The organism is Streptomyces sp. NPDC047853 (genome assembly GCF_043204535.1).
Lineage (GTDB): Bacteria > Actinomycetota > Actinomycetes > Streptomycetales > Streptomycetaceae > Streptomyces.
In genome coordinates this window covers 213,537-314,881 of record NZ_JBIDCI010000010.1, presented here as the reverse complement: position 1 = coordinate 314,881, position 101,345 = coordinate 213,537, and the positions used below count along the sequence as shown (strand labels likewise).

Here is a 101,345-nt window from a genome sequence, read left to right as displayed (position 1 = left end):
GCGGGCGGGCGCCCCCCCCGGGGGGTTCCCCCCCCCGCCGGGGGGGGCCCCCCCCCCGCGGGGGGGGGCCCCCCCGGGGGGGCCCCCCCCCCCCGCCGGGGCGGGGGCCCCCCCCCCCCCGCCCCCCCCCGGGGGGGGCCCCGGGGGGGGGGGGGGGGGGGGGGGCCCCGCCCCCCCCCCCCCCGCCCGTCGGACGTTCCCGGGAACAGGTGTTCAGCGCAGGAAGGGGTCCACCGCGATCGCCAGGAACAGCACCGACACGTAGGTGATGGACCAGTGGAACAGCCGCATCTCCTTGAGCTTGCCGCCCGTCACCTCGGCCTTGGCGCGGTTCTGGAGCCCGTGGGCCTCCCACAGCCACATGCCGCCGGCCAGCAGGGCCACCGCCGTGTAGAACCAGCCGGTGTAGCCGAGCGGCGTCAGCAGCAGGGACACGCCGACCATGACCCAGCTGTAGAGGACGATCTGCCGGGCGACGACCTTGTTGGAGGCCACGACGGGGAGCATCGGCACGCCGACGCGCGCGTAGTCGTCCTTGACCTTCATGGACAGCGGCCAGTAGTGCGGGGGCGTCCAGAAGAACATCACGCCGAACAGGATGATCGGCGCCCAGGACATCGAGTTGGTCACGGCCGACCAGCCGATGAGCACCGGCAGGCAGCCGGCGATACCGCCCCAGACGATGTTCTGCGAGGTGCGGCGCTTGAGGATCATCGTGTAGACGACCACGTAGAAGAGGAGCGCGCCGAGCGAGAGCCAGGCCGACAGCCAGTTGACGGTGAGGCCGAACAACAGGGTGGAGACGACGGCCAGGGAGATGCCGAAGGCGAGGCACTCGCGCGGGCTGACCATGCCGGTCACCAGCGGACGCTGCGAGGTGCGGTCCATCAGCGCGTCGATGTCGCGGTCGATGTACATGTTCAGCGCGTTGGCGCCGCCCGCGGACAGGTAGCCGCCGACGCAGGTCAGCAACACCAGCCCCAGGTCCGGAACACCCTGCTCGGCCAGGAACATCACCGGAACGGTGGTGATCAGCAGAAGCTCGATGATCCGCGGCTTGGTCAGCGCCACGAACGCCTTGACACGGGCCCCGAACGGCCGGTGACTCGGGCTCTGGCTCGTCCCGATAACCCCCGCAGGACGGGATTCAACGGCCGTCACGCACACCCCTGACAGAGACATCCCAGCGAGCCCCGCCATGTGAAGCGGCGGTAAAGGCTCGCGCGTACCACGCCACTTTAGACGTTGCCCGTACCTCGGCCTTCGCGGGGGTGGGGTCGTGTTGGCCGGGGCGCTCCGACGTGCGTTCGGAGAGTCGATTGAGCGGTCAGATGAGCGGCTCCGTATTCACTTGCCGAATGCGGTTTCACCCAGTCGACAGGCGGATCGCGGAGAGTCCCGGCAGTCTGGTTTCCAGCGGAAAAACGCACGTACTTACGGGGGTAGGCTCGACAACGGCCGGCCGACTCACGGACGCGCCGGCAGCCGGTGCACCCGTGCACCGGCATCCGACATGTGGAGAGGAGCCCTGACCCAGGGTGAGCACCAAGCCGACCACCACAGACCTCGAGTGGACCGAACTGGACCAGCGGGCGGTCGACACCGCCCGCGTCCTGGCCGCCGATGCCGTACAGAAGGTTGGCAACGGCCATCCCGGTACGGCGATGAGCCTGGCGCCCGCCGCCTACACCCTCTTCCAGAAGGTGATGCGGCACGACCCGGCCGACGCGGACTGGGTCGGGCGCGACCGTTTCGTGCTGTCCGCCGGCCACTCGTCCCTGACCCTCTACACCCAGCTGTACCTGGCCGGCTTCGGCCTGGAGCTGGAGGACCTGCAGTCCTTCCGGACCTGGGGCTCCAAGACCCCCGGCCACCCGGAGTACGGCCACACCACGGGCGTGGAGACGACGACCGGCCCGCTCGGCCAGGGCGTCGCCAACGCGGTGGGCATGGCCATGGCCGCCCGCTACGAGCGCGGCCTGTTCGACCCGGAGGCCGCCGAGGGCACCTCCCCGTTCGACCACTTCGTCTACTGCATCGCCGGTGACGGCTGCCTCCAGGAGGGCATCTCCGCCGAGGCCTCCTCCCTCGCCGGCCACCAGAAGCTCGGCAACCTGGTCCTGCTGTGGGACGACAACCACATCTCGATCGAGGGCGACACCGAGACCGCCGTCTCCGAGGACACCTGCAAGCGGTACGAGGCGTACGGCTGGCACGTGCAGCGCGTCGCCCCGAAGCCGGACGGCGACCTGGACCCGAACGCGCTCTACGACGCGATCGAGGCCGCGAAGAAGGTCACCGACCGCCCCTCCTTCATCGCGATGCGCTCGATCATCGCCTGGCCCGCGCCGAACGCGCAGAACACCGAGGCCGCGCACGGCTCGGCGCTCGGCGACGACGAGGTCGCCGCGACCAAGCGCGTCCTGGGCTTCGACCCGGAGAAGACCTTCGAGGTCTCCGACGAGGTCATCGGCCACACCCGCAAGGCGCTGGAGAAGGGCCGGGCGGCCCGCGCGGTGTGGGAGAAGGCCTACCAGCAGTGGCGGGACAACAGCCCCGAGCGCGCCGCCGAGTACGACCGCGTCGCCAAGGGCGAGCTGCCCAAGGGCTGGGAGGAGAAGATCCCGGTCTTCGAGACCGGCAAGGGTGTGGCCACGCGTGCCGCCTCCGGCAAGATCCTCCAGGCGCTCGGCGCGGTCGTCCCCGAGCTGTGGGGCGGCTCGGCCGACCTGGCCGGCTCGAACAACACGACGATCGACAAGACGTCGTCCTTCCTCCCGGCGGGCAACCCGCTGCCCGAGGCGGACCCGTACGGCCGCACCATCCACTTCGGCATCCGCGAGCACGCGATGGCCGCGGAGATGAACGGCATCGCGCTGCACGGCAACACCCGTATCTACGGCGGCACCTTCCTGGTGTTCTCCGACTACATGCGCAACGCGGTGCGGCTGTCCGCGCTGATGCACCTGCCGGTGACGTACGTGTGGACGCACGACTCCATCGGCCTCGGTGAGGACGGTCCGACCCACCAGCCGGTCGAGCACCTCGCCTCGCTGCGCGCCATCCCGGGCCTCAACGTGGTCCGTCCGGCCGACGCCAACGAGACCGCCGTCGCCTGGCGCGAGATCCTGCGCCGCTGGACCAAGGAGTTCGGCAAGGGCCAGCCGCACGGTCTGGCGCTGACCCGCCAGGGCGTGCCGACGTACGAGGCGAACGAGGACGCGGCCAAGGGCGGCTACGTCCTGTTCGAGGCCGCAGGGTCCGACGGGCGGGACACCGACCCCGAGGTCGTCCTCATCGCCACCGGTTCCGAGGTGCACGTGGCCGTGGAGGCCCGCGAGGCGCTCCAGGCCGACGGCGTGCCGACGCGCGTGGTCTCCATGCCGTGCGTGGAGTGGTTCGAGCAGCAGGACCAGGGGTACCGGGACAGCGTCCTGCCTCCGTCCGTGAGGGCCCGCGTCGCGGTGGAGGCCGGCATCGGCCTCACCTGGCACAAGTACGTCGGGGACGCCGGCCGGATCGTCTCCCTGGAGCACTTCGGTGCTTCGGCCGACGGCAAGCTGCTCTTCAAGGAGTTCGGCTTCACCGCCGAGAACGTCGCCGCACAGGCGAGGGAATCGATCGCCGCGGCCCAGCGCTGACGCCCGTACACGACACGTAGGAGATGCAATTTCCATGACAGACGCACTCAAGCGCCTCTCCGATGAAGGCGTCGCGATCTGGCTGGACGACCTGTCGCGCAAGCGGATCACGTCCGGCAACCTCGCCGAGCTGATCGACCAGCAGCACGTCGTGGGCGTCACCACCAACCCTTCGATCTTCCAGAAGGCGATCTCGCAGGGCGACGGCTACGACCAGCAGCTCTCCGACCTGGCCTTCCGCAGGGTCACGGTCGAAGAGGCGATCCGCATGATCACCACGGCGGACGTCCGCGACGCCGCCGACATCCTGCGCCCCGTCTTCGACGCCACCGGCGGCAAGGACGGCCGGGTCTCCATCGAGGTCGACCCGCGCCTCGCGCACAACACCAAGGCGACGGTCGCCGAGGCCAAGCAGCTCGCCTGGCTGGTGGACCGCCCCAACACGCTCATCAAGATCCCGGCGACCGAGGCCGGCATCCCGGCGATCGCCGAGGTCATCGGCCTGGGCATCAGCGTCAACGTCACGCTGATCTTCTCGCTGGAGCGCTACCGCCTGGTCATGGACGCCTTCCTGACCGGCCTGGAGAAGGCCAAGGAGCGCGGCCTGGACCTCTCGCAGATCCACTCCGTGGCGTCCTTCTTCGTGTCCCGCGTGGACACCGAGATCGACAAGCGCCTCGACGCGCTCGGCACCGACGAGGCCAAGGCCGCCCGCGGCAAGGCCGCCGTCGCCAACGCCCGTCTCGCCTACCAGGCGTACGAGGAGGTCTTCTCGACGGACCGCTGGAGCGCCCTGGAGAAGGCCGGCGCCAACAAGCAGCGTCCGCTGTGGGCCTCGACCGGTGTGAAGGACAAGGCGTACAGCGACACCATGTACGTCACCGACCTGGTCGCGCCCAACACGGTGAACACCATGCCGGAGGCCACGCTGCTGGCCACCGAGGACCACGGCGAGATCACCGGGAACACCGTCGCCGGCACCTATGAGCAGGCCCGCGCCGACCTCGACGCCGTCGAGAAGCTCGGGATCGGCTACGACGAGGTGGTCCAGCTGCTGGAGAAGGAGGGCGTCGACAAGTTCGAGGACTCCTGGAACGACCTGCTGAAGTCGACCGAGGCCGAGCTCAAGCGCCTCGCTCCCTCGGAGGGCTAAAAATTGTCAAGCAGCAATCCGCTGCGTGACCCCGCAGACCGACGGCTCCCGCGCATCGCGGGGCCGTCGGGTCTGGTCATCTTCGGCGTCACCGGTGATCTGTCCCGCAAGAAGCTCATGCCCGCCGTGTACGACCTCGCCAACCGTGGTCTGCTGCCGCCGGGCTTCTCGCTCGTCGGTTTCGCCCGCCGCGACTGGGAGCACGAGGACTTCGCCCAGGTCGTGCACGACGCCGTCAAGGAGCACTCCCGTACGCCGTTCCGCGAGGAGGTCTGGCAGCAGCTCATCCAGGGGATGCGCTTCGTCCAGGGCACCTTCGACGACGACGACGCCTTCGAGCGGCTGCGCGCCACCATCGAGGACCTGGACAAGGCGCAGGGCACGGGAGGCAACTTCGCCTTCTACCTGTCGGTGCCGCCGAAGTCCTTCCCGGTCGTCATCCAGCAGCTGAAGAAGCACCAGCTGGCCGACCAGACGGACGGCTCCTGGCGCCGCGCGGTGATCGAGAAGCCTTTCGGCCACGACCTGAGGTCGGCCGAGGAGCTCAACGCGATCGTCCACGAGGTCTTCGGCTCCGACCAGGTCTTCCGCATCGACCACTACCTGGGCAAGGAGACCGTCCAGAACATCCTGGCGCTGCGCTTCGCCAACACGATGTTCGAGCCGATCTGGAACCGGTCGTACGTGGACCACGTGCAGATCACCATGGCCGAGGACATCGGCATCGGCGGCCGGGCCGGCTACTACGACGGCATCGGTGCCGCCCGCGACGTCATCCAGAACCACCTGCTCCAGCTGCTCGCGCTGACCGCGATGGAGGAGCCCGCCTCCTTCGACGCCGACGCGCTGGCCGCCGAGAAGACCAAGGTGCTCGGAGCGGTCCGCCTCCCCAGGGACCTGGGCCGGGACACGGTGCGCGGCCAGTACGCGGCCGGGTGGCAGGGCGGCGCGAAGGCCGTCGGCTACCTGGAGGAGGAGGGCATCGACGCGAAGTCGAAGACCGACACCTACGCCGCGATCAAGGTCGGCATCGACAACCGCCGCTGGGCGGGCGTCCCCTTCTACCTGCGCACCGGCAAGCGGCTGGGCCGCCGGGTCACCGAGATCGCGGTGGTCTTCCAGCGGGCCCCGCACTCCCCCTTCGACACCACGGCCACCGAGGAACTCGGGTCGAACGCGATCGTCATCCGCGTCCAGCCCGACGAGGGCGTCACCGTCCGCTTCGGCTCCAAGGTGCCGGGCACCTCGATGGAGATCCGGGACGTCTCCATGGACTTCGCGTACGGCGAGTCCTTCACGGAGTCCAGCCCCGAGGCGTACGAGCGCCTCATCCTCGACGTGCTGCTCGGCGACGCGAACCTCTTCCCGCGCACCGAGGAGGTCGAGCTGTCCTGGAAGATCCTCGACCCGATCGAGCAGTACTGGGACCAGCACGGCACCCCGGCGCAGTACCCGGCCGGCACCTGGGGCCCCGTCGAGGCGGACGAAATGCTCGAGCGAGACGGACGGAGCTGGCGCCGGCCATGAAGACAGACCTCACGGACACCACGGCCAGCAAGATCAACAAGGCGCTGGTGCTGGGGCGCCGGGCCATCGGCACGCCCGCCATCGGCATGGTGCTCACGCTGGTCATCGTCACCGACGAGGAGAACGCCTACGACGCGCTGAAGGCCGCGAGCGACGCCGCGCACGAGCACCCCTCGCGCACGCTGGTGGTCATCAAGCGGGTCTCGCGTTCACCCCGGGACCGCACGAAGTCCCGGCTGGACGCCGAGGTGCGGCTGGGCGCCGACGCGGGTACCGGCGAGACGATCGTGCTGCGCCTGTACGGCGACGTCGTCGACCACGCCCAGTCGGTGGTCCTGCCGCTGCTGCTGCCGGACGCGCCGGTCGTGGTGTGGTGGCCGGTGAACGCGCCGCTGGACCCGGCCGGGGACCCGCTGGGCGCGCTGGCCCAGCGCCGGGTCACCGACACCTACGCCTGCGAGGAGCCGGTACGGGAGCTGGCCGCCCGGGCCGACGCCTACACGCCGGGGGACACCGACCTGTCCTGGACCCGCATCACGCCGTGGCGCTCGATGCTGGCGGCGGCCCTGGACCAGGTCGACTGCAAGGTGCAGTCGGTCGAGGTGGAGGGCGAGGAGGACAACCCGAGCTGCGAACTGCTGGCGATGTGGCTGGCCGACCGGCTGGACGTCCCGGTCGAGCGCACCGCGTCCGCCGGGCCCGGTCTGACCGCGGTCCGCATGGACACCGACTGCGGTCCGGTCGTCCTGGACCGGGCCGACGGCTCGCTGGCCAACCTGTCCATCCAGGGTCAGCCGGCCCGTGCGGTGGCGCTCAAGCGCCGCGAGACGGCCGAGTTGATCGCGGAGGAGCTGCGGCGCCTCGACCCGGACGACACGTACGCCTCGGCGCTGCGTTTCGGGGTGGACCGGCTGAGCGCGCCGCGCAAAGGGGACTCGGGCGGTGACGGGGGCGGGGCCGTCGCGGTCGCCGCTCCCGTCGAAACGGTCGCGAAGGCCCGGGCGAAGGACGCGGCGCAGGAGAAGGCACCGGTGAAGAAGGCGGCGGCGAAGTGAGCACTCCCCAGCTGGTCGTGCACCGCGACAAGGAGCTGATGGCCGAGGCCGCGGCGGCGCGGCTGCTCACGAGGATCGTGGACGCGCAGGCCTCCCGGGGCAGCGCCTCCGTGGTCCTCACCGGCGGCCGCAACGGCAACGGCCTGCTGGCCGCGCTCGCGGGCTCCCCGGCCCGGGACGCCGTCGACTGGGGCCGCCTGGACCTGTGGTGGGGCGACGAGCGCTTCCTGCCGGAGGGCGACCCGGAGCGCAACATCACCCAGGCCCGGGAGGCCCTGCTGGACTCGGTGCCGCTGGACCCGGAGCGGGTGCACGCGATGCCGGCGTCCGACGGTCCGTACGGCTCGGACGTGGAGGCGGCGGCGGCCGCGTACGCGAGGGAGCTGGCCGAGGCATCGGTCCCCGAGAACCACGCGGCGGTCCCGTCCTTCGACGTCCTCCTCCTGGGCGTCGGCCCGGACACGCACGTGGCGTCGCTCTTCCCGGAGCACCCGGGCGTCCGGGAGACCGAGCGCACGGTGGTCGGCGTCCACGGCTCCCCCAAGCCGCCGCCCACCCGCGTCTCGCTGACCCTGCCGGCCATCCGCACGGCCCGTGAGGTGTGGCTGCTGGCGGCGGGCGAGGACAAGGCGAACGCGGTCGCGATGGCCCTCTCGGGGGCGGGCGAGATCCAGGCCCCGGCGGCCGGCGCGCGGGGCCGCTCCCGCACCCTGTGGCTGCTGGACACGGCGGCGGCCTCCCGGCTGCCGCGGTCGCTGTACCCGCCGGCGTCGGCGTAGCCGGCCCGGATACGGGACGGGGGCGGCGGGGCCACCGGCCCCGCCGCCCCCGTCCCGTCCCGCACCTCGCTCACTTCACCGACCCCGCCATGACCCCCTGCACGAAGTGCCGCTGGAAGGCGAAGAACACCACCACCGGCACCACCAGCGACAGGAACGCCCCCGGCGCCAGCACGTCGATGTTGCTGCCGAACTGCCGTATCTGCGACTGGAGTTCCACCGTCAGCGGCTGCGCCGAACTGTCCGCGAAGAGCAGCGCCACCAGCATGTCGTTCCACACCCACAGGAACTGGAAGATGGCGAGGCTGGCGATGGCCGGCTTCCCCACCGGCAGCACCAGCCGCGTGAAGATCCGCCACTCGTTGCCGCCGTCCATGCGGGCGGCCTCCAGCATCTCCTTGGGCATCTCGGCGAAGTAGTTCCGCAGCAGGAACACCGCGAACGGCAGCCCGTACGCCACGTGGAACAGCACCACGCCCGGGATGGTCCCGAAGAGCCCGAGCTGCCCGAAGAGCTTGGCGACCGGCAGCAGCCCGATCTGCACGGGTACCACCAGCAGCGCCACGACCCCCAGGAAGATCGCCTCACGCCCCGGGAAGTCCAGCCACGCGAAGGCGTACCCGGCGAGCGCCCCGACGACCACGACCAGCACGGTCGTCGGCACCGAGATCAGCACCGTGTTCCAGAAGGCCTGGGTGATGCCCGAGTTGCCGAGCAGGGCCGAGTAGTTGTCGAGGGACAGCTGCCCGGGACTCGCGAGCGCCGTCCACCAGCCGCCCTCCGCCGTGTCCTCGGCGGAGCGCAGCGAGGAGAGGAAGAGACCGGCGAGCGGAGTCATCCAGACCAGGCCGACGAGGACCAGGAAGGCCTGGACGATCCCGTTGCCCAGATACCGCCGCACGGCGTTCATCGCTGACTCCTCATCGCTGACTCCTCTTGAAGCGGCGGACGTTGAAGACCATGGCCGGGACGACGAGCAGCAGGAGCAGCACACCGAGCGCGCTGCCGAGGCCCTGGTTGTTGCCGCCGCCGAACGACACCAGCCACATCTGCGTCGCCAGTACCGTCGCGTCCTCCTGCACGGGCCCGGGCGCGATGATGTAGACGAGGTCGAAGACCTTCATCACGTTGATCACGAGGGTGATGAAGACGACCGTCAGCACCGGTGCCAGCAGCGGTACGGTGATCCGCCGGAAGATCTGCCACTCGTTCGCGCCGTCCATCCGCGCCGCCTCCAGCGCGTCGCGCGGCAGCGAGGACAGCCCGGCGCCGATCAGCACCATCGCGAAGCCGGTCCAGATCCACAGGTACGCCCCGATGATCGCGGGCGTGACCAGCGCAGGCCCGAGCCAGGAGACGCCCTCGTAGGGCGGGGCGAAGTTCGAGGCGGGGAGCCGCACGGCGTACGAGCCCGGCTCCAGCGAGTCGAAGCGGAAGGAGCCGTCGTCCCCGGTGGTCGCGGTCGCCACCGTACGGCCGTCGCGCACCGCCTCGACCGTCATCCCGGGCAGCCCGCTCTCGCGGCGGTCCACCCGGCCCTGCTCCCCTCCCCCGCCGGGCGTGAAGTCCAGGTACACGACGCCGCTCACCTCACCGGCCGGCGTCTCGCGCCCCGCCGCCCCGTATGCGGGCTGCGCGCCGGAGGGCAGGTCGTCGGGCAGCACCCCGACCAGCCCGAGCGCCACGGTGTCGCCGGGGGACACGCCCGCACTGGTCCGGTACGCGCCGTCCGCCGCCTTGACCAGGCCGCCGTCCTGCCCCTCGCGCGCCCGCGCCGTCGGGTAGGAGGACGTGCCGGCGAAGGCGTCGTGGACCCCGGTGACGGCGGCGTTGAGGACGCCCTTGTCCGGATCGTGGTCGTAGGCGAGCCGGAAGATGATGCCCGCGGCGAGGAAGGAGACCGCCATCGGCATGAAGAGCAGCAGCTTGAAGGCGGTGGCCCAGCGGACCTTCTCGACCAGCACGGCCAGGATCAGGCCGAGGCCGGTCAGCAGGGTGGGGGCGACGACGACCCAGAGGGCCGTGTTGCGGACGGCCTTGAGGGTGGCCGGGTCGCGGAACATCTCGGTGTAGTTGTCGCCGCCCACGAAGCGGCTGCCCGAGGCGTCGAAGAAGCTGCGCCCGACGGAGAACAGCACGGGGTAGACGACGAGCGCGCCCAGCAGGAGCAGCGCGGGGAGGACGAAGAGCAGGGCGACGGCCGCCCGGCGCCGTCGGGGGCGCCGTTGGGGCGCCGGACCGGGGGCGGTGGGCGGGCTCGCCTCTTTCACCAGGGTGGAGGTCATGTCCGGTCAGCCCTTGTAGGCCTTGGCCGCCGCGGCCTCCAGCTTCGCCGCGGTCGCCTTCGGGTCGGAGGGGTCACGCAGGAAGTCCTGGAGGAGCTTCCACTCGCCGGTGCCCTTGGTGCCGCCGAAGGCCGCCGGTGCCTGGTCGGACATGTCGAAGCGGACCGCGTCCCCGGCGCCCACGAGGGACTCGGCGGTGGCGCGGCTGACGTCGTCGCCGTACGAGGCGGGGTCGAGGTCCTTGTTCGGGGAGAGGAAGCCGCCCGCCTCGGCCCACACGGCCGCGGCCTCCGGTGTGGCGAGGTACTCCACGAGCGCCATGCCGGCCTTCGCGTTCTTGCCGTCCTTCAGGACGACGGCCGCGTCGCCGCCGCTGACCACCGGCGCCTTGCCGCCGCCGACCGCGGGGAACGGGAAGAAGTTCGCGTCCTTGCCGATCTTCCTGCCGAACTGGTCCTTGGCGACCCCCGCGACGAAGTCGCCCTCGTAGACCATGCCGGCCTCGGGCTTCGGGCCGAAGACCTTCTCCACGGAGCCGGGGAAGTCGGTGTTCAGGGCGCCCTTGCGGCCGCCCTGGATCAGTTGCTTGTCCTTGAAGAGCTTGCCGAGGGTGGTGAGCGCCTCGACCACGCTCGGGTCGGTCCACTTGAGTTCGTGGGCGGCGAGGGCGTCGTACTTCTCGGGTCCGGCCTGGGAGAGGTAGACGTTCTCGAACCAGTCGGTGAGCGTCCAGCCGTCCTGCCCGGCGACCGAGAAGGCGGCGAGCCCGGAGTCGGAGACGGTCCGCCCGGCCTCCAGCATCTCGTCGTACGTCGTCGGCGGCTCGACCCCGGCCTGGGTGAGGGCCTCGGGGCTGTACCAGACGGTCGACTTGTGGGCGGCCTTGAAGTAGAGGCCGTAGAGGCTGCCGTCGACGGTGCCGTAGGTCTTCCAGACGTCCGCGAAGTGGGTGTCCACGGACTTCCGGGCCGTCGGGGACAGCGGCTCCAGCCAGCCCTGGCCGGCGAACTGCTTGAGCACGCCGACCTGCGGGACCATCACGACGTCGGGGGCGTTGCCGCCCTCGATCTTGCTGCCGACGACGGTGGAGACGTTGTCGCCGGTGGAGACGAAGGAGGTCTTGGCGCCGGTCTTCTCGGTGAAGGCGTCCAGCACCTTCTGGAAGTTCTCCTGCTCGGTGCCGGACCAGACACCGGCGACGGTGACCGTCTGGCCGCCGAGCGCCTTGTCACCGCCGCCGGCCGTGACGGGGCCGGAGCCTCCGCAGGCGGTCACGGCCAGGGCGAGGGTGAGGGTCGTGCAGCCGGTGAGCAGGGTGGTACGTCGTCGCATCATCGTCGATGTCCCTTCGAGGGGTGGGCGAAGCACGGGTCAGAGGTCGGCGATCCACCAGGCGGCGGTGGCGCCGGGCAGTACGCCGGGCGGGCAGGGGCCGCCGCTGGAGAGCAGCGGGGCGCCGGGGACGGGCGCGGGCGTGGGGGCGGTGCCGAAGTTGACGGCACAGACCAGGCCGTCGCCGCGGACGAAGGCCAGGACGCCGGGCGGGGTGTCCAGCCAGCGCAGGGTGCCCTCGCCCAACTGGGGCAGCTCGGAGCGGAGTTGCAGCCCGTCGCGGTACAGGTGCCAGAAGGAGCGGGTGTCGGCGAGGGCGCGGTCGGTGGCGTACTCGGCGAAGTACTCCGGCTGGGGCAGCCAGGGCTTGGCGCCCCCGTCGCCGGCGGTGAAGCCGAACGGGGACGCCTGTCCCGACCAGGGCAGCGGCACCCGGCAGCCGTCGCGGATGCGGGCGCGGCTGCCGGTGCGGTGGAAGATCGGGTCGGTGAGCACGTCGTCGGGCAGGTCGACGACCTCGGGCAGTCCCAGTTCCTCGCCCTGATAGATGTACGCGGCGCCGGGCAGCGCCAGCATCAGCAGGGCCGCGGCGCGGGCGCGGGCGGCGCCGAGGCCGCTGCCGCCGGTGGCGGGTTCGCCGTAGCGGGTGACGGTGCGGACCTGGTCGTGGTTGTTGAGGACCCAGGTGACCGTGGAGCCGGTGCCGGCGATGTCCTGCATGGCCTCGGAGATGACCTTGCGGAAGGCGTCCGGGTCCCAGGGGGCGCCGAGGAGGTCGAAGAAGAAGGCCTGGTGGAGCTCGTCGGGGCGGACGTAGCGCGCGTGTTCGCGGGCGCTGGGGACCGACACCTCGCCGACCAGGAGGCGTTCGCGGCCGTCGCGGTCGGCGTACTCCTCGCAGACCGCGCGCCAGTGCCGCCACACCTCGTGCACCTCGGGCTGGTTCCAGGCGAGCGGGTTGACCGAGTCGCGGGTGCGGGCGTCGGCCTCCGGGTCCGGGGAGTCGGGCAGCTCCGGGTGTTTGAAGAGGCCGGCGGCGACGTCGATGCGGAAGCCGTCGACACCCCGGTCCAGCCAGAAGCGGAGTATCCGGTCGAACTCGGCGGCGACCCGCGGCTCGCGCCAGTTCCAGTCCGGCTGCTCGGGCGTGAACATGTGCAGGTACCACTGGCCGGGCCGGCCGTCGGCCTCGGTCACCCGGGTCCAGGCCGGTCCGCCGAACATGGCGTGCCAGTTGTTGGGCGGCTCGGCGCCGTCCGGGCCCCGGCCGTCGGCGAAGTGGAAGCGGGCGCGGGCCGGGCTGCCGGGCGGGGAGGCCAGCGCCTCGCGGAACCAGGGGTGCTCGCTGGAGCAGTGGTTGGGGACGATGTCCAGCAGCACCCGGATGCCGAGGCGTCGGGCCGCCGTGACCAGCGCGTCGAACTCGTCGAGGTCGCCGAAGAGCGGGTCGACGCCGCGGTAGTCGGCGACGTCGTAGCCGTGGTCGTGCTGCGGCGAGGGGTAGAAGGGGCTCAGCCAGATCCCGTCCACGCCGAGTTTGCGCAGGTAGGGCAGACCGGCCCGGACGCCGGCGAGGTCGCCGACGCCGTCGCCGGTGCTGTCGAGGAAGCTGCGGACGTAGACCTGGTAGATCACCGCGTCACGCCACCACTGGTGCCTGTTCACCCCGAGAACCCGTCTGTTGGGAGCAGCCGTTATGCATGCATGTTAGGTAGCGGTGTCGCGGGGATGTCAACGGAGAGAACAGGCACTCCGGAGCGAACGGGGTTTCATATCCGTACTTTTCGCCGCACTACAGGCACAGATGAGACGTCTGCGTTACCTAACATGTAACTAGATGACGGAGTCAGCGGTGTGAGAGTGCGGCCAGCTCGCGGGCCAGCCTCCGCACGGCGGCCTCGGGCGTCTGCCGCCCGGCCATCGCGTCGTGCACGACCGCCTGCACGGCCAGGCTGACCTGGTCGTAGCGCGGGCTCTTGGGGCGCGGTGCCGCGGCCAGCACGCTCTCGCGCAGGGTCGGCAGGTAGGGGAACGCGGCGACGAGTTCCGGGTCCTCGTAGAGGTCGGCCCGCACCGGTGGCAGCGCGCCGCGGGTGAGGACCTGGCGCTGCACGCGCTCGCTGGTGAGGTACGCGAGGAGGCGCGCGGCCGAGTCGGGATGCCGGGCATGGGTGCCGACGGCCAGGTTGGATCCGCCGAGGACGCTGGTGCCGGGGCCGTCCGGCCCGGGAAGGGGCACCGCGCCGACCTTCCCGGCGACCTTCGAGCCGGCGGCGGACGCGCCGACGTAGGCGTAGGGCCAGTTGCGCAGGAAGAGCAGTCGGCCGTCCTGGAAGGCCTGCTTGGACTCCTCCTCCTTGTAGGCCAGCGCGTCCCTCGGGATCCAGCCCTCGCGCACGCCGCGCGCCAGGAAACCGACGCCCTCGCGGGCCGCCGCCGAGTCCACGGTGACCCGTTCGCCTTCGTCGCCGAGGATGCTCCCGCCCGCCGAGTAGACGGCCTCGGCCGCGTTGACCGTGAGGCCCTCGTAGGGCAGGAACTGGCCCGCGTACCCGTCGAGTCCGTGCCTGGGGGCGATCGTCTCGGCGTACCGCTCCAGCTCGTCCCAGGTGCGCGGCGGCGGGAGGCCCTCGGCGGCCAGGACGTCCTTGCGGTACAGCAGGAGACCCGCGTTGGTGACGTACGGGACGGCGTACAGCCGCCCGTCGTAGGTCGCCGTGTCGACGACCGGCGGCAGCAGGGCGCCGAGCGGGAACCGCTCGCGCGGCAGCGGACGTATCCAGCCGGCGGCCGCGAACTCGGTGGTCCAGTTGACGTCGATGTTGAGGACGTCGAATCGGTGCCGGCCGCCGTCGCGCAGGTCGGTGGCCATCTGCGCGCGGGTCTCGTCCGCGGAGTCGGGCAGTTCGACGAGGGTGACCTTCTCGGCGGGATGCGCGCGGTTCCAGCCCGCCAGCAGCGGACCCAGGTACCCGGTGAGGTCACCGGCCGTGGCCAGGGTGAGCGGACCGCGCCCGCCCGTCACACCCCCGTCGGCGCGGGCGCCGGAGGCGGCGTATCCGGTCAGGATCACGACGAGGACGAGGAGGCCCCTACCGGCGGCGTGGATCCACCGCATAGGTTCCTCCCTGTACGACCTCGCTCACCGGCCGGTACGTGCGCACCCCGCGGGCCGGCACCGGGCGCCCTCGCCCGGACCAGAGGCCATGTATACCTGTTAGGTATGCGCGATACTAGGGCCTGGAGCACATCCGGGGACATGACCAGAGGCGGGAGGACGGCTGAGTGCGCCTGCACCTCCTGGCTCTCCTGGCCCGCGGTCCCGCCCACGGCTACGAGCTGAAGCAGGACCTTGAGCAACTGCTGGGCTCCGCGTACCCTCAGCCGAACGTCGGCCAGATCTACGTCACCCTCGGCCGCCTCGAGAAGACGGGACTGATCGAGGGCGAGGCCATCGAGCAGTCGAGCCGGCCCAACAAGAAGGTCTACCACCTCACCGACGCCGGGCGCGACGAGCTGCGGGCCTGGTACGAGGAGACGGCGGACGAGCCGCGGGTGCGGGACGACTTCTTCATGAAGCTCGCCCTCGCCCCGCAGACCGGGCTCGCCGACCAGGTCGCCCTCATCAACAGACAGCGGCGGCAGTACCTGAACACCATGCGGCAGCTGTCGAAGCTGGCCGCCGCCGAAGACCGCGACAACCGCGTCGCCCACCTCCTCATCGAGGGCGCGATGCTGCACCTGCAGGCCGACCTCGACTGGCTGGAGAGGTGCCAGGAAGAGCTGGAGGAGCTGGAGTGAGCGCTGGGGCCGACTCCGCGGCGGGCACGGGCCCGGCTCCGGTGCTGCGCGCCGAGGGCCTGGTCAGGACGCACCACGGCGAGGGCGCCCCGGCGCATGCCGTGCGCGGCGTCGACCTGTGTGTGCGGCGGGGCGAGTTCGTGGCGATCACCGGCCCGTCCGGCGCCGGGAAGTCGACGCTGCTGCACCTGCTCGGCGGGCTCCAGCGGCCGGACGCCGGCAGTCTCTGGCTGGACGGCGCGTGCACGGACGCGTACAGCGAGGCGCGCTGGGCCGTCGAGCGCAGGAAGCGCATCGGCATCGTCTTCCAGTTCTTCAACCTGGTCTCCGACCTGTCCGTCGCCGACAACGTCGAGCTGCCCGCCCTGCTCGCCGGACTCTCGCCGAAACGGGCGCGCGCCGAGCGTGCGGAGCTGCTGGCCGAGCTGGGCCTGACGGGCAAGGAGCGCAGCATGCCCGGGGAGCTGTCCGGCGGTGAGCAGCAGCGGGTGGCGCTCGCCCGGGCCCTGGTCAACCATCCACCGCTGCTGCTGGCCGACGAGCCCGCGGGCAGCCTGGACAGCAAGGGCACCCGCGAGGTGATGCGGCTGCTCACCCGCTTCCACCAGCGCGGCCAGACGATCCTGCTGGTCACCCACGACGCCCGGCTCGCGAGCGCCGCCGACCGGGTGATCAGCTTCTTCGACGGGCGCATAGCCGACGACGCCGCACTGGACGCCGGCACCCCGCCGCGCCGCCGGCCCGGCACCTCCGCCGTGCTGGAACTCGGGGACCGACCCCGATGACCGGCATACGGACGTACGACCACCGCGCGCACCGCGCCCCGGAGCGCTGAGGCCGGTGCGAGCCACCCTGCGCTGGGCCCACTCCGATCTGCGCACCCATCGGGGCGAGGCGCTCTTCCTCATCCTGGCCACCGCGGGCGTGGTCGCCTCGCTGCTGCTGGCCACCGCCCTGTTCGGGTACGCGACCAACCCCTGGCAGCGCGTCTTCACCCAGTCCCGCGGGGCCCACGTCTGGCTGCACACCGACGCCTCGGCCGACCCGGCCGAGCTGGCCGGTCTGGACGGCGTGGGCTCCGTCGCCGGTCCCTACCCCACCGCCCCCGCCACCGTCTCCGTACGCGGCACCCGCGCCTCTGTGGAGCTGCGCGGCACCGCCGGGGAGCCCTCCGTGGGGCGCCCGCTGCTCACCGCCGGGCACTGGCTCGACCCGGCGGATCCCGACGGGGTAGTCCTGGAGAGCCGGCTCGCCCGCGCCCTGCTGGCCCAGCCCGGTGACACCCTCGCCCTGCCGGGCACGGCACGGACCCTGACGGTGCTCGGCATCGCGGACAGCCCCGAACGCCGCTACCGCCCGGGCGAGCGGCCGGGCCTGGTATGGGCGCCGCCGGCCGCGGTGAGCGGTCCGGGCGGTCAGGTGACCGGCCTGCGGCTGACCGATCCCGCCGACACGGACTACGTCGTGCAGCGCGCGGTGACCGTGCTCGGCGCCGGCGCCATCGGCCAGGTCTCCACCTGGCAGCAGGCCCGCGCCGAGGCGCAGGGCGACAACCGGCTGCTCGGCCAGGTCCTCGGCCTGTTCGGACTGGGGGCGCTGCTCGCCGCCGGGCTGGCGGTGCACGGGGCGATCGGCACCCGGATCCGCGGTCATCTGCGGGACATCTCCGTGCTGAAGGCGATCGGCTTCACACCGGGGCAGGTCGTCCGGGTCTTCCTGCTCCAGCACCTCGCCTACGCGCTGCTCGGCGCGGTGGCCGGCGCCGCGCTCACCCAGGCCCTCGGCAACCGTGTGCCCGGGCGGCTCGGGGACGCGGTCGGTGTCTGGCAGGGGCTGCCCGGCCACACCGTCGCGCTGTTCGCCGTACCGGCGGGCGCGGTGCTGTTCATCGCCGCCACCACCGGCCTCGCGGCCTGGCGGGCGGGGCGGGTGCCACCGGTACCGGTGCCTCGTCCGGCGGCCGCGCGAGGCGGAGGGCTGTCCGCCGCGGGCCGGCGGGCGCTGGGGCTTCGGGTGCCGGGGCTTCGGGGGCCGGGGCTTCAAGGGCTCCGGGGGCCGGGGCTTCGGGAGCGGGGGCCCCGGGAGCGAGGGCTTCGGGGGCACGGTTCGGGCGTCGCGGAGCTTGGCGGAGCGGCCGACGGAGCGCGCGGTGAGGAGCGTGCCGCAGGGCGGTCCGGCGGGCGGGAGCTGGAGATCCGTGTGCCACCCGCGCTCGTCCTGGGCTGGCACAAGGCGTTCACGCGCCGTCCGCGCTCACTCGCCACGGTCGCCCGGCTCACGCTGCCGCTGCTGCTGATCGTGGTGGCGATGAGCGCCTGGACCACCATCGACCGCTTCCAGAGCCGGCCCGAGCAGATCGGTCTGCCCGCCGCCCTCAGCGTGCGTGCCGACGCCGGTCCCGGTGACCGGGGCACCCGCGCCCTGCTGGAGCGCGACCCCCAGGTCGCCGCCGCCTACCCGGGCGTGGAGGTGGCCGCGCTGGTGCCGGGGCAGACCGCGACCATCGCGCTGCGCGGTCTCGGCACCCAGGAGGACCCGTACCCCTACGCCCTGGCCGAGGGGCGCCGCGCGCACGGGGCGGACGAGGCGGTGGCCGGGCAGGGTCTGCTCGACCTGCTGGACGTACGGGTCGGCGACTGGGTCCGGATGACCGTCGGCGACCGGCCGCAGATCCTGCACATCGTGGGCCGCAGCATCGAGACGGAGAACGCGGGCCGGGTCATCTCCACGTCCCTGGACACCCTGCGGGAGAACGATCCGCGGTTGAGTCCGACCCTCTACCAGCTGCGTCTGCACGCCGGCGCCGACCCGGACGAGGTCGCCGGGCGGCTCGCCGGGGCCGGGCAGGGCCGGCTCGACGTGCATCCTGTGGCGAACCCGGCCGACGGGCTCTCCCCCTTGCGCGGGGTCGTCCTCGGGCTGATCGCCGTGCTCGCCCTGATCGGGCTGGTCGAGCTGCTCACCGCGATCGGAGGCACCGTCCGCGAGAGCGAACGGGACCTGCTCGCGCTCAAGGCGATCGGCCTGTCGCCCCGCCAGATCACCGGCATCACCGTCACGGCCACCGCCTGCACCGCCCTGGCGGCGGTGCTGCTCGCCCTCGCGCTGGGGCTGCCGCTCGCGCACTGGCTGATCGACGCGCAGGGCGCCTCCAGCGGGATCGGCGCGGGCATCGCCCGGGCGCCCTCCCCCGGTCTCCTCGCGCTGCTGGGTACGGGCGCGGTGCTCGGGGCCGCCGCCCTGGCCTCGCTGCCGGCGTCCCGGGCGGCCCGGCGGCGCCTCGCCGACACGCTGGGCGCGGTGGCCTGACGGAACCGCCGGGCCACCGCGGTCCGGCTCATCCCCGTCCGCGCAGCTCCCGGTAGGCGGCGACCAGCGCCGTGGTGGAGGCGTCCAGACCGGGGACCTCGGCGCCTTCCGTCAGGGCGGGCTCGACGCGCTTGGCCAGCACCTTGCCCAGCTCGACGCCCCACTGGTCGAAGGAGTCGATGCCCCAGACCGCCCCCTGGACGAACACCTTGTGCTCGTAGAGGGCGACGAGCTGGCCGAGGACCGAGGGGGTCAGCTCCCGGGCGAGGATCGTGGTCGTCGGGTGGTCGCCCCGGAAGGTCTTGTGCGGGACCAGTTCCTCCGGCACGCCCTCGGCCCGCACCTCGTCCGGCGTCTTGCCGAAGGCGAGTGCCTGGGTCTGCGCGAAGAAGTTGGCCATCAGCAGGTCGTGCTGGTCCTTCAGCTCGTCGCTCAGTTCGGCCACCGGCTCGGCGAACCCGATGAAGTCCGCCGGGATCAGCTTGGTGCCCTGGTGGATCAACTGGTAGTAGGCGTGCTGCCCGTTGGTGCCCGGCGTGCCCCACACGACCGGTCCGGTCTCCCACTCCACCTCGCGCCCGTCCCGGCCGACGTACTTGCCGTTGGACTCCATGTCCAGCTGCTGGAGGTAGGCCGTGAACTTCGACAGGTAGTGCGAGTACGGCAGGACCGCGTGCGACTGGGCGCCCATGAAGTTGCCGTACCAGATGCCCAACAGGCCCATCAGCAACGGCACGTTGGACTCGGCCGGAGCGGTGCGGAAGTGCTCGTCGACGAGGTGGAAACCGTCGAGCATCTCCCGGAAGCGGTCCGGGCCGATGGCGATCATCAGGGAGAGCCCGATCGCCGAGTCGTACGAGTAGCGGCCGCCGACCCAGTCCCAGAACTCGAACATGTTGGCCGTGTCGATGCCGAACGCGGCGACCTTCTCCGCGTTCGTCGACAGTGCGACGAAGTGCCGGGCGACCGCCTTCTCGTCGCCCAGCTCCTTCAGCAGCCAGGCCCGGGCGGAGGTCGCGTTGGTGACCGTCTCGATGGTGGTGAAGGTCTTGGAGGCGATGACGAACAGCGTCTCGGCCGGGTCCAGGTCCCGCGTCGCCTCGTGCAGGTCGGCGCCGTCGACGTTGGAGACGAACCGGACCGTCAACGCGCGGTCGGTGAAGGCGCGCAGGACCTCGTAGGCCATGGCGGGGCCCAGGTCGGAGCCACCGATGCCGACGTTGACGATGTTCCGGATGCGCTTGCCGGTGTGGCCCGTCCACGCGCCGGAGCGGACCCGCTCGGCGAAGTCCGCCATCTTGTCCAGGACGGCGTGCACCTTCGGTACGACGTTCTCACCGTCGACCTCGATCACCGCCTCCCGCGGGGCCCGCAGCGCGGTGTGCAGCACCGCCCGGTCCTCGGTGGTGTTGATCCGCTCGCCACGGAACATGGCGTCCCGCAGGCCGAAGACGTCGGTCGCCGCGGCCAGTTCCCGCAGCAGCCGCAGGGTCTCGTCGGTCACGAGGTGCTTGGAGTGGTCGACGTACAGGTCGCCCACCCGGAGCGTGTGGTCGGTGCCCCGCCCGGGGTCGGCGGCGAACAACTCGCGCAGCCGGACCTCGCCGAGTTCGTCGCGGTGCTTGGCCAGCGCGTTCCATTCAGGCCTCTGGTTGAGCCTGGTACGGCCGTCTGCGTTCATGTTCGGACTTCAGCCTTCTTCCCTGGGTGTCCCAGCTGTCCCGCTGTTCCAACCTAATGGATCAACGGTGAAGAAGACTGAACCGGACCGAAGTGACCGCGGGAGAAAGGCGCGAAGTCGTCGGGCTAGATCTCGCCGCGGAGTTTGGCGAGCGCCTCGGCGAGAATCGCCTCCCCGTCCGCGTCGCTGCGCCGCTCGCGCACATAGGCGAGGTGGGTCTTGTAGGGCTCGGTGCGGGGCGGGTCCGGGGGGTTGTCCCGGTCCTGTCCGGCGGGGAATCCGCAGCGCGGGCAGTCCCAGGTGTCGGGGACCTGCGCGTCGCTCGCGAAGCTCGGCTGCGTCTCGTGTCCGTTGGAGCACCAGAAGGAGATGCGCAGACGCGGCGCGGACTCGCCGCGCTCGGCCTCGCCCATCGGCCCCGCCCCGACCCGGCTTCCCCGGATCGCGTTGCCACTTGCCACGGTCGTAACTCCCTGCGTGATGGTGCCGCGAAGCGAGTCGGCGTTTCGCCTCGCTGCGAGCGCCTCAGTCTACGTAAGGCCCAACGCGCGTCCAGTGATTCGAGTGACAAGCCCAAGCGCACACAGACGCAAGCCCCATGATAGGCGGCGCCGTGAAGCGCGTACCGAACATGGGGCTTTACGTGCGGAAGTGCGTGATGGGTCAGCTGTTCGCCTTCATCAGCAGGCCGAGCACCATGATGCACGCGAACCACAGGAGACCGACCACCACGGTGATCCGGTCGAGGTTGCGCTCGGCGACCGAGGAGCCGCCGACGGACGACTGCATGCCGCCACCGAACATGTCGGAGAGGCCGCCGCCCTTTCCCTTGTGCATCAGCACCAGCAGCATCAGCAGCAGGCTGAAGACGATCAGGGCGATCGAGAACCCCATAACCACGGCTGGACCAACTTCCTCGGCTTCGGATGAACGACGGGGGCACGATGACGCAGGCCACCATGCCCCCGCAAGGGTACGACGTATCGCCGCTACCGCCTACTCACCGGTCGATCCGCCGGGCCACCGGCCGACCGACCGGGCGGTCTACTGGTCGCGGAAGCGGACGATCCTGACGAACTCGTCCGAGTCCAGCGAGGCACCGCCGACCAGGGCGCCGTCGATGTCGGCCTGCGCCATGATCTCGGCGACGTTGCCGCCCTTGACGGAGCCGCCGTACTGGATGCGGACCTTGTCGGCCAGCTCCTGCGAGTACAGCTCGGCGACCTTGCCGCGGACGGCCGCGCAGACCTCCTGGGCGTCCTCGGCGCCGCAGACCTTGCCGGTGCCGATGGCCCACACCGGCTCGTAGGCGATCACGATCGTCTCGGCCTGCTCGGCGGTGAGGTCCTTCAGGCCGCCCTCGACCTGGGCGAGGGTGTGGGCGACGTGGTTGCCCGCCTCGCGGACGTCCAGCTCCTCGCCGACGCACAGGATCGGGGTAAGGCCGTGCTTGTAGGCGGCCTTGACCTTGGCGTTGACCAGCTCGTCGGTCTCGGCGTGGTACTGCCGGCGCTCGGAGTGGCCGATCGCGACGTAGGTGCAGCGGAGCTTGGCCAGCATCGGGCCGGAGATCTCGCCGGTGTAGGCGCCGCCGTCGTGGGCGGAGACGTCCTGGGCGCCGTACTTGATCTTCAGCTTGTCGTGCTCGACCAGGGTCTGCACCGAGCGCAGGTCGGTGAAGGGGACGAGGACGGCGACCTCGACGGCGTCGTAGTCCTTGTCCGCGAGGGCGAAGGCGAGCTTCTGGACGTGGGCGATGGCCTCGAGGTGGTTGAGGTTCATCTTCCAGTTGCCCGCCATCAGCGGCGTGCGGGTGCTCATTGAGGTCAGTCCTCCAGTGCGGCGAGGCCGGGGAGCGTCTTGCCCTCGAGGTATTCGAGGGAGGCGCCGCCGCCGGTCGAGATGTGGCCGAATGCGTTCTCGTCGAAGCCGAGCGTACGGACGGCCGCGGCGGAGTCGCCGCCGCCGACCACGGTGAAGCCCGGGGCGTCGACGAGGGCCTGGGCGACCGCTTTGGTGCCCTCGGCGTAGTCGGGGTGCTCGAAGACGCCCATGGGGCCGTTCCAGAAGACGGTGGCGGCGTCGGCGAGCTTCGAGGCGTACAGCTTGCGGGTCTCGGGACCGATGTCCAGACCCTCCTGGTCGGCCGGGATGGCGTCCGCGGCGACGGTGGCGGGGTGCGCCGGGGCCTTCGTCTTCAGGTCCGGGAACTCGGTCGCGACCAGGACGTCGACGGGGAGGACCAGCTCGACGCCGTTCTTCTCGGCGCGCTCGATGTACTCCTTGACGACCGGGACCTGGTCCTCCTGAAGGAGGGAGATGCCGACCTCGTGGCCCTGGGCCTTGAGGAAGGTGTACGCCATGCCGCCGCCGATGAGGAGCCGGTCGGCCTTGCCGAGCAGCTGGTCGATGACGGCGAGCTTGTCGGAGACCTTCGCGCCGCCGAGGGCGACCACGTACGGCCGCCGCACGTCGTCGGTGAGCTTCTTCAGGACGCCGACCTCGGTGGCGATGAGGTACCCGGCGTAGTGCGGCAGCCGCTTCGGCAGGTCGAAGACGGAGGCGTGCCCCCGGTGCACCGCGCCGAAGCCGTCGCCGACGTACACGTCCGCGAGGCCGGCCAGCCGGTCGGCGAAGGCGGCGCGCTCGGCGTCGTCCTTGCTGGTCTCACCGGCGTTGAAGCGCAGGTTCTCGATGACGGCCACCTGGCCGTCGGAGAGGCCGGACACCGTGGACTCGGCGGACTCGCCGACCGTGTCCTCGGCGAAGGCGACGTCGGCGCCGAGGATCTCACCGAGGCGGGCGGCGGCCGGGGCGAGGGAGAAGACCGGGTCCGGGGCGCCCTTGGGGCGGCCCAGGTGCGAGGCGACGATCACGCGCGCGCCCGCGTCGGCCAGGGCCTTGACGGTGGGCACCACGGCGCGGATGCGGCCGTCGTCGGTGATCGTGGTGCCGTCCAGCGGCACGTTCAGGTCGGCGCGGACGAAGACGCGCTTGCCCGCGACGCCTCCGGAGAGCAGTTCGTCGATCGTCTTCAAGAGTGCTCCTGGGTTCTCGGATCGCTCGTGATCCTACGAGGGCGGGTCGCTGCGGACGCGACGCAGGGCCCGGACAGCGCATCCTTGCGCTGCCCGAGCCCTGCCGTCACATCGAGGTGCCTGCTGAGTCCGGCTGGATCAGAGCTGGTTGCCGACGAAGACCGTGAGGTCGACGAGGCGGTTGGAGTAGCCCCACTCGTTGTCGTACCAGCCGATGACCTTCACGTTCTTGCCGTCCTGGACCATGGTCAGGGACGAGTCGAAGGTGCAGGACGCCGGGGCGTTGACGATGTCCGAGGAGACGATCGGGTCCTCGGTGTACTCCAGGATGCCCTTGAGCTCGCCCTCGGCGGCCTTCTGGAAGGCGGCGTTGACCTCTTCCTTGGTGACCTCGCGGCCGAGCTCCAGGACGAGGTCGGTGACCGAGCCGGTCGGGACCGGGACGCGCATGGCGATGCCGTCCAGCTTGCCCTTGAGCTGCGGGAGGACCAGCGCGGTGGCCTTGGCGGCACCCGTGGTGGTCGGGATGATGTTCTCCGCGGCGGCACGGGCGCGGCGCAGGTCCTTGTGCGGGAAGTCCAGGATCCGCTGGTCGTTCGTGTACGCGTGCACCGTCGTCATCAGGCCCTTGACGATGCCGAAGTTCTCGTCGAGGACCTTGGCCATCGGCGCCACACAGTTGGTGGTGCAGGAGGCGTTGGAGATGACGTGGTGGTTCGCCGGGTCGTACTTGTCCTGGTTGACGCCCATCACGATGGTGACGTCCTCGTCCTTGGCCGGGGCCGAGATGAGGACCTTCTTCGCGCCGCCCGCGATGTGCTTCTCGGCGTCGGCCTTCTTCGTGAAGATGCCGGTCGACTCGATGACGATGTCGACACCCAGGTCACCCCACGGGATGTCCGCGGGGTTGCGCTCGGCGAGGACCTTCACGGTCTTGTCACCGACGGTGATGGTGTCCTCGGTGTGCGAGACCTCGTACGGGAGGCGCCCGAGAATCGTGTCGTACTTGAGCAGGTGGGCGGTGGTCGCGGTGTCACCCAGGTCGTTGACAGCCACGATCTCGATGTCTGCACCCTGCTCCAGCAGCGCGCGGAAGTAGTTACGACCGATGCGGCCAAAGCCGTTGATGCCTACGCGGATCGTCACGAACCGATCTCCTCGTTGGTACGCCGGCCCGATGTGCCGGCGAGCTGTATTTGGGATGTCCCCGACCACCACCGACCCTACCTCTCCGGGGCCTCGGGGGTGACATCGAGACGCCCCATACCCGGCAGGGCGGTCCGTACCCGCCAGTAGGGGTACGGACCGCCCTGGGGCGTGGGGACCGATCACCCGATTTCGCTACACCGTGTCAGTCCCCAGCGAACCGGGATTCACTCGTCCAGGGCACGCAGCGCCTGGCGGAGCAGGGCCGCCCGGGCGGCCGGCTCCGTGAGGTGCTCCAGGCCGAAGCCCAGCAGCACGGTGTCGTCCGTGGTGACCGCGCCGTACGTCTGGAACAGGGTCCCGGTGCGGGCCCAGTCCTTCAGGACGGCGGGGCTGCCGGCGGGCGGCCCGGCCACCCGCCAGGCGCCGAGGGAGGTCTCGAAGCCCTCGGTCCCGGCCGTGGAGCCGACGACGAGGGAGGCCTCGTCGGCGAGGACGCCGCGGCCGCCGCTGCCGGGGTCGGTGACGTAGGCGATCGACAGCTCGACGGACTTCCCGGCGTAGGCGCTCAGGTCGAACTCGACCTGCCGCCAGCCACCGGACGATCCGGTGAGGCTGTTCCACTGCCCGGTGGTGCCGGCCGCGGTGCAGCCGTCGTCGGACAGCGTCAGGTAGTGCTCGAGCCAGGGGTGCTCGCTCACGTAGAACCCGGCCGAGCACTCCGCCGGCACGGTCGTGCCGGTGGCGCCGCCGGTCTCGGGCAGCGTGGTCCAGTCGTCGGCGCCGGTGGTGTGCGCCTCGACCAGGGCGTGGTCGTAGCCGCGCTCGGTGTCCCACAGCAGCTGGGTGCGGAGCGTGGGGCGCTCGGAGGCGGTGACACCGGTGAGGTCGACGGTGCGGGTGAGGCGCTTGTAGGCGTCGTCCGTGTGGACGGCCGCCGCCATCCATTCGCCCGCGTACGGCCCGTACGGGTTGACCGTCCCGGCGAACTTCCCGGCCCCCGCGCTCGCGAACTGGGGGTAGGTGTCGGCGGGCAGCTGCTCCGAGGTCACGCTGTACGTCCCGGCCGCGTCGAGCGGGTTGCCGGGGGCCCCGCCGAGCGTGCCGGTGGTGCCGCCGAGCTTGCCGGAGCCGGTGAATCCGGTGGCTCCGGGGGTCGAGGTGCGGGTGTAGGCGCCCAGGTAGTACTGGCTGAAGTCGTCGGACAGGGTGCCGCCGCCGAGGTCGACGCTGCCGCCGGCCCGCTCCCCCGCCTCGATCAGCCGGCCGCCCTCGTTGAGGAAGGCGCGCAGCTGGAGCTGGGTGGCGTTGCCGGGCACCGCGGCGCCGGTGTGGTGGACGACGGTGTCGAAGTGGGCGAGGACGCCGAGCGCGTCGGGCGCGCCCTGGGCGGCGACGTCCCAGACGGCCGCCCGCCTGCCGTTGGCCTTGAGTGCGTCCACGTAGGTCTGCGTCTGCGTGGCCTTCGCGCCCTCCTCGGCGACGACGAGGACGTCCGCGCGGGGGCGCTCGGCGATCGTGTAGGTGAAGTGCTCGCTCTCGGTCCGCCTGCCGCTCCGGGTCTCGCCGGCGAACCAGACCTCGACCTTGTCGCCGCGGTCGCCGTCCTTGACCTTGGCGCGGTACTCGTCGAAGTAGAGGTTGTCCTCGCCGCCGTACCGCTCGCCTCCCCGCCACGGCTTGAGGGCCATGTCGTGGACGCGTCCGCCGTTGACGCGGTACTTCAGCTCCTTGTCGCGCACGGACTTGCGGACGACGACCGAGACCTCCTGGTCGGCGCCGCGCGAGTAGGACGTGGTGAAGGGGGCCGGGGTGAAGTCGGCGGCCTCCAGGCCGACCGCGGAGGACGGCCGGTCGGGGTGCGCGGCGCTCTCGGCGACGGAGAGGGCGAAGGGGATGTTCTTCGCGAACTCCTGCTGGATCAGTTCCTCGTCGTCGGGGAAGTTGAAGCCCGACTGGCAGTCGCCCGCGTTCCACTCGTCGTCGGGGTCCTGCTCGGAGATGGTCTGGCAGGTGGACATCTCGGGGGTGAACATCGCCGTGCCGTTGACGTTGGCCGCGTGGCCGTCCGCCTCGCCGTTGGTGGTGTACAGCTCCGAGGAGACCTGCGGGTGGTAGCCGGGGATCGCGGAGTTGTCCGGCGTGCCGGCGAGCGCCTTGTAGAGGACGTCGTCCGGGGTGTTCGTGGCCACCTGCCAGCCGACCCCGTAGAGGAGGAGTTCGGCGGCGGAGTGGTAGTTGATGCCGTAGGTGAAGCCGATCCGCTTCTGGAAGGCGTCCAGGGCCTGGGTCTCGGGCTCGGAGTTCGGGCCGTCACCGCGGTAGGTCTGGCTGGTGGGGTTCGGGGACGAGCCCTCGTCGTCGTAGCCCCACTTGTAGGCGAAGTTGCGGTTGAGGTCGACGCCGTCGCCGGTGCCGATGGTGCCGTCGCCGTTGTTGTCGCGCAGGTTCTTGCGCCACAGGCGGTTGTCGGTGTCCTCGAACGTGTAGTCGTAGCCGTCGGGGTTGGCCGACAGCAGGAACCACATCTCGGTCGAGTCGACGAGCTTCTTGATCCGGCGGTCCTGGTCGTACTTGTCCAGGTAGTGGTGCATCAGCCGGCGGGTCATCTCCGGGGTGATCCACTCACGGGCGTGCTGGTTGGACATGTAGAGGACGGAGGGCTTGGAGCCGTCCTTCGACTTCTTCGCGTTCTTGGTGGGCTTGAGGGCCAGGATGTCCTGGCCCTTCACGGTCTTGCCGATGGAGACGACCTTGGTGAGGCCGGGGTTCTCCTGCGCGGTCCGCAGGATCTCCTCCCGCAGGCCGCCGCTGCCGCTGTACGGGCGGAAGACGCCGTCGGCGGCTGCCTCGACGCGCCTCTCGGCCCGGGCGGAGAGGGCGTGCTCGGCGAGGCCGACACCCTGCTTCTCCAGCTTCTCGGCCTGCCCGTCGGTCAGGTAGACCTCGACGGTGGCCGTCCCCTGGTCGGGGACCCGCTCGCTGAGTTCGTGGCCGTCCTGTCCGGCGGCCAGCAGCAGCGGCACCTGTTCCTGCGTGACCTCGGCGCGGAAGACCTTCACCTCCTCCGCGTCCGGGGTCGCCGGGTCCGCGGGTTGTGCCTGGGCGATGGGTGCGAAGCTCGCTCCGCCGATCAGGAGCGCGCCGACGGCGAGGATCGATCTCGCTCTTCGTCTCATGAACCCCCCTAGCTGAAGCCTGTCCGACAGGCTTGAGTCCGCCACAGCAGCGAACAGATGCCAGGCTCATGACAGCTCATGATCGAGTCAAGAGGGCGGCAAGGACACGCCGAAGCCGGTACCGGTCACCCAAGTGGGCTCCGGCACCGGCTTGTTGGCCGCCCGGCGGACGGTCGGCGTGTGTGCGTGTGCGCGCGTGGAGGTTCGCGAGCGGTCGCCATGGTGGCCGCGCGCCTCTCGGACGTCAGTCCCGGCGGGGCGGCCACCCGGGTCACCTACTCGTCGGTGGGTCGGGGCGCTGGGGTCAGCCGACGAGGTTGTCCGCCAGCTCCTCCTCGCCGAGGTTGGCGTCCGTTCCGGGGATGCCCAGGTCCGAGGCCCGCTTGTCGGCCATCGCCAGCAGACGGCGGATGCGGCCGGCGACGGCGTCCTTGGTCAGCGGCGGGTCGGCGAGGGCGCCCAGCTCCTCCAAGGAGGCCTGCTTGTGCTCCATTCGGAGCCGGCCCGCGGCGGCGAGGTGCTCGGGCACGTCGTCGGCGAGGATCTCCAGGGCGCGCTGCACCCGGGCGCCGGCAGCGACGGCGGCACGCGCCGAGCGGCGCAGGTTGGCGTCGTCGAAGTTGGCGAGGCGGTTGGCCGTGGCGCGGACCTCGCGCCGCAGCCGCCGCTCCTCCCAGGCCAGCACCGAGTCGTGGGCACCGAGCCGGGTGAGCAGGGCACCGATCGCGTCGCCGTCGCGGACGACCACCCGGTCCACGCCGCGCACCTCGCGGGCCTTGGCGGGGATCGACAGCCGGCGGGCGGCGCCGACCAGGGCGAGTGCCGCCTCGGGTCCCGGGCAGGTCACCTCCAGGGAGGAGGACCGGCCGGGCTCCGTCAGCGAGCCGTGCGCCAGGAAGGCACCGCGCCAGGCGGCCTCGGCGTCGCACGTGGCCCCCGACACCACCTGCGGCGGCAGGCCCCTGATCGGCCGTCCCCGGCCGTCCACCAAGCCGGTCTGACGGGCCAGCTGGTCACCGCCCGCAACCACCCGAACGACGTAACGCGAGCCCCGGCGCAGTCCGCCCGGTGCCATCACGATCAGCTCCGAGCTGTGCCCGAAGATCTCCAGGATGTCCTGCTTGAGCCGGCGGGCCGCTCTCGCGGTGTCCAGCTCGGCCTCGATCACGATGCGCCCGCTCACCAGGTGAAGGCCGCCGGCGAACCGCAGAACGGCGGAGACCTCCGCCTTCCTGCAGCAGGTACGGGTGACGGGGAGCCGGGAGATCTCATCCTTCACCGCTGCCGTCATCGCCATGGGCCGATCCTTCCATGCATCCGAAAAATACGGTCGTACGCGGCGGCCAGCAGCTCCGGGTCGTGCCTCGGGGTCCCGTCGGTCCGGGCGACCGGAGCCAGTTCGACCGCGGCGCCGAACCGTTTCGCGGCGTCGGTGAGCGAGTCACGGTCGGGCACGGCGGCCTCGTCGGCCAGCACCACGTCCAGGGCGAGTTTAGGGGCGTGTCGTCCCAAAACCTCCAAATGACGCTGCGGAGAGAAGCCCTCGGTTTCTCCGGGCTGGGGCGCGAGGTTCAGGGAGAGCACCCGGCGCGCCTTGGTCTGGGCGAGCGCGTCGAGCAGATCGGGCACGAGGAGGTGCGGGATGACCGAGGAGAACCAGGAGCCCGGGCCGAGCACCACCCAGTCGGCGTCCAGGACGGCGTCGACCGCCTCGGGGACGGCCGGCGGGTCGTTCGGCACCAGGTGGACGGACTGCACCTCGCCGGGCGTGAGCGCCACGGTCGCCTGTCCGCGCACGGTGTCCACCTCGTCGGGCCGCTCCGGGTCGTGCCCCCGGACCAGGGCCTGGAGTTCCAGCGGCACCGCCGACATGGGCAGCACCCGCCCGTGCGCGCCGAGCAGCTTGCCGACCAGGTCCAGCGCCTGGACGTGGTCGCCGAGCTGCTCCCACAGGGCGACGATCAGCAGATTGCCGACCGCGTGCTCGTGCAGGTCGCCCTGGGACTGGAAGCGGTGCTGGATGACGCGGGCCCAGGTCTGGCCCCAGTCGTCGTCGCCGCACAGCGCGGCCAGCGCCTTGCGCAGGTCGCCGGGCGGCAGGACGCCCAGCTCGTCGCGGAGGCGCCCGCTGGAGCCCCCGTCGTCGGCCACGGTGACGACGGCCGTGAGGTCGCCGGTGATCCGGCGCAGTGCGGCGAGCGAGGCGGACAGGCCCATGCCGCCGCCGAGGGCGACGACCTTGGGCTGGGCGCCCCGGCGGCGCGGCTTGCCACCGCGTGCCTGTTCGGGCCGGGCGGCGCGGGTCTCGGCGGGCCGGCCGCCGCGTCCCTCGGGCACCACCCGGCGCAGCCTGCTCAGCCGCGGAGTACGTCCTGTCATTCCCGTCCCATGTCCCGGTGGACGACCACCGTCTCCACGCCCTCCGCGGCGAGCCGGGCGGCGAGCTTCTCCGACATGGCCACGGACCGGTGCTTGCCGCCGGTACAGCCGACGGCGACGGTCACATAGCGCTTGCCCTCCCGACGGTAACCCGCGGCGATCATCTGGAGCAGCTCGGTGTAGCGGTCGAGGAACTCCTTGGCCCCGGGCTGGTTCAGGACATAGGAGGACACCTCCTCGTTCAGGCCGGTGAACGGGCGCAGCTCGGGGACCCAGTGCGGATTGGGCAGGAAGCGCATGTCCACGACCAGGTCGGCGTCGACCGGGAGACCGTACTTGAAGCCGAAGGACATGACGGTGGCCCGCAGCTCGGGCTCCTCGTCGCCGGCGAACTGGGCGTCCATCTTGGCGCGCAGCTCGTGCACGTTCAGGCTGGAGGTGTCGATCACCAGGTCGGCGTCGCCGCGCAGCTCGCGCAGCAGCTCCCGCTCGGCGGCGATGCCGTCGACGATGCGGCCGTCGCCCTGGAGGGGATGCGGACGGCGCACCGACTCGAAACGGCGCACCAGGGCCTCGTCGGACGACTCCAGGAAGACGATCCTGCGGGTGACAGCGCGCGCGTCCAGGTCCGCGAGGGACTCGCGGAGATTGTCGAAGAAGCGCCGGCCGCGGACGTCGACGACGACCGCGATCCGCGCCACGTTGCCCTGCGAGCGGGCGCCGAGCTCCACCATCGTGGGGATCAGCGCGGGCGGGAGGTTGTCGACGACGAACCAGCCGAGGTCCTCCAGACACTTGGCGGCCGTCGAGCGGCCGGCCCCGGACATGCCGGAGATGATCACCAGCTCGGGGATGGCCGCCTCGTGCGCCCCGGCTGCTTCCTTGCCCGTACTCACCTGTGCTCCGTCGTCCTGGCCCGGTACGGCACCGGGCGTCTGCGGGCCCGGATCCTCACCGGTCGTGCGGTGGGCCTGTTCTCGTCCCGCTGTGGGCTGTGCCTCGTACTCGGTCATCTCTCCTGCCCCCGTCGTTCGTCCGGGGTGCCCGCGGTCACGGGCTCCCCAGGGGCATCCGCGGTCGTCTCGGGTGCCCCGTCCTCGTCATCAATGATCTCTCCCGTCGCGGTGTTCACGGCGGGAGCGGCCGGGGTGGCCGCGGCCAGGGCCACGGCGACGGTCTCGGCCGTCTTGCGGCCTATGCCGGGCACCTCGCAGATCTGGTCGATCGTCGCCGACCGCAGCTTCTTGACCGAACCGAAGTGCTTGATCAACGCCTGCTTGCGGGTCTCCCCGAGGCCCGGCACGTCGTCCAGCGGACTGGAGCGGAAGCGCTTGGCGCGCTTGGCGCGCTGGTAGGTGATCGCGAAACGGTGGGCCTCGTCGCGGACGCGCTGCAGGAGGTACAGCCCCTCACTGGTGCGGGGCAGGACGACCGGGTCGTCCTCACGGGGCAGCCACACCTCCTCCAGTCGCTTGGCGAGGCCGCAGACGGCGATGTCGTCGATGCCCAGCTCGTCCAGGGCCCGCTGCGCCGCCGCGACCTGCGGCCGGCCACCGTCGACGACGATGAGCTGGGGCGGGTAGGCGAAACGCTTGGGGCGGCCGTCCTCGTCCTTCAGGGCCGGGCCGTCCGTCGGCGGCGCGTCGCCGCCCGCTTCCCCTCCGTCGGTGCCGCTCTCGTCCGCCCATTCGCCGGTCCTCTCCTTGTCGGCGAGGTAGCGGCGGAAGCGGCGGGTGACGACCTCGTGCATGGAGCGGACGTCGTCCTGCCCGTTGCCGTGCCACAGCTGCGTGTCTCCGGCCCGCCCCTTGATCTGGAAGCGCCGGTACTCGCTCTTGCGGGCCAGACCGTCCTCGAAGACGACCATGGAGGCCACCACGTCGTCTCCCTGGAGGTGCGAGATGTCGTAGCACTCGATGCGCAGCGGGGCGCTGTCCAGGTCCAGGGCCTCGGCGATCTCCTCCAGCGCGCGCGAGCGGGTCGTCAGGTCGGAGGCGCGCTTGGTCTTGTGCAGGACGAGCGCCTGCTGGGCGTTGCGCTGGACGGTCTCCATGAGCGCCTTCTTGTCGCCGCGCTGCGGGATGCGCAGGGACACGCCGGACCCGCGGCGGTCGGTCAGCCACTGCTGGACCGGCTCCACCGGGTCGGGCAGCGCGGGGACCAGGACCTCCTTGGGGACGGCGTCCCCGGTCTCCTCGCCGTACAGCTGCTGGAGGGCGTGCTCGACGAGGGCGCCGGTGGTGATCTCCTCCACCTTGTCCGTGACCCAGCCGCGCTGGCCGCGCACGCGTCCGCCGCGCACGTGGAAGATCTGGACGGCCGCCTCCAGCTCGTCCTCGGCGACCGCGATCAGGTCGGCGTCGGTGGCGTCGGCCAGCACGACCGCGCTCTTCTCCATCGCCTTCTTCAGGGCCCCGATGTCGTCCCGCAGGCGCGCCGCCCGCTCGTACTCCATCTCCTCGGCCGCGTCGGCCATCTGCCGCTCCAGGCGGCGCAGGTAGGTGCCCGTGCGGCCGGCCATGAAGTCGCAGAACTCGTCGGCCAGGTCCCAGTGGTCGTCCGGGGAGATCCGCTCGACGCACGGCGCCGAGCACTTGCCGATGTAGCCGAGGAGGCAGGGGCGGCCGGTACGCGCGGCGTTCTTGAAGACCCCCGCGGAGCAGGTGCGCACCGGGAAGACGCGCAACAGGAGGTCGACCGTGTCGCGGATCGCCCAGGCGTGCCCGTACGGGCCGAAGTAGCGCACGCCCTTCTTCTTGTGGCCGCGCATCACCTGCACGCGCGGGAACTCCTCGTTCATGGTCACCGCGAGGTACGGGTAGCTCTTGTCGTCGCGGTACTTCACGTTGAACCGGGGGTCGTACTCCTTGATCCAGGAGTACTCCAGCTGCAGCGCCTCGACCTCCGTGGACACGACCGTCCATTCCACGGACGCGGCGGTGGTGACCATGGTGCGGGTGCGGGGGTGGAGGTTCGCCAGGTCCTGGAAGTAGCTCGCCAGGCGCTGGCGCAGGCTCTTCGCCTTTCCGACGTAGATCACCCGGCGGTGCTCGTCACGGAACCTGTACACCCCCGGGGTGTCCGGGATCTCTCCCGGTTTGGGGCGGTAGCTGGAGGGGTCGGCCATGACTCACACCCTACTGGCGGGGGCCGACACTCCGGCGGGGCTGTGGGCGACGGCGCGAGGCCCTGTGGACGACGGCGCGGGGCTCTGTGGACGGACGGGAGGGAGCTGTGCGCACGACCGGCCACGGGGTCGGGGTAGGACGGTCCGAGGCCGGGAGGGAAAACGGTCCGGGCCCGGGGGAAGACGGTCCGGGGCCGGTCGGTCACACCGTGTGCCCCCGGGGAGCCGGGCCGGTGCGTTCTCGGCCAGGAGCGCGTCGGGGTGGGGCGTCAGGTGTTGTCGGGACTAGGTCAACACGCTTCAATGCGGGGGGACTCGGGGCCTCGATGCGCGGCGTGCGGATGTGAAGACCTCTGCGCCGCGACCGGGGGGCGGCTCCGGTCGATCCGCGCCGAACGGTCTGACCAGCCGTCGTGAACTTCACAGGAAGGCCCCCGCATGCCGCACGCCACCCAGCCCTTGGACGTCGCCACCGCGGACCTGGACTCGGTCCTGCGCGGTGGCCCCTTCCACGTGGCCCTGCGCGCCGCGATCGCCGCTCGCGGTCTGCCCCTGCAGCGCGTGCAGCACCATCTGTCGCGCCGCGGAGTGAAGGTGGGCGTCACGAGCCTGAGCTACTGGCAGCAGGGTGCCCGACGCCCGCAGCGCCCGGAGTCGCTGCGGGCCGTGCGGGCACTGGAGGAGATACTCCAGCTGCCCGAGGAGTCGCTGATACGTCTGCTCGCCGAGACGGACGAGGACACCCTCGCGCGGCGGCCCGCGGCCCGCTCCTACCGGGCCCACCTGGAGGCCTCCTGCGTCCTGGACGGGCTGCTGGCCGAGCTGGACCACCTGCGGTCGGACGGCGGCGTGCACAGCCTCGGGCACCACGAGCGCATCCGGGTGGGGTCGCGGCGCGAGCTCGCCGGCCGCGAGTCGCACCACATCGTCCGCGCCCACCGCGACGGTGTCGACCGCTTCGTCGCCGTCCACCACGGTGACCCGGGGTGCGCCCCCGCCCGGATGACCGTCCACGCGCTGGAGAACTGCCGCACGGGACGTGTCCGCACCCACCACGACACCGGTGTGCTCGTGACGGAGCTGCTCTTCGACACGCGTCTGCGGGCCGGGGACACCTACCTCTTCCGCTACGGGGTCGAGGACGGCACGGCGGGAGTGTCGCGCGAGTACGTCCGGGGGTTCGGCTCGGTCGGCGGGCAGTACGCGTTGCAGGTGCGGTTCGACGCCGCGGCTCTGCCGGCCCGCTGCCACCGGTTCACGCAGCACTCGCCGGCGGCTCCGCGCGGCGGCCGACAGGAACTGCGCCTCAGCGGCCCCCACCACTCCGTGCACCTCGTGGAACCGCGGGTGCGGTCGGAGCTGCTGGGGATCGAGTGGGAGTGGGACTGAGGGGACGGCGCACGCGTGGGCAGCGGGGCGGGCGAAACAGGTCATGCGGGGCCGGCCAGGCAAAGCAGGTCACGCGGGGCGGGTCACGCGGGGCGGGTCGGGATCTCCCGAGGGACCTGGTCGGTCAGGTTCCCGGGCTCACGACGATCCGGCCCTGTTTCACCTCGACCGGCAGCTCGATGAGCGCGACCGTCGCCGGGGCGTGCAGCACCTCGCCGGACCGGGCGTCGAACTCACTGCCGTGGCAGGGACAGACGAGTTTCGCCCCCTCCAGCTTCTTGATGGGGCACCCCGCGTGCGTGCAGACCGTGCTGAACGCCCTCAGGGCGCCGTCCCCGCCCCGGCTGACGACCACGTTCTCGTCCCGGTAGAGCTTGGCTTCGCCCTCGGCAACCGCCCCCTCCGCACCGAGGTCGACGGGCGCGGTCGGCCTGGCGGGCGCCGCACCGTCGTCGCCCGGCGAGCAGGCGGCGAGACCGAGACCGGCGACGGGCGTGGCGGCCGCCGAGCGCAGGACGGTACGGCGGCTCGGGGCGGGACGGCCGGGCATGGGAGGTCTCCACTGGTCGGGGGATGTGCAGGCCGACGATATCCGGCGCCGGTCTTCCGCCCGCCGGGTGGGTCGTCGGGGCCTACGCGGGACGGAAAGGTCGCGTAAACGCTTGCGTAATCGTTTACGTGCCCGTGCCCGATGGGATACGGTCCCCAGCAGCGCGCCGGGAGAACACGTCGGGAGGGACCGGGCTGAGCACGGCCGGGAGGGACCGGGCTGAGCACGGCCGGGAGGAGCACGGAGAGGATCCGCCGATGGCGACCATGACCGATGTCGCACGGAGCGCGGGGGTCTCCGTGGCGACCGTCTCGCACGTGCTCAACGACACGCGTCCGGTGCGGCCGCACACCCGCCAGGCGGTCCTGGACGCCATCGAGGAGCTCGGCTACACGCCCAACACCCTCGCCCGCTCCCTGGTCACCTCCCGCACCCGCTCGATCGGGCTCGCCGTGTCGGCGATCAGCAACCCGTACTTCACGGAGATCCTCCAGGGCGTCGAGGCCGCCGCGCTGGAGCACGGTTACAGCCTCCTCATCGCCGATCCGCACGACGACCCGGCGCACGAGCGCAAGGTCGCGCAGCTGCTGCACGAGCGGCGCGTGGACGGCATGATCGTCGCGCCCTCCGCCGACCCGCGCGATCTCCTCTCCTACCTGGGCCGCCACCGCGTGCCCGGCGTGTTCCTCGACCGGATCGTCGGCATCCCCGAGGGCACCGGCGCGGCGCTCTTCGACCAGGTCTGCGCGGAGAGTGCCGAGCCCACGACCCGGTTGGTCACCCATCTCGCGGGGCTCGGCCACCGTCGGATCGGCCTGGTCGCGGGTCGACCGGGGCTCAGCACGACGCGCGAGCGGATCACCGGGTACCGGCACGGCCTCGCCGCCGCCGGGCTGCCCTACGACGAACGGCTCCTGGTCCACGGCGACTCCGAGGCGGCCGGCGGCGAACGGGCGGCGGCGGCCCTGCTGTCCCTGGCGGTGCCGCCCACCGCCCTGGTCACCGCCAACAACGCGATGACCATCGGCGCGCTGCGTGCCCTGCGGGAGCGTGGCCTGGCCGTCCCCGGTGACCTCGCCCTGTGCTGTTTCGACGACTTCGCCTGGGCGGACCTCTTCTCCCCCCGGCTGACCGCCGTGGCGCAGCCCAGCCGGGAGATCGGTGCGCGGGCCGTCCGGTTGCTGCTGGAGCGCCTCGCCGCACCGGAGCGGCCCGCGCGGACCGTCCGGCTGCCCTGCGCCTTCGTGCACCGCACCTCGTGCGGGTGTCCCGAGCGGTCCACACCCACCGAGCAGTCCGAACCCACCGAGCAGTCCCCCACCGGGGCCCACGAGAGGAACTCGCAGTGATCGTCGTCGCCGGTGAGGCACTGATCGACCTGGTACCGCAGGGCACGGGCGCCCTCGCCGCGCTACGGCCGGCGCTCGGCGGCGGCCCGTACAACACGGCCGTCGCGCTGGGCCGCCTCGGCTCCCCCACCGCCTTCTGCTCCCGCGTGTCGGACGACGCCTTCGGCGAGGCGCTGCTGGACCGGCTGCGCGCGACCGGCGTGGACGTCTCGCCGGTACAGCGCGGCCCCGAGCCGACGACACTCGCCGTGGCCTCGGTGGACCCGGACGGTTCCGCCGCGTACTCGTTCTACGTGGAGGGGTCGGCCGACCGGCTGTTCACCAAGCCCGGCGCGCTGCCGGACGGTACTCGCGCGGTGTCGTTCGGCACCTGTTCGCTGGTACTGGAGCCCGGGGCGAGCGCGTACGAGGAGCTGATGCGCGAGACGGCCGAGCGGGGCGTCTTCACCGCGCTGGACCCGAACATCCGGGCCGGCCTGATCCCTGACCCGGACGCTTACCGGGCCCGGTTCCGGAGCTGGCTGCCGTGGCTGTCCCTGCTGAAGCTGTCCGCCGAGGACGCCGAGTGGCTCGGTGGCACCCCGCGGGAGTGGCTGGCCGCGGGCCCGGCAGCCGTCGTGGTGACCCGGGGCGGGGCGGGGCTGACGGCGTTCACCCGCGACGGGGGTGAGCACGCGGTGCCGGGCCGGCGGGTCGATGTGGTGGACACGATCGGCGCGGGCGACACGGTGAACGCGGCGCTGCTGCACGGCCTCGCGGCGCGGGACGCCCTCGACGACGGCGCCTTGGCCGCCTTGGGGGCGGACGACTGGGCCGAGCTGCTGGGCTTCGCCGCCCGGGCCGCCGCGGTCACCTGCTCCCGCGCGGGCGCCGAGCCTCCGTACGCCCACGAAGTGGCACGGTGACGGCGGGGGCGGGGCGGGTCGGGGCCGGTCGCGTGGACGAGGTCGGGTCCGGGGCCGGTCGCGTGGACGAGGTCGGGTCCGGGGCGGGTCGCGTGGACGAGGTCGGGTCCGGGGCGGGCCCCCTGTGCGAGGTCGGTTCCGTGTCCGGTCGCCTGGGCGGTCTCGGTTTCGGGTCCGGTCGGGTGGACGTGCGATCCGGACGAGAGGCCCGGTTCAGCCCGCCGGTCGTACGGCCCGCAGGGCGCCGGGGCGGCGGCCGTTGAGCCGGTCCAGGGCGGCGGCCGTGGCGTCGTCCGCGGGCAGGTGTACGACGATTCGCTGGCCCTCCTCGGGCAGCGCGAGCGTCTCGTGCAGCAACCGCAGCGGCCCGGCCTCCGGGTGCTCGACGTACTGTGTCCCGGCCCGCCGAGGTGCCACGCCCAGGTCGGCGAACCGGTCGGTGAAGGGCGCCCCCACCGTCACGGTCAGCTCGTCGGCCAGTTCGGTGACGTACGGGTCCCGCAGCGGGGCCTCGTGCCGGAGCTGGGCGACCAGGTCGTCGGCCATGCGGTCCCAGTCCGGGTAGGCGGCGCGGGCGCGCTCGTCGGTGAACAGGTGCCGGAGCAGGTTGGGGCGTTCCACGTCGAGCAGCCCGATCGGGCCGACCAGCCGCGCGTAGCCGCCGGTGTGGGCGAGCACGTCGCCGATCCAGTTGAGGACCACGGCGGGGGTGGGCTCCAGACGGTCCAGAACCGCCCGCACGGTGGGGCGCGCGGTCCGGCCGAGCGAGGGGGCCGCGGCACACAGCAGCGGGTCGCCTCCGTCGGCCTCCTTGGTCAGCCGGCGCAGCAGCATCCGGTCCCGCAGGGACAACTGCAGGGCGTCGGCGAGGGCGCCCAGCACCTGGGCGGACGGGTTGCGGTCCCGTCCTTGTTCCAGCCGCGTGAGGTACTCGACACTGACGCCGGCCAGCGTGGCCAGTTCGGCGCGGCGCAGGCCGGGGGTACGGCGGCGGGGGCCGGCCGGCAGCCCCACCTCGACCGGGGTGACGGACTCGCGCCAGGTCCGCAGGAACGTGCCCAACTCGTTGTCGCTCACGTCTGGAACGTACCAAGGGGGGTGGCCCCGAGGGTGGCCCTGCGACTACCACGCTCGGGCCGGTCTCCCTGCGAGGGCGCGGCGCGCCCAGGGTGGAGGGCATGACGAATGACACGACCGCCACCGCCCGTACCGTCACCGCTCCCCTGCCCCTCGTCGCCGGTCAGTGGGCCCTGGACCCGCTCCACTCCGCCGTGAACTTCACCATCCGCCACCTCGGCATCGCCAAGGTGCGGGGGCGTTTCACCGGTGTGCGGGCCGAACTGTTCGTCGGCGAGCGGGTCGAGGACGTCCGGGTGTCCGCGACGATCGACCTGGCCACCATCGACACCGGGAACACCGACCGGGACGCGCACGTGCGCGCCTCCGACCTGCTCGACGTGGAGAAGCGGCCGACGATGACCTTCCGCTCGTCCCGGGTGTCGGGCGAGGGCGAGGACTGGGCCATGGAGGGCGAGCTGACCATCGGCGACGTGACGCGTCCGGTGACGTTCGCCGTGGAGTTCGGCGGGCTGGGAGCCCTGCCCGGCGGCGACGGACGGCACGCCGGGTTCGAGGCGACGGGTGAGATCCGGCGCAGCGAGTTCGGCCTGGACTTCGCTCCGGGACTGCTCGGCGAGGTGGTGAAGATCCAGCTCGACATGCAGTTCGTGGAGCCGGTGGGCGCCTGAGCGGGAGGCTGCGCGAACGCGCCGGGCCCCGCGGAATCGTCCGTGGGACCCGGCGCGTCGCTGTGCCGGAGGGCCGGGCGCACTTCGCGCACCCGGATCGGCCCGGGGTCAGGCCTTGCTCGTCCGCGTCGTCTTCTTCGCGGCGGGCTTGCCGGCCTGGGTCGTGGCCTTCTTGGCTGTCTTGGTGGCGGTCTTCTTCGCCGCCGTGCCCGTCACTGCCTTGGTGGCGGTCTTCTTCGCCGCCGTGCCCGTGACCGCCTTGGTGGTGGTCTTCTTCGCGGTGGCCTTCGCGGCCACCGTCCTCGCCGCCGCCTTGCGCGGGGTCTTCACGGGGGCGTCGCTGATCCGGTCGGCGTCGAGGATGTCCCGCAGGAACTTGCCGGTGTGGCTGGCGGGGACGCCCGCGACCTGCTCGGGCGTCCCTTCGGCGACCACCAGGCCACCACCGGCGCCGCCCTCGGGACCCATGTCGACGACCCAGTCCGCGGTCTTGATCACGTCGAGGTTGTGCTCGATGACGATGACCGTGTTGCCCTTGTCGACCAGGCCGGACAGGACGGTCAGCAGCTTGCTGATGTCCTCGAAGTGCAGGCCCGTGGTCGGCTCGTCCAGGACGTAGACCGTGCGCCCGGTGGAACGGCGCTGCAGCTCGCTGGCGAGCTTGACGCGCTGCGCCTCGCCGCCGGACAGGGTGGTCGCGGACTGGCCGAGCCGGACGTACCCGAGCCCGACGTCCTTGAGCGTCTTCATGTGCCGGGAGATCGCGGGAACCGCCTCGAAGAAGTCGGTCGCCTCCTCGATCGGCATGTTCAGGATGTCGGCGATGGACTTGCCCTTGTAGTGGACCTCCAGGGTCTCCCGGTTGTACCGGGCGCCGTGGCAGACCTCGCACGGGACGTAGACGTCCGGGAGGAAGTTCATCTCGATCTTGATCGTGCCGTCGCCCGCGCAGTTCTCGCAGCGGCCGCCCTTGACGTTGAACGAGAACCGGCCCGGCAGGTAGCCGCGGACCTTGGCCTCGGTCGTCTCGGCGAACAGCTTGCGGACGTGGTCGAAGACTCCGGTGTACGTCGCCGGGTTGGACCGCGGGGTGCGGCCGATGGGCGACTGGTCGACGTGGACGACCTTGTCGACGAGGTCGTCGCCGTCCACGCGCGTGTGCCGGCCGGGGACGCTCCGTGCCCCGTTCAGCTCGCGGGCCAGGTGCGTGTACAGGATGTCGTTGACCAGGGTCGACTTGCCGGAGCCGGAGACACCGGTGACCGCCGTGAACACGCCGAGCGGGAAGGAGACGTCGATGTCCTGGAGGTTGTTCTCCCGGGCGCCGTGCACGGTCAGACGCCGGGACGGGTCGAGAGGGCGCCGGATCTCGGGCAGCGGGATGGCCTTCCTGCCGGACAGGTAGGCGCCGGTCTGCGACTCGGTGTTGTCGAGCAGCTCCTTGACGGAGCCGCTGTGCACCACCTTGCCGCCGTGCTCACCGGCCCCGGGGCCGATGTCGACGATCCAGTCGGCGACCTTGATGGTGTCCTCGTCGTGCTCGACGACGATGAGCGTGTTGCCCATGTCGCGCAGCCGGACGAGGGTCTCGATCAGCCGGTGGTTGTCGCGCTGGTGCAGGCCGATGGACGGCTCGTCGAGGACGTAGAGCACGCCGACGAGGCCGGAGCCGATCTGGGTGGCCAGGCGGATGCGCTGGGCCTCGCCGCCGGAGAGGGTGCCCGCCGCCCGGTTCAGCGAGAGGTAGTCCAGGCCGACGTCGACCAGGAAGCGCAGCCGTTCGTTGACCTCCTTCAGCACGCGCTCGGCGATCTTCTTGTCGCGGGCGCTGAGCTTCAGCTCGCCCAGGAAGTCCGCGCAGTCGCTGATGGACATCGCCGAGACCTCGGCGATCGACTTGCCCATGACGGTGACGGCGAGGACGAGGGGCTTCAGCCGCGTGCCCTCACAGGTGGGGCAGGGCACCTCGCGCATGTAGCCCTCGAAGCGCTCGCGGCTGGCGTCGCTCTCGGCCTCGCTGTGCCGGCGCTTGACGAAGGGGATCGCGCCCTCGAAGGCCGTGGTGTAGCGGCGCTCGCGGCCGTACCGGTTGCGGTAGCGGACCTCGACCTGGGTCTTGTGGCCGTTGAGCAGGGCCTTGCGGGCGCGCAGCGGGAGACCCGCGAAGGGGATGTCCGTCCGGAAGCCCAGCGCGTCCGCGAGGGCGCCGATGAGGCGGCCGAAGTAGTCCTTGGTGTGCCCGTGCGACCAAGGGTGGATGGCGCCCTCGTCGAGCGACTTGTCCTCGTCCGGGACGATCAGCTCGGCGTCGACCTCCATGCGCGTACCGATGCCGGAGCAATCGGGGCAGGCGCCGAAGGGCGAGTTGAAGGAGAAGGAGCGGGGCTCCAGCTCCTCGAAGGACAGGTCGTCGTACGGGCAGTACAGGTGCTCGGAGTACATGCGCTCGCGCTCGGGGTCGTCCTCGGGGAGGTCGACGAAGTCGAGCACGACCATGCCGCCGGACAGGCCGAGGGCGGTCTCCACGGAGTCCGTGAGGCGGCGCTTGGCGGAGTCCTTCACGGTGAGGCGGTCGACGACCACCTCGATGGTGTGCTTCTCCTGCTTCTTGAGCGTCGGCGGGCTGGAGAGCTGGACGGTCTCGCCGTCCACCCGCGCGCGGGAGTAGCCCTTGGTCTGGAGGTCGGCGAAGAGGTCGACGAACTCGCCCTTGCGCTCGCGCACCAGCGGCGACAGCACCTGGAAGCGGCTGCCCTCGGGCAGCTCCAGGACCCTGTCGACGATGGCCTGCGGCGACTGGCGTGTGATCGGCCGGCTGCACTGCGGGCAGTGCGGCTTGCCGATGCGGGCGAAGAGCAGGCGCAGGTAGTCGTAGACCTCGGTGATGGTGCCGACCGTGGAGCGCGGGTTCCGGGAGGTCGACTTCTGGTCGATGGAGACCGCCGGGGAGAGGCCCTCGATGAAGTCGACGTCGGGCTTGTCCATCTGGCCGAGGAACTGCCGGGCGTAGGAGGAGAGCGACTCCACGTAGCGCCGCTGGCCCTCGGCGAAGATGGTGTCGAAGGCCAGGGAGGACTTGCCCGACCCGGACAGGCCCGTGAAGACGATGAGCGAGTCGCGAGGCAGGTCGAGCGAGACGTTCTTCAGGTTGTGCTCGCGCGCGCCACGGACGATGAGACGGTCGGCCACGCCGGTCCGCACCTTTCTTGAGAGAAGTGACAGGGGCGGGGCCCCCGTCTTTCCCAGACTAGGGGGAGCCACTGACAACGCCGGTCGATTCACCAGTCGTCAACAAACCCCGACTGTCCAGCATGCCCGACGCCGCATCCGACCATATAGCACGTGCATTCGATTAGCGGGCGTCGTCCGTCACCTTCACCCGAAGGTGTGGCGCGGTCTAGGGTCAGCACCATGATTGATCACGCGCATGACCTGGCGTCTGTACGTGACGCTACCGAGCGGCTGCTCACCGCGGTCGGGAAACTGGACAACGCGTCCGTGACGGAGTCGTCACGGCTGCCGGGCTGGACCCGCGGCCACGTCCTCGCCCACCTCGCCCGGAACGCGGACGCCCTGGTCAACGTCTTCGAAGGACGCCCCATGTACGCCTCGGCCGAGGCGCGGGACGCCGACATCGAGCGCGACGCCCCGCGCCCCCTCGACGTGCAGCTCGCCGACGTACGCGAGAGCGGAGCCCGCTTCCAGGCGGCAGCGGCCGTGCCCGCCGACTGGTCGCGCACCGTGGCACTGCGCAACGGGGTCACCGACTCGGCGTCCCGAATCCCGTTCCGGCGGTGGATCGAGGTGGAGCTGCACCACGTGGACCTGGGCATCGGGTACGAGCTGGAGGATCTCCCGGCGGAGTTCACCGAGCGGGAGACCGCGTTCCTCGCCGACCGGTTCGCCGGGCACCCGGACGTTCCGCCCACCCGGCTCACGGACGGCACGCGCGCGTGGAGCACGGGTCGCGAGGCGGACGCTCCGGAGGTGGCCGTCACCGGGCGCCCGGCCGATCTGCTCGGCTGGCTGGCGGGACGTCGCGAGGGGACCGCGCTGACGGTCGCAGGGGGCCCGCTGCCGTCGCTGCCTCCCCTGTAGCTCCCGGGAGGCGGTCTTCGGACCGCCTCCCGGCGCTAGGCTGGCGGTCATGACGTACAGCGGAGAGGTGAGGGTCGGCGGACCCGCCGACGTGCACGAGCTCAAGGACCTGATGATCACCAAGGTCGCGGTCGGCCCGATGAACAACAACGCCTATCTGCTGCGCTGCCGGGCCACCGACGAGCAACTGCTGATCGACGCCGCCAACGACGCGCACACCCTGCTGGGGACGATCGGTGCCGACGGCATCGCGTCCGTCGTCACCACGCACCGGCACGGGGACCACTGGCAGGCGCTGGCCGAGGTCGTCGCGGCCACCGGCGCCCGCACCCACGCCGGCCGTCACGACGCCGAGGGCATTCCCGTGCCGACCGACGTCCTGGTCGACGACGGGGACACGATCCGGGTAGGGCAGGTGCAGCTCACCGCGCGCCACCTGGTCGGGCACACGCCGGGATCCATCGCCCTGGTGTACGACGACCCGCACGGGCATCCCCATGTGTTCACGGGGGACTGCCTCTTCCCGGGCGGTGTGGGCAACACCCACAAGGACGCGAAGGCGTTCGCGAGCCTGATCCACGACGTGGAGACCAAGATCTTCGACGCGCTCCCGGACGAGACCTGGGTCTACCCCGGACACGGCAAGGACACCTCCCTCGGCGCGGAACGGCCCCAGCTGCCGGAATGGCACGCACGAGGCTGGTGAGCCCCGCGCGTTGCGCATCCCCCGCCCGTGGGGGTGCGCGCCGCCGGGCCCCGACTCCGGGCGGTGGCCCGGCGTCTCAGGTCCGGGCCCGCCCCTCCCCGGCCAGCGCCGCGATCCGCTCCACGCCGAACACGTAACCCTGGACGCCGCACCCCGCGATCACCCCGTCGGCGCGCTGGGAGACGTAGGAGTGGTGCCGGAACGACTCGCGCTGGTGGATGTTCGAGATGTGGACCTCCACCACCGGCAGGCCGTCACAGGTGTTGAGCGCATCCAGGATGGCGACGGACGTGTGCGAGAAGGCGGCGGGGTTGATCACGATCCCGCAGTGGTTCGTCCGGGCCTCGTGGATCCAGTCGACCAGTTCGCCCTCGTGGTTGGACTGCCGAAAGTCCACCGTCCCGCCGTGCACCGCCGCCGCCTTCGCGCACAGGGCCTCCACGTCGGCGAGGGTGTCGGAACCGTAGATCTCCGGCTGACGCTGGCCCAGCAGGTTCAGGTTGGGGCCGTTGAGGATCATGATCGGGGCGTTGGCCAGGGTGCGGGGCACGGTTCCTCCGGTCCGTTCGGGGTGCGGCAGCCCTTGCGCGGCCGCCGCTCGGTCCCCGGTCTATCACGGTGCACCGGCGACCCGGCCGCCCGTACCCTCCCCGCACGACGCCGATCGCGTACCCGCCCGAGCCCTCGTCCGGCGACCGCGTCGCGGTGACATCCCGTGCTCCGGGCTGCCGAACCGCCACCCGCCCCCGCCGCTTCCTCCTCGTCCCGGGCCTACGCGCGCCTAGGGGTTGATCGCCAGCTCCAGATACGCCGCGAACAGCACCAGGTGGACGCCTCCCTGCAAGGGCGTCGCACGGCCCGGCACGACGGTCAGCGAGGCCACCACGACGGTCAGGGCGAGCAGCACCATGTGGGTGGCCCCCAGGCCCAGCACCAGCGGCCCGGACAGCCACACGGACGCGAGGGCGACCGCCGGGATGGTCAGGCCGATGCTGGCCATCGCCGAGCCGAGGGCCAGGTTCAGACTGGTCTGCACCCGGTCGCGGCGTGCGGACCGCACCGCGGCGATGGTCTCGGGGAGCAGCACCAGCAGGGCGATGATGACGCCGACGACGGCGTGGTGCAGTCCCGCGGCCGCCACGCCCTCCTCGATGGTCGGCGAGACCCCTTTCGCCAGGCCGACGACGCCGATCAGGGCGAGGCCCAGCAACCCCAGGCTGAGCAGGGCCGTCCGGGCGGACGGGGCACCGGCGTGCTCCTCGAAGGTGATCACCTCGCCCTGCCGCGTGATCGGCAGGAAGTAGTCACGGTGCCGCACCGTGAGGGTCGCGATGAACAGGCCGTAGAGGATCAACGAGGAGATCGCGGCGAACGTCAGCTGCACCGTGGAGAACTCCGGTCCGGGCGCGCTGGTGGTGAAGGTCGGCAGCACCAGGCTGAGTGTGGCCAGGGTCGCGACCGTCGCGAGGGCGGCGCCGGTGCCCTCCGGGTTGAACACCGCGATGCCGTGGCGCAGTGAGGCGACCAGGAGGCTGAGGCCGACCACGCCGTTGCAGGTGATCATGACGGCCGCGAAGACCGTGTCCCTGGCCAGGGTCGCGCCCTTCTCACCGCCGTCCGCCATGAGGGTCACGATCAGCGCGACCTCGATGACCGTGACGGCGACCGCGAGGACCAGGGACCCGAAGGGCTCTCCCACGCGGTGCGCGACCACCTCCGCGTGGTGCACGGCGGCCAGCACGGCCACCGCGAGCACCACCGTCAGAAGGGCGACGAGCCCGCCGGGCAGATCCCGGCCCCAGGTGAAGGCCAGCAGCACGACCGCGGCCACGGGCACGACGGTCGTCCACTGTGCGAGCAGCTCCCGGGGACTGGTGACCATGCGGCGATCGTCGCAGAGGGCTACTGCCCTCGCACTCGCTGTCACGCGGAGCACGGGGCGCGCCCGCTCGCCCGTCGCACGGCCTCAGCCGCCGACGCGCTCCCTGGACGGTCGCCGTCCTCGGCCCACGCGAAAGCGGCGAACGGCTCCTCGCCGCCCGCCGCTCCCGGTGGTGCTCGCTACGCCCGGTCAGGGACGTGCGTGGTCATGCCTCGATGCTGTCCTTCGGAGCCTCGTCGCTCCCGGCGGCCGCGGCCTCCGCCTCGGCCTGCTTCTTGGAGGCGCGGAGGCTGGTGATCGTGGTGACGACCAGGACGGAGCAGATCACGCCGAGCGAGACCGGAATGCTGATCTCGGGGACGTGGACCCCGGACTCGTGCAGGGCGTGCAGGACCAGCTTGACGCCGATGAAGCCCAGGATGACCGACAGACCGTAGGAGAGGTGCACCAGCTTCCTCAGCAGGCCGCCGAGGAGGAAGTACAGCTGTCGCAGACCCATCAGGGCGAACGCGTTGGCCGTGAACACGATGTACGGGTCCTGGGTCAGGCCGAAGATCGCCGGGATGGAGTCGAGGGCGAAGAGCACGTCGGTGGTGCCGATCGCGAGCATCACGACCAGCATCGGGGTCATGACCCGCTTGCCGTTCTGCTCGATCCACAGCTTGGTGCCGTGGTAGCGGTCGGCGACACCGAAGCGGCGCTCGGCCGCCTTGAGCAGCTTGTTCTCCTCGAACTCCTCGTCCTCCTCGTCGGCACGGGCCTCCTGGATGAGCTTCCAGGCCGTGTAGATGAGGAAGGCGCCGAAGATGTAGAAGACCCAGGCGAAGTTGGCGATGATCGCGGCACCCGCCGCGATGAAGATCGCCCGGAGGACCAGGGCGATGAGGACACCGATGAGGAGCACTCGCTGCTGGTACTGCGAGGGCACCGCGAACTTCGCCATGATCAGGATGAAGACGAAGAGGTTGTCCACACTCAGGGACTTCTCGGTGATGAAGCCCGCGAAGAACTCGCCGGCGGGCTGGCCGCCGCCGAAAACGAACAGGCCGACACCGAAGAGGCCCGCCAAGGCGATCCAGACAGCCGTCCAGATCCCGGCTTCCTTGATCGATACGTCGTGCGGCTTGCGGCCGATGAAGAAGTCGGCCCCGATCAGGACGGCGAGGCCCACGACAGTCAGGACCCACAGGGTCATGGAAACTTCCACTACTACGCCTCCGGCAGTACGTCACACGGCAGATGTCAGCGTCGTCGCTGCCGGAGGTCTCTTCCACCCGGGTCCGGGACGCTCGACGCGTTCGGAACCCACGGGCCGACGCCCCGGGATCTGGCCTGATCCGTATTGACGGGTACGCCGCACAGACAGGGAGTACTCCCCTCCGTACGGACGACAGTACCCCATTCCCCAAGGGAAGGTAAAGAGATTTGCAAATTACGCTCAAGAGACCAGGTGGGAGGTGGTCACCGGTTCCACGAACGGCGGGCGGCGGCGACCTGTGAGAGCACCTGCCGGAGCACCTGACTGCCGGTCGGCACGAGCGGGGGCTCGTACGTCCACGCATGCCCCACCCAGGGGTCGGCGAGGTGGTCGTCGGCCACCGGCGTCAGCCGGAGCAGCGAGCGCCACAGCGGGTCGAGCAGCGGTCCGTACCCGGACGAGTCCTCGCGGTCGGCGACCATCATCAGGTGGACCCCGACGGCGGGCCCCTCGTCCGCGAGGTAACGCAGCTGGGTCACCGCCCGGTCGTCGAAGCCGTGCGGGAAGTCGTTGACGATCAGGAGCTGCTGGGAGGTGTCGAGCCCGGGCGGGAGTGCGTCGGGGGCGCCGCCGCGCAGCGCCATCTGCACCAGGTCGACGCGCTGGGTGAGGCGCGCGAGCACGTCCGCCGTGCCGGCGGCCCCCAGGGCGGGCGGGGTGGCGAGCACCCCGCTCTGCGTCAGGGGTGCCAGTGCCTGCGTCCCCGATCCGGCCGGATCGATGACGTGCACGGTGAACTCGCCCGCCGGGTACACGGCGAGCAGCCGCGCCGCGTGGGCGACCGCCGTCTCCAGACCCAGGCGCCGCATCTCGTGGGAGTCGGCGAACGAACCGTCGAACGAGGCGCTGCGCCCGCTGTCGATCCACAGCCCGCGCTCCAGCGGCAGCCGGACCAGCATCGGGATGCGTATGCGCTCGGCCTCGGGCAGGCGGAGGTCGCCCAGCCGCAGGGCCATGGGGATCTCCATCGGTACGCGGTAGGCGTGCCATGCGGGGCTGTCCCAGCTCGCGTAGGCCGTCGGCAGGGCGGGCTCGACGACCTCCGCCTCGGCGGCGAGCTGAGCCACGTCCCGGTCGAGGGCCTCTTGGGCCTGGGACACGAGCTGACCGTGCCGCGCGCGGGCCGCCTCCCGGGCGGCGTCTCCCTGACCTCCGATGCGGCTGCGCGGGTCGGACAGGACCTGGTCGAGCTCCTTCTCCATCCGGGAGTCGGCGAAGTCCACCGCGCTGCGGTACGCGGCCGTGGAGCGGGCCAGGTCCTCGAACATGCCCCACACCTGGTTGTAGAGCCGCTCCTCCATGGACCATCCCGTGGCGTCGCCCGCCACGGGCGGCGCGGGCTGCCCCGGTGCGGCCGGGGGCGCGGTCGGCGGCGGTGGGGGTGGAGCGGCGTTCTGCCGGTGGGGGTGGCTGTAGTCGACGGGGCCGCCACCCGCGGGCGTGGGCGGCCGGGAGGCCGTGGCGGAGTCCCCCGGTCCGCCGGGGTACGGCTGCTGCATCCCCTGCTGCGGCGGGACCCCGGCTGCCCGCGGGCCGGGGGTGCGCTCGGAGTCGTACGGAGAGGCCGGTGGTACGGGGCCCGGGGCGCCCTGGGGTGCGGCGGCGCCGTGGTCCGGGCCCTGCGCCGGTGCGGCGGTCTGCCGGGAACGGTCGCCGTCGGCGGTACGCGCCGGGGGCGCCGGCACGGAACGGGACAGGCCGCCGGCCACCGCCTCCTGGATGCTTCCGGCGAGCTGGTGGGCCTGGGGCAGGTGCTGGTCGGCGAGAAGCTCGGCGAGGCCTCCCGCGTAACCCTGGCCGACGGCCCGCACCTTCCAGGCGCCCTGCCGCCGGTAGAGCTCCACCGCGACGACGGCGGACTCCGCCTCCAGACCGGTGAGGGTGTAACTGGCGACCTCGCCGCCGTCGAGATCCGTGATGGCGACGAAGGGGGCGGCGACGGCTCCGAAACGGGCCGGACCGGTCCCGGCGGCGGACAGGGCGAGCAGCACGCTGATCCGGTGGACGGCGTCCGGCACGGCGCCCAGGTCCACCGCGAGACGGTGATCGGCGGCCGCCTGCCGGGAGACCTCGAGGCCGGGCAGGGTGGGCGCGCCCGGGTGGGCCACCCACTCCGCACCGCGGACCCTGCCGTTCTCGTCGCCGAGCGTGGCGCCGGCCACGACCGGCGTGCCGGCCGAGACCCGGATCTCCAGCCTGGCCCGGGGAAGCGGGTGGTTCTGTCCCCGCGTCAGCTCGGCCGTCATCGCCTGTCCCCCTGTGTCACTCGTGCGTCACTCGTGATGTCGTCCGGCGTCCGCCCGCCCCGCCTGCCGGGCCCGCCGGTCCGTGCCGGCTGCTAGAGAACCGGCAGGACGGCCGGCATCAGGTCCTGGAAGGTGCGGCCGTTGGCCGGGGAACCGATGGCGGTCATCGCCCAGCCCTGGCCCGCCCGGTGCACCTTGGCCATGATCTGGGCCGTGTAGGCGCCGCCGCCGGCCAGCGTGTAGCGGGCGAGCTCCTGGCCGTTGGTCTCGTCGACCAGGCGACAGAAGGCGTTCTGCACTTCCTGGAAGGTCTGGCCCGTGAAGCTGTTCACGGTGAAGACGATCTGGTCGATGTGGACCGGGACGCGCTGCAGGTCGACGAGGATCGCCTCGTCGTCCCCGCCCTGGCCGACGCCTCCGACGAGGTTGTCCCCGGTGTGCCGCACGGAGCCGTCGTCGCTCACCAGGTGGCGGAAGAAGACGACGTCGACGGGCTGCTTGTCGGCGAACAGGATGGCGGAGGCGTCCAGGTCGATCTCCCTGGTGCGCGAGCCGAACAGGCCGCGCCGGGGAGCCGCCTGCCAGCCGAGACCCATGCGCACCGACGTCAGGCTGCCGCCGTCGTTCTTCTGCAGACTGATGGCCTGACCCTTGGTCATATTGACGGTCACGCGCTGATCCCCTCTCGGACTGTCCCCTGTTGCCGCGGCGCCCGCGGTTGGCCAGAAGCCTACGCAGGGGCACTGACAGTGCCCCACCCGGGAACGCACTTTGTGTCGGTCTTGCAACACAGTGCGTGTCGGGCGGGCCGTCAGGCCAGACCGGCCTCCTTCATCTGACGCAGTTCCTTCTTCATCTCGGAGACCTCGTCGCGCAGTCGGGCCGCGATCTCGAACTGGAGGTCCGCGGCGGCCGCCCGCATACGGGTCGTGAGGTCCTCGATCTGCCCGGCGAGCTCCGCCGCGGGGCGGTCGGTCACCGCCGTCTCCTTGCTCCTGCCCTTGCCCTTGGCCTTCGTAGCGGCCGCCGCGTGGCCGCCGAGGGCGGGGACGGGTGCCTTGGCGCCCTTGCCGTCCTTCGACTGGCGGTAGCCCGAGCCGAGCAGTTGCTCGGTGTCGATGTCCTCCCGGGCGATCTGCGCGACGATGTCGTTGATCTTCTTGCGGAGCGGCTGCGGGTCGATGCCGTTCGCCTTGTTGAACGCGATCTGCTTCTCGCGGCGGCGATTGGTCTCGTCGATCGCCCTCTCCATCGCCGGCGTGATCTTGTCGGCGTACATGTGGACCTGGCCGGACACGTTGCGCGCCGCGCGGCCGATGGTCTGGATCAGGGACGTGCCGGAGCGCAGGAAGCCCTCCTTGTCGGCGTCGAGGATCGCCACCAGGGAGACCTCGGGCAGGTCGAGGCCCTCGCGCAGGAGGTTGATGCCGACCAGGACGTCGTACTCACCGGCGCGCAGCTCGCGCAGGAGTTCCACGCGGCGCAGCGTGTCGACGTCACTGTGCAGATAGCGGACCTGGATGCCGAGTTCCAGGAAGTAGTCGGTGAGGTCCTCGGCCATCTTCTTGGTGAGCGTGGTGACCAGGACGCGTTCGTCCTTCTCGGTCCGCTGGCGGATCTCGTGCACGAGGTCGTCGATCTGGCCCTCGGTGGGCTTGACGACGACCTGCGGGTCGACGAGGCCGGTGGGCCGGATGATCTGTTCGACGGCGCCGTCCGAACGGGAGAGCTCGTAGGTGCCCGGGGTGGCCGACAGGTAGACGGTCTGCCCGACGCGCCCCTGGAACTCCTCCCACTTCAGCGGCCGGTTGTCGAGGGCGGAGGGCAGCCGGAAGCCGTGGTCGACCAGGGTCCGCTTCCGGGAGGCGTCGCCCTCGTACATGGCGCCGATCTGCGGGACGGTGACGTGCGACTCGTCGATGACGAGCAGGAAGTCGTCCGGGAAGTAGTCCAGCAGGGTGTTCGGCGGGGAGCCGGGCAGGCGGCCGTCGAAGTGCATCGAGTAGTTCTCGACGCCGGAGCAGGAGCCGATCTGGCGGAGCATCTCGATGTCGTACGTGGTGCGCATGCGCAGGCGCTGGGCCTCCAGGAGCTTGCCCTGCTGCTCCAGCTCGGTCAGTCGCTCCGTGAGCTCCTTCTCGATGTCGTTGACGGCCCGCTCCAGGCGCTCGGGGCCTGCGACGTAGTGGGAGGCCGGGAAGACGTACAGGTGCTGGTCGTCGCTGATGATCTCGCCGGTGACCGGGTGGAGCGTGGAGAGGGCCTCGATCTCGTCGCCGAACATCTCGATACGGACGGCGAGCTCCTCGTAGACCGGGAAGATCTCGATGGTGTCGCCGCGCACCCGGAAGGTGCCCCGGGTGAAGGCCATGTCGTTGCGCGTGTACTGGATGTCCACGAAGCGGCGCAGCAGCTCGTCCCGGTCGTGCTCCTCGCCGACCCGGAGCGGGACCATGCGGTCCACGTACTCCTGCGGGGTGCCCAGACCGTAGATGCAGGAGACGGAGGCGACCACGACGACGTCACGGCGGGTGAGCAGCGAGTTGGTCGCGGAGTGGCGCAGCCGCTCGACCTCCTCGTTGATCGAGGAGTCCTTCTCGATGTAGGTGTCCGACTGCGGGACGTAGGCCTCGGGCTGGTAGTAGTCGTAGTACGAGACGAAGTACTCGACGGCGTTGTTCGGCAGGAGCTCGCGGAACTCGTTCGCCAGCTGGGCGGCCAGCGTCTTGTTCGGCGCCATCACCAGGGTCGGGCGCTGGAGCTTCTCGATCATCCACGCGGTGGTGGCGGACTTTCCGGTACCGGTGGCGCCGAGCAGGACGACGTCCTTCTCGCCGGCCTGGACACGCCGGGCCAGCTCGGCGATGGCCGCCGGCTGGTCGCCGTTCGGCTGGTAGGGGCTGACGACCTCGAAGGGCGCCACCGTGCGTTCGATGTGAGAGACGGGCCGCATGGGTTCCACCGTACGACCCCGCACTGACAACGGGTCGGGATCAGCGGTTCTGCGGGGTGCGGGAGCGTCGGTGGACGAGGGTGCGGCGGGTGTGGTGCGGGGTGTGGTGGGCCGCGGGGTGACGGGTCCTGTGCGGCGGCTCGGTGTGGGCGGGGACGCCCGGTTTCCGGTCCAGCGGGACGTCGGCGGGCTGCCCCGTGACCATCAGCGGGTCGAACATCACCACGACGCCGGCGAGCAGGAGGAAGGCGAGGGGCCCGATCAGCATGGGGGCCAGCAGTTCGGCGGGCGATCCGCCGGAGGCCGGATCGGTCGTGCCGTGGACGTGGACCTCCAGGGCGGCCATGCCGGTGTAGTGCATGCCGGTGACGGCCAGCCCCATGACCAGGCTGGCCCCCACGCTCCACAGGAACCCCCGGACCTGTCCGGCCGCCCACAGGGCGGCCGTGGCGGCGGCCATGGCTATGGCGACGGACACGGCGACGGTGAAGGTGTTGTACGTCAGCTGCCCGTCCAGGCGCATGCCGGCCATTCCCAGGTAGTGCATCGAGGCGATGCCCAGGCCCGTGATGGTGCCGCCGGTGAACAGGGCCGTCCCGCGCGCCCCCCGGTATCCGACGATGAAGATCCCGATGCCCACCATGACGATGGCGACGGCCAGGCTGGCGAAGGTCATCAGCCAGTCGTAGCGGATCGGCGTGCGGTCGATCGTGAACCCCATCATCGCGATGAAGTGCATCGTCCAGATGCCGGAGCCGATCGCCGCCGAGCCGAGCGCGAGCCACCCGGGGCGCCAGGACCGGGTGACCCTCATGGACCTCGTGGTGCAGCGCAGCCCGAGGGCACCGCCGAGGCAGGCCATGAGGTAGGCCACCAGCGGTGTGACGAGTCCGTAGTTGAATCCGTCGACCGTGCCTTGCATGTGCGGCTGCCCTTCCGCCTTCTTACGCCCCGGGGTCGTGCCCCGGATGTCCTGATGTGCGCCCCTCCCGGGACCGCGCGAACGATCAGGGTCGAGTGCAGAGAGTATGACTCCCACCGGAATGGTCGAACGATTCTCCGGCAAAGAAACACGGGCCCGCCCCACTTGTGCGGTCCCGGTGAGCGGAGTTGAGCGACTCCATTCAGCCTGTGGCCATTCTGCACCCCTCTCCCGTTGACGCTCCGGTGTCACAGTGATGCTGTCCGTGATCGCTCGACGCGAGGAGTACGCATGCACGCGCGCGCAGTTGCCGTCACGACCACCGCGCTCCTGGGGGTCGCCCTGATCGCCCCCCTCTCTCACGCCCGAGCCGCCCACAGTGATGACGCCGACGGGCCCTCGGTGATCGCCCACAGGGGCGCCTCCGGGTATGCGCCGGAGAACACCCTGGCCGCCGTCGACAAGGCGGCCGAGCTGGGCATCCGCTGGGTGGAGAACGACGTCCAGCGCACCAGGGACGGCGCGCTCGTCGTCCTCCACGACAACAGCCTGCGGCGCACGACCGACGTGGAGGAGGTGTTCCCCGACCGGGCCCCCTGGAACGTGAGGGACTTCACCGCCGCCGAGATCGCGCGACTGGACGCCGGCAGCTGGTTCGGCCCCGAGTACGCGGGGGCGCGGGTGCCGACCCTGCAGCAGTTCGTGGACCGCCTGGAGCACCACCACCAGAAACTGCTGCTGGAGCTGAAGAGCCCGGACCTGTACCCGGGCATCGAGCAGCAGACACTCAAGGTGCTCGCCAACGAGGGCTGGCTCGACCGGCACCACGTGGCCGGGCGCCTGGTCGTGCAGAGCTTCGACGCCGACAGCATCCGCACCGTCCACGACCTCAAGCCCACCGTGAAGACCGGGTTCCTCGGCACACCTCCTGTGTCGGACCTGCCCGAGTACGCGGAGTTCACCGACCAGATCAACCCGTCCTACGGCTCGCTGTCCATGAGCTACGTCTCGTCCGTCCACGCGTTCACGGGGCCGCACGGCCGGCCGATGGAGGTCCTCACCTGGACGGTCGACGCCGCGGACACCGCCCGGCTGGTCGCGGGGTACGGCGTCGACGGCATCATCACGAACAGGCCCGACGTGGTGCGGGAGGCCGTGGGCGAGGCGGAGGCCTCCGTCCTCCGGTGATCCCGCCCGGCCCGGGGCCGCGGGGCGTCCTCGTCCCCGAGGCTCCGGGCGCTGTCAGTGGCCGGCCGTACGGTGGGCGCATGGAGAGCCATGGGCAGTACGCGCAGCAGGTCGTGTGGACCGTCGTCGACACCGGCATCGGCCCGCTGCTGCTGGCCGCCACCCCCGAAGGTCTGGTCAACGTCGCGTTCCACGCCACCGGGACCACGCGTGAGCGGGCGCTCGAACGGCTCGCGGCGCGCCTGGGCGCGGACCCCGTCGAGGCGCCCGGTTCCCCACTGCTGGCCGAGGCGATACGGCAGATGACGGCGTATCTCGCGGGCACGCGACGTGACTTCGACCTGCCGCTGGACTGGTCGTTGATCTCGGGCTTCAACCGGGAGGTGCTGCGCGAGCTGGCCTCCGGCGTGCCCTACGGCTCGGTCGTCGGCTACGGCGATCTGGCGAGCCGGGTGGGGCAGCCGGCTGCGGCCCAGGCGGTGGGCATGGCCATGGGAGCCAATCCGCTGCCGGTCGTGGTGCCGTGTCACCGGGTCGTCGAGAGCGGCGGCCGCATCGGCGGGTTCGGGGGCGGTGTGGACACCAAGCGGCAGCTTCTCGCCCTGGAGGGCGTGCTGCCCGAGCCGCTGTTCTGAGCTCCGCCCGCAAGGGGCGTCGGGTTACTCGTAGTGCCGTGCCTCGATGATGTTGCCGTCCGGGTCCCCGAAGTAGAAGCTGCGCCGGGCCGGGCCGCGCGCGCCGTAGGAGTCGTAGGAGAGTTCCGAGACCGGAACCGCCTGCTCCTCCAGGCGGGCGCGCAGTGCCTCGAAGTCGTGGGGTGACAATGCCAGGCAGATGTGGTTGACGGGATGGCCCGCGCTGCTGTCGGCACCGGGGACCATCCTCATGCGATCCGCCAGTGAGTGCGGCGCCAGATCGAGGATGGTCTCGTCGTTGAGGCGCACGGAGGGGAAGCTCACGGTCCCCGCGGCGTACTCGGTGACGCGCAGCGGCTGCGTACCGAGGGTCTTCTCGTAGAAGCCGGCCGCGGCGATCGGGTCGCGCACCCAGAGGACGACATGGTCGAGACGTGTCGTGTGGTCCGTCATGGTGTCCAGGCTGGTGCTCCTGCGTGAGGGCCGCAAGGGCCCGCCCGGGGAGCGCGAAGGGTTTGGCCCGGTCCCCGGCCCGCCAGGGATGAGAGGAAACCGACGGACAGGAGGCGGACCCGTGGTGCTGGTGGTGTCGGAGGAGGTACGGGCGGCGATCGACGCGCGTCGTCCCGTGGTGGCCCTGGAGTCCACGATCATCGCGCACGGGCTGCCGCGCCCGCGCAATCTGCTGGTGGCACGGGAGCTGGAGGAGGCGGTACGCCGGGAGGGCGCCATACCGGCGACCATCGCCGTGCTGGACGGACGGCCGCACGTGGGCCTCGACAAGGAGCAGCTGGAGCGCGTCGCGAACGAGGACGGCATCCGCAAGCTCGGCCACCGTGATCTGCCCCTGGCGGTGGCGACCGGCGCGAGCGGGGCGACCACCGTGTCGGCGACCGCCCTGCTGGCCGCGCTGGCGGGCGTGCGGGTCTTCGCGACCGGTGGGCTCGGCGGTGTTCACCGCCAGTGGACGGCGACGCAGGACGAGTCGGCAGACCTGGGTCTGCTGGCCCGTACCCGGATCACGGTGGTCTGCGCGGGCGTGAAGTCCATTCTGGACGTACCGGCGACCCTGCAGCGGCTGGAGACGCTGGGGGTCGCGGTGGCCGGGTACGGCACCGACCGCTTCCCCGGCTTCTACCTGGCCGACTCGGGGCATCCGGTGGACTGGACGCTGGACGACCCGGAGCAGGTGGCGGCGGTCATGCGGGCACAGGACACGCTCGGCGGGCCGCGGTCCGCGCTCGTGGTCGCCAACCCCGTCCCCGAGGAGGCGCAGCTCGACCCCGTGCTGCACGCGCGGGTGCTGGCCGAAGCGCTGGACGCGTGCGAGCGGGAGGGGGTCACGGGCCAGGCGGTGACCCCCTTCCTCCTCGACCACCTGGTACGGCACACGGACGGCGCCTCGCTGAACGCCAACCTGGCGGCGGTACGCGGAAACGTACGCCTGGCGGCACGCATCGCGGCGGCGTGGGCGCGAGCATGACCGCGGGGCACGGCGGCGCTCTGCTGGTCGTCGGCGACGTCGTCACCGACATCGTCGCCCGGCACCGGGGGCCGCTGGCCGTCGGCACGGACACGGCCGCCTCGATCCACCGGCTGCCCGGTGGCGCGGGTGCCAATGTGGCGTGCTGGGCCGCGTACGGAGGCTGCGGGGACGTACGGCTGCTGGGGCGGGTGGGCACCGACGCGGCGGTCTGGCACGAGCGGGAACTGGTGGCCCGGGGGGTGCGGCCCCTCCTCGTCGTCGACGCGGCGGCGCCGACGAGTACGGTGATCTGTCTCGTCGACCTGGGCGCCGCGGCCGAGCGGACGTTCCTCACGGACAGCGGGGCGTCGCTGCGGATCGGCCCTGACGACTGGTCGGACGCGCTGCTCGACGACGTGACCCGGCTGCACCTGTCGGGTTACCTCCTGTTCTCCGAGTCGGGCCGCGCCCTGGTGTCGGTCGCCCTGACCGCGGCACGCGCGCGGGGGGTGCCGGTCAGCCTCGATCCGGCGTCGGCGGGGTTCCTCTCCACGCTGGGCGTCGACCGCTTCCTCGGCCTGGTCGAGGGCGTGGAGGTGCTGCTGCCGAGCCGCGACGAGGCGTGCCTGCTCACCGGGGTCTCGGGCGCGGCCGACGCGGCGGCGAAGCTCAGCCGGCACGTGCCTTCGGTGATCGTCAAGCAGGGCGCGGAGGGGGCCTTGGTCGCCCGGTCCGGCGTCGTGTGTGCGCGCGTCCCCGCCGCGCCCGCGTCGCCGCGGGACAGTACCGGCGCCGGCGACGCGTTCACCGGCGCCTTCCTCGCGGCCCTGATCGCCGGTGCGGGGGCCGAGGAGGCTGCCGCCGCGGGGTGCCGGGCGGGTGCCGAGGCGATCGCACGGGTGGGCGCCAGACCTCCGCGGTCGTCGGAGTGACGGCCTGCGCGCCAGGAGCCGGGGACACGGAGACGGCTGTGGGCCGTCGGCACCTCCTCGCCCGTGGGCACGGTGCCGGTCGGCCGGACGGCTCCGCGCCCGGAACCGGCCGGTCCGCGGTGCTTCCCTCCACGTCGGCCGGGGACGGGGGGCGGTGGGCCCGGGGCCGTGTCCGCCTACGCCTTGCGTCCCCACGCCGAGATCATCGGGGCCGTCGCGAGGTCCATGGTGCCGGAGGCGACGTTCGCGAGGTGACGGTCGATGTCCTCGTGCGTGGCCACCCCGGCGCCGACCAGTTGGTCGCGGACCTGACGGATCGTCGCCGATTCGAGGGCGGCGCACGCGGGCGAGGTGACCGGGAAGTAGGCGTCGGCCTCCACACGGCGCAACCCGGCCTCCCGGAGCAGGCGGGGGAGGCGTCGGCCGTAGGAGAGGTCGGCGCCGCGTCGGGTCAGCAGGTGGCGGAAGCCGTGCCGCAGCCGGTTGGCCAGCTGCTGCTCGGGGCCGTACTCGTCGGGGCAGATCAGGGGCTGCAGAGCGGGGTCGGCGTCCTCGATCAGGAGCCGGCCGCCGGGACGAAGGGCCGCGATCATGGACCGCAACGCGTGTTCCCGGTCCGGGACGTGCACGAGGACGAGCCGGGCGTGCACCAGGTCGAAGCCCTCCCCCGGCGGCTCCTCCGCGCCCACGTCGTGGACGCGCACCTCGACCGGCGGCCGGCCGGCCGGAGCGACCCTCGAGGTGTCGATGTCGGTCGCGAGGACCCGGCCGGTCGGTCCCACCTTCTTGGCCAGCCAGGACACCACCGAGGTGCCGCCGGCTCCGGCTTCCCAGCACCGCCAGCCGGGACCGACGCCGAGCGCCTGGAGATGCCGGAACGTCGTCGGGTCGAAGAGGGTGGCGAAGGCGTCGAAGCGCTCCGCCGCCTCGGCCTGCCGGTTGTCGAGAAGGTATCCGTCGGCTCGCGTCATGCGCCGATCATCCCAGTTGTCCGGTCTGCCGGAAGCGGTCGACGCTCCGACGCGGCGTCCCTCCGGGCCGGCAGCGGGCCCGCCCGGGCCGGGGCCGGGCCGGGCTCGGGCCAGCCGGGCCGGGGCCGGCCCCGGCGCGGTGCGAACCGCCTGTCCACAGCCGGGAACAAAGCGGAATGCTCCCCTTCCACAGGCGCGTCCGCCGCTCCCGCCGGCCTGGCAAACTGGCGCATCAAGGCGCGGGAAGGCATGGCGCGAGCGGACCGACGCGAGGGGGACGCGGATGACGATGGCAGGGAATCTACGGAAGGTCACGGGGCTGGGGAGGGTCGGTGGTCTGCGCAAGGTGGCGCGGCTGGCGCGGCGTCGCCCGCGTGTGGACCTGAGCCATCCCGCCCGCTCCCCGCTGGGTTCCTCGGTGGTGAACTGCGTGACGTACCGGGACGGTGTCCGCACCCCCGAGGGCGGTGACCCGGTCGAGGCCGTGACGCGCATGCGCAAGCGGGGGGCCGGATTCGTCTGGCTGGGGCTGCACGAGCCGACGGACCAGGAGTTCGCGGGCGTCGCGGAGCTCTTCGACCTGCATCCGCTGGCGGTCGAGGATGCCATCGAGGCTCATCAACGCCCCAAGGTGGAGCGGTACGGGGAGACGCTCTTCGCCGTGTTCAAGACGGTCTGCTACGTGGAGCACGAGGAACTCACGGCCACCAGCGAGGTGGTGAGCACCGGCGAGATCATGGTCTTCGTCGGCCAGGACTTCGTGATCACCGTGCGGCACGGGATGCACGGCTCCCTCGGGCCCCTGCGGGAAGGGCTGGAGGCCGATCCCGCACAGCTCGCCAAGGGCCCGTCCACGGTGCTGCACGCGATCGCGGACCATGTGGTGGACGACTTCCTCAGTGTCATCGAGGCGTTCCAGGCGGACGTCGACCATGTCGAGACGGAGGTGTTCGCGGAGCACGGCGCCCGGGTCGATCCGGGCCGGATCTACCAGCTCAAGCGCGAACTCCTCGAACTGAGGCGGGCCGTGGTGCCGCTCGGCCGGCCGCTGGAGGAGCTGGCCGTACGCCCCTCCCGCGTGGTCCGTCCGGAGATACAGGCCTACTTCCGAGACGTCGCCGACCATCTGCTGCGAGCCACCGAGCAGATCGCGGCCTTCGACGAACTGCTCAACTCCATCCTCCAGGCGCACCTCGCCCGCGTGACGGTCGCGCAGAACGAGGACATGCGGAAGATCACCGCCTGGGCCGCGATCATCGCGGTACCCACCATGGTGTGCGGTGTGTACGGCATGAACTTCGACCACATGCCGGAACTGCACTGGCGGTACGGCTACGGTCTGGTCATCGGTGTGATAGCCGCCGCCTGCCTGGCACTCCACCGGGGCTTCCGGCGCAGCGGCTGGCTCTGAGGTCGGTGGGGCCCGCTCAGACCGAGAAGCCCACGATCCTCCGCGGCACGACACGGATGATGACGCGCGTCTCCTCCTCCTTCTCCGCGGGCGGATCGATGCCGAGGTACTTGTGAGAGAGCTCGCGCGGAAGCCACTTCTCGCCGTCGGGGACGATCTCGGCGGTGCCGCGGATCTCCACGGAGGTGTACGGGTCGGCGAGGTCGTAGACGGACAGGCTGATCCGTGGGTCCCGGCGGAGGTTGCGCACCTTCTGGCGTGCGTCCACGGAGGAGAAGAGCACGGTGTCCCCCTCGCGTTTGATCCACACCACGGAGTTCTGCGGGGCGCCGTCGGGACCGAGCGTGGCGACGGAGGCGAAGTTCCTGCCGTCCAGCAGGGCACGGACCGGTTCGTCGAAGGAGAGCGTGGAGGTACGGGCAGCGGTGGCATCGGCGGCAGCGCCGGAGGAGATCGTCATGGCGACAGCGTAGTTGTATGCGCGCGCATATAAAAGGAGTTGGAGTGCACGGAGTGCAGGGCTGTGCCGGCCGGGCGCGTCAGCCGCTCCAGGCGGGATGGCGTGGATCGTCGGCGCGCACCAAGACGTCGGCGGTGCCGGAGGGATCGGTCTCCTCCTCGTAGCGCTCGAAGGCGGGCAGGGTCCACTGCTCGGCCTCGGGGGTGCGACGGCGCAGGGCGCCGGGACCGAGGACCACGTGGACGCTCAGGTCGAGGGGGAACCAGTGGTGCAGCAGGAAGGGCCCGTGCAGCAGCAGCGCCCCGCCGGGCGGCAGGGTGGCATAGGGGCTGCGGGTGGCACGGTCGGTGACCGGGTCCCACAGGTCGGGCAGGACGCGCCCGTCACCGCCGGGCCCGAGCGGGTCGAAGACCTCGCGCCAGAGGGCACCGGTGTCGTGCCAGCCGCTGTAGTAGGACTCGACGTCCTGACGTCCGTGCTCCAGGCGCAGCGAGGCGGGGCGCAGGAAGCCCTGCGTGCCGACGACGAGGGCGGGGCGGCCGCGGACGCGCAGCGCCTCGGAGACCCGCTCGGCGAGGTCGCCGGGGCGGGCGGCCGGCGCGCCGTCGAAGGCGACACGCGGCCAGGCGGATCCGTCGGCGGGCGCGAGGTCGAGCACGCGCTCGGCGAGCAGGTCGCCGAGCCTGTCCCAGGTGATCGCTTCCAGTCGCACCCGCCCATGATGCGTCAGCCGCCGGTCCCCCCGCCTGGACGCCCGCGCATGCGCACGCGCCGCTCGGCCATGGCCGGCGCCGCCCGGGCGGAGATTGACTGGGGTGATCGACGGCCGGCGGTGCCGGACGGACAACGACTCGACGGGTGGGAGCTGACAGGACATGACCGAGGGACCGTACTTCGTGCTGACGGTGCTGGGTGCGCTCGGGACCGGTATGACGGCCGGCGCCTTCTACGCCTTCTCCGCCTTCGTGATGCGGGGGCTCGCCGCGCTGCCGCCCGCACAGGGAGTCGCCGCGATGAACGCGGTCAACAGGGCGGCGGTGCGCCCGGCCTTCATGCTGCTGTTCCTGGGGACGGCGGGGCTGGCCGCGGTGATCGCCGTGGTGACGTTCGTGCTGTGGCCGGAGGGAGCCGCGGTGGAGCTGCTGCTGGGCAGCACGCTGTATCTGGCCGGGTCGTTCGGGGTCACGGCGGCCGCCAACGTGCCGCGCAACACGGCGCTGCTCCGGCTGGATCCCGGCACCGCGGAGGCGGCCGGCCAGTGGCCCGTGTACGTGCGTGAGTGGACGGCGTGGAATCACGTCCGCACGGGCGCCTCAGCGGCGGCGGCGGTGGCGTACGTGCTGGCCCTCACCTGAGCACGCGGCCGGGATCCACGAAGCCGGCGGCGCCGGCACGAGGCAACCGGGCCGCGCGGACCGGAACACCGACCGCGAAAGGGGTGTGCGCCGCGACCGGACCCCGGCCACGGCACAGGACGGCACGCGTCCCACCGGTCGTGACACCGACGCGAGGTGAGCGGGGTGCGCCGGGCGGGGTGCGCCGTGACGGAGGGGCTCGGGCGGCCTGCGGCCGGGGGCGGCGGGACGTATCGTGGGGCGGAAGGACGCCGCACGACGGCGCGCACGGCCAGCCAACCGGTGAGCAAGGAACGACGGCCATGGCCGATCCCAAGGGTTTTCTGACCACACCCCGCGAGGAGTGGCCCCGCAGGCCGGCCGAGGAGCGGGTCCGGGACTGGGACGAGGTGTACGTCCCCGGTGCGCTGCTGCCGATCGTCGGTGCCCAGGCCGACCGCTGCATGGACTGCGGCGTTCCGTTCTGCCACGAGGCCTGCCCGCTCGGGAACCTGATCCCGGAGTGGAACGACCTGGTCGCCCGGTCGGACTGGCGGGCGGCGAGCGAGCGGCTGCACGCCACGAACAACTTCCCCGAGTTCACCGGCCGGTTGTGCCCCGCACCGTGCGAATCGGGTTGTGTGCTCGCCATCAACCAGCCGGCCGTCACCATCAAGAACGTCGAGTGCGCGATCGCCGACAGGGCCTGGGCGGAGGGCCTCACCCCGCCGTGCCCACCGGACCGGTTGTCCGGGAGGACGGTGGCGGTGATCGGGTCGGGACCCGCCGGACTGGCGGCGGCGCAGCAGCTGACCCGCGCCGGACACACCGTCGCCGTCTACGAGCGGGACGACCGGATCGGCGGGCTGCTGCGCTACGGCATCCCCGGATTCAAGATGGAGAAGCACCATCTGGAGCGGCGTATCGACCAGATGCGGACCGAGGGCACCAGGTTCCGCGCGTCGACGACGGTCGGACGGGACGTGGCCGCCGACGAGCTGCGGACCCGGTACGACGCCTTGGTGATCGCCGTCGGGGCGACCGCCTGGCGCGAACTGCCCGTGCCCGGCCGGGAGCTGGACGGCATCCACCAGGCGATGGAGTACCTGCCGCTGGCCAATCGGGTGTGCGAGGGCGACCTGGAGCGCTCCCCGCTGTCCGCCGCCGGGAAGCACGTGGTCATCGTGGGCGGTGGTGACACGGGCGCGGACTGCCTCGGCACGGCGGTCCGGGAAGGAGCCGCGTCCGTGACGCAGCTCGACATCTACGAGCAACCGGGTGCGGCGCGGGACGAGGAGACCGAGCCCTGGCCGACGCATCCGAGGCTGTACCGGCTGTCGGCCGCGCACGAGGAGGCGCGTGACCTGCGGTCCGCACCGGCGGCGGACGCGGACGCCAGGCTGTTCGCGGCGTCCACACTCCGCTTCGCCGGCGACGCGGAGGGTCGTGTGCGCTCACTGCGGCTGGTCGGAGTGGACGCCGGGCGCCGTCCGCTGGCCGGTACCGAGCGATCGCTCCCCGCCGACCTCGTCCTCCTCGCCCTCGGCTTCTCGGGACCCGGGCGAAAGGACGGGCTCGTGGACGGGCTGGGGTTGGCGCTGGAGTCCCGCGGCACGATCGCCCGGGACCGGGACTTCGCGACGAACGTGCCGGGCGTCTTCGCCGCCGGGGACGCGGCTCGCGGGCAGTCGCTCGTCGTGTGGGCGATCGCGGAGGGACGGGCGGTGGCGGCGGCCGTCGACCGGCACCTGTCGGGCGGCGCCACCCGGCTTCCGTCACCGGTCGGTCCGTACGACCGGCCGATGACGGCCTGAGCGCGCCCGCCGCCCGGGCGGTCCATCGGTTGTCCCTCGTTCCTCCTGATGTCAGGTGGTCGATCAGGTGCCAAGCAGTTTAAAAAAGAAGCATCAACAGAGTGCGCGTCTCAGGACAGCAGGAAGTCCGCCTCTCCCGCCTTCGCTCCCTCGATGAAGGCCGTCATCTCGGCGGACGTGTAGATCAGCGCGGGACCGTCGGGATCGGTGGACTGCCGGACCGCGATGCGGCCGTCGGAGAGCTTCATCGCTTCCAGGCAGTTGCCGCCGTTGCCGCCGCTCCACGGCTTGTGCCAGCCCTCGCTGCCCAGATCACGGGCGGGCATGCCGTTGTAGATCCGCTCGCCGCGGGTCCGTGGCGAGCGCTGGGGCTCGATGCGATTCATTCACAGCTCCTTGCGGAGATCCCGGAGGATCTCCTTCGTGCGATGTGCCGTGGCGGCCTGCGCCGCCATGCGGTCCATGACCTCAAGGTGGGTCGCCACCTCGGGGCGCGCGTCGAGGTAGACGGCGCCGGTCATGTACTCGCTGTAGACCATGTCCGGGAGTTCCGGCACGGCGAATCGGAACAGCACGAAGGGCCCGTAGGTGCCCGGGTGCGGCCCGTTGGAGAACGGGGCGACCTGCAAGGTCACATTGGGCAGCTTCGTGGCCTCGAGCAGCTTGTCGATCTGGGCACGCATCACCTCCGGGCCCCCCACGGGGCGACGCAGCGCGGTCTCGTCCATCACGACCCACAGCCTGGGCGCGTCGTCGCGGGTGAGCAGTTCCTGGCGTCGCATGCGCAGGTCGACATGGCGCTCGATGTCGTCGGGCCGGGTCTGCCCGATGGCTCCCGAGCGGAGCACTCCGCGCGCGTAGTCCTCGGTCTGCAGCAGTCCGGGGACGAAGTGGGGCTCGTAGGAGCGGATCAGGGCGGCCGCGCCCTCCAGGCTCACGTACATGGAGAACCAGCCCGGCAGGATGTCGTGGAAGCGCTGCCACCACCCGGGCTTGTTGGCGTCCTCGGCCAGCCGGACGAAGGCGTCGGCCTCCTCGTCGCCGATGCCATAGGCCTTCAGCAGGAGCTGGAGGTACGGGATCTTGAGGGCGACCTCGGCCATCTCCATGCGGCGGACGGTGGCCGGGGCGACCCGCAGGATGCGGGCGGCCTCCTCACGCTTGAGACCGGCGCGTTCCCGCAGGTCCAGCAGGCGTCGGCCGAGAACGACCTGGCCGACCGTAGGCGCTGACCGCGGCTCGCTCACCGCCCACCTCCTGAAGAGTCCCGAAAAAATCCACGTGCGGACAGCCCGGCGGCGCCATTCGAAGACCCTTTCGAAGGTCTGGGCAGACCTTCGCTGATCTGAAGTGGCGCCGCTCGACGTGCTGTTGCGAGCAGTGTGCCACGGCCGTCCAGACCGTCACACAGCACTCTGCATTTTTCAGAGTGACACTTGCCAAGTGTTCACGGCGGGGCGATAGTGGCAAGCGTGATTCCGTCCGCGCCCTTAGGAACAGACGCCACCGCGGGCTCCCTGGGCCTCGGTGCCGCCATGGGAGCCGGCCCCTCGGGAACCGCCGCCGCCCCGCGCCGGTTCCGCTTCGAGCTGGCCGCACATCCGGGCTCTCCCGCGCAGGCCAGACGCCTGACGCGCGCTCGGCTGAACGGCTGGTCGGTGTGCGAGGACACCTGCGACACCGCGGCCCTGGTGGTCTCCGAGCTGGTGACCAACGCGATCGTGCACACCGCGAGCAGACACATAGTGTGCGAGCTGCACGACGGCGCCGACCTGGTCCGCATAGCCGTGCGCGACGAGGGCTGCGCCCCGGGCCGGCCCCGCCCCTCGGCCGATCAGCAGCCGGAGGACGAGCACGGCAGGGGGCTGCTCCTCGTCGACGCCCTGTGCGATGCCTGGGGCGCCCACGAGCACGGCCCCGGCCTGCTGGTCTGGGCCGAGCTGCCGCGCAAGGCCGACGGGCCGCGCGACCCGTCGGAGCCCCACAACGACCTGGGCTGGGGCGCCCGCCCGAAGCCCGGCCCCGCCGACGGCACGGGCGACGACGGCGAGGCGGAGGGACGCCGGCAAGAGGCGCGCCGCGGAACGGGGACCGAATGGCTATGAGGGCTGCGTCCGGTATCCGACCCATCGGTCTGGACACACTGGTCCGCCTCCAGCGCGGACTGCACGCCCCCGGGACACCCCGGCGGCTGCCCGTGCCGGACGGCATGACGGCCCCGCTCGGCTGCGACGCGGTGGCGGTGCCCGCCCGCCTCGGCCCCCTGGTGCTCCCCAGGCTGCCACGCGTGGGCTGCGTCTACGCCGACGCCGCGCACTGGTGGTGGATCGTCCCGTCCGACTCCGACTACGCCCTGGAGTGGCCCGCGCCCGCTCGGTACGCCACCGGCGCGGTCGTCCCCGACGTCCCGAGCGTCCCCGGCCTCATCCACCGCCCGGACGGCACCGTCCCCTACACCCCGCCCATCCCGCTCTACCTCGCGCTGTGCCGGCTGACGAACACGACGCCGACGTGGTCGCGTCCGGTGACCGCGTAGGGAGCCACGGCGGCCTCCCGTACCACCCCGCACCACCGCGCCCGCCCCCATCACCACACCTGCGCACGACACTCCCACCGGCAACGCCCCTCCCGCACCACACCCTCCGCCGCACGGCGCCACCGCACCGCCACGCCCTCCCGCGCCACCGCGCCTCATCGCACCTCCGCGCTTCCCGGCCTCATCCCGCGCGCCCCTTTCCGGCATCCTCCGGCCGCGTGTGCGCCCGCGCGCCCCGGCCTCCCCGGCTCGCGCCCTGCCCGCAGGCACCCCGCCCGGCGATAGTGGCCGTCCGTCCACAATCGGGGGAGGCCGACGGTGCGCAGGAAGGGCGGCACGGAACCAGCCGGGGTGTCGGATTCGGAGCGGCTGCTCTTCGGCGGCCCGCTCCGCTACGACATGGGCTGGAGCCAGCACGCCGACGCCTTCATGGAGCTGGGCTTCCGGGCGATGCTGACCCGGCTGCCGTCCCTGCTGGCCTCCAGCCTTCGGCTCGCCCGGCAGGCCGACCCGCAGGCGGCGCGGACGGTGCTGGCAGCCGAGGTCGGCCGGGGACTGGCGCAGGCGGTCAGTCTGCTCGCCGTCAACAGCGTGCTGGCCGGTCTGCTGACCGCCGGCCCGATCGAGGAACGGCTGCGCGAGACCGTCCCGGCCCTGATCACCGTGGCCGCGGCGATGCTCGTCGCGGCGCTGTTGAGGGCGGCGTCGACGTACGCGACGGGGCGGCTGGAGCCCAAGGTGGAGCGGGTGGCCACCGAGCGTTACCTGGAGCGGGCGGCGGCCGTGGAACTGTCCGCCATCGAGGACCACGCCTTCCACAAGCTCCTGGACACCGCCCAGTACGGCGCCGCCTCAGCGCGGCGCATGATCTCGATCGGCACCCGCGTGGTGAACGCGATGATCTCGCTCGTCGCGGCGGCCGGCGTACTGACCGTGCTGCATCCGGCGCTGCTGCCGCTCATGGTGACGATGACCCTGCCGAGCGCCTGGAGCGCGCTGACCCTCGCCCGCCGCCGGTACCAGTCCTTCCACGCCTGGGTCCAGCACGAGCGGGCGGGACGGCTCCTGGCCAGACTGCTCATCGAACCGGCCGCGGCCCCCGAGATAAGGGTGCACGGAGTGGGGCCCTTCCTGCTGCGGCACTTCCGCGCGATGTCGGAGACCGCCGAGGCGGAGCAGGCCCGGCTGGCCCGCCTCGCGGCCCGTACCGGGCTGATCGCGGCGGCTTGGACGGGGCTGGCGACGGCGGCCACCTACGTCACACTCGGCGGGCTGCTGCTGGGCGGTGCGATGGCCCTGTCGGTGGCGGGTACGGCCGTGATCGCCGTCCGCACCGGCTCGCAGAGCCTGGGCACCCTGGTCGTGGAGGTCAACGCGCTCCATGAGGAGGCCCTGTTCGTCGGTGACCTGGAACGGCTGCACAGGGAGGCCGCCGCCCGCGCCATTCCGATGGGCGGTGCCGCGCTGCCCGAGGACCCGAAGGAGATCCGCTTCGAGAACGTCACGTTCCGCTACCCGGGGGACGCGACCCGCCCGGCGCTCGACGACGTGACCCTGTCGCTGCCGCTGGGCCGGATCGTGGCCCTCGTCGGTGAGAACGGCTCGGGCAAGACGACGCTGGTCAAGCTGCTCGCCGGGCTGTACACGCCGGACGGGGGCCGGATCACCTGGGACGGCGTCGACGCGGCGACGGCCGACCGGCACGGGCTCGCCGAACGCATCGCCATGGTGGCGCAGGACTTCAAACGCTGGCCGTTCACCGCGCGGGTGAACGTCGCCGTGGGCCGCTCCTCGATGCCGCTCGGTGAGGAACGCCTGGCCGAGGCGGTGGCCGAGGCCGGGGCCCAGGACGTGGTCGCGGACCTGCCACGCGGACTGGACACCTTGCTGGCCCGGGACTTCAGCGGCGGGCACGAGCTGTCCGGCGGCCAGTGGCAGCGCGTCGGGATCGCCCGCGCCGCGTACCGGCGGGGGCGCATCCTCATCGTGGACGAGCCGACGGCGGCCCTGGACGCCCGGGCCGAGCTGGAGGTCTTCGAGAAGATCCGCGCCCTGGCCGGCCGCGGGCAGACGGTGGTCCTGATCACCCACCGCCTGGCGTCCGTGCGCCATGCCGACCTGGTGCACGTCCTCGACCAGGGCCGGCTCGTGGAGTCCGGGACGCCGGACGAGCTGCTGGCCACCGGCGGGGTCTACGCGGAGCTGTACTCGTTGCAGGCCGAGCAGTTCACCAAGGCGCCGGTGCACGCACCGGAGGCGGGCTGACGGCTCGGGGGCGGGCTAGTCAGGGGACCGGCCGCACAGGGGACCGGCCGCGCAGGGGACCGGGCGCGTCAGGCGGCCGCGTCACCGGCGGCGTGTCCGCCGCGGACGATGACCAGGAACATGTCCGTGGCGAGATCCATGACGACCTCGGCGGGCAGGCCCTCCAGACGTCGCGCGTTCGCGAACTCCTCGGCCGGCCAGGATCCACGCGGTCCGCCGGCGGGAAAGCGTTCGAGCACCGTTCGCCCGTTCACCCCGCACCTCCATGTAGCGCTGTACTCGTAGAGTTAAACGCCAACCATGGAGCCAAAGGCTCGTGCGGTGATGGTACTGAGACATAGTTGACACTCGTTCACCGCAAAGTGTGACCCACGCCTCAGCCGTTCGGCCGTGTTCGCCACTCTGTGTGTCAGGCCTCGTACTCGTCGTGGTAGCGGACTCCCTCGGTTTCCACAGGCGCACCGAGCGCCGACGCGCGCCCCTCGGGTTTCTCCCAGGGCTCCCGCCGGCCGAGCGCGGTCAGGTCGAGGAGGCTGGTGGTCGAGCCGAGTCCGTCGAGGCCACGCCCGTAGGTCGAGTAGGTGTGGAAGACCCGGTCGCGGTCCCGCAGGAAGCAGCTGAGTCCGGGGCGCTCGACGAGTTGGCCCTCACGTTCCAGGGTCACCTCGAAGTCGGTGTTGAAGTCGCTGACGTACGACGAGTACCAGGGCAGGGTCCAGCCCATCCGCGCCTTGAAGGGAAGGATCTTCGGGTACGGCGCCCGGGAGACCGCCGCGAACGACGTACCGCGGGCCCTCAGGTGCGCGAGGTGCCCTGTCTGGTCCAGGAACGCGGAGCAGCCGCGGCAGCCGGCGTCCCACTCCGGAGCGAACATGAAGTGGTGGACGACGAGCTGGTCGCGTCCCTCGAAGAGGTCGAGCAGGGTGGCCTTGCCGTCACCGCCCTCGAACACGTACTCCTTGTCGACCTCCACCATCGGCAGCCCGCGCCGCTCGGCGTTGAGCGCGTCCCGCGCACGGGTGACCGCCTTCTCCTTGTCCAGTAAGGCCTCGCGCGCCGCGCGCCACTCCGCGCGGGTGACGATCTCGGGCAGGGACATGGCTGCGGCTCCTCCGGTGCGACGATCGGTCGAAGGGTGGTGACCGCCGGAACGAGCGGAACTCATCGCGGCTCGGTGGATTTCTTTTCCGAGCCGCCCTGCGGATGCGGGTCGGCGGCGCGGACCAGGTGTCGTACGCCTGAATGATCAGGTGTCGTACGCCTGGATGCGCCGGCCGTGCCCCCGGTCGGTCAGGGCGGGCAGCCGCTCCCCCAACTCCCGCACCACCGCGCGGACGTCGAGGGTGAGCAGTTCGCGGTCCCGCATGAGGACGCGCCCGTCGACGATCGTCGTGCGCACGTCGGCGGAGCGCGCGCTGTGCACGAGGGTGGCGGCGAGGTCGTGCACGGGCTGGGTGTGCGGGCCGGTGAGGTCGACGAGGACGAGGTCGGCCCGGAGGTCGGGCGCGATCCGCCCGACGACGTCCCCCAGCCCGACCGCGTGGGCGCTCTGCACGGTGGCGTGGTGCAGGGCCTGACGGGCGGAGAGCCAGCGGGGGTCGCCCTCGGTCGCCTTCTGGATCAGGGACGTGAGGGCCATCGACTCCCATACGTCGAGCGAGTTGTTGGAGGCGGCGCCGTCGGTGGCGAGGCCGACCGGGACGCCGATGTCGCGCAGGGCGCGGACGGGGGTGGTGGTGGGCCAGGCGAACTTGAGGTAGCCGCGGGGCGCGGTCGCCACGGCCGTACGCCCACCCGCGCGCGCGAGGAGCGGCAGATCGCCCTCGACGATGCCGGTGCCATGTGCGAGGAGCACGTCGGTGTCGAGGATCCCGGTGCGTTCCAGGATCTCGATCGGCGTGACGCCGTGCCGGGCGAGGCTGGTGTCGGTCTGGTCGCGGTTCTCCGCGGCGTGCAGGTGCACGGGCAGGCCGTGGTCGCGGGCGAGTCCGGCGGTGGCGGCGAGGTCGGCGTCGGTCACGGTGTAGGGGGCGTGCGGCGCGAGGGCGGTCGTGATGCGGCCGTCGGCGGTGTCCCGGTGCCGCAGCGCGAACTCGAGGGACCGTTCCCGCCCCTCGGGCCCCTGCGAGGAGAAGTAGGCCTGGCCCAGGAGGGCCCGCATCCCGCACTCGGCGACCACGGCGGCGACGGTGTCCATGGCGAAGTAGTGGTCCGCGAAGGAGGTGACGCCCGCGCGGATCATCTCGGCGCAGGCCAGTCGGGCCCCCAGCTCGACGTCGCGTTCGGTGAGGTTGGACTCGACGGGCCAGACGACGTCGTTGAACCATTCCTCGGTGGGCAGGTCCTCCGCCAGCCCGCGCAGGGCGACCATCGGCGCGTGCGTGTGGCAGTTGATCAGCCCGGGGAGGGCGACCTGGCCGCGCGCGTCGATACGGTCGGCCGCGGGAAGGTCCGCCACGGCGGCGGCCGTCGTCACGGAGTCGACGAGACCGTCCCGCACGACGACGGCCGCGTCCTGCGCGAAACCGATCCGTTCGCGATCGTCGTGCACGAGGACGGTGCAGCCGGTGATGACCAGGTCGGCGGGTCCGAGGCCCTCGGTGGGCTGCTCGTGGCTGTCGATGGACCGGGCACGGGAGCCGGTGGGCTGCTCACGGCGGCCAGGGAGCTTCTCACGGGGGCCAGGGGGCTTCTCACGGGAGGAGGGGGTCATCACGCCAACGTACGGCCCGGGCGGTGAGGTGGAAGCCGTCCGACGGGATGCTCACCCGGCCGGACGCGGTGCGGGCTCGTGCAGTGCCACGGGCCCGCGGCGCGCGGCGAGTTCGCTTCTCAGCTCGGCGAGCCGTGCGGTGTGGCGGGGCGTGAGCCGACCGGTGTCGTCGAGGTGCACGGCGCACGCGGTGGTGGTGTCGACGAGCCGTTCGAGGACCGCGGCGACCTCGTCCGTGCCCTCGGAGTGCCGCGCGAGGGCGGGCAGTTCGGCGGCGGTCAGCGCGATCGCGTTACGGGCTTCGGCCAGCGTGCGGTAGGCCTCGCGGCGCAGCGTCCACCGGGTGCCGCGGTCGCCGGACTCGCTCAGTACGTGGGCGAGGTAGGCGTGCGCGGCGGCGTCGGCGGCCTCGATGCGGGTACGGACGCCGCCGCCCCGTTGCCCCGGCATCGGCAGGTGCCCGACGACCAGCACGATCGCGCAGGCCAGCAGGGTCTCCCCGATACGGTTGACCGAGGCCTGGGGTTCACCGGCCACCATGATCAGGGCCAGGACGAGGACGGTGACCACGGTCGTCTGCGCGGCGAAGTGCCGTGCGGCGACCGGTATCAGGGCGCCGCAGACGGCAACGAGGGCCACGAGCCCTTCCGGGCGGGGCAGCACGGCGGCGAGCCCGGCGAAGAGCAGCGCCCCGAGGACCGTCCCGGCCGCCCGGCACAGCACCCGGGACGCCAGCGGTCCGAGGTCGGGCTTCACGAGGAAGACGGCGGTGGCGGGCAGCCAGTACCAGTGCTGGTGGGCCCCGTGCCAGGGCCCGTGGTGCAGGGCCTGGGCGACGGCGGCACTGGCCCCGAAGCAGAGCCCGGCGCGCAGCCCGTACTCGCGTCCGCCGGCGCCGAGCGCGGTGCGCAGCAGGGAGACGGCCGACCGCCTGCGGGTGTGCAGGTCGCGGCCCCGGCCCCGGTCGAAGGCCTCGGCGGCGTGCAGGAGGGCGTCGTCCAGGGCGCGCAGGGCGGGCTCGGTGCGGCTGGGCGCGGGCAGCGGACCGGCCGGGGTGTTGCCGCGGACGGCGGCGGCGAGCCGCCGGGGGCCCTCACCGGTCCGCGGCGGGAGGGACCGCTCGGCCCACGCGAGGGCGGTCGCCGCCTCCCCCAGCGGCAACGCGGCGGCGTACTGGGCGTGCAGCCGCCGTTCGTCCGCGGACGAGGCATGGCGTCGCAGCCGGGGCCCGGTGAGCGCGTCCTGCGCCTGGTCGAGGGCGGCGGTGAGCGCGGCCCTGCGGGCGACGGCGTGCTCGGTGCCCGCGGCGTCCAGGAGCGCCGCGACGGCATCGTAGACGGCGGCGACCGCGGCCCGCTCCCCGTCGAAGCGGAAGGCAAGGCGGGACTCCCCGCCGAGGGAACCGGGTGTGGGCAGCGCCAGCCGCAGCACGAGCAGCCACCCGGCGCCGGTGAGAAAGGCCGGCGCACTCTGCCAGGCGGGGCCGGGCAGCGGCATCCCGGCCCCTACGGCGGTGGTGACCAGCAACTGCGTGCCAGCCCCGGAAGCCACGGTTCCGACGGCACTGAACCCGCCCGCGACCAGTCCGAGGCCGGTCAGCACCAGCGTCAGCGGTACGGCGTCGAGGTGGTCACCGGAGTACGTCCCCACGAGCAGCCCGACCGCTCCGGCGAGCGCGGGGACGCCGATCCGCCGTACGGAGGTACGGCGGCTGCCCGGCCGGTCGTTGATGCCGGCGAGCATGGCGGCGATGGCGGCGACGACCCCCAGGTGCGCCCGGTCGGCGAGTATCGCGACCAGCAGCAGCGGCCCTCCGGCCAGCGCGCCGCGGACCACCGCGCTCCAGGGCACCGGGCCGCGTTGGGCGCTCAGGGCGTGGGCGAGCCACGGCGGAAGCGGGAGGGCGACGGGGCGGGCACGGCGGAGGGTGCGGAACACGGGGGGCGGGGCTCCTGTCGTCGGTCGAGGGCGGGGGTGAGCCTTCGAGCGACGGTGGCCGGGCCGGGTGGTGCACGGTCAAGCGTACGGCCGGTTCTCCAAGGGCCGGAAACGGACGGGTTTCGGTGATGTGAAGTCGGCCGGGCGGGCTGGGCCGGGCCGGGACCAGGCCGTCGGGCCTGACGGGCCAGACCGGGCCGAGCCGTCGGGCTCCTGGGAGCCGGGTGCGACTCCGGCCCCACTACCGTCGTGGTCAGCCCGCGTCCACTGCCTCGCTCAACATCAGCTCGGCCTCGGTCACCGATCGTGACAGGGACCGCGGATCCGGCCGCAGCGTCGCCAGCAGCCCGTTCATCGTGCCCAGCCCTGCCCGTTCGACGAGCCCCTTCTCGTTGGTGACCCACTCCCCCCGTGCCGCCATCACCGCGTGCGCCGTCTGCGTCGTGGCGAGGGCGATCGCGCCGGCCACCTGGGTGAGGGCGCCCTTGGGGGCGTGGCCGGCTCCGGCGTAGGCGAGGGTGGCCGTGGCCGCGCCGTACCAGCGCTCCGGGGCCGTGGCGCGGAGGGCCTCCGGGTACGAAGGGCGGGGCAGTTCGCCGCGCAGCACCCTGTTGATCGCCAGCTCGGCGACGACCAGGTACGTCGGGATGCCCGCCAGGTGGAACATGAGCGGCTCGACATCGAAGCGCCCCGCCTGCGCCTCCGCCACCTGGTGCTCGACCACGTCGAGGTCGCGGTAGTGCAGGTCCACCCGGCGTTCGTCGACGGTCAGCCACGCTCCCCCGTTGAAGACGCCGCCGCCCCAGCCGCCGACCTCGGAGACCTCTCCGGGCCAGCCGAGAGCACGGACGTCGGCCGGGTCGAAGGCGCCGCGGTAGTAGACCGCCAGGTCCCAGTCGCTGTCCGGCCGGTGCGTGCCCTGGGCGCGGGAGCCGCCGAGGGTGACGGCCCGGACGGTGGGCAGGGCGGCTAGTCGGTCGGCGGTGGTGTCGAGGAAGGTCCGGTCCGCGAGGAAGGGCACTGCCGTGGGCTCCTGACGGGAGGGTGCGGTCGGGTGGACGCCGAAGCGTACGCGCGGTCGGTACGCGGCACGAGTGGATTGTCAGTGGCACGCGTTATCAAGGGAAGCGTCACTGAGCGTAGCGGCGGGGGAGGTCGTGTCGTGATGGCATCGTGGAAGCGCGACGAAGGAAGCCCTGGCCGGCAGGGCAGGCGGGACGACGGCGGCCTCGGGCCGACAGAGAAAGAGAAGGAGAGCGGGGAACGGGCCCGAGAGCCCGGCGGCGGCGAGCCCGGGCCGGGGCGCGGTCACGTGTCGGCGGCGGGGTTGCGGGCCAGGGGGTGGACTGCGGAGATGGTGCGCCGGCTGCTCGGCGAGCCCGATCTGCTGCGCAGCCACCCGTACCTCCGCTCGGCGCCGCCGACACGCCTGTACGCCGTGGACCGGGTGGAGGCCGTGGAGCGTGGCGCCGCCTTCCGGGCCGCCGCTGCGGCCGTGACGCGCAGGTCCACCGCGGGGCGGGTGGCGGGCCGCATTCCGGGTGCGCGAGTTGCGGGCACGGCTCAGCGCGCGAGCGGGGGGAGAGCGAGCCGGATATTCGAGTGCGGAGGCAGTCGGGAGAGCGGACGATCGGGAGGCCGATCGCCCACCGCCCCAGGAGTCCCCGTGATCCAGCGCGTCACCGTGCCCGGCCTGTTCCCGCCGCCCACCTACGCTCATGCCTCGGTCGTCGAGGCCGGGACGAGGCTCGCCTTCCTGGCCGGGTCCGTTCCGCTCGACGGGGAGGGCCGGCTGGTCGGCGAGGGCGACCCGGTCCGTCAGGCGGAGCAGGTGATCGCGAACCTCACCGAGCAGGTGCGCGCCGTCGGGAGCGGGTTGGGCCACGTCCTGTCGACCGAGGTGTACGTCGTGAGCGCCGAGCCCGGCGTCCTGGCCGCCGTCTGGGAGGTCGTCGAGGCGTCGGGGCTCAGTGCGGGCCCGCATTCCTCGACTCTGCTCGGGGTGAGCTGCCTCGGATATCCCGGGCAGTTGGTGGAGATCACGGCGACGGCGGTGGTACCGGACGACGCGCCCGCCGACGCGCCGACCGCCGCCGCGCCGACCGCCGCCGCGCCGAGCTCCGACGTGTCGACCACCGCCGTGACGAACGCCGACGTGACGAACGTCGACGTGACGAGGCGGGAGCATCCGTGAGCGGGGAAGCGGACGGACAGGCGGTCGTCCTTCGGAAGGCGACGGCCGCCGATGCCCGCGGCGCGGCCGACGTCTGGTTGCGTTCCTTCGCCGCCGCGCTGCCCACGGTCGTCAGACCGCGGTCCGACGACGAGGTGCGGGAGTACTTCCACCATGTGGTGGTGCCCCTGCGTGAGACCTGGGTGGCGGAGACGGCGCGCGAAGAGGTCGTCGGCGTGATGGTGCTGGAGGGCGAGGAGCTGTCGCAGTTGTACCTCGCCCCGGAATGGCGTGGGCGCGGGATCGGGGACCGGTTCGTCGCGCTGGCCAAGGAACGCGCGCCGGGACGGCTCTCCCTGTGGACCTTCCAGGCCAACGCGCCCGCCCACCGCTTCTACGAGCGGCACGGCTTCACCGCCGTGGAGTGGACGGACGGCGCAGACAACGAGGAGCGGGAGCCGGACGTGCGGTACCTGTGGCAGCCCTAGGCGGCGACTCGGCCAGGGAGGCGGTACGGCAGCGTCCGTCCTTCCGCCGACCTCCGATCCCCGACCTCCGACCGGGGCGCGTCGGGATCGGGCACCGGCCTCAGGTGAAGGCGGCGTCAGGTGTCCCGCGCCCCGTGTCCGTGCGCGCGTACCTGTCCGTCGCCGCCACCAGTGCCTGGTCGCCGAGGGCACCGGCATCGTGCCCGGCCTCGTCCACGACCACCAGTTCGCTGTCCGGCCAGGCGTGGTGGAGCTGCCAGACGACACCGAGGAGGTTGCCGAAGTCGAGGCTGCCCTGCACGAGGGTGCCGGGGATGCCTTTCAGCAGGTGGGCGTCCCGGAGAACCACGCCCTTGTCGTTGCCGTCGCCGAGGAAGTGGTCGTTGCCCCAGTAGTGGGTGACGGTGCGCGCGAAGCCGAAGCGGAACTCCGGGTCCTCGAACCGGGCGACCGAGCCCGGCGGCGCGGGGATCGTCGCCGTCTCCCAGTCGGTCCAGGCGCGCGCGGCCCGCTCCCGGACGGCGACGTCCGGCGACTCCAGCAGGCGGTTGTACGCGGCGGCCGGATCGTCGTCGCGTTCGTTCTCGGGCAGCTCGGCCAGGAATCGTTCGTGGGCCTCGGGAAAGATCTTCCCCAACCCGCGGGTCAGGAGGGCGACTTCGGCACCGGAGCCGGTGGCGACCCCGGTCAGCACCAGCTCGGACACCACTCCCGGGTGTGTCTGCGCGTACCGCAGCCCCAATACCGATCCCCACGACACCCCCCACACGAGCCACCGCTCGATGCCGAGGTGGGCGCGGAGCCGCTCGAGGTCCGCCATGACGTGTGCGGTCGTGTTGACGCTCATGTCGGTGTGGTGGTCGCTCGCCGGGGGGACCGAGCGTCCGGCGCCGCGCTGGTCGAGAAGCACGATCCGGTACGCGGCGGGGTCGAAGTAACGCCGGAGGTTCGGACCGGCGCTGGACCCCGGCCCTCCGTGGAGGACCAGCGCGGGCTTGCCCCGTGGGTTCCCGCAGGTCTCCCAGTGGACGCGGTTGCCGTCACCGACGTCGAGCATGCCGTGGTCGTACGGTTCGATCTCGGGATAGAGGGCCATCGGTGCACCGTAGCGCCGTAGCGCCGTTGCGCCTGGCCGCTCAGTTCTTTTCGGCCCGTGCTCCGTGTGCCGGAGCTCACGCCGTGGGCAGCCCTGCCGTGTCGGCCGCCGTACGCAGCACGTCCCGGAGCATCTCGGGGGTGAGGCGGCCGGTGAACGTGTTGCGCTGGCTGACGTGGAAGCAGCCGAAGAGGTCCAGGCCGGGACCGTCGGAGGCATCCAGCCTGACGTGGCGACCGTGCCCGAAGGCGGGGCGAGGGCGGGGCACGGTCCAGCCCGACTCGGCGAACGCCGGGAGTGCGGCCTGCCAGCCGAAGGCGCCGAGCACGACCACGGCCCGCAGTGTGGGCCTCAGCAGCCCCAGTTCCCGGGTCAGCCAGGGGCGGCAGGTGTCGCGTTCGGCGGGGGTGGGCTTGTTCGCGGGCGGGGCGCAGTGCACCGGCGAGGTGACGCGCACGCCGAGGAGTTCCAGACCGTCGTCCGCACGGACGGCGGTGGGCTGCGAGGCGAGTCCCACGTCGTACAGCGCCTGGTACAGCACGTCCCCGGAGCGGTCCCCGGTGAACATCCGGCCGGTGCGATTGCCTCCGTGGGCCGCGGGGGCGAGCCCGACGATCAGCAGACGCGCGTCGGGCGGACCGAAGCCCGGCACGGGTCGCCCCCAGTAGGTCCAGTCGGCGAAGGCCGCCCGCTTGGTCCGGGCCACCTCCTCCCGCCAGTCGACGAGCCGAGGACAGGCCCGGCATTCCTCGATCCGCCGGTCGAGTACGGAGAGGCCGCTGCTGTTCATGCCTCCACCGTAGAACGCCGCCCGCCCGCCGTCGGAAGTCCGCTGCGGACAAGGCCACCGGGCCTGCGGCCGCAGGGGCACCCCGGCAGTGCCGGTCCGCCGTAAATGGAGGTCTCCCTCGTCCGGCCGGACGGCTAAGGTCGAACCATGGCTTGCGAGCATGACGAGGGCAGGAACGGCGGGACGGCCGACCCACGGGACGCCGACACGACGAAGGCCAGGACGACGGCCGACGGCAGCATCGCGGCGACGAAGACCCGGAACCCGGCCGACGGCGACATCGCGGGGAAGGCCGGGACCGCGGCCGACGGCGGGGCCGCCGGACAGCAGTCCGAGGCGGCCGGCGGCCGTGGCACCGGGCAGCCCGGCCCGGGCGACACGGCCACCGGCGGCTCCCAGCCCCCGGACCCCAAGACCGCTGCCGCGATCGCCGCCGCCGAGGCCGCCGGGCCGAAGAACGGTGAGACCGTCCGTGTGGACAGCTGGATCTGGGCCGTGCGTCTCATCAAGACCCGCTCCCTCGGCGCGACCGCATGCCGGGGCGGCCATGTCCGGGTGAACGGCGAGCGGGTGAAGCCCGCGTACTCCCTGCGCGTCGGCGACGAGGTACGCCTGCGGCAGGAGGGCAGGGAACGCGTCGTCGTCGTGAAGCGACTGATCCGCAAGCGCGTCGGCGCCCCGGTCGCCGCCCAGTGCTACGTCGACAACTCCCCGCCGCCCCCGCCCCGCGAGGCCGTCGCCCCCGCCGGCATCCGCGACCGCGGCGCCGGCCGCCCCACCAAACGCGATCGCCGCGAACTGGAACGGCTGCGAGGGCTCGAAAGCCTCAGCCGCGCCCGGAGGGATGCCGAGACCAGGCCCTGAGAGCGCGCCCTGCTCGCGGGCCCTGCCGCAGGCGTCATCCGCGGCGATGTCTGCGCCAGGGCGCCCGTCCGGTTCAGACGCGCCGGGGCCGCACCCGAAGAAGACGGAGAAGCTCCTCGTTGCTTCCGCGCCGGGCCCAGGCGATGACCAGGAGCGGCACCATGAGGATGACGGGGGTGGCGGCGTTCTCCCCGTCGAAGTAGGTGAGCTGGACGACGAACGCGCCGACCATCAGAGCACTGAGGGCCGTCGCGGCCACCGACTGCAGCACCGGGACCAACAAGGCGACCGCACCGGCCAGTTCGAGCGCGCCGATGGCGAACATGCCCGCGTTGCCCCAGCCCATCTCGGTGAAGCTGTCGGCCGCCGAGGAGTGCGCGATCAGCTTGGGCAGGGCACTCGCCATGGCGAAGAACACCGCGAGGAGCACCTGCACCACGCGCAGGACGGTCCGGGCGCCCCGCCCGCGGTCGCTGGCGGCGGGCGTCGCCGAGGCCGCGGAGGCACCAGGGCTTGAAGGGGCGGTGGGAGCGGCGGAGACGGTGGGGGCGACGGGCTGGGACATGTGGGTCTCCTGGGGAGGGGTCCGGAACGCTGTCGGGGAGGTGGACCGCCCGTCGGCCCGGAACTCATCGCCGGCCCCTTCAGGAAAGGGGCAGCGCCCTCACCCACGTCCCGTCCTCGGTCAGCTGCCGGTCCACCCGGAGCCCCGCCTCCCCCAGAGCCCGCTCGAACTGGTCCCCGGTCATGGGCCGGGCCCGGAAGGTCTGCGTCCAGACGGCGTCCGGGAACTCGTACTCCGCGCGCACCGAGTGGACTCCGTCGCCGACCGGCTCCGACGACACGATCCGCACGGTGAATCCGCTGGGGTCGACCCGCTCGCGCGGCAGGTCCGTGTGGTAGTCCGCCCCCTCTCTCTGGATCAGGACGCAGCCGCCCTCCGCGACATGGCGGACGCAGGTGCGCAGCAGTCCTCGCCGCACCTCGACATCCCCGGCGTGCACGAGGAACGACGCCAGCAGGACCACGTCGAAGCGCTCTCCCAGGTCGAGGTCCTCGATGGGGCTGCATATCGTGCGTGTCCCGCGCACGTGCTCCAGCATCTCGGCGGACTCGTCCACCGCGGTCACCGTGAACCCCCGGTCCAGCAGCGGGTGGGTCATGCGTCCCACGCCGCTGCCCAGCTCAAGGATGTGCGCCCCCTCGGGCACGGCGGCAGCGATGACGTCCGGCTCGGCTCCGGCGGGCAGCCGTGAATAGAGCTCGACCGCGCAGCCGTCCGGGGTGATGGCCCCGGGTCCCGTCCCCTGGTGTCCCTCTCGCATTTTCAGCTCCATGTCCGATCCAACGGACCGCCTCCGCACGCCCGTTCCCCTCACGAGTCGGTTCACCCGTCCGAGTGAACGTCCGGCCGCGCCCGAACCGCGGGCACCAGCGCCCGCGCCTGCCGGCGGAGGGGGACCGAGCGTCGGCGGAGCCGGACCGGTCGTCGGCGGAGCCGCCGTAGGTCAGAACGGGAGCCAGCCGTGCCTGACGTACCAGTGGCCGCCCGCCCGCAGATGGTCCCCGACCGCCCGCTCCACCGAGGTGCGCCGCGGCAGGTCGTCGACCGGCAGGGAGGGGTTCCCGAAGACGAAGCGCACGGGTTCCTCGTCGGCGGGCTCGGCGTCCGGCAGAGCCACCCGGAAGCGCTCCTGGAAGCGCAGGATGTTGGAGTCCGCGTCCAGGTGGTCCTTCAGCTGCGGGTCGAGGAGCCAGGAGTGGCACGTCGCGGCCCGGTACGGCTCCTCGGGGAAGTGCCGGCGGAAGAACCGCTGGGCGAGCGCGAGCGAGCGGTCGCAGGCGGCCGGTGTCAGTGGCCCGCGGAAGTCGGGGACGTGAAGGGCCAGACAGGGCTCGCCCGGCACCGCGTCCAGGCCGGCCGCCCTCAGCACCGGCGCCGTGCGCTCCCCGACCGTGGTCCTCTGGAACTGCAACCGCCCCAGCTGGTAGAGCTCGCCCCGGAAGTGGTGCACCAGCCACTGCGGGGCGCGTACCCCGCCGCTGCCGTACCTCCTGCGGTGGCTCGCCATGTTCCGTCCCAGGTCGGCGAGGGTGTGCCGGGCGACCTCCGCCGGCACGCCGCGCTCCCCGTGGTAGGCGCGGGTCCAGGGCAGCGCGGCGACGAAGACGTAGGCGGCGAAGTACCCGCCCAGCGCCTCCGGGGCCTCGGCCAGCCGCTCCCCGAACCGCCGCGCGCCCTCCGCGTCGCCCGTCACGACCCCGACGTCCCGTACCAGCTCCTCGACGCACTCCTCCAGCAGCCGTCCCGCCCCGGCATCGCGGGTGACCAGAGCGCGCCGTCCCACGAGCACGTTGATGTCCTCGTGCGGAACCGCCAGGTCGAGCAGCGCCTCGGGCAGGCCGTCGACATCCGGCAGCACGGGTCGGTCGGGTGTCCCGGATGACGCGGGTCGGTCCGGTAGCACAGCGCGTTTCCCCCTCGTCGGTCTCCCGCAGTACCTTTTCCACAGGAGCGATGATCGATGCGCACCGGGAGTGAACCGGCCACCGCGCGCAGTGCCCTGCGGGCGCGCTTCTGGCTGAGCCTGTGGGGGCTGACCTGGACCGTCTTCGGGACGGCCGCCTTCGCGATCGTCGGACGGCCCGGGTGGGCGCTCGCGTGCGGGGTGCTCTTTCTCGTCGCCGCGGTCGATCTCGCGGTGATCGTCCGGCACATCCGGCAGGGCCCGCACTACCAGCCGGGTCCTGACATCCCGCCGTACCGCCCGCCGAAGGGCTGACCCGGACCCGCCGCTCGCGTCGCGTCGGATCGGGTCAGGTCAGGTCAGGTCAGGTCAGGTCAGGTCGGCGAGGCTCCGGGAGGGCGCCCGGCCCCGTCACGAGTCGAACCGCGCCTGCTCCAGGTACTCCGGGTTCGGATCCAGCGCCGCCGCCAGCCGGAAATGGCGTCGGGCCTGGTCGGGGCATCCCCGGCGCTCGTAGGTGCGGGCGAGGGCGAAGTGCGCGAAGGCGTTGTCCGGCTCACGCTCGAGGACGATGGTGAACTCCAGCTCGGCCGGTCTCAGTTGCGCCGCCGCGAAGAAGGCACGCGCACGCAGCAACCGCGCGGCCGTGTTCTCCGGGTGCACGCCGATGACCCCGTCGAGCAGCTTGACCGCGCCCTGCGGGTCCCGGGCCGCGAGCAGTTGCTCGGCGGCACGGAAGTCGATGACATCCGTCTCCGGAGTACGTCCGGTCGAACCGCTGGTCTCGGGCACGGCAGCATCCTTCCCTCTCTTCACGGGATCAACGCCCGCGCGGGGACCGCTATTCCAGGAGCGGCAGGAGCTACAGGGAGCGAAAGGAGCTGCAGGAGCGATAGGGACGGCCGGGGCGGCTGGGACGTGCTCCGTGCGCGCCCGGGCGCTCAGCTCGACGCGTGCGCCGCGCGGGCCAGCTCGGCCCACACCTCACTCACGCGGGCGCGCAGCTCCTCCAGCGGTACGTCGTTGTCGATGACCACGTCCGCGATGTCCCGGCGCTGCTCGCGCGTCGCCTGCGCGGCCATGCGCGCGCGTGCGTCCTGCTCGGTCATGCCCCGCAGCCGGACCAGCCGGTCGAGCTGGGTGGCCGGGTCGGCGTCGACGACGATCACGACGTCGTACAGCGGCGCCAGGCCGTTCTCCGTGAGCAGGGGGACGTCGTGGACGACGACGGCGTCCTCGGTTGCCGCCTCTTCCAGGGCGCGTGAGCGGTCGCCGACCAGGGGGTGCACGATCGCGTTCAGCGCGGCCAGCTTCGCCGGGTCGGCGAACACGATCGAGCCGAGCTTCGGCCGGTCCAGGCTGCCGCCCTCGGTGAGGACGTCCTGGCCGAACGCCTCGACGACCGCGGCCAGCCCCGGGGTCCCCGGCGCCACGACCTCGCGCGCGATCCGGTCCGCGTCGATCAGTACGGCGCCGTGTTCGACGAGCAGCCGCGACACCTCGCTCTTGCCGGCGCCGATCCCGCCGGTCAGGCCCACCTTCAGCATGTGCGGAAGCTTAGGGCCTGCCGACGGCGGCCGTTCCGACAGGGCGGCCGGTGCGACAGGGCGGCCGGTGCGGTGCCCGGCCGGCGTCAGCCCTCGCCCTCCCGCTCCGCCAGGAAGCGTTCGAACTCGCGGCCGATCTCGTCCGCCGAAGGGATGTCGACGGGCTCGGCGAGCATGTTGCCCCGGGTCTCGGCGCCTGCGACGGCGTCGTACTGGTGCTCCAGGCCCTGGACGAGCGCGGTCAGTTCCTCGTCGCCCTCCTGGACCTGCCGGTCGATCTCCGTCTGCGTGCGGTGTGCCTCCGTCCGCAGGGAGTGCGCGATGCCCGGCAGGACCAGTCCCGTCGCCGCCGTGATGGCCTCCAGGACGGTCAGGGCGGCGTCCGGGTAGGGCGAGCGGGCGATGTAGTGCGGGACGTGCGCGGCGACGCCCAGGACCTCGTGGCCGGCCTGCATGAGCCGGTACTCCACGAGCGCCTCGGCGCTGCCGGGGACCTGGGCCTCCTCGAACGGACTGGGGTGGCCCGGCACGAGGTCGGTGCGGTTGCCGTGCGGGGTGACGCCGACCGGGCGGGTGTGCGGCACGCCCATCGGGATGCCGTGGAAGTTGACCGAGAGGCGGACGCCGAGGCGCTCGACGATCTGCCCGACGGCGGCGGCGAAGCGCTCCCACTCGACGTCCGGCTCGGGGCCGGACAGCAGCAGGAAGGGCGCGCCGGTCGCGTCCTGCACGACCCGCACCTCGATGGCGGGCTCCTCGTAGTCCGTCCAGGTGTCCCGCTTGAAGGTCAGCAGCGGGCGACGCGCCCGGTAGTCCACGAGCCGGTCGTGGTCGAAGCGGGCGACGAGCTGGTGGGGCAACGAGTCGAGCACCTGGTCGACGATCTGGTCGCCGGTCTCGCCCGCGTCGATGTATCCGTCGAAGTGGTAGAGCATGACCAGTCCGGCCGACTCCTGGGCGAGTGCCATGTCGACGACGGCCAAGCCCTTCGGCTCCCATGCGTACAAACCCTGCGGATCAAGCACAGTGTCCGCTCCCCTCCTCGTGTCCGTACCTCACAACGTCCGCGCGCGGGCGGGCATTCCCGGCAGGGAGCAGCGCCAGGATCTTGGCGGCGGCAGAGGGCCGGACCGGCGTCGCGGCATGGCACGGCCGAGGGGCCGCACCTCAAAGGTGCGGCCCCTCGGTCGACTACTGGGCCTCAGCGGCCCGCGATCAGCTCTGGCCGCCGGCCAGCTTCTCGCGCAGCGCGGCCAGCGCCTCGTCCGACGCGAGGGCGCCGGAGTTGTCGCCACCCTCGGAGGAGTACGAGCCGCCGCCGCCACCGCTGGAGGCGGCCGGAGCCGCACCCGGGGTGTCGACACCCTCGGCAGCGGCCTTCTCGTCCGCCTCGCGGGACTTGATGACCTGCGCCTGGTGCTGCTCGAAGCGCTGCTGCGCCTCGGCGTACTGGGTCTCCCACGCCTCGCGCTGAGTCTCGTAGCCCTCGAGCCAGTCGTTGGTCTCGGGGTCGAAGCCCTCGGGGTAGATGTAGTTGCCCTGGTCGTCGTAGGACGCGGCCATGCCGTACAGGGTCGGGTCGAACTCGACCGCCGACGGGTCGGCACCGAAGGACTCGTTGGCCTGCTTCAGCGAGAGGCTGATGCGACGGCGCTCGAGGTCGATGTCGATGACCTTGACGAAGATCTCGTCGTTGACCTGGACGACCTGCTCCGGGATCTCCACGTGGCGCTCGGCCAGCTCGGAGATGTGGACCAGACCCTCGATGCCCTCGTCCACGCGGACGAACGCACCGAACGGCACCAGCTTCGTGACCTTGCCGGGCACGACCTGGCCGATCTGGTGGGTGCGGGCGAACTGCTGCCACGGGTCTTCCTGGGTCGCCTTCAGCGACAGGGAGACGCGCTCGCGGTCCATGTCCACGTCGAGGACCTCGACGGTGACTTCCTGGCCGACCTCGACAACCTCGGAGGGGTGGTCGATGTGCTTCCAGGAGAGCTCGGAGACGTGGACCAGACCGTCGACGCCACCCAGGTCCACGAAGGCACCGAAGTTGACGATCGAGGAGACGACGCCGGAACGGACCTGACCCTTCTGGAGGGTGGTGAGGAACGTCTGGCGGACCTCGGACTGGGTCTGCTCCAGCCAGGCACGGCGGGACAGGACCACGTTGTTGCGGTTCTTGTCCAGCTCGATGATCTTGGCCTCGAGCTCCTTGCCCACGTAGGGCTGGAGGTCGCGGACGCGGCGCATCTCGACCAGGGAGGCCGGGAGGAAGCCACGGAGGCCGATGTCGAGGATGAGACCACCCTTGACGACCTCGATGACGGTACCGGTGACGATCCCGTCCTCTTCCTTGATCTTCTCGATGGTGCCCCAGGCCCGCTCGTACTGGGCGCGCTTCTTCGAGAGGATCAGGCGGCCTTCCTTGTCCTCCTTCTGGAGAACAAGGGCCTCGATCTCGTCACCGACGGCGACGACCTCGTTGGGGTCGACGTCGTGCTTGATCGAGAGCTCGCGGCTCGGGATCACACCTTCGGTCTTGTAACCGATGTCGAGCAGGACCTCGTCCCGGTCGACCTTCACGATGACGCCGTCGACGATGTCGCCGTCGTTGAAGTACTTGATCGTCTCGTCGATCGCGGCGAGGAAGGCTTCCTCGTTACCGATGTCGTTGACCGCTACCTGCGGGGTGGTGGCGGTGGTCTCGGTGCTGCTCGTCATGTGGGAAAGGGCTCCGGTACGGACATTGAAGTCGTAGGTACTGCTTACGCCGGGAGCCCGTTTCGCTCTGATGAAGCCGGACAGCCAAGGAAGCGTCACCGAAACCAGGGGTGACACCTCATGAACCGAGGGGACATACAACAGATGCGAGCGCGACCTGCTACGTCTGAGGTGCGCAGGCCCGCAGCGCAACTTGTAGCATACGGGGGCAGCCGGGCAGGGTCAATGCGCGAAGCCGCACACCCGGGGCGGATCCCCGCATACCCGGCACAAAAGCTGCCTCCGGGGCCACCCACACCCCTGATTGTCCCTCGCGCGACACGCGGGGCGGGCGGCACGGAAGAGCCCGCAGACTAGTACGAGGGAGCCGGTCATCCAAGAGCCCGTAACGTCCGAGGCCGAAACGGCGGAGCCCGAGGCCACCCGGCGTGCCGCCGGTGTCACGGAGAGCGCCCGCGCCAACCGTGGGTGGTGGGACCGCAATGCGGACGAGTACCAGACCGATCACGGCGCCTTCCTCGGGGACGACCGCTTCGTGTGGTGCCCCGAGGGCCTGGACGAGGTGGAGGCCGAGCTCCTCGGCCCGCCCGAGGAGCTGAAGGGCAAGGACGTCCTGGAGATCGGCGCCGGCGCCGCCCAGTGCTCACGCTGGCTGACCGCGCAGGGGGCCCGGCCCGTGGCCCTGGACCTCTCCCACCGCCAGCTCCAGCACGCGCTGCGCATCGGCTCGTCCTTCCCCCTGGTCTGCGCCGACGCGGCCGTGCTGCCCTTCGCGGACGGCTCGTTCGACCTGGCGTGCTCGGCGTACGGGGCGCTGCCCTTCGTAGCGGATCCCCGGCTGGTGCTGAGGGAGGTGCGGCGGGTGCTGCGTCCCGGGGGCCGTTTCGTCTTCTCGGTCACGCACCCGCTGCGCTGGGCGTTCCCGGACGAACCCGGCCCCGAGGGGCTCACGGTGTCCGCCTCCTACTTCGACCGCACGCCCTACGTCGAGCAGGACGACGACGGCCGCGCGGTGTACGTCGAGCACCACAGGACGCTCGGCGACCGTGTCCGGGACGTCGTGACGTCGGGATTCCGGCTGGTGGACCTGGTCGAGCCGGAGTGGCCGGACTGGAACACCTCCGAGTGGGGCGGCTGGTCACCGCTGCGCGGGCACCTGATCCCGGGGACGGCCGTCTTCGTGTGCGAGCGGGACTAGTCCGCGTCCGCTGTTCACCGCGCGCGTGGGGTGTGGTTCCGCGTTCAACGCGCGTGGGGGTGTGGTTGTGCCGCCGTACGACACTGGGGGTGTGATCCGTTACGACGCCCTGGACGCCCTGCCCGTACGCGGTGCCCTGCCCGCGCTGCACGACGCCCTGGAGGGGCACGGCACCGCGGTGCTGGTCGCGCCGCCCGGTACCGGCAAGACGACGCTGGTGCCGCTGGCGCTGGCAGGCCTGCTCGGCGAGGGCCCCGCGCGGCGCGTGGTGGTGGCCGAGCCCCGGCGGATCGCGGCACGGGCGGCGGCCCGGCGGATGGCCTGGCTGCTGGGCGAGAAGCCCGGCGCGAGCATCGGGTACAGCGTGCGCGGTGAGCGGGTCGTCGGGCGGCACACGCGCGTGGAGGTCGTGACGACCGGTGTCCTGTTGCAGCGGCTGCAACGCGATCAGGAGCTGGCCGGCGTGGACGTGGTGGTGCTCGACGAGTGCCACGAGCGGCATCTGGACGCGGACACGACGGCGGCGTTCCTGTGGGACGTGCGGCAGGCGCTCCGCCCCGAGCTGCGTCTGGTGGCCGCTTCGGCGACGACCGACGCGGCGGGCTGGGCCCGGCTGCTGGGCGGCGCGCCGGTCGTCGAGGCGGAGGGCGTGTCCCATCCCGTGGAGGTGGTGTGGGCGCCGCCGGCGCGGCCGGTACGGCCGCCGCACGGGATGCGGGTGGATCCGGCCCTGCTCACGCACGTGGCGTCGGTGACGCGGCGGGCGCTGGCCGAGCGGGACGGGGACGTGCTGTGCTTCCTGCCCGGCGTCGGGGAGATCGCCCGGGTGGCCGGGCAGCTGGGAGGCCTCGGTGACGTCGACGTGCTCCAGGTGCACGGGCGTGCGCCCGCGTCGGTGCAGGACGCGGTCCTGGCGCCCGGGGCGAGGCGCCGGGTGGTGCTGGCGACCTCGGTGGCCGAGTCGTCGCTGACGGTCCCGGGGGTGCGGGTGGTCGTGGACGCGGGGCTGGCGCGGGAGCCGCGGGTGGATCACGGACGCGGGCTGAGCGCCCTCACGACGGTGCGCGCCTCCCGCGCGGCGGCCCGGCAGCGGGCCGGACGGGCCGGACGTGAGGCGCCGGGCGCGGTGTACCGCTGCTGGGCGGAGGCGGAGGACGCCCGTCTGCCGCGCTTCCCGGCACCGGAGATCAAGGTGGCCGACCTGACGGCGTTCGCGCTCCAGGCGGCCTGCTGGGGCGATCCGGACGCCTCCGGGCTGGCGCTGCTCGATCCGCCGCCGGGCGGGGCGATGGCGGCGGCGCGGGAGGTGCTCGCCTCCATCGGGGCCGTGGACCGCGCGGGGCGGGCGACCGCACGCGGTCTGCGACTGGTCCGGCTGGGGCTCCACCCCCGGTTGGGGCGGGCCCTGCTCGATGCCGGGGGCGCGGGGGCGGCCGGTTCCGGGGCGTCCGACGCCGTGGCCGAGGTGGTGGCCCTGCTCAGCGAGGAGCCGCCGCGGGAGTACGGGGACGATCTGACGGCCGCGCTGCGGGCCGCCCGGCGTGGCGGGGACGGCTACGGGGCGCGGTGGCGGGCCGAGGCACGGCGGCTGCGTACGGCGGTGGAGGGGGCCGGCGGGCGGGCGCGGGACGTCGCGGACGACGCGCTCGCCGGGCTGGTCGCCGCGCTGGCCTTTCCCGAGCGGGTGGCGAGGAAGGACGGCGGCTCGTACCTGATGGTCTCCGGGACCCGGGCCGAGCTGCCGGAGGCGTCGGCGTTGCGCGGGGCGCCGTGGATCGCCGTCGCCGTGGCCGACCGGCCGGTGGGCAAGGGGCACGCGCGCGTGCAGCTCGGCGCGGCCGTGGACGAGACGACGGCCCGGCTGGCCGCGGGGGCCCTGCTGGAGGAGCGGGACGAGGTGCACTGGGGCGACGGCGACGTCGTGGCCCGGCGGGTCGAGCGGCTGGGAGCCGTGGAACTCACCGTCCGCCCCCTCGGCGACGCCGGCTCCGGCCTCGTACGGGACGCGCTGCTGGAGGGGCTGCGGCAGGAGGGGCTCGGGCTGCTGCGCTGGTCGGCCGACGCGCAGGTGCTCCGCGAGCGGCTCGCCTTCCTGCGGCGGCGGGTCGGCGCGCCCTGGCCGGACGTCTGTGACGAGGCACTGTACGCGCGCGTGGACGAGTGGCTGGAGCCGGAGCTGGGCCGGGCCCGGCGCCGCGCCGACCTGGCCCGCATCGACGCGGGGCAGGCGCTGGCACGGCTGCTGCCCTGGTCCTCGGGTGACGCGGCGCGGCTGGACGAGCTGGCCCCGGAGCGGATCGTGGTCCCCAGCGGGTCCCGGGTCCGGATCGACTACTCCGATCCCGGCCGGCCGGTCCTCGCGGTGAAGCTCCAGGAGATGTTCGGGCTCCAGCGTTCGCCGGAGGTGGCCGGGGTGCCGCTCCTCGTCCACCTCCTCTCCCCTGCCGGGCGGCCGGCGGCGGTCACGGCCGACCTGGCGTCCTTCTGGAAGGACGGTTACCGGGGCGTACGCGCGGAGCTGCGTGGCCGGTATCCGAAGCATCCGTGGCCCGAGGACCCGGCCACGGCCGAGCCGACGCGGCACACGAAGAGCCGCCTCGCGAAGTGAGCACCGAGGAACCGCCTGGCGGTGCGAGCCCCGAAGAGTCGCCCGCGCGGTGAACGTGGTGCGCCCCCACCGCCGTGACGGTGGGGGCGCCCTCGGTCCGTGCCTGTCGGACCCGTGGCTACGCCTCCGGCGCGGTCGACGGCTCCGTGGAGGGGGTGGGCGTGGTCCCGGGCGCCTCGGTGGACGGGTCCGGCGACGGTTCCGGCGCGGCCTCGGCCACCTTCAGCTGGACGTTGAGCGTGGCGCCGCCCGCGGTGGTGAGGCGGAGCATGAAGGTGCCGGTGGTGTCGTCCGCGTACAGCTTCGGCAGCTTCAGCAGGCCCTTGGCGTCGGTCTTCAGGCCGGTCAGGGTGCGGACGGTCCTGCCGTCGGCGTCCTTGAAGTAGGGGCCCTGGTCGCTCTCGGTGGGGTCGAGCACCGACTTGACGAGGGTGGCGGTGACGGCGACCTTGTCCGCGGCGGCGCCCTTGTGCGTGGCCTTCACCTCGACCTGGTCGGCGAACTCGCCGCCCGGCGTGCAGGTCAGCGCCGTGTCGCCGGTACGGGCGAGGGCGTCGGCGACGCGCTCGGTGACGGTGGCCCGGTAGTCGAGGCCGGCGACGGTCCGGCCGATGACGGTGGCACGGACGGTGAACGCGCCGGTCTTCTCCCCGGCCACCAGCGCGGGCGCGACGGCCACCCCGGAGGCGTTGGTGGTGACGGCGGCGACCTTCTCCCCGCCGGTGAAGGCGGCGTCGGTGTCGCCGAGGACGGTGAAGCGGATGCGCACCTTGCCGACGGACTGGCCGGCCTTGGTCTCGGCGCGGGCGCTGATCTTCTGGGCGAAGGTGTCGCCCGCGATCGCGGTGAGCCCCGTGGTGCCGGCGTTCTCCAGGTGGTGCACCGTGTCCGTGGGGGTCTCGGTCGTGGGCGGGGGCGGCGTCGGCTTCGGCGGCTTCGGCGGCGTGGGCGGCTTGGGGCTCGGCGAGCCGGGCGCGGTCTCGGGGGGCGTGTTCGGCCTGGTGGAGCCGGGCGCCGGCGTACCGGGGGCCTTGGGGCCGGTGGTGGCGCCGGAGCCGCCGGTGGACGGGCTGGGGCCGGGGTCGTCGCTGCGTCCCACGGGCAGGGTGCCGGTGCCGTCGGGGATCACGTGGGTCCCCTTGCGGTAGTGCTCCAGCCAGGACAGGACCGTGTGGAGGTAGTCCTGCGAGTTGTTGTAGCTGAGGATCGCGCGGTTGAGGTCGGCCTGGACGGACAGGTCCCAGCCGTTGCGGCACAGGTAGTGGCCGGCGGAGAGCGCGGCGTCGTAGATATTGTTGGGGTCGTCCTTGCCGTCGGCGTTGCCGTCGCGTCCCGCCCACGCCCACGTGGAGGGGATGAACTGCATGGGGCCGACGGCGTTGTCGTACCTGCTGTTGCCGTCGTGGACGCCGTTGTCGGTGTCCTTGATGAGCGCGAAGCCGTTGCCGTCGAGCTGCGGGCCGATGATCTTGCCGAGGGTGTTGCCCTGCGCGTCGACCTTGCCGCCGCGTGCCTGTCCCGACTCCACCTTGCCGATGGCGGCCAGCAGTTGCCAGGGCAGGTTGCAGCCCGGTTTGGCCCGGCGCAGTTCCGACTCGGCCTTCTTGTAGGCGTCGAGCACGGTGGCGGGAATGCCCGCCTCGGCCGGGCCGCGGGAGACGGGGGTGCCGATGGTGGGTGCGGGGCTCGGGCTGTTGAGCGGCGGAAGGTCCGTGTAGTACGGCGAGTTGCCGGTGGCGCTCTCCTGCGAGGAGGCGTCGGGCGTCGGCACCTTGTCGGCCGTGGTCTGTCTGCCGTGTGCGTCGGCCGTCACGTCGGGAGCCTGGGACGCGGACAGGGCCGCGACCACGACCGCCGCCACGGTGGTGGTGACCGCCGCCTTGCGGAGCCTCCTGTCGAAATGCGCCGCCATAGAGTGAACCCCTCCCGTGGACGCCCTCGCGTCGCTCTCCGTCGGTCTTCGGCCGTCGCGCCGGCCCGTCCTGCCCGTCCTACCCGCCCTGTTGTGACGATCGGTACGCGTCGATGGTTGCACCGCAACCTTCCACGTGCGGTGTCCGTCTGTTCGACCAGTACGGTGCCGCAGGCGACCCTACGACAACTTGCTTTGCACGGGCACCCATTCGTGCCCGATATTCACCAGTTGGCCATACGAGGAGTTCTGTTGCCCTTCACCCTCAGTCATGCGGTCGCCGTACTGCCCGCGGTGAGGAGCGACGGGACCGGCCGGGGCCGGCTGGTACCGGCCGTACTCGTGGCGGGATCTTTTTCGCCCGACATCACCTACTACGCGGCGAGTTTCGTGTCCGGGGCGATGGGGTTCGGGGACGTCACGCACTCCTTCCCGGGTGTCCTCACCGTCGACGTGGTCTTCGCCTGGGTCCTGGTGGGGGTGTGGCTGCTGCTCCGTGAACCGCTGGTGGCCCTGTTGCCGCGGGCCCGGCAGGGCCGTGCCGCCGCCCTGTCGCGCTGCGGGACGCCACGCGCGCGCGTGGACGCGCCCCTCGTCCTGCGGTGGTACGTGTCGGCCGTGCTGGGGGCGCTGACGCACGTGGTGTGGGACGCGTTCACGCATCTCGACCGCTGGGGGACGCGGGTGTTCCCGGTGCTCGGGCGGGAGATCGCGGGCTCGCCGCTCTACTGGTACCTCCAGTACGGCGGTTCCGCCGTGGCCGCCGTCGTCATCGCCGTGTTCCTGGTGCGGGCGCTGCGCCGGGCGCCCCGGGCCGAACCGCTGGGCGTCCCGGTCCTCTCGGCCGGGGACCGGTGGTGGGCCGCGGCGGTGCTCGGCGGGTGCGCCGTGGTCGGCGCGGTGCAGCGGGCGGTCCGCTGGTGGGCCTACTGGGGAGACGTGGCGAAACCCTGGGAGCTGATCCCGACGGTGTGCTTCGGAGCGGGCGCGGGGCTCGCCCCCGGGCTGCTGCTCTACGCCGTGGGGGTCAGGGTGTGGCGTCCGGCCCCGGTTCCCACCAGGCCGGGAGGCGCCGGTAGGGAGCCGGACCGCCGGGTCGCGCGCTGAGGCTGTCGGCGCCCGCGACGAACACGGTGAAGCTGCGGGCGGGCCGGGTCCGCGGCAGCAGGGTGAGGGCGAGCGCCAGGTAGCCGCGGGCGATGTCGGCCCACAGGTGCCGGACGAGCGGGCCGGCCGGGGGCGCGGGGGTCGCGTCGCGGCCGACGTGGTAGGTGAGCCTGCGGCGGAGGTCCGTCGCGGTACGGCGCAGGGCCGTCGCGAGGCCGGTGGGGGTGCGGCCGGTACTTGCGCCCGGCGCGAAGACGGGGACCGGGAGGAGTGGCACGCGGGCGGGTCGGTCGGTGCTTGCCCGTGCCGGTGTCGTCCGGTGGTGGAGCATGCGTATACCCATGCCCGCATCCTTACGGGAGACGGGGGCGGGGGGCGCTTTCGCGGGGGCCACCTGAGTGACGGCTCCTCGCGGAGCGGGGGCACGGGCGGGGACGGGCAGGTGTACGGACGGGGGCGGGTGGACCGGGCGGCACGGGACCGGAACCGGGCCGAGCCGCCCTGCGCCGTGCGGGCCGGTCCGAGATCGGACCGGCCCCGGACGCGGGCACAGCCACCCGATCGCCCACTCCGGGCCGACCGATCCCGTGGGACACCGCTTGCCGCAGCGCACGGGCCGGCCCGCACCCGCCGAGCACCGAGCAAGAACCGCCAGCCGCCCAGCCGCCCAGCCGCCCAGCCGCCCAGCCGCCCAGCCGCCGGAGGCTAGTGCGCTGCCGATTCCCAGTCCGGGCCCGAGCCGACCGAGACGCCCAGGGGGACACTCAGCCGCACCGCGTTCGCCATCTCGCGGCGGACCAGCTCCTCCGCCGCGGCGCGCTCGCCGGGAGCGATCTCCAGGACGATTTCGTCGTGGACCTGGAGCAGCATCCGGGAGGCGAGGCCGGCCTCGCGCAGCGCCTTGTCCACGTTGAGCATGGCGATCTTGACGATGTCGGCCGCCGTGCCCTGGATCGGGGCGTTCAGGGCCATCCGCTCGGCCGCCTCGCGGCGCTGGCGGTTGTCGCTGTTGAGGTCGGGCAGGTAGCGGCGGCGGCCGAAGAGCGTCGCCGTGTACCCCGTCGCCCGCGCCTCGTCGACGACCCGGCGCAGATAGTCCCGCACACCGCCGAACCGCTCGAAGTAGGCGTCCATCAGGCCGCGGGCCTCGGCCGCCTCGATGTTGAGCTGCTGGGAGAGGCCGAAGGCCGACAGACCGTACGCCAGGCCGTAGGACATGGCCTTGATCTTGCGGCGCATCTCCGCGTCCACCGCGGACTGCTCCACCGAGAAGACCTGCGCGGCGGCGGTGGTGTGCAGGTCCTCGCCGGAGGTGAACGCCTCGGTGAGGCCCTCGTCCTCGGAGAGGTGGGCCATCACCCGCAGCTCGATCTGGCTGTAGTCGGCCGTCATCAGCGACTCGAAGCCCTCGCCGACGACGAACCCGCGCCGGATCGCGCGGCCCTCGTCGGTACGGACCGGGATGTTCTGGAGGTTCGGGTCCGTGGACGAGAGGCGGCCGGTGGCGGCGACGGTCTGGTTGAACGTGGTGTGGATGCGGCCGTCGGCGGCGATCGTCTTGATCAGGCCTTCCACCGTGACGCGCAGCTTGGCCTGCTCCCGGTGGCGGAGCATGATCACCGGCAGTTCGTTGTCCGTCTGGGCCGCCAGCCAGGCCAGGGCGTCGGCGTCCGTGGTGTAGCCGGTCTTGGTCTTCTTGGTCTTCGGCAGGTTCAGCTCGCCGAAGAGGACTTCCTGGAGCTGCTTGGGCGAGCCGAGGTTGAACTCCCGGCCGGCCGCCGCGTGCGCCTCCTTCACCGCCTGCTGCACGGCGCCCGCGAACATCTGCTCCATCGCCTGGAGGTGCTCGCGGTCGGCCGCGATGCCGTGCCGCTCCATACGGGCCAGCAGCGCGGATGTGGGCAGCTCCATGTCGCGCAGCAGGTCCGCGGCGCCGACGTCCGCAAGGCGGCCCTCGAAGGCCTCGCCCAGGTCGAGGATGGCGCGGGCCTGCACCATGAGCGCCTCGGCCTCGGCACCGTCGTCCGCGCCGAAGGCCAGCTGGCCGTCGGCCGCGGCGGCGGGGGCCAGCTCGCGGTGCAGGTACTCCAGGGACAGCGCGTCCAGGTCGAAGGAGCGTCGGCCCGGCTTGACCAGGTACGCGGCGAGCGCGGTGTCCATGCCGACGCCGGCGACGGTCCAGCCGTGCTCGGCGAAGACACGCATGGCGCCCTTGGCGTTGTGCAGGACCTTCGGTCGGTCGGCGTCGGACAGCCAGGCCGTGAACGCCGTCTCGTCGGCCTCGTCCAGCTCGGTCGGGTCGAACCAGGCGGCCGGCCCGCCGGCCGCGGCGAGCGCCACCTCGGCGACCGAGCCGGTGCCCAGCGCCCAGGTGTCGACCGTCGCGACACCGAGGGTCCCCGTGCCGTGCTCGGCGAGCCAGCCGGCCACCTCGCCCGTGCCCAGCACCGTGCCGTCCAGCTCCACGCCGTCGGCGACGACCGGGGCGGCCTCGGCCTCCTCGGCGCCGGGGTCGACGGCGTTGAGCCGCTCCCGCAGCGACGGGTTGCGGATCTCCAGGGTGTCCAGGATCATCGCGACGCCCTTGCGGTCGTACGCCGTGCGCTCCAGGTCGGTGACCGTCTTCGGCAGCTCGACGCGGCGCTCCAGCTCGGTGAGGCGGCGGTTGAGCTTGACCGACTCCAGGTGGTCGCGCAGGTTCTGCCCGGCCTTGCCCTTGACCTCGTCGACGCGCTCGACCAGCTCGGCGAAGGACCCGAACTGGTTGATCCACTTCGCGGCCGTCTTCTCGCCGACGCCCGGGATGCCGGGAAGGTTGTCGGACGGGTCGCCGCGCAGCGCCGCGAAGTCGGGGTACTGGGCGGGCGTCAGGCCGTACTTCTCGAAGACCTTCTCCGGCGTGAAGCGGGTCAGCTCGGAGACGCCCTTCGTCGGGTAGAGGACGGTGGTGCGGTCGCTGACCAGCTGGAAGGAGTCCCGGTCGCCGGTGACGATCAGCACGTCGAAGCCCTCGGCCTCGGCCTGGGTGGCGAGCGTGGCGATGACGTCGTCGGCCTCGAAGCCCTCGACGGCGAAGCGCTGCACGTGCATGGCGTCGAGCAGCTCGCCGATCAGCTCGACCTGGCCCCGGAACTCGTCCGGGGTCTTGGAGCGGTTCGCCTTGTACTCGGTGAACTCCTCCGAGCGCCAGGTCTTGCGGGAGACGTCGAACGCCACCGCGAAGTGCGTGGGAGCCTCGTCACGCAGCGTGTTGGCCAGCATGGACGCGAAGCCGTAGATCGCGTTGGTCGGCTGGCCCGTCGCGGTCGTGAAGTTCTCCGCGGGCAGCGCGAAGAACGCGCGGTACGCCAGTGAGTGCCCGTCCATGAGCATCAGGCGCGGACGGCCGCCGGAGGTGTTGTCGGTCTTCTTCGCTGCTGTCTCTGCCACGTCCCCGATCCTGCCACGGACCACCGACACTCGGCCCCGCGCTCGCCGGTGGCACGGACCCGGCGCCGCCCCACGGCGACCCCGCGCCCCGGCCCGCCCGGCCTGCCTGGCTGTCGGTGGGCCGTGCGAGGATCGGAGACGTACCTCACACGTGTACGCGAAGGAGCGCGCGATGGCCACCAAGCCGCCCAAGGGTGATCCGGTTCAGGACGCGCCGCGGATCACGGAGCCGCAGCACGCGGCGGCGGGCATCCCGGCCATCGGCCACACCCTGCGCATGGCACAGCGGCAGATGGGCGTGAAGCGGACCGCGCTGACGCTGCTGAGCGTCAACCAGAAGGACGGCTTCGACTGCCCGGGCTGCGCCTGGCCGGAGCCGGACCACCGGCACAAGGCGGAGTTCTGCGAGAACGGCGCCAAGGCCGTGGCGGAGGAGGCCACCCTGCGCCGGGTCACCCCGGAGTTCTTCGCCGCGCACTCCGTCGCCGACCTCGCCACCCGCAGCGGCTACTGGCTGGGGCAGCAGGGGCGGCTCACCCACCCCGTGTACCTGCCGGAGGGCGGCGAGCACTACGAACCGGTCACCTGGGAGCGGGCGTTCGACATCGTGGCCGAGGAGATCGCCGCGCTGGACTCGCCCGACGAGGCGGTCTTCTACACGTCCGGGCGCACCAGCAACGAGGCGGCGTTCCTCTACCAGCTCTTCGCGCGGGAGCTCGGCACCAACAACCTGCCGGACTGCTCCAACATGTGCCACGAGTCGTCCGGCTCGGCCCTGTCGGAGACCATCGGCATCGGCAAGGGCAGCGTCCTCCTCGACGACCTGTACCAGGCCGATCTGATCGTCGTGGCCGGTCAGAACCCGGGCACCAACCACCCGCGCATGCTCTCCGCCCTGGAGCGGGCCAAGGCGAACGGCGCGAAGATCATCAGTGTCAATCCGCTGCCCGAGGCCGGCCTGGAGCGCTTCAAGAACCCCCAGACCCCCAGGGGACTCACCGCGGGCGCCGCGCTCACCGACCTGTTCCTGCAGATCCGCATCGGCGGCGACCAGGCCCTGTTCCGGCTCCTCAACAAGCTGATCCTCGACACCGAGGGCGCCGTCGACGAGGCGTTCGTCGAGGAACACACCCACGGCTTCGAGCAGTTCGCCGAGGCCGCCCGCGCCGCCGACTGGGACGAGACCCTCGCGGCGACCGGCCTCACGCGCGCGGAGATCGAGGAAGCGCTGCGCATGGTGCTCGCGTCGAAGCGCACCATCGTGTGCTGGGCGATGGGCCTGACCCAGCACAAGCACTCCGTGCCGACCATCCGCGAGGTCGTGAACTTCCTCCTCCTGCGCGGCAACATCGGCCGTCCGGGCGCGGGCGTCTGCCCGGTGCGCGGTCACTCCAACGTGCAGGGCGACCGCACGATGGGCATCTTCGAGCGCCCGGCGCCCGCGTTCCTGGACGCCCTGGAGAAGGAGTTCGGCTTCGCACCGCCGCGCGCCCACGGTTACGACGTCGTACGGGCCATCCGCGCGCTGCGCGACGGGGAGGCGAAGGTCTTCTTCGCCATGGGCGGCAACTTCGTCTCCGCCTCCCCCGACACGGAGGTCACCGAGGCGGCCATGCGGCGCGCCCGTCTCACCGTGCACGTGTCGACGAAGCTGAACCGCTCGCACGCCGTCACGGGTGCGCGCGCCCTGGTCCTGCCGACCCTCGGCCGCACCGAACGCGACCTCCAGGGCGGCGGCGAGCAGTTCGTCACCGTCGAGGACTCCATGGGCATGGTGCACGCCTCCCGCGGTCGGCTGGAGCCCGCGAGCAGGCACCTGCTGTCCGAGCCGGCGATCGTGTGCCGGCTGGCGCGCCGCGTGCTGGGCGGGAGCAGTGCCACGCCCTGGGAGGAGTTCGAGAAGGACTACGCGACCATCCGGGACCGCATCGGGCGCGTGATCCCCGGCTTCGAGGACTTCAACGCGCGCGTGGCCGACCCCGCGGGCTTCGCCCTCCCGCACGCCCCGCGCGACGAGCGCCGCTTCCCGACGGCCACCGGCAAGGCCAACTTCACGGCCGCACCGGTCGAGTACCCCGAGCTGCCCGAGGGCCGGCTGCTGCTCCAGACGCTGCGTTCGCACGACCAGTACAACACCACGATCTACGGCCTGGACGACCGCTACCGGGGGATCAGGAACGGCCGACGGGTCGTCCTGGTCAACCCGGAGGACGCCGGCCGGCTGGAGCTCCGGGACGGCGCGTACGTCGACCTGGTCGGCGAGTGGAAGGACGGGGTGGAGCGGCGCGCCCCCGGCTTCCGGGTCGTGCACTACCCGACGGCACGGGGCTGTGCGGCGGCGTACTACCCGGAGACCAACGTCCTGGTGCCGCTGGACGCCACCGCGGACACCAGCAACACCCCGGCCAGCAAGTCCGTGATCGTCCGTCTGGAACAATCGGCAACCGACTGAGCGTTTGCTCAGTCGTGCCGGCGGCCCTCGACGGCCGGGCGGCGGACCTTACAGACGGAGCGACGAAACGGAGCCGGGCATGGGCGAGCAGCAGCAGGTGCAGTTCCCGCAGGAGGTCATCGACGAGTACGCCGCGCTCGGCGTCGACCTGCCCGCCCTCTTCTCCGCCGGGCACCTCGGCACGCGCATGGGCGTCCAGATCCTGGAGGCGTCGGCGGACCGGGTCGTCGGCACCATGCCGGTGGAGGGCAACACCCAGCCGTACGGGCTGCTGCACGGCGGCGCTTCGGCGGTGCTGGCCGAGACCCTCGGCTCGGTCGGCTCGATGCTGCACGGCGGCAGCTCCAAGATCGCCGTCGGCGTCGACCTGAACTGCACCCACCACCGCGGGGCCCGCTCCGGCCTCGTCACCGGCGTGGCCACGCCGGTGCACCGGGGCCGGTCGACGGCGACGTACGAGATCGTGATCAGCGACGAGCAGGACCGACGGGTGTGCACCGCCCGCCTGACGTGCATGCTGCGGGACCTGAAGCCGGGCGACGGCGAGCGGGCCGGCACGGCGGGCTGAGCGGACGTCCGGGCGGCGCGGGGGCGGCCACGGCATTGCTCCGGGGCCGCCGCGCGCCCTAACTTCGGAGCATGGGACGGGGAGGGGCCTCCCGGACGGGGCCGACTCGGCGTTTCCGGTTCGCACCCGGGCTGCTCACGCTCGCCCTGACCCTGCCGCTCTTCGCCGCTGCGGCCGGCTGCGCGGGCCCCGGTGAGGAGACGGGCGCTACCGGCGTCCCCGCTCCGGCGTCCGCGTCCCGGACCGGGCGACCGCCGCTCACCGGTGCGCAGTTGTGCACGAGCGCCGTCGGCTACTGGGCACGCGAGATGCTGGCCGGCGCGACCCCGTACGGGGACTACCAGTCGATGGGTCTGTCCGACCGGCAGTACGACATCCTGCGGGAGGTCGTGGACGCCGCGCGGGCCACGAAGCGGGCCCAAGGACCGCGAGCGGCACACGAACTGATCGGCCGTCAGGTAAATCGGGAATGCGCCCGCCACTACCGCGACGGTGGCCCGACCGAGGGCCCGTGGCGGTGAGCGGCACCGGCCCCGTCGAGCCGGGCGAGGGCACCCACGACCGGACCGCCCCGGACGCCCTCCGTTCGACCCCCCGCCGGCGCGGGCGGCCGGCCCGGTACTACGGCCGCCACCGCCGGGCGGTCCTCGCGACCACGGCGGCCGTCACGGTCCTGACCGGGGGCGGCTACCTGTACACCACCCGCCCGCAGCCGCCACCCGCCCCTCCGCCCCCGCACCCCTCCCAGGTGGTCGACGTCGACTACCTGGACGCGGTGCCCGGCCCGCGCGACGCCTTCCGTTTCGCGGTGCGGCTGAGCGTGCGGTCCGGCCCACCCGTCACCGTGACGCGGCTCGACCAGCCCTACGACGGCATCGCGATGACGGCGTCGCCCGCCGCGCCTTTCCGTACAAAGGCGCATTCCGCCCGCAAGATCATCGTCACGCTGCGCGTGACGGATTGCGCAAAAGCACCGCGGAACCTCGCGCTCCCTTTTCTGCTTGTAACGCTGCGTAATACGCGCGCAATACAAGCCCACAGCTACATCCTGGGGACGCACTATGCACGGGACCTCTCCCACGCCCTGCAAGTCGCCTGCAGCAACGATTCCGGGTAATTAGCAAAACGCCCCAGACACCTGAACTTCGGCGGCCGGTCCTGCGGGTTCTCAGCATGCGGACAGGGCGAATCGGCCTGAATTCCGCCCTTCTTCCCAGCCAGTACCGCTCTGCATTACCCCGTGTCATAACAAGAGCGTCACAGCATGTGTCAGACCCTCCTCCACGTTCCCCACACACGCTTAGAGTCACGGCCAGTCACCGCGCCATCCGATTGTCACTTCGGCCCAGCGCTCGACTCGGCCGCCTCCACGGGGATGCGGCTGTGCCAGGGAAAGGACTGATCGTGCGTCAACGTTCGCTCATCGCCATCACCGCCGCTCTGGCGGCGGGAGCGCTCACCCTCACCGCCTGCGGCTCGCGCGACGACGACGGCGGCTCGGACTCCGGCAACGGCGGCGGCGGTGGCACCACCGTCGTCATTGGCGTCGACGCCCCGCTGACCGGCGACCTGTCCGCGCTGGGCCTCGGCATCAAGAACTCGGTGGACCTCGCCGCCAAGACGGCCAACAAGGACAACTACGTCGACGGCGTCGAGTTCGAGATACAGGCCCTCGACGACCAGGGCCAGCCCTCCGTCGGCCAGCAGAACGCCACCAAGCTCGTCGCCAACGACGACGTGCTCGGCGTGGTCGGCCCGCTGAACTCCTCGGTCGGCGAGTCCATGCAGAAGGTCTTCGACACCGCGAAGCTGGTCGAGGTCTCCCCCGCCAACACCAACCCCGCCCTCACCCAGGGCGTGGACTGGCAGAAGGAGAAGGTCCGGCCGTACAAGTCGTACTTCCGCACCGCGACCACGGACGCCATCCAGGGCCCGTTCGCCGCGCAGTACGTCTTCAACGACTCGAAGAAGAAGAAGGTCTTCGTCATCGACGACAAGAAGACCTACGGCGCCGGTCTGGCCGCCACCTTCACCGACGAGTTCAAGAAGCTCGGCGGCAAGGTCGTCGGCACCGAGCACATCAACCCGGACACCAAGGACTTCAACGCGGTCGCCACCAAGGTCAAGAACTCGGGCGCCGACGTCGTCTACTACGGCGGCGAGTACCCGCAGGCCGGCCCGCTCAGCAAGCAGATCAAGGCCGCCGGCGCGAAGATCCCGGTGGTCGGCGGTGACGGCATTTACAGCGCCGACTTCATCAAGCTCGCCGGCGCCAGCGGCACCGGCGACCTCGCCACCTCCGTCGGCGCCCCGGTCGAGGAACTCCCCTCCGCCAAGGAGTTCGTCGCCAACTACAAGGCCGGGGGCTACAAGGAGGCCTACGAGGCGTACGGCGGCTACTCCTACGACTCCGCCTGGGCGATCATCGAGGCCGTGAAGAAGGTCGTCGAGGACAACGACGGCAAGCTTCCGGACGACGCCCGCGCCAAGGTCGTGGACGCCATGCAGAACGTCTCCTTCGACGGTGTGACCGGCAAGGTCTCCTTCGACGAGTTCGGTGACGCGACCAACAAGCAGCTCACCGTGTACGCCGTCGAGAACGGTGCCTGGAAGTCGGTGAAGTCCGGCACCTACACCGGCTGACCCACCGCACGCACCACTGATCACGTGATCACGAGCCGCGGGGGGGGGGGGGGGGCCCGGCCCCCCCCCCGCCCCCCCCCCCCCCCCCCCCCCGGGGTTCGCCCCCACCGCCCGGGGCAATCGGGGGTAGAACATCAGCCGCCCCAGGGGGACGGCCCCCGACAGGGGTACCCGTTAG

86 protein-coding genes are annotated in these 101,345 nt (G+C 72.2%); 36 read left to right on the top strand and 50 right to left on the bottom strand.

Going from position 1 to position 101,345, the window contains the following annotated elements; genetic code table 11:
• Positions 1-213: 213 nt before the first annotated feature.
• Positions 214-1,182: a heme o synthase gene (locus ACGF5T_RS20995; RefSeq protein ID WP_384693099.1), complete on the bottom strand. Its 969-nt coding sequence runs from the start codon at positions 1,180-1,182 to the stop codon at positions 214-216.
• Positions 1,183-1,538: 356 nt separating this feature from the next.
• Between ACGF5T_RS20995 and tkt the strand changes: the two genes are divergently transcribed.
• Genes tkt through pgl form a run of 5 tightly spaced genes read left to right on the top strand, consistent with a single transcriptional unit; the run spans position 1,539 to position 8,155 of the window.
• Entirely contained in the window at positions 1,539-3,641 is a 2,103-nt protein-coding gene (gene tkt, locus ACGF5T_RS20990) for a transketolase (protein WP_366766241.1), read from the top strand.
• 34 nt (positions 3,642-3,675) lie between these two features.
• Complete coding sequence (gene tal / locus ACGF5T_RS20985) at positions 3,676-4,794, top strand: transaldolase (RefSeq protein ID WP_366766240.1); 1,119 nt, start codon at positions 3,676-3,678, stop codon at positions 4,792-4,794.
• A gap of 3 nt (positions 4,795-4,797) precedes the next feature.
• Complete coding sequence (zwf, locus tag ACGF5T_RS20980; protein WP_356607847.1) at positions 4,798-6,321, top strand: glucose-6-phosphate dehydrogenase; 1,524 nt, start codon at positions 4,798-4,800, stop codon at positions 6,319-6,321.
• The gene (gene opcA / locus ACGF5T_RS20975) at positions 6,318-7,376 is read left to right on the top strand and encodes a glucose-6-phosphate dehydrogenase assembly protein OpcA (protein WP_361016089.1); all 1,059 of its coding nucleotides are present in this window, start codon (positions 6,318-6,320) and stop codon (positions 7,374-7,376) included. Before zwf ends, opcA begins: the two co-directional genes overlap by 4 nt.
• Positions 7,373-8,155 (top strand): 6-phosphogluconolactonase, encoded by a 783-nt coding sequence (pgl, locus tag ACGF5T_RS20970; RefSeq protein ID WP_356607851.1) that lies wholly within the window; start codon positions 7,373-7,375, stop codon positions 8,153-8,155. Before opcA ends, pgl begins: the two co-directional genes overlap by 4 nt.
• A 70-nt stretch (positions 8,156-8,225) precedes the next feature.
• Here pgl and ACGF5T_RS20965 read toward each other — a convergent pair whose 3' ends face one another.
• The 5 genes from ACGF5T_RS20965 to ACGF5T_RS20945 form a co-directional block, all read right to left on the bottom strand.
• Positions 8,226-9,065, bottom strand: coding sequence for a carbohydrate ABC transporter permease (locus ACGF5T_RS20965; protein ID WP_356607853.1), 840 nt, complete (start codon positions 9,063-9,065; stop codon positions 8,226-8,228).
• Positions 9,066-9,075: 10 nt separating this feature from the next.
• Positions 9,076-10,440: an ABC transporter permease subunit gene (locus ACGF5T_RS20960; protein ID WP_366766239.1), complete on the bottom strand. Its 1,365-nt coding sequence runs from the start codon at positions 10,438-10,440 to the stop codon at positions 9,076-9,078.
• A gap of 6 nt (positions 10,441-10,446) precedes the next feature.
• Positions 10,447-11,775 carry an ABC transporter substrate-binding protein gene (locus ACGF5T_RS20955; RefSeq protein ID WP_366766238.1) on the bottom strand — a complete coding sequence of 443 codons (1,329 nt, stop codon included), beginning with the start codon at positions 11,773-11,775 and terminating at the stop codon, positions 10,447-10,449.
• Positions 11,776-11,811: 36 nt separating this feature from the next.
• Positions 11,812-13,437, bottom strand: coding sequence for a glycoside hydrolase family 13 protein (locus ACGF5T_RS20950; RefSeq protein ID WP_361018559.1), 1,626 nt, complete (start codon positions 13,435-13,437; stop codon positions 11,812-11,814).
• 181 nt (positions 13,438-13,618) lie between these two features.
• Positions 13,619-14,890: an ABC transporter substrate-binding protein gene (locus tag ACGF5T_RS20945; RefSeq protein ID WP_366766237.1), complete on the bottom strand. Its 1,272-nt coding sequence runs from the start codon at positions 14,888-14,890 to the stop codon at positions 13,619-13,621.
• Between the two features lie 167 nt (positions 14,891-15,057).
• On the opposite strand from ACGF5T_RS20945, the gene ACGF5T_RS20940 reads away from it, so the two are divergent.
• From ACGF5T_RS20940 to ACGF5T_RS20930, 3 genes are read left to right on the top strand one after another with little or no spacing between them, the layout of a single operon-like run.
• On the top strand, positions 15,058-15,573 hold the full coding sequence (locus tag ACGF5T_RS20940) for a PadR family transcriptional regulator (protein ID WP_361018556.1): 516 nt from the start codon (positions 15,058-15,060) through the stop codon (positions 15,571-15,573).
• The gene (locus tag ACGF5T_RS20935) at positions 15,570-16,358 is read left to right on the top strand and encodes an ABC transporter ATP-binding protein (RefSeq protein WP_356607865.1); all 789 of its coding nucleotides are present in this window, start codon (positions 15,570-15,572) and stop codon (positions 16,356-16,358) included. Before ACGF5T_RS20940 ends, ACGF5T_RS20935 begins: the two co-directional genes overlap by 4 nt.
• 55 nt (positions 16,359-16,413) lie before the next feature.
• Complete coding sequence (locus tag ACGF5T_RS20930; protein WP_366766236.1) at positions 16,414-18,882, top strand: FtsX-like permease family protein; 2,469 nt, start codon at positions 16,414-16,416, stop codon at positions 18,880-18,882.
• 28 nt (positions 18,883-18,910) lie between these two features.
• On the opposite strand, the gene pgi is transcribed toward ACGF5T_RS20930, so the two are convergent.
• The 11 genes from pgi to uvrC form a co-directional block, all read right to left on the bottom strand.
• Positions 18,911-20,563, bottom strand: coding sequence for a glucose-6-phosphate isomerase (gene pgi / locus ACGF5T_RS20925; protein WP_366766235.1), 1,653 nt, complete (start codon positions 20,561-20,563; stop codon positions 18,911-18,913).
• A gap of 125 nt (positions 20,564-20,688) precedes the next feature.
• The gene (locus tag ACGF5T_RS20920) at positions 20,689-21,024 is read right to left on the bottom strand and encodes an RNA polymerase-binding protein RbpA (protein WP_003957010.1); all 336 of its coding nucleotides are present in this window, start codon (positions 21,022-21,024) and stop codon (positions 20,689-20,691) included.
• A 202-nt stretch (positions 21,025-21,226) separates the two neighbouring features.
• A complete protein-coding gene (gene secG, locus ACGF5T_RS20915; protein WP_053128919.1) occupies positions 21,227-21,457 on the bottom strand; it encodes a preprotein translocase subunit SecG in 231 nt (76 codons plus the stop codon).
• 150 nt (positions 21,458-21,607) lie between these two features.
• Complete coding sequence (gene tpiA, locus ACGF5T_RS20910; protein WP_356607871.1) at positions 21,608-22,384, bottom strand: triose-phosphate isomerase; 777 nt, start codon at positions 22,382-22,384, stop codon at positions 21,608-21,610.
• Between the two features lie 5 nt (positions 22,385-22,389).
• Entirely contained in the window at positions 22,390-23,601 is a 1,212-nt protein-coding gene (locus ACGF5T_RS20905; RefSeq protein ID WP_356607873.1) for a phosphoglycerate kinase, read from the bottom strand.
• A 138-nt stretch (positions 23,602-23,739) separates the two neighbouring features.
• Positions 23,740-24,747, bottom strand: coding sequence for a type I glyceraldehyde-3-phosphate dehydrogenase (gene gap, locus ACGF5T_RS20900; protein WP_053128925.1), 1,008 nt, complete (start codon positions 24,745-24,747; stop codon positions 23,740-23,742).
• Between the two features lie 227 nt (positions 24,748-24,974).
• On the bottom strand, positions 24,975-27,926 hold the full coding sequence (locus ACGF5T_RS20895) for a M14 family zinc carboxypeptidase (RefSeq protein WP_366766234.1): 2,952 nt from the start codon (positions 27,924-27,926) through the stop codon (positions 24,975-24,977).
• 304 nt (positions 27,927-28,230) lie between these two features.
• On the bottom strand, positions 28,231-29,223 hold the full coding sequence (gene whiA, locus ACGF5T_RS20890) for a DNA-binding protein WhiA (RefSeq protein ID WP_356607877.1): 993 nt from the start codon (positions 29,221-29,223) through the stop codon (positions 28,231-28,233).
• Positions 29,214-30,305 (bottom strand): uridine diphosphate-N-acetylglucosamine-binding protein YvcK, encoded by a 1,092-nt coding sequence (yvcK, locus tag ACGF5T_RS20885; RefSeq protein ID WP_053128931.1) that lies wholly within the window; start codon positions 30,303-30,305, stop codon positions 29,214-29,216. The genes whiA and yvcK overlap by 10 nt, the downstream gene beginning before the upstream one ends.
• Positions 30,302-31,318, bottom strand: coding sequence for an RNase adapter RapZ (rapZ, locus tag ACGF5T_RS20880; protein WP_356607879.1), 1,017 nt, complete (start codon positions 31,316-31,318; stop codon positions 30,302-30,304). The genes yvcK and rapZ overlap by 4 nt, the downstream gene beginning before the upstream one ends.
• Positions 31,315-33,432: an excinuclease ABC subunit UvrC gene (gene uvrC, locus ACGF5T_RS20875; RefSeq protein WP_356607881.1), complete on the bottom strand. Its 2,118-nt coding sequence runs from the start codon at positions 33,430-33,432 to the stop codon at positions 31,315-31,317. The genes rapZ and uvrC overlap by 4 nt, the downstream gene beginning before the upstream one ends.
• A gap of 438 nt (positions 33,433-33,870) precedes the next feature.
• Between uvrC and ACGF5T_RS20870 the strand changes: the two genes are divergently transcribed.
• A complete protein-coding gene (locus ACGF5T_RS20870) occupies positions 33,871-34,821 on the top strand; it encodes a hypothetical protein (RefSeq protein WP_366766233.1) in 951 nt (316 codons plus the stop codon).
• Positions 34,822-34,945: 124 nt separating this feature from the next.
• Here the strand turns inward: ACGF5T_RS20870 and ACGF5T_RS20865 are convergent, their stop codons facing one another.
• Positions 34,946-35,371, bottom strand: a complete 426-nt coding sequence (locus ACGF5T_RS20865) for a Rieske 2Fe-2S domain-containing protein (RefSeq protein ID WP_361018532.1) — start codon at positions 35,369-35,371, stop codon at positions 34,946-34,948.
• Positions 35,372-35,628: 257 nt separating this feature from the next.
• On the opposite strand from ACGF5T_RS20865, the gene ACGF5T_RS20860 reads away from it, so the two are divergent.
• Both ACGF5T_RS20860 and ACGF5T_RS20855 read left to right on the top strand, forming a co-directional pair.
• Positions 35,629-36,720 (top strand): LacI family DNA-binding transcriptional regulator, encoded by a 1,092-nt coding sequence (locus ACGF5T_RS20860; protein WP_366766232.1) that lies wholly within the window; start codon positions 35,629-35,631, stop codon positions 36,718-36,720.
• A complete protein-coding gene (locus tag ACGF5T_RS20855) occupies positions 36,717-37,625 on the top strand; it encodes a carbohydrate kinase (protein ID WP_361018525.1) in 909 nt (302 codons plus the stop codon). The genes ACGF5T_RS20860 and ACGF5T_RS20855 overlap by 4 nt, the downstream gene beginning before the upstream one ends.
• A gap of 213 nt (positions 37,626-37,838) precedes the next feature.
• Here ACGF5T_RS20855 and ACGF5T_RS20850 read toward each other — a convergent pair whose 3' ends face one another.
• Positions 37,839-38,702: a helix-turn-helix domain-containing protein gene (locus ACGF5T_RS20850; protein ID WP_356607891.1), complete on the bottom strand. Its 864-nt coding sequence runs from the start codon at positions 38,700-38,702 to the stop codon at positions 37,839-37,841.
• Positions 38,703-38,803: 101 nt separating this feature from the next.
• Between ACGF5T_RS20850 and ACGF5T_RS20845 the strand changes: the two genes are divergently transcribed.
• Positions 38,804-39,373 (top strand): YceI family protein, encoded by a 570-nt coding sequence (locus ACGF5T_RS20845; RefSeq protein ID WP_366766230.1) that lies wholly within the window; start codon positions 38,804-38,806, stop codon positions 39,371-39,373.
• A gap of 108 nt (positions 39,374-39,481) precedes the next feature.
• Here ACGF5T_RS20845 and uvrA read toward each other — a convergent pair whose 3' ends face one another.
• Positions 39,482-42,562 (bottom strand): excinuclease ABC subunit UvrA, encoded by a 3,081-nt coding sequence (uvrA, locus tag ACGF5T_RS20840; protein WP_361018522.1) that lies wholly within the window; start codon positions 42,560-42,562, stop codon positions 39,482-39,484.
• 222 nt (positions 42,563-42,784) lie between these two features.
• Here uvrA and ACGF5T_RS20835 point away from each other — a divergent pair, with 222 nt between their 5' ends.
• Both ACGF5T_RS20835 and ACGF5T_RS20830 read left to right on the top strand, forming a co-directional pair.
• On the top strand, positions 42,785-43,471 hold the full coding sequence (locus tag ACGF5T_RS20835; RefSeq protein WP_361018519.1) for a maleylpyruvate isomerase family mycothiol-dependent enzyme: 687 nt from the start codon (positions 42,785-42,787) through the stop codon (positions 43,469-43,471).
• 49 nt (positions 43,472-43,520) lie between these two features.
• Entirely contained in the window at positions 43,521-44,177 is a 657-nt protein-coding gene (locus ACGF5T_RS20830) for an MBL fold metallo-hydrolase (protein ID WP_356607899.1), read from the top strand.
• 76 nt (positions 44,178-44,253) lie between these two features.
• Here ACGF5T_RS20830 and aroQ read toward each other — a convergent pair whose 3' ends face one another.
• The 7 genes from aroQ to ACGF5T_RS20795 form a co-directional block, all read right to left on the bottom strand.
• The gene (gene aroQ / locus ACGF5T_RS20825) at positions 44,254-44,727 is read right to left on the bottom strand and encodes a type II 3-dehydroquinate dehydratase (protein ID WP_366766229.1); all 474 of its coding nucleotides are present in this window, start codon (positions 44,725-44,727) and stop codon (positions 44,254-44,256) included.
• Positions 44,728-44,958: 231 nt separating this feature from the next.
• Entirely contained in the window at positions 44,959-46,059 is a 1,101-nt protein-coding gene (locus ACGF5T_RS20820) for an ionic transporter y4hA (protein WP_356607903.1), read from the bottom strand.
• 205 nt (positions 46,060-46,264) lie between these two features.
• A complete protein-coding gene (locus ACGF5T_RS20815; protein ID WP_356607905.1) occupies positions 46,265-47,266 on the bottom strand; it encodes a TerC/Alx family metal homeostasis membrane protein in 1,002 nt (333 codons plus the stop codon).
• Positions 47,267-47,520: 254 nt separating this feature from the next.
• Positions 47,521-49,563 carry a TerD family protein gene (locus tag ACGF5T_RS20810; RefSeq protein ID WP_366766228.1) on the bottom strand — a complete coding sequence of 681 codons (2,043 nt, stop codon included), beginning with the start codon at positions 49,561-49,563 and terminating at the stop codon, positions 47,521-47,523.
• 92 nt (positions 49,564-49,655) lie between these two features.
• A complete protein-coding gene (locus ACGF5T_RS20805; RefSeq protein ID WP_356607909.1) occupies positions 49,656-50,234 on the bottom strand; it encodes a TerD family protein in 579 nt (192 codons plus the stop codon).
• A 140-nt stretch (positions 50,235-50,374) separates the two neighbouring features.
• Positions 50,375-52,516 carry an excinuclease ABC subunit UvrB gene (uvrB, locus tag ACGF5T_RS20800; RefSeq protein ID WP_356607911.1) on the bottom strand — a complete coding sequence of 714 codons (2,142 nt, stop codon included), beginning with the start codon at positions 52,514-52,516 and terminating at the stop codon, positions 50,375-50,377.
• A 40-nt stretch (positions 52,517-52,556) separates the two neighbouring features.
• A complete protein-coding gene (locus tag ACGF5T_RS20795; protein WP_356607913.1) occupies positions 52,557-53,438 on the bottom strand; it encodes an MHYT domain-containing protein in 882 nt (293 codons plus the stop codon).
• A gap of 291 nt (positions 53,439-53,729) precedes the next feature.
• Here ACGF5T_RS20795 and ACGF5T_RS20790 point away from each other — a divergent pair, with 291 nt between their 5' ends.
• A complete protein-coding gene (locus tag ACGF5T_RS20790) occupies positions 53,730-54,626 on the top strand; it encodes a glycerophosphodiester phosphodiesterase family protein (protein WP_366766227.1) in 897 nt (298 codons plus the stop codon).
• An 80-nt stretch (positions 54,627-54,706) separates the two neighbouring features.
• Positions 54,707-55,261: a methylated-DNA--[protein]-cysteine S-methyltransferase gene (locus ACGF5T_RS20785; protein ID WP_366766225.1), complete on the top strand. Its 555-nt coding sequence runs from the start codon at positions 54,707-54,709 to the stop codon at positions 55,259-55,261.
• Between the two features lie 24 nt (positions 55,262-55,285).
• Here the strand turns inward: ACGF5T_RS20785 and ACGF5T_RS20780 are convergent, their stop codons facing one another.
• Entirely contained in the window at positions 55,286-55,714 is a 429-nt protein-coding gene (locus tag ACGF5T_RS20780) for a VOC family protein (RefSeq protein WP_361018496.1), read from the bottom strand.
• 121 nt (positions 55,715-55,835) lie between these two features.
• On the opposite strand from ACGF5T_RS20780, the gene ACGF5T_RS20775 reads away from it, so the two are divergent.
• Positions 55,836-56,744, top strand: a complete 909-nt coding sequence (locus ACGF5T_RS20775) for a pseudouridine-5'-phosphate glycosidase (RefSeq protein WP_356607921.1) — start codon at positions 55,836-55,838, stop codon at positions 56,742-56,744.
• Complete coding sequence (locus ACGF5T_RS20770) at positions 56,741-57,658, top strand: PfkB family carbohydrate kinase (RefSeq protein ID WP_366766224.1); 918 nt, start codon at positions 56,741-56,743, stop codon at positions 57,656-57,658. Before ACGF5T_RS20775 ends, ACGF5T_RS20770 begins: the two co-directional genes overlap by 4 nt.
• 176 nt (positions 57,659-57,834) lie before the next feature.
• On the opposite strand, the gene ACGF5T_RS20765 is transcribed toward ACGF5T_RS20770, so the two are convergent.
• Entirely contained in the window at positions 57,835-58,629 is a 795-nt protein-coding gene (locus tag ACGF5T_RS20765) for a methyltransferase domain-containing protein (protein ID WP_356607925.1), read from the bottom strand.
• A 283-nt stretch (positions 58,630-58,912) separates the two neighbouring features.
• Between ACGF5T_RS20765 and ACGF5T_RS20760 the strand changes: the two genes are divergently transcribed.
• Complete coding sequence (locus ACGF5T_RS20760; RefSeq protein ID WP_356607927.1) at positions 58,913-60,040, top strand: magnesium and cobalt transport protein CorA; 1,128 nt, start codon at positions 58,913-58,915, stop codon at positions 60,038-60,040.
• A 16-nt stretch (positions 60,041-60,056) separates the two neighbouring features.
• On the opposite strand, the gene ACGF5T_RS20755 is transcribed toward ACGF5T_RS20760, so the two are convergent.
• Positions 60,057-60,500, bottom strand: coding sequence for a PPOX class F420-dependent oxidoreductase (locus ACGF5T_RS20755; protein ID WP_366766223.1), 444 nt, complete (start codon positions 60,498-60,500; stop codon positions 60,057-60,059).
• A gap of 79 nt (positions 60,501-60,579) precedes the next feature.
• A complete protein-coding gene (locus ACGF5T_RS20750; protein WP_366766222.1) occupies positions 60,580-61,212 on the bottom strand; it encodes a uridine kinase in 633 nt (210 codons plus the stop codon).
• Positions 61,213-61,375: 163 nt separating this feature from the next.
• On the opposite strand from ACGF5T_RS20750, the gene ACGF5T_RS20745 reads away from it, so the two are divergent.
• Complete coding sequence (locus ACGF5T_RS20745; protein ID WP_366766221.1) at positions 61,376-61,855, top strand: anthrone oxygenase family protein; 480 nt, start codon at positions 61,376-61,378, stop codon at positions 61,853-61,855.
• Between the two features lie 302 nt (positions 61,856-62,157).
• Entirely contained in the window at positions 62,158-63,648 is a 1,491-nt protein-coding gene (locus ACGF5T_RS20740; protein ID WP_366766220.1) for a glutamate synthase subunit beta, read from the top strand.
• A gap of 110 nt (positions 63,649-63,758) precedes the next feature.
• On the opposite strand, the gene ACGF5T_RS20735 is transcribed toward ACGF5T_RS20740, so the two are convergent.
• Positions 63,759-64,034, bottom strand: a complete 276-nt coding sequence (locus ACGF5T_RS20735) for a DUF397 domain-containing protein (protein ID WP_356607937.1) — start codon at positions 64,032-64,034, stop codon at positions 63,759-63,761.
• The gene (locus ACGF5T_RS20730) at positions 64,035-64,895 is read right to left on the bottom strand and encodes a helix-turn-helix transcriptional regulator (protein WP_361018477.1); all 861 of its coding nucleotides are present in this window, start codon (positions 64,893-64,895) and stop codon (positions 64,035-64,037) included.
• 216 nt (positions 64,896-65,111) lie between these two features.
• On the opposite strand from ACGF5T_RS20730, the gene ACGF5T_RS20725 reads away from it, so the two are divergent.
• The 3 genes from ACGF5T_RS20725 to ACGF5T_RS20715 all read left to right on the top strand — a co-directional run bounded on the left by ACGF5T_RS20725 (position 65,112) and on the right by ACGF5T_RS20715 (position 68,449).
• The gene (locus ACGF5T_RS20725) at positions 65,112-65,753 is read left to right on the top strand and encodes an ATP-binding protein (RefSeq protein WP_356607941.1); all 642 of its coding nucleotides are present in this window, start codon (positions 65,112-65,114) and stop codon (positions 65,751-65,753) included.
• Positions 65,750-66,184: a hypothetical protein gene (locus ACGF5T_RS20720; RefSeq protein WP_356607943.1), complete on the top strand. Its 435-nt coding sequence runs from the start codon at positions 65,750-65,752 to the stop codon at positions 66,182-66,184. The genes ACGF5T_RS20725 and ACGF5T_RS20720 overlap by 4 nt, the downstream gene beginning before the upstream one ends.
• A gap of 399 nt (positions 66,185-66,583) precedes the next feature.
• Positions 66,584-68,449, top strand: a complete 1,866-nt coding sequence (locus ACGF5T_RS20715; protein ID WP_366766290.1) for an ABC transporter ATP-binding protein — start codon at positions 66,584-66,586, stop codon at positions 68,447-68,449.
• Between the two features lie 68 nt (positions 68,450-68,517).
• On the opposite strand, the gene ACGF5T_RS20710 is transcribed toward ACGF5T_RS20715, so the two are convergent.
• From ACGF5T_RS20710 to ACGF5T_RS20690, 5 genes are all read right to left on the bottom strand, one after another.
• The gene (locus tag ACGF5T_RS20710) at positions 68,518-68,703 is read right to left on the bottom strand and encodes a hypothetical protein (protein ID WP_053129041.1); all 186 of its coding nucleotides are present in this window, start codon (positions 68,701-68,703) and stop codon (positions 68,518-68,520) included.
• Positions 68,704-68,858: 155 nt separating this feature from the next.
• Positions 68,859-69,548, bottom strand: coding sequence for a DUF899 domain-containing protein (locus ACGF5T_RS20705; RefSeq protein ID WP_356607945.1), 690 nt, complete (start codon positions 69,546-69,548; stop codon positions 68,859-68,861).
• Between the two features lie 147 nt (positions 69,549-69,695).
• Complete coding sequence (locus ACGF5T_RS20700) at positions 69,696-71,162, bottom strand: amidohydrolase (RefSeq protein ID WP_366766219.1); 1,467 nt, start codon at positions 71,160-71,162, stop codon at positions 69,696-69,698.
• A gap of 51 nt (positions 71,163-71,213) precedes the next feature.
• Positions 71,214-73,100, bottom strand: a complete 1,887-nt coding sequence (locus tag ACGF5T_RS20695; RefSeq protein ID WP_366766218.1) for an FUSC family protein — start codon at positions 73,098-73,100, stop codon at positions 71,214-71,216.
• 253 nt (positions 73,101-73,353) lie between these two features.
• On the bottom strand, positions 73,354-74,121 hold the full coding sequence (locus ACGF5T_RS20690; RefSeq protein WP_361018463.1) for a nucleotidyltransferase domain-containing protein: 768 nt from the start codon (positions 74,119-74,121) through the stop codon (positions 73,354-73,356).
• Between the two features lie 645 nt (positions 74,122-74,766).
• Between ACGF5T_RS20690 and ACGF5T_RS20685 the strand changes: the two genes are divergently transcribed.
• The gene (locus ACGF5T_RS20685) at positions 74,767-75,294 is read left to right on the top strand and encodes a RidA family protein (protein WP_366766217.1); all 528 of its coding nucleotides are present in this window, start codon (positions 74,767-74,769) and stop codon (positions 75,292-75,294) included.
• Positions 75,291-75,761 carry a GNAT family N-acetyltransferase gene (locus ACGF5T_RS20680; RefSeq protein ID WP_366766216.1) on the top strand — a complete coding sequence of 157 codons (471 nt, stop codon included), beginning with the start codon at positions 75,291-75,293 and terminating at the stop codon, positions 75,759-75,761. Before ACGF5T_RS20685 ends, ACGF5T_RS20680 begins: the two co-directional genes overlap by 4 nt.
• Positions 75,762-75,861: 100 nt before the next feature.
• Here the strand turns inward: ACGF5T_RS20680 and pip are convergent, their stop codons facing one another.
• Together pip and ACGF5T_RS20670 are read right to left on the bottom strand one after the other, a co-directional pair.
• A complete protein-coding gene (pip, locus tag ACGF5T_RS20675) occupies positions 75,862-76,857 on the bottom strand; it encodes a prolyl aminopeptidase (protein WP_366766215.1) in 996 nt (331 codons plus the stop codon).
• A gap of 76 nt (positions 76,858-76,933) precedes the next feature.
• Entirely contained in the window at positions 76,934-77,647 is a 714-nt protein-coding gene (locus ACGF5T_RS20670) for a uracil-DNA glycosylase (RefSeq protein ID WP_356607959.1), read from the bottom strand.
• A 279-nt stretch (positions 77,648-77,926) separates the two neighbouring features.
• Between ACGF5T_RS20670 and ACGF5T_RS20665 the strand changes: the two genes are divergently transcribed.
• Positions 77,927-78,511 (top strand): RNA-binding S4 domain-containing protein, encoded by a 585-nt coding sequence (locus tag ACGF5T_RS20665; RefSeq protein ID WP_392888747.1) that lies wholly within the window; start codon positions 77,927-77,929, stop codon positions 78,509-78,511.
• 73 nt (positions 78,512-78,584) lie between these two features.
• Here ACGF5T_RS20665 and ACGF5T_RS20660 read toward each other — a convergent pair whose 3' ends face one another.
• The 3 genes from ACGF5T_RS20660 to ACGF5T_RS20650 form a co-directional block, all read right to left on the bottom strand.
• Positions 78,585-79,076 (bottom strand): DoxX family protein, encoded by a 492-nt coding sequence (locus ACGF5T_RS20660; protein WP_366766214.1) that lies wholly within the window; start codon positions 79,074-79,076, stop codon positions 78,585-78,587.
• Positions 79,077-79,155: 79 nt separating this feature from the next.
• On the bottom strand, positions 79,156-79,836 hold the full coding sequence (locus tag ACGF5T_RS20655; protein ID WP_361016836.1) for a class I SAM-dependent methyltransferase: 681 nt from the start codon (positions 79,834-79,836) through the stop codon (positions 79,156-79,158).
• Positions 79,837-80,019: 183 nt separating this feature from the next.
• Positions 80,020-80,934, bottom strand: a complete 915-nt coding sequence (locus tag ACGF5T_RS20650) for an acyltransferase domain-containing protein (protein ID WP_366766213.1) — start codon at positions 80,932-80,934, stop codon at positions 80,020-80,022.
• 102 nt (positions 80,935-81,036) lie between these two features.
• On the opposite strand from ACGF5T_RS20650, the gene ACGF5T_RS20645 reads away from it, so the two are divergent.
• Entirely contained in the window at positions 81,037-81,294 is a 258-nt protein-coding gene (locus ACGF5T_RS20645; RefSeq protein WP_366766212.1) for a DUF6343 family protein, read from the top strand.
• A 96-nt stretch (positions 81,295-81,390) separates the two neighbouring features.
• On the opposite strand, the gene ACGF5T_RS20640 is transcribed toward ACGF5T_RS20645, so the two are convergent.
• The 4 genes from ACGF5T_RS20640 to rpsA form a co-directional block, all read right to left on the bottom strand.
• The gene (locus tag ACGF5T_RS20640; RefSeq protein ID WP_356607970.1) at positions 81,391-81,771 is read right to left on the bottom strand and encodes a tetratricopeptide repeat protein; all 381 of its coding nucleotides are present in this window, start codon (positions 81,769-81,771) and stop codon (positions 81,391-81,393) included.
• Between the two features lie 149 nt (positions 81,772-81,920).
• A complete protein-coding gene (gene coaE / locus ACGF5T_RS20635) occupies positions 81,921-82,526 on the bottom strand; it encodes a dephospho-CoA kinase (protein WP_366766210.1) in 606 nt (201 codons plus the stop codon).
• Positions 82,527-82,612: 86 nt separating this feature from the next.
• The gene (locus ACGF5T_RS20630) at positions 82,613-83,551 is read right to left on the bottom strand and encodes a PAC2 family protein (protein ID WP_356607974.1); all 939 of its coding nucleotides are present in this window, start codon (positions 83,549-83,551) and stop codon (positions 82,613-82,615) included.
• Positions 83,552-83,741: 190 nt separating this feature from the next.
• On the bottom strand, positions 83,742-85,250 hold the full coding sequence (rpsA, locus tag ACGF5T_RS20625; protein ID WP_356607976.1) for a 30S ribosomal protein S1: 1,509 nt from the start codon (positions 85,248-85,250) through the stop codon (positions 83,742-83,744).
• A gap of 304 nt (positions 85,251-85,554) precedes the next feature.
• Here rpsA and ACGF5T_RS20620 point away from each other — a divergent pair, with 304 nt between their 5' ends.
• Together ACGF5T_RS20620 and hrpB are read left to right on the top strand one after the other, a co-directional pair.
• Positions 85,555-86,448: a class I SAM-dependent methyltransferase gene (locus ACGF5T_RS20620; protein ID WP_366766209.1), complete on the top strand. Its 894-nt coding sequence runs from the start codon at positions 85,555-85,557 to the stop codon at positions 86,446-86,448.
• Between the two features lie 91 nt (positions 86,449-86,539).
• Positions 86,540-89,056 carry an ATP-dependent helicase HrpB gene (hrpB, locus tag ACGF5T_RS20615; RefSeq protein ID WP_366766208.1) on the top strand — a complete coding sequence of 839 codons (2,517 nt, stop codon included), beginning with the start codon at positions 86,540-86,542 and terminating at the stop codon, positions 89,054-89,056.
• 118 nt (positions 89,057-89,174) lie between these two features.
• Here the strand turns inward: hrpB and ACGF5T_RS20610 are convergent, their stop codons facing one another.
• Complete coding sequence (locus tag ACGF5T_RS20610) at positions 89,175-90,968, bottom strand: lytic transglycosylase domain-containing protein (RefSeq protein ID WP_366766207.1); 1,794 nt, start codon at positions 90,966-90,968, stop codon at positions 89,175-89,177.
• A 252-nt stretch (positions 90,969-91,220) separates the two neighbouring features.
• Between ACGF5T_RS20610 and ACGF5T_RS20605 the strand changes: the two genes are divergently transcribed.
• A complete protein-coding gene (locus tag ACGF5T_RS20605) occupies positions 91,221-92,075 on the top strand; it encodes a DUF4184 family protein (RefSeq protein WP_366766206.1) in 855 nt (284 codons plus the stop codon).
• Here the strand turns inward: ACGF5T_RS20605 and ACGF5T_RS20600 are convergent.
• Positions 91,996-92,418, bottom strand: coding sequence for a hypothetical protein (locus ACGF5T_RS20600; RefSeq protein WP_366766205.1), 423 nt, complete (start codon positions 92,416-92,418; stop codon positions 91,996-91,998). The two genes, ACGF5T_RS20605 and ACGF5T_RS20600, sit on opposite strands and share 80 nt — an antisense overlap.
• Positions 92,419-92,780: 362 nt before the next feature.
• Entirely contained in the window at positions 92,781-95,504 is a 2,724-nt protein-coding gene (gene polA / locus ACGF5T_RS20595; protein ID WP_356607986.1) for a DNA polymerase I, read from the bottom strand.
• A gap of 172 nt (positions 95,505-95,676) precedes the next feature.
• Here polA and ACGF5T_RS20590 point away from each other — a divergent pair, with 172 nt between their 5' ends.
• The 5 genes from ACGF5T_RS20590 to ACGF5T_RS20570 all read left to right on the top strand — a co-directional run bounded on the left by ACGF5T_RS20590 (position 95,677) and on the right by ACGF5T_RS20570 (position 101,167).
• Positions 95,677-97,956: an FdhF/YdeP family oxidoreductase gene (locus tag ACGF5T_RS20590; RefSeq protein ID WP_366766204.1), complete on the top strand. Its 2,280-nt coding sequence runs from the start codon at positions 95,677-95,679 to the stop codon at positions 97,954-97,956.
• A gap of 79 nt (positions 97,957-98,035) precedes the next feature.
• Complete coding sequence (locus tag ACGF5T_RS20585) at positions 98,036-98,524, top strand: hotdog fold thioesterase (RefSeq protein ID WP_361016862.1); 489 nt, start codon at positions 98,036-98,038, stop codon at positions 98,522-98,524.
• Between the two features lie 71 nt (positions 98,525-98,595).
• A complete protein-coding gene (locus tag ACGF5T_RS20580; protein WP_366766202.1) occupies positions 98,596-99,045 on the top strand; it encodes a hypothetical protein in 450 nt (149 codons plus the stop codon).
• Complete coding sequence (locus ACGF5T_RS20575) at positions 99,042-99,641, top strand: Tat pathway signal sequence domain protein (protein ID WP_366766201.1); 600 nt, start codon at positions 99,042-99,044, stop codon at positions 99,639-99,641. The genes ACGF5T_RS20580 and ACGF5T_RS20575 overlap by 4 nt, the downstream gene beginning before the upstream one ends.
• A 287-nt stretch (positions 99,642-99,928) precedes the next feature.
• Complete coding sequence (locus tag ACGF5T_RS20570) at positions 99,929-101,167, top strand: branched-chain amino acid ABC transporter substrate-binding protein (protein WP_366766200.1); 1,239 nt, start codon at positions 99,929-99,931, stop codon at positions 101,165-101,167.
• The last annotated feature ends 178 nt before the right edge of the window (positions 101,168-101,345 follow it).

Coding starts and splice junctions, on each gene's coding strand:
- coaE (WP_366766210.1), bottom strand. CDS start 82,526: ATGCTGAAGGTGGGCCTGACCGGCGGGATCGGCGCCGGCAAGAGCGAG.
- ACGF5T_RS20860 (WP_366766232.1), top strand. CDS start 35,629: ATGGCGACCATGACCGATGTCGCACGGAGCGCGGGGGTCTCCGTGGCG.
- ACGF5T_RS20760 (WP_356607927.1), top strand. CDS start 58,913: ATGACGATGGCAGGGAATCTACGGAAGGTCACGGGGCTGGGGAGGGTC.
- ACGF5T_RS20580 (WP_366766202.1), top strand. CDS start 98,596: ATGGGACGGGGAGGGGCCTCCCGGACGGGGCCGACTCGGCGTTTCCGG.
- tal (WP_366766240.1), top strand. CDS start 3,676: ATGACAGACGCACTCAAGCGCCTCTCCGATGAAGGCGTCGCGATCTGG.
- rpsA (WP_356607976.1), bottom strand. CDS start 85,250: ATGACGAGCAGCACCGAGACCACCGCCACCACCCCGCAGGTAGCGGTC.
- pgi (WP_366766235.1), bottom strand. CDS start 20,563: ATGAACGCAGACGGCCGTACCAGGCTCAACCAGAGGCCTGAATGGAAC.
- ACGF5T_RS20795 (WP_356607913.1), bottom strand. CDS start 53,438: ATGCAAGGCACGGTCGACGGATTCAACTACGGACTCGTCACACCGCTG.
- ACGF5T_RS20790 (WP_366766227.1), top strand. CDS start 53,730: ATGCACGCGCGCGCAGTTGCCGTCACGACCACCGCGCTCCTGGGGGTC.
- ACGF5T_RS20655 (WP_361016836.1), bottom strand. CDS start 79,836: ATGCGAGAGGGACACCAGGGGACGGGACCCGGGGCCATCACCCCGGAC.
- tpiA (WP_356607871.1), bottom strand. CDS start 22,384: ATGAGCACCCGCACGCCGCTGATGGCGGGCAACTGGAAGATGAACCTC.
- ACGF5T_RS20670 (WP_356607959.1), bottom strand. CDS start 77,647: ATGAACAGCAGCGGCCTCTCCGTACTCGACCGGCGGATCGAGGAATGC.
- ACGF5T_RS20965 (WP_356607853.1), bottom strand. CDS start 9,065: ATGAACGCCGTGCGGCGGTATCTGGGCAACGGGATCGTCCAGGCCTTC.
- ACGF5T_RS20720 (WP_356607943.1), top strand. CDS start 65,750: ATGAGGGCTGCGTCCGGTATCCGACCCATCGGTCTGGACACACTGGTC.
- ACGF5T_RS20845 (WP_366766230.1), top strand. CDS start 38,804: ATGACGAATGACACGACCGCCACCGCCCGTACCGTCACCGCTCCCCTG.
- ACGF5T_RS20955 (WP_366766238.1), bottom strand. CDS start 11,775: ATGATGCGACGACGTACCACCCTGCTCACCGGCTGCACGACCCTCACC.
- yvcK (WP_053128931.1), bottom strand. CDS start 30,305: ATGACAGGACGTACTCCGCGGCTGAGCAGGCTGCGCCGGGTGGTGCCC.
- ACGF5T_RS20600 (WP_366766205.1), bottom strand. CDS start 92,418: ATGGGTATACGCATGCTCCACCACCGGACGACACCGGCACGGGCAAGC.
- ACGF5T_RS20960 (WP_366766239.1), bottom strand. CDS start 10,440: ATGACCTCCACCCTGGTGAAAGAGGCGAGCCCGCCCACCGCCCCCGGT.
- ACGF5T_RS20610 (WP_366766207.1), bottom strand. CDS start 90,968: ATGGCGGCGCATTTCGACAGGAGGCTCCGCAAGGCGGCGGTCACCACC.
- ACGF5T_RS20645 (WP_366766212.1), top strand. CDS start 81,037: ATGCGCACCGGGAGTGAACCGGCCACCGCGCGCAGTGCCCTGCGGGCG.
- ACGF5T_RS20865 (WP_361018532.1), bottom strand. CDS start 35,371: ATGCCCGGCCGTCCCGCCCCGAGCCGCCGTACCGTCCTGCGCTCGGCG.
- ACGF5T_RS20830 (WP_356607899.1), top strand. CDS start 43,521: ATGACGTACAGCGGAGAGGTGAGGGTCGGCGGACCCGCCGACGTGCAC.
- ACGF5T_RS20735 (WP_356607937.1), bottom strand. CDS start 64,034: ATGAATCGCATCGAGCCCCAGCGCTCGCCACGGACCCGCGGCGAGCGG.
- ACGF5T_RS20755 (WP_366766223.1), bottom strand. CDS start 60,500: ATGACGATCTCCTCCGGCGCTGCCGCCGATGCCACCGCTGCCCGTACC.
- ACGF5T_RS20715 (WP_366766290.1), top strand. CDS start 66,584: ATGGGCTGGAGCCAGCACGCCGACGCCTTCATGGAGCTGGGCTTCCGG.
- ACGF5T_RS20785 (WP_366766225.1), top strand. CDS start 54,707: ATGGAGAGCCATGGGCAGTACGCGCAGCAGGTCGTGTGGACCGTCGTC.
- ACGF5T_RS20660 (WP_366766214.1), bottom strand. CDS start 79,076: ATGTCCCAGCCCGTCGCCCCCACCGTCTCCGCCGCTCCCACCGCCCCT.
- ACGF5T_RS20765 (WP_356607925.1), bottom strand. CDS start 58,629: ATGACGCGAGCCGACGGATACCTTCTCGACAACCGGCAGGCCGAGGCG.
- ACGF5T_RS20745 (WP_366766221.1), top strand. CDS start 61,376: ATGACCGAGGGACCGTACTTCGTGCTGACGGTGCTGGGTGCGCTCGGG.
- ACGF5T_RS20895 (WP_366766234.1), bottom strand. CDS start 27,926: ATGAGACGAAGAGCGAGATCGATCCTCGCCGTCGGCGCGCTCCTGATC.
- ACGF5T_RS20585 (WP_361016862.1), top strand. CDS start 98,036: ATGGGCGAGCAGCAGCAGGTGCAGTTCCCGCAGGAGGTCATCGACGAG.
- ACGF5T_RS20700 (WP_366766219.1), bottom strand. CDS start 71,162: ATGACCCCCTCCTCCCGTGAGAAGCCCCCTGGCCCCCGTGAGAAGCTC.
- opcA (WP_361016089.1), top strand. CDS start 6,318: ATGAAGACAGACCTCACGGACACCACGGCCAGCAAGATCAACAAGGCG.
- ACGF5T_RS20810 (WP_366766228.1), bottom strand. CDS start 49,563: ATGACGGCCGAGCTGACGCGGGGACAGAACCACCCGCTTCCCCGGGCC.
- whiA (WP_356607877.1), bottom strand. CDS start 29,223: ATGGCGATGACGGCAGCGGTGAAGGATGAGATCTCCCGGCTCCCCGTC.
- pip (WP_366766215.1), bottom strand. CDS start 76,857: ATGGCCCTCTATCCCGAGATCGAACCGTACGACCACGGCATGCTCGAC.
- ACGF5T_RS20780 (WP_361018496.1), bottom strand. CDS start 55,714: ATGACGGACCACACGACACGTCTCGACCATGTCGTCCTCTGGGTGCGC.
- ACGF5T_RS20705 (WP_356607945.1), bottom strand. CDS start 69,548: ATGTCCCTGCCCGAGATCGTCACCCGCGCGGAGTGGCGCGCGGCGCGC.
- ACGF5T_RS20995 (WP_384693099.1), bottom strand. CDS start 1,182: ATGTCTCTGTCAGGGGTGTGCGTGACGGCCGTTGAATCCCGTCCTGCG.
- ACGF5T_RS20590 (WP_366766204.1), top strand. CDS start 95,677: ATGGCCACCAAGCCGCCCAAGGGTGATCCGGTTCAGGACGCGCCGCGG.
- rapZ (WP_356607879.1), bottom strand. CDS start 31,318: ATGACCGAGTACGAGGCACAGCCCACAGCGGGACGAGAACAGGCCCAC.
- ACGF5T_RS20740 (WP_366766220.1), top strand. CDS start 62,158: ATGGCCGATCCCAAGGGTTTTCTGACCACACCCCGCGAGGAGTGGCCC.
- ACGF5T_RS20835 (WP_361018519.1), top strand. CDS start 42,785: ATGATTGATCACGCGCATGACCTGGCGTCTGTACGTGACGCTACCGAG.
- secG (WP_053128919.1), bottom strand. CDS start 21,457: ATGGGGTTCTCGATCGCCCTGATCGTCTTCAGCCTGCTGCTGATGCTG.
- uvrC (WP_356607881.1), bottom strand. CDS start 33,432: ATGGCCGACCCCTCCAGCTACCGCCCCAAACCGGGAGAGATCCCGGAC.
- ACGF5T_RS20820 (WP_356607903.1), bottom strand. CDS start 46,059: ATGGTCACCAGTCCCCGGGAGCTGCTCGCACAGTGGACGACCGTCGTG.
- ACGF5T_RS20770 (WP_366766224.1), top strand. CDS start 56,741: ATGACCGCGGGGCACGGCGGCGCTCTGCTGGTCGTCGGCGACGTCGTC.
- ACGF5T_RS20870 (WP_366766233.1), top strand. CDS start 33,871: ATGCCGCACGCCACCCAGCCCTTGGACGTCGCCACCGCGGACCTGGAC.
- uvrB (WP_356607911.1), bottom strand. CDS start 52,516: ATGCGGCCCGTCTCTCACATCGAACGCACGGTGGCGCCCTTCGAGGTC.
- ACGF5T_RS20945 (WP_366766237.1), bottom strand. CDS start 14,890: ATGCGGTGGATCCACGCCGCCGGTAGGGGCCTCCTCGTCCTCGTCGTG.